This window comes from Pseudochrobactrum sp. B5 (assembly GCF_001939785.1).
GTDB classification, from domain to species: Bacteria; Pseudomonadota; Alphaproteobacteria; order Rhizobiales; family Rhizobiaceae; genus Pseudochrobactrum; species Pseudochrobactrum saccharolyticum.
This window is the reverse complement of sequence record NZ_MOYL01000001.1, coordinates 170,183-285,525: the sequence shown is the minus strand read 5'-3', so window position 1 is coordinate 285,525 and position 115,343 is coordinate 170,183. Positions and strand designations below refer to the sequence as shown.

Below are 115,343 nucleotides of genomic sequence, written 5' to 3'. Positions count from 1 at the left end.
TTCAGGGACGGATGCGTTTCCAGCTCTCCGGCACCGCATAACAGCAAAAACCCGAAACGACGCGGATCATTATAGATCACCTGACGCTGCCCGTAATTCTCTGTCTGCAAATGAAAAACCACATGATCATGGGCTGTATTCTTAGAACGCGGATAATGAAAATCATCTGCCAAGCGGTGTCCGGATGAAAAACGCAGATCAGGTTCAATCCTGTAGGAGCCGGACATGCCCAGATGACTGATCAGACTGGCGCCGTCTTCAAATTCGATCAGCAGATATTTGGCGCGCCGCCCCAACGAGATAATTTTTTGCCCCTGCAGACGCTCACTCAGCTTTTCAGGAAAAGGAAAACGCAGGTCAGGACGGTTTAAAACCAGCCCTTCAACAGTTGCACCTTCCATAACCGGCTGCAAACCGCGACGGACCGTTTCCACCTCCGGTAATTCAGGCATCACTCTCTCCGCTGCGTTCTGACTGCCGATAGCCGGTATGAGCCGTCAGAAAATCTTCACCGGCAAGCTCATTTTTCAACCCCAGATAGGCGGCTACAGATTTACCAATATCCGCAAAACTGTTGCGCATACCGATTGTGCCGCTTCCCGCACCGGCGATCAATACAGGCACACATTCACGGGTATGGTCACTGCCCTGCCAGCCCGGATCACAACCATGATCTGCAGTCAGAATTAGCACATCCCCCTCGCGCATTTTGCCGAGAATTTCCGGCAGGCGCTTATCGAAGGCTTCAAGTGCGGCAGCATAACCGGCAATGTCGCGCCTGTGACCGTAAAGCATATCGAAATCCACCAGATTGGTGAAAATCAGATCGCCGTCACCGGCCTCATTCATTGCCTCCAGCGTGGCATCAACTAAGGCCTGATTGCCATGCGCTTTGCGCAATTGCGTCACGCCTGACCCGGCAAAAATATCACTGATTTTTCCGACCGCATAAACATCATGTCCGGATGCTTCGACAATATTCAGCAATGTAGGCTGCGGCGGCGGTACGGCAAAATCGCGCCGGTTGCCGGTGCGTTCAAAACTCTCCGGCGTTTCACCGGTAAATGGCCGTGCAATGACACGGCCGATATTCAGCGGATCCACCAGCAGACGCAAAGCTGCACAAAGATCATAAAGCCTTTGCAAACCGAAATGTGTTTCATGGGCGGCTACCTGCAACACGGAATCTGACGATGTATAGAAAATCGGTTTTCCGGTTCGGATATGCTCCTCACCATATTGCGCAATAATTTCAGTGCCCGAGGCATGGCAATTGCCCAATATTCCGCTCAAACCTTCCTGACAGATGACGGTATCCGTCAAGTCCTCAGGGAAGGCCGGAATACTATGCGGGAAATACCCCCAGTCAAAAGGCACCGGCAAGCCTGCAATTTCCCAATGGCCGGAAGGCGTATCCTTGCCTTTCGAGACTTCACTCGCAGCGCCCCACAGGCCATGAGACAGCAAGGCAGAATTAAAAACGGCAGGAAAATGACTATCCGCGAGCTGCGCTGCCTGCCCTAATCCCAGTTCCAGCATATGCGGAATATGTAATGGTGTCTGTTTATCCGCACAAAAGCGGGCAATTGTCCCCAGCGTATTGGCTCCCTGATCGCCAAAGGCAGCCGCATCCGGTGCGCCGCCAATGCCGAAAGAATCAAGGACAATAAGGATAACCCGTCGCATGAGAATAATGCCTTCAGACCGCTTCACCGAGTATTTCATGAAAGGCATATCATGAAAACTACCTCAAGCGTCAAGCACGGAAATCATCAGCACTGAGGGCAAGGAATAGTATCTGAATAGCGCGGACTGATATAATAAATTTCTTCCATGTCGATGTTCGGCAAAAGAAAAGAAAGCAACGGAGTGTAAGTATATTGCGTCTCAACACGAATATAATTCATCGGCTCCTGGCGCAGTTTTTCCGGCAGATAAACGCGCCTTGCCTCCTGTTCTGCTACAGTCCCTTTCTCAATGAACTTGGATGTTGTCCGTGACCAGTCCAGCCGGACAATCAATGTATTACTATTGTTTAATTTTTCTACTCTGAGAAACGAAATCCTGATTTGCGGTGCTGTTAAAGACGGTACCATAATCGTCGAGCCGATAATAAAAACATCATCAAGTTGTGTTGGCAACACACTGATCTGTCGACTCACCAGATCTCCGACAACACTGGAAACCCGGTTCACTTTGCGGTTTGCATCCACACCACGTGAAACATCGGCCACACCTGCATAGATCAGAATCAGAACCGGCAAAAGAAGCGCAAACTCCACGGCAGATACACCGCGTTCGTCTTTGCTAAACTTTCTTAAAAGTGCAAACTTATTCGCACCAAATTTTCGCAAGCTATCAGCTAAAGCCAACCGTGCTCCATTTGCTTTAAAATGAAATCCGATCATGAAAACGGCTCATTCTGCCAGGTCACTGTTGTAAAAAGAGGCAGTACCCTGTCTTCATTTTTTACTTTCGGATTTAAATAATAAAAAATATTGGTCAGAACCGGCCAGCGATATAATACATTAATCTGATTAATCGTTGATGGTCCGCCCAGATTAATCTGGGACGGAAGTCCAAGCTTCCCCTCACTTGTTACAAGATTTTTAACAGGAACTGCCGAAAAAGTACTGTAATTATCCAAATTGATATCAAGATTGTTGCAATTAACGACAGGCATAAATTGTATTTTCTGGCAAATACGATCTTTCACCACTTCCGGTGTTGTATTTTCTTTCGTATCTTGTCCTGTATAAAATCGCCGGCTCACATCTTCTGTCGCATGAGCCAGCATTTGCTGCACTGTAAAACTCAGTCCCAGTTCGATAATCGCAAAAATTAAAAACAAAAACGGAAAAGCGACCAGCGCAAACTCCACCGCTGTAACGCCTCGTTCATCCCGCCGGAACGAGCGAAGTGACTTTACAAAATGTCGGACAGAGTTTTTCTCAGCTCGGCTACTCATGATCTATTAAATTTTCCTGCAGTAGGACAGAAAATTGAAAACCTGAAATATAATCAGGATCTTGGCGGAGCCACAACTTTAACTTTCGGCTCACAAATCGGCGTGCAGGACAATACAATCATATTGGAACCCCGGAAAACACGGGTCGTTGCCAGATCGTTTTGTCCGACCATGACTTTTTCATCCAGTAATGTATCCCCGCTCTGATCTATAACAACCAGATTGGTGACACCATTATTACGTCCGGTCAGAATAATGGTTTTGGCATCCTGCATAACGGCATCAGCAATAGCATCATTTCCAATAATGACTGACTTAACAGGCTTATCCAGTCGCAAAATATGCGCCTGATCTGTCTGAACCTGTATTGCCTGAATTTCTGTCGCCCCAGCCGGATAGGTTAAGACACCTGCCCCCAGCAAAGCTGCAACTATCAGTTTTTTCAGATCTGTCATCTTCTTATCAGCCATAAAATATGCCCCGTAGCTCACCGCACTATGCGCAACAGGGATGAAAGAACAATTAATAGCTATATTTCAATTTTCGGCGGTCTGTATGCTCTCAACAAAATGCCCGAATATCCAGCAGTATTAACCCGAAGGTAAAAGGCTTAAAGTATCTCTGGCATCAACAGAATGATAATCCAACAATTCCTTTGCAAAACTCAGGCTGCTTATGCTCGCTTTTCTCACTGCTCTGATTTTTTGCGGCACTATGATTTATGCTGCAATTTCGGATCTTCTGTTTATGAAGATACACAATATTGCCTGCCTGTTTTTAGCCGCAGCATTTCTTGTTATGGCACCGCTTTACGGACTTCCTACAAAAGATATCTTTCTTCACATTGCAGCGGGCGCTATTGCCCTCGCCATATGTTTTGCTTTGTTTTTCATCAATGCTATGGGTGGCGGAGATGCCAAACTAATCAGTGCCACAGCTCTCTGGACCGGATTTTCAGTCAGTCTTGCAGATTATTTACTGATAAGCGCAATTACAGGCGGTATTTTAACACTATGTATTCTCTTAATGCGCAAGCTTATCGACAGAAGTAAAATTGAACATATCGCTTTTCTTTACCGTCTGAGTGACCCCAAAAAAGGTATTCCCTATGGTATAGCTTTGGCCATTGCCGGTTTATGGATATATCCCGATCTTGCTTTGGTTAGGGCCTGAAAACCGGCATAACAAATCTTACCCCCACCAATTCAGTAATAACTGTTTTAATAAAATCAATAATAATAGTTCGTTAACCATAATTATACGATTCTTGCTGCATTTAGAGTATGTGCCAAAATCACACGCTCAATGCGGGGATATCAAATGAACACTTCACGCCTGATCATTCTGGCTGTTGCCGTGCTTGCCGCCGGTGCCGCAGGCTATATTGCTTTGACCATGACAGACGCCCCGCCGCAGGTCATTGAGGTCAGTGCTCCCGCACCGGTTTTGCCTGTGAAAGATGTTCTGACTGCTTCATCTAATCTGGCCGTCGGATCGTCATTATCCGGTCAACTACAATGGCAATCCTGGCCTACAGCTTCAGTAACCGCAGATTACATAACGCGTGATTCACAACCGGACGCACTGGATGTCATGCAAAAATCCAGCCTGCGCCTTCCGGTTCTGGCCGGAGAACCTATCCGCAAAGTTAAACTGATCGGCGAAGGGGAACAATTCATGTCCTCTTTGCTGCCACAAGGTATGCGTGCCATCGCGACTAATATTGCTGCAGAAAGTTCCGCCGGTGGCTTCATTCTTCCCGGTGATCGCGTCGATGTCATTCTCACTCGTGCGGACCGGAATGCTGCCAATAAGAGTATGCCATTCTTAACGGAAACCATTTTAGAAAATGTTCGCGTGCTGGCCATCGATCAGACGATCAAAGAAGATGATGAAGGCAAAAAAGATATTATCGGCCGCACCGCAACTCTGGAAGTTACCCATGAACAGGCTGAGATCATGGCTGTTGCCCAATCTGTGGCGGACCGGATCAGCCTGACATTACGTTCTGTTCGCGATGCAAAACCGGAACCGTCCAGCTCATCAGATTATCTTGTTGTGTCACCTTCTAAAAACGGGCCGGTCAAAATGATTAAATCTGGCAATCTTACTGAAGTCGGGATCAACTAATGACACGTCCATATTTTTCCAAAATTCGCGGCAGTTCACAGTTGAAAACCCTGTTTCTCTCAACAGCTCTGATTATGCCGGTTCTCTGCTCCTATTCCGCGCAGGCACAGGACGTTCAGATTTCCAGCGCAGGTCGCTCACAACCGGTCAATCTCGGACTGGGAAAGTCAATCGTCGTTGATCTGCCGCAAGACGCCTATGATATTCTGGTTGCCAATCCGGCAACAGCTGATGCTGTCACTCGTACAGCGCGGCGCATTTACCTGTTCGGTAAATCCGTCGGACAAACCAATATTATTGTCTTCGGCAAAGACGGCGAACAGATAGCCAGTCTAGACCTGAAAATCGAGCGTGACGTCAGCAGCCTGTCTTCTTCATTGCGGAAATATATTCCGGGCTCTGATATTAAAATCGAACTCATCAATGACAATATTGTTCTGACCGGTTCTGTTCAAACACCACAGGATGCAGCACAGGCTGCAAAGCTTGCCGAATTACTTGTTTCAGGTGGTGAAGCAACAACAGGTCAGTATAACGACTCCTCCACCACATCCTCCGGTGACGGCAATAATATTACGATCACAAGCGGACTTGGTCAGGAGCGCCGCCGCTCCAGTAAAATCATCAATCTGATTACCATTGCCGGTGAAGATCAGGTAACACTGAAAGTAACTGTTGCTGAAGTCAGCCGCTCTGTGATGAAACAGCTCGGCGTTAATATGATGGGCAGCGCAAGCAGCAATGGTGTAACCTTTACCGGTGTGTCGGATCGTCTTTCCGGAGCGATTGGGCAGACCCTCTCAAATACAGGTTTCGGGTTACAGACCAAAAATTTCCGCGGCTACCTGCAGGCTATGGAAACAGCGGGCGCAATGAAAACGCTGGCCGAACCAACACTCACAGCTATTTCCGGTGAAAAAGCTGCTTTCAGAGTTGGCGGTGAATATAATGTTCTCAACAGCGTCACCACCGATGATGACGGCAAACGCACAGCCGAACTTGCCAAGATTGAATATGGTATCGGTCTTGAATTCATGCCGACTGTTCTGGGACCGGGACGTATCTCGCTGAAAGTCCGTACATCCGTTTCCGAACCAACAACCGAAGGTTCAGGCTCGCAAACCTCTGATGGTGTCGGCGCAAGCATTCTCTCTCTGCGCAAACGTGTTGCCGATACGACAGTTGAGATGCCTTCCGGCGGCTCTATGATGATCGGCGGTCTGATCCGTGATGAAACCCGTCAATCTATTAACGGCACGCCCGGCCTGTCCAAGATTCCGGTACTCGGGGCTTTGTTCCGCAGTCGTGATTTTTTACGCAATGAATCCGAACTGGTCGTAATTGTTACCCCTTATCTGGTACGCCCGACAGCCAGAACAGAACTGGCTCGACCTGATGATAATCTGGCTCCGCCAAGTGATGCAGCCGGCTTTGTATTGGGCAAGGTCAATCGTGTTTATGGCTCTGCAAAAACCAACCTGCCAAACGGCCGCTATAACGGCGTTGTCGGCTTCATTTACAAATAAGAGGGCAGGCATTATGAGAAAAATTACCGTCCCCCACTCCCGTTCAGCCCTCATTGGCAGCAGCCTTTTTGTTACTCTGCTGCTGGCAGGATGTGCCAATACACATCATGTAACAGTCGGCGCCACGCCAGATGATTACCGTACCAATCATCCGATCACGATTCAGGAACGTGAAAAAACAGCGGATATTCCTGTTAGCCGGAATGATCGCAAACTTAGTATCACACAGCGCAGCATTGTGCAGAATGCCGTTGACGGATATCGTCGCCAAGGTTCTGGCATGGTTTTCATCCTTTTACCTGAGGGCAGTGCCAATCAGTCTGCCGCCTACCGGATCAGTATGGATATTGCCAAAGTCTTAAGGCAAGGCGGTGTTCTGGCCAGCAATATTGCAACCCAGAGCTATCAGGTGAATAATCCGCAAATCTCCGCGCCTGTTCGTATCAGCTACTATGCGATGACAGCAGGGACAGGTCCGTGCGGAAGATGGCCTGCTGATATGCTGAGTACGGCTGAGAACAAACATTATGCGAATTTTGGCTGTGCATCACAGGCGAATCTGGCAGCTCAGGTGGCAAATCCGGCTGATTTCCTCGGGCCTCGGGCCACATCGCCGCTGAAAGGTACGCGTAATGACCGCATTATCAGCGGAGACGAAGGCTATGAGGCTATGTCACCGACCGCAACAGGAGTTTGGCAGGATTCTCGCAGTCTAACAGCACAGTATTAAAGACGCATAATTTCTGCCGCCGGATCCAAAAACATCATCCGGCGCGTATCATCGAAATTTTGCTTTAAACGAATAAAAAAAGGTCGTGATCGTGGAAGACAGTGTCACATCAACAACTATGTTGCAGGATGCAGGTACGGATATAACCCATATCCGCCCGCTGCCGCGCCTGAATATTGATGCGTTCTGTGAAACAGAAGCCGGCCTGTCTGTTTTGCAGGCCTGCTCTCAAGACAGACGCCTGACGCGTACCCGCTGGCATATTCGCTCCGGTGGAGTCGATGTGGCACTGGAAGCCTATCAGAGCACTTCCACACCGCATCTTATTATTCTTGAAAGTGCTGCAGGACAGGATCAGCTGCTTGCAGATATTATGCAACTTGCCGAAGTCTGCGACAGCGGAACCCGCGTTCTGATTATCGGCCGCAGTAACGAAGTGCGCCTATATCGTGAATTGATCCGCAATGGCGTTTCCGATTACCTTGTTTCTCCTGCAAGCCTGACGGAAGTTATATCCGTACTGGATACATTATTCACGGATCCGGCAACTGCACCATCCGGCAGAAATGTTGCCGTTATTGGTGCAAAAGGTGGTGTTGGTTCATCAACACTGGCCCATAATATCAGCTGGAGTCTCGCCAACCAGTTCAAACATGAAGTTGTATTGGCGGATATGGATTTGCCATTCGGCACGGTCAATATTAATTTTGATCAGGATCCGACACTTGGTATCGCTGACGCAGTCTATGCACCGGAACGGGTGGATGAAGTCTATCTTGATCGCCTTCTGGCAGAGAGTTCGGAACATTTATCGCTGCTAGCGGCGCCGTCCACACTCGAAAAAACCTATGATTTTGACACGGAATCCTTTGTTTCCGTGATCGATGCTGCTCTGCGTACCACACAATTGCTGGTACTCGACATACCACATAGCTGGAACAGCTGGACACGTACAACCCTGATGCGGGCCGATGAGATTGTCATTGTTGCCACACCGGATTTAGCCAGTTTGCGCAATACCAAGAATTTGCTGGATACGCTGATCCTGCTGCGACCGAATGACAAGCCGGCACATCTCATTCTGAACCAGACCGGCGTACCGAAACGTCCTGAAATTTCTGCTGCGGATTTCTGCTCACCGCTGAATATTAAACCTTTGGCTGTGATTGAATTTGATCCGCAGTTTTTCGGTACGGCGGCCAATAATGCTCATATGCTCGCAGAGGCCGATCCGAACCACAAGATTTCACAAAAAATCACTGAGATCGCACGCGAACTGCTTGGCAAACATGATGTACCGGAACAGGGCAAAAAAGCTAAACCGCTGGCCGGACTTCTCAGTAAGCTTAAACGCAAAAAATCTGCCTGACGGACAAGGATAAACAACAGCCATGTTTGGAAAAAGAGGTGCAGCCTCCCCAACCACCGGTACTGTAAAACCTGCTGCTGCGACAGCCGGTCAGACAGCGAATTTGACTCCGCCGTCACAGACCAACACGGCTGTATCTGCATCGGAAAAGCCTGCTGTGAAAGCACCAGCAGCACCGGTCGTCCGTGAAAAATCGCAGGCATATTACGATACAAAATCCCAGATATTTGCAGCGCTGATTGATACAATCGACCTGTCTCAATTATCAAGAATGGATGCCGATGCCGCCCGTGATGATATCCGCGAGATCGTCAATGATATTATCTCGATCAAGAATTTCGTTATGTCGATTGCCGAGCAGGAAGAACTGCTTGATGATATTTGCAACGATGTTCTGGGTTATGGTCCGTTAGAGCCACTGCTGGCGCGTGATGATATTGCCGATATCATGGTCAATAGTGCACGAAAAACCTATATTGAGGTCAATGGCCGTGTGCAGGAAACCAATGTCCGTTTCCGCGATAATCAGCAATTGCTGAATATCTGCCAGCGTATTGTTTCTCAGGTCGGCCGCCGTGTTGATGAATCCAGCCCGATCTGTGACGCCCGTCTTCCGGACGGCTCCCGTGTGAACGTTATCACTTCTCCGCTCGCCATTGACGGCACAGCCCTGACCATCCGTAAGTTTAAAAAAGACAAGCTGACACTGGATCAGCTGGTTCGTTTCGGCAGTATTTCGCAAATGGGTTCGGAGCTGCTGCAAATTATCGGCCGCGTGCGCTGTAATATCATTATTTCAGGTGGCACAGGTTCCGGTAAAACCACGCTCCTTAACTGTCTGACACGCTATATTGATGAAACCGAGCGTATCATTACATGCGAAGATTCGGCGGAACTGCAATTGCAGCAGCCCCATGTCGTTCGTCTGGAAACCCGTCCGCCCAATCTTGAAGGCGAAGGCGAAATTACCATGCGCGATCTGGTTAAAAACTGCCTGCGTATGCGTCCTGAACGAATTATCGTCGGTGAAGTCCGTGGCCCTGAAGTTTTCGATCTGCTTCAGGCCATGAATACCGGCCATGACGGCTCAATGGGCACAATCCACTCCAACAGCCCGCGCGAATGTCTGAACCGTATGGAAGCCATGATTGCCATTGGCGGCTACACATTGCCGCAACGTACCGTGCGTGAAATTATTGTCGGCTCCGTTGACGTGATTATTCAGGCGACACGTCTGCGCGATGGTACGCGCCGGATTACCCACATCACAGAAGTGGTGGGAATGGAAGGTGATATCATCATCACGCAGGATCTGATGAATTTTGAGTTCCTCGGTGAAGACATTAACGGCAATATTATCGGGCGGCATGTATCAAGCGGTATCGGCCGGCCGGCCTTCTGGGAGCGGGCGCGCTACTATAATGAAGATCAGCGGCTGGCGACTATTCTGGACACGATGGAGGTCGCCGGCAGTCCTCAGATATAGAGCTGTCAGAGTGATTTTACTTTAAAACAAACTCAGTTTCTTTGTTGGATACGATACCGAACGAACCGAAGCAGGCACTGAAAGGGCACTTCAATGAACGGCACAACAATTATGCTTGTTGTCCTGGCTGCAATTGCGGTCGGTGCCCTGCTCTATGCAATTTTTTTCGACCGTATTACGACTGAAAAAACCGGTCAGAAACGCCTTGATGCCATCAAAAAGACTACGGCAAGCCGTGCTGTTATGCGCTCAGAGCGTGAAAAAGCCAGTGAGGCACAAAAGCGCCGCCGGACATTGCAGGATAATCTGGACGAGCTTGACCGTCGCAACAAAACACAAAACAAAACTCAAAAAAAACCGCCGCTACGTATATTATTGGCTCAGGCAGGTCTGAGCTGGAGTGTCCGGCAATTTTATCTCATCAGCACGGCGAGCGCCTTTATCTGTTTTCTGCTCGGGCTGATGGCTGGCATTCCTTTGATTATGGCGCCGCTGATTGCCCTGATTGGCTTTTTCGGGGTACCTCGCTGGATCGTCATGCATTTTCGCAAGAAGCGAATGAAAGCTTTCCTGAATGACTTCCCAAATGCACTGGATGTTATCACCCGCTCCTTACGCTCCGGCCTTCCTTTGAATGACAGTCTGCGCTTGCTGGCAAGTGATGCACCTTCTCCGGTCAAAGAGGAGTTTCGCCGGATTGTTGAAGCGCAGCAAATGGGGCTGACGATACCGGAAGCTGTCGCCAAAATGCCGGAAAACATGCCCTGCCCTGAGACCAACTTCTTTTCGATTGTAATTCAGATTCAGTCGCAAGCCGGCGGTAACTTGTCTGAAGCATTGGGTAATTTGTCACGTGTTTTGCGTGACCGAAAAAAAATGGCTGTCAAAGTCCAGGCCATGTCTCAGGAAGCCAAAGCCTCAGCGGCAATTATCGGCTCCCTGCCATTCTTTGTGGCCACAGTTATCTCATTTATGAATCCGGATTATATCGGAACATTATTCACCACCTTTGCCGGCAATGTTTTGCTGGTCATTTCTGTCATAATGTATTCTCTCGGAATTTTCGTGATGAAAACCATGATTAATTTCAAAATGTAAGCGGAGGTGGCCATGCGGGATTTTTTCGAAACCACTCTCTTTCAGCGGCAAACGCTTATCAGCATTTTCATCATGTTTGCGATGTTCGCGACCATAATGACGCTGTTGCTGCCCTATTTTCAGCGTAACCCGCTGAAAAATCGCATGAAATCTGTTGCTCTTGAACGCGAAGCTATTCGTGCCCGCGAAAGAGCACGAATAGCTAATGATAAAGAACGCGGCATCAGTCTGCGCCATCAGCAAAAAGCCGGAATTCGTGACTTTGTTGAAAAACTGGATCTGCGCCGCGCTCTTGCCGATGAGAAGACCGTTGCCTCTTTACGGCAGGCAGGGTTTCGCGGGCAAAATCCGCTCAATATTTTTCTGTTTATGCGCTTTATTCTACCGTTTGCATTTCTAGGTTTAGCAATATTCCTGATTTTCGGCTTGGGTATGTTGGAGCAGCAAAGTGCTTTTATACGTTTTCTGGTTTGCATTATTGTCGCTTATGCCGGTTTCTACGCCCCCAATCTCTATGTCAGCAATATTGCAGCAAAACGTCGTGAATCCATCACACTAGCCTGGCCGGATGCTCTCGACCTCATGCTAATCTGCGTCGAATCCGGCATGTCCACAGAAGCTGCCTTTCGCCGTGTTGCCGACGAAATCGGTATTCAGTCGGTGGATCTGGCTGAAGAATTAATGCTGACCAATGCTGAACTGGCCTTTTTGCCGGAGCGCCGTCAGGCCTATGAGAACCTTGCCAACCGCACCGGTATGGAAGCCATTAAATCCATGACACAGGCGCTTATTCAGGCGGAACGTTATGGTACGCCGGTTGCAACAGCCATGCGTACACTCTCGCAGGAAAGTCGTGATATGCGCTTGCTGGCAGCTGAAAAGAAAGCCGCAGGGCTGCCGCCGAAACTCACGGTTCCGATGATCGTCTTTTTCCTGCCGGTCTTGTTCATGGTTATTCTCGGTCCCGCGATGATCCAGATTTTTGGTGCAGGTGGTATCGCCGGAAACTAAAACAAAAACGCCTGCCTGAATATTCTCTTCAGGCAGGCGTTTTGTTTATAAGCTTTACAGAGAATTTACGCCTGTTTCTTAACGCCCTGCTTTGCCAGCATTGCACGCAAATAATCGGTATTGGCTTTTGCCTGTTCCGGTGACAGTTCGCGGGAGGCAATTGTTTCCGCCTCCTGAAAGCGCCCCTGAAGGCCGACGACCAGCGCCAGATTTTGGCGGACACGGCTGTCACTGCCATTCGCAGTTGCCGCCTGACGAAGATATTTTTCAGCTGTTGGCAGATCACCGCTTAGGACATAAGACATTGCGAGATTGGAGAGGATCGAGGCTTCACCCGGCTTGATCTGCAGTGCTTTCTGATAGATTGCACGGGCATCTGCGGAATTGCCCTGCTGGTCGAGAATAGCCCCTTCCGCAGACAGCAAACGCCAGTCCGGATAATCCGGTGTCTGCGCACGGCGTACGGCATCCAGTGCCGCATCCAGCTCACCTGCACCAGCCAGAGCTTTGCCATAAGCCGCCAGAACCTGTTTATCTTTCGGCAATTGAATGGCAATTGCCCGCATCACAGCCAATGACTGATCGCTGCGGCCTGCCATACTCAGCACAGTCGCATAATTCAGAGCGGCCACTTTGCTGGTCGGGTTCTTCTGATAATGCGCGCCATAGGTCTGAGCGGCCTGTGCGAGTTGCTGCGCATTCATTTGCTCAATGGAACGCTCAGCCTTGGTGCCGGTGCCTTTAGCAACCGAGCCGGTTGTGGTGCGATCCACGCTATTGCAACCGGCAAGTGCCAGTCCAGTGATGAAAAGAGCAGTGGTGAGTGTCAGAAAACGGCTTTTTCCGTAACGCAGGCTACGGCACGATTTATCCGGTTGTTCAAAAGCCAGCGCATTTTTCTGCATCAAACTGTCTCCATAAAATACGGTCGTTGAAAGCGCCTGAAATCAGTCCTCTGCATTAACCCGCGCTTCACCTGAATATGATAAAATCAATATTCCATTAACCCTAATAGAGAGTTAATTATTGAGCTGACATCAGCGACTCATGCCGCTCTCCTGAAAATAAATACCGGAAATCAATATGACCTCCCTGCCTCTTTCTGCGAACCGTGCTGCTCTTCTCGATCAACAGGCTGCGGACAGCCGCCCGATATGGCTGGTCACACCGGAGACACTGGCGAATGGTCAGTTTCCGCAAACTGTCCTCAACTGGGCAGCAGCCAATGCCTATAAAGGCAAAGCCGGACAATTGCTGACACTGGCCAATGAACAGGGGCAGATCAGCGGCGCTTTATTCGGCATTGAACCGGCCGACAAAGACAAAAGCGGTGAAGGTCGTCTGATCGGTGGCAAACTTGCCCGCCTCTTGCCTGCAGGCAACTGGCATATCGAAGGCAAAGCAGACCATGCGGAATTATTCGCGGTCAGCTTCCTGCTCGGCGGCTATCAGTTCAATCGCTATAAAAAAGATGCGGCATCAGACGAACAGGGAAGTGTCCGCCTGTTCGTATCAGGCCTGACAAATATTGCAGAAGCCCGTCGTCTTGCCGATGCCAGCGCCATGACCCGCGATCTGATCAACACACCGACCAGTGATATGGGGCCGGACGCACTGGAACTGGCAGCCCGTAACCTTGCAACGGCTTATGGCGCGAAATTCACTGCTGTTATCGGTGATGATCTGCTGAAGCAAAACTTCCCGATGATCCATGCTGTCGGCCGTGCCAGCGATACTGCACCGCGCCTGATTGACTTCACTTGGGGCAAAGACAGCGATCCGAAAGTTACGCTGGTTGGCAAGGGCGTATGCTTTGATACCGGCGGTCTCGACATTAAGCCTGCCAGCGGCATGCTGCTGATGAAAAAAGATATGGGCGGCGCCGCCAATGTGCTCGGCCTTGCCCGCATGATCATGGATGCCAAGCTGCCGGTGCGCCTGCGTGTGCTGATCCCTGCAGTCGAAAACTCCATTTCCGGCAATGCATTCCGCCCGAGCGATATTCTGACATCCCGTGAGGGACAAACCGTTGAAATCGGCAATACCGATGCGGAAGGTCGACTGGTTCTCGCTGATGCACTGACCTTAGCCGACGAAGAAACCCCGGATTTGATCATCGATATGGCGACCCTGACCGGTGCAGCGCGTGTGGCACTGGGGCCTGACCTGCCGCCATTCTACAGCCATGATGAAGCTTTTGCTGCAAAAGTGGCAGAACAGGCGGCAGCACAGTCTGATCCGCTCTGGCGTATGCCGCTCTGGGCACCATATGAGGCCAAACTCGCCTCGAAAGTTGCGGACATTAACAATGTGACCACCGACGGTTTTGCCGGTTCTGTCACAGCAGCACTGTTCCTCTCGCGCTTCGTCAAAAATGCCAAGGTCTGGGGTCACTTCGATATTTATGGTTGGACACCGGTTGAGAAATCCGCAGCCACTGTCGGCGGTGCTGCACAGGGTATCCGCGCACTTTATCAGGTGATCAAACAACGCTATGTTTAAGCCTCTTGCAGGTTCAATTCAAAAGCAGTTGAATACGCTACACGTAAAGTAAACAAGCAGCCTGCCTGTACTCACGGGCAGGCCTTTCTCTTAAACAAGTGGCATTTCATGGCTGTCGAGTTAAAACCACTGCAGGCGCTGACGCTGTTACAGACCGTTTCCCTGTCGCAGGTGCGTGACGAAACCCATGATCTGACATGGCGGCAAATGGCCATATTGCTGACAATCTATCTTGAAACACCGCCTCATACAGTGCGCGCGCTGGCCGCGCGTCTTGGTGTGACTAAACCTGTTATTACCCGTGCGCTGGATACGATGGGCACGATGGGGCTGGTCAGCCGCCATCGCGATCCGCAGGATCTGCGTAATGTCCTGATTAAACGAACTGTCAGCGGCGCGCTCTATGTTGAAAGACTGGGCGACCGCGTTATTGCAAAATCCAGGGAATTGCCTTTATGACCCAGCCTGACCGCCGTCTCCATGCCTATCGCCCCGATCTGGCCGATAGCGCTTTACGCGGAAAAGTCGATGCCGCCGCCTTTACAGAAGGCAAACGCAAACGTGTGATCGTTCCCGTCAGCGATCTGCGCAGCAAGCCTGAACTGACCAGCGGCCCGCAGAGCCAGATTCTCTATGGCGATGAAGTCACCGTTTTTGAGCAGGCGAATGGCTGGAGCTGGGTGCAAGCTGTGCGCGACGGCTATGTCGGTTATATGCCGGATGCTGAATTGGGCGAGACCGGCAATGCGCCAACCCATCGTATCTGCGTACCGCGTACGTTCATATATTCCGGTGCTGATCTGCGCTTCCGCCATACCAGTGCTCTGTCCCTCGGCTCAGTCGTTGAGATCACCGAATTCGTTGAAAACCGTGGTAGCCGTTACGGCATGCTGCCGGATGGCACAGCGATTTTCGCCAAGCATCTGCGGACGATCGACGAGACTGCTGCTGATTATGTCACCACAGCCGAAAGCCTGATTAACACGCCTTATCTCTGGGGTGGCACATCCGGTTTTGGCATTGATTGTTCAGGACTGGTGCAGCTTGCCATGCTGGATGCAGGGCGCGATGTGTTGCGCGATTCCGATATGCAGGGCGATCATCTGGGTGATGTGATTGATGCCGGTAAGGATTATGCCAATCTGCAGCGTGGCGATCTGGTGTTCTGGCCGGGTCATGTGGCGATTATGGCAAGCCCCGATATGATGATCCATGCCAATGGCCATACCATGACTGTAGCCTATGAGCCGCTGCGTGAAGCAATTGAGCGAATTGCTTATTTGTATGACTTACCTAGCCATTTTAGGCGTCCATAAAATAAAAAAGCCGCCGGATTTCCGGCGGCTTTTTTGTAAGCTCAATATTTCAAACCTTTGGCGGCAATACGCGATCCGGTGTGCGATGACCGTCCCAGAAGGCGCGGATATTGACGATGACTTTATCGCCCATGTCAATACGTCCTTCCAGCGTGGCTGAGCCCATATGCGGCAGCATCACCACTTTGCCCTCAGAGGCCAGTTTCAGCAGGCGCGGATCAACTGCCGGATGCTGTTCAAACACATCAAGACCGGCACCGGCGAGCTTGCCCTGCTCAATCTGATGGATCAGCGCATTTTCATCAACAATCTCACCGCGTGACGTATTCACCAGATAGGCATTGGGCTGCATCAACTCGATGCGGCGTGCAGACAAAAGGTGAAATGTAGCCGGTGTCGAAGGGCAATTGACGGAAATAATATCCATCCGTGCCAGCATCTGGTCGAGGCTGTCCCAATAGGTCGCTTCCAGCTCTTCCTCAACTGCCGCATGAACCCGCTTGCGGTTGTGGTAATGGATAGCAAGGCCAAAAGCTTTGGCACGGCGTGCAACAGCGGTGCCGATACGCCCCATGCCGACAATACCGAGGCGCTTGCCCCAGATGCGCCGGCCGAGCATCCATGTCGGTGACCAGCCCGGCCATTCGCCGGAAGTGGAAAACACATTGGCTCCCTGCACAAGACGGCGCGGCACAGACAGAATCAGCCCCATCGCCATATCGGCAGTATCTTCTGTCAGAACATTCGGGGTATTGGTCACGGCGATCCCGCGCTTGGCAGCAGCGGTTACATCCACATTGTCCACGCCATTGCCGAAATTGGCGATCAGCTTCAGATTGGGGCCTGCCTGCTCAATCAGCTCCGCATCAATCACATCGCGAATCGTCGGCACCAGCACATCGGCCTCGCGCATGGCCGAAGCCAATTCTTCACGCGACATTTTATGATCATCAATATTCAGGCGCGCATCAAACAATTCGCGCATGCGCGTTTCAACAGGATCCGGTAATTTCCGGGTAATGACGACCAATGGTTTCTTTTTGCCCGACATTTCTACCCCTTTGATGTGTCGCGTTGAGACCTCCTTAACCAAGAAGGTGCAGAGTGCGGCATTGTCATGGTTCATACACTGTCTAGCAAGGCAGACGAACAAAGACAAAGAAAAAGCGCCGGTTCTGGTCTCCTAACGTCATATTGATCTTACAGACCAATCTTGCAAACCGTCGGGACGACTATACCAGAATATAAGCCGGTCAGGACTGCGAATGAAACAGCATATGCATAAAACAGAAAAATCAAATTTTTGTATGTTACTGGCTATAGGCCTGTTTTCCTGCCTGTTTCTGCTGTCACCTTTATCCGGCTCGCATCATGCCTATGCACAGGACGCTTCTGAAAGCGCAGCCCCCTCTTCCGCAGAAGAAGGCCCATCCGGTGAAGATGCACCGAGCAAAGAAGCAGCCTCATCTGCCAATCTGGGGCCAAGCGGCCTGCCGATCCCGCGTTTTGTCAGCCTGAAGCCTGCCCGTGTGAATATCCGTGTGGGTCCGGGGCGCGATTATGCGGTGTCGTGGCTTTACACCAAATCGGGACTGCCGGTTGAGATCATTCAGGAATATGACAACTGGCGCCGTATCCGTGATGCTGACGGCACGGAAGGCTGGGTCTATCAGTCACTTCTGGCAGGCAAGCGCACCGCTATCGTTGCCCCGTGGGAGCGCGGCAAGGCGGATAATGTAATTGATCTTTACGCCAGCGCCAGCGACACATCCCGCGTTGTTGCCCGTGCAGAAGCAGGTGTCATCGCCAATATCCGTGAATGCACCGGCCAGTGGTGTCAGCTCGAAACACAGGGCACACGCGGCTGGATCCGTCAGGGAAAAATCTGGGGTGCCTATCCGGATGAGGTTTTTGACTAGAGCATAATTTTAAAATGTTAGAGCGACCTTTGTGTGCCAAGCTGGCACACGGCGCTCTAACCGGAGCATTGATCCGCTTTTAGAATATCTGGTCTTTCATGGTGTTTTGCGCGCATCTGTCCCCTTCTCAAGCTAAGGGAAAAGCGGTAAAAGCCGCGCCATGAAGGATCAAACAGCACCCAACCCGCATCATCCGGCCTCTGACACTCCGTTAACTGTCACTGCCTCCGGTAATAATCTGGCCAATAGCCGTAAGGTTTTTGTCAAAACCTATGGCTGCCAGATGAATGTCTATGACAGCCAGCGTATGGCCGACAGTCTGGCCGCAGAAGGTTATGTCACCACAGACAGCCCCGATGATGCGGATATGGTTTTGCTTAATACCTGCCACATCCGTGAAAAAGCCTCCGAAAAACTCTATTCCGCACTGGGTCGCCTGCGTAATTTGAAAAATAAGCGTCAGGCGGACGGCAAAGATCTGATTATCGGTGTTGCCGGTTGTGTGGCACAGGCTGAAGGCGATGAAATTCTGCGCCGTTCGCCGACTGTTGACCTTGTGGTCGGCCCGCAAACTTATCACCGTTTGCCGCAGGCGCTTGCTCAGGTGCGTGAAGGCCGTCAGGTCGTCGATACCGAATATGCCGTGGAAGACAAGTTTGAGCATCTGCCGCTTGCCAGCCGTGAACAGGTACGCAAACGTGGTGTTTCCGCATTTCTGACGGTGCAGGAAGGCTGCGATAAATTCTGTACCTTCTGCGTTGTGCCTTACACACGCGGTTCAGAGGTTTCGCGTTCCGTTGCCCAGATCATCAATGAAGCGACAAAGCTGGTTCAGGCCGGTGTGCGCGAGCTGACCCTGCTCGGCCAGAATGTCAACGGCTGGCACGGCGCGGGCGATGACGGTCGTGAATGGGGTTTGGGAGAACTGCTCTACCGCTTGGCGGAAATTCCGGGCATTGCGCGTCTGCGTTACACGACCAGCCATCCGCGTGACATGGATGATGCGCTGATCAATGCTCATCGCGATCTCGATATTCTGATGCCCTATCTGCATCTGCCGGTGCAGGCCGGTTCCGACCGCATCCTGAAAGCGATGAACCGCAAACATAAAGGTGAGGATTATATCCGCCTGATTGAGCGTATCCGGTCCGTGCGCCCTGATCTGGCACTGTCCGGCGACTTCATTGTCGGTTTCCCTGGTGAAACCGATGAGGATTTTGAGGACACGATGCGGCTCGTGCGCGAAGTGGGTTATGCGCAGGCCTATTCGTTCAAATATTCATCCCGTCCGGGTACACCCGGTGCCGATCTGCCCGATCATGTGGAAGAATCCGTGAAGGACGAACGTCTGCAGCGTTTGCAGGCGCTGCTCAGCGAACAGCAATATGCATTTCAGAATAGTCTTGTCGGTACGGAAATGGATGTACTGCTTGAAAAGCCGGGACGTTTTGATGGCCAGATGATCGGCCGCTCACCATGGCTCATTCCGGTAATCATTGAAAATAATCCGGGTGAAGTCGGTGATATGATCCGCGTACGCATCAATTCCACCGGCACCAACAGCCTTGTCGCCGAAAAATTAGCTTAAATAACGTTCGCCTTGAACCGGCTCTGCTTTCCCGCGTGACAGTGTCATTAATCTGTACCATAATCGTGTCAGATATGATCCGTCACTGCGGATCAGCGCACTGACAATTAAATAAAGCTAAACCGCAATCAAGGAGAGCCGGTTGAACGTCACCACGGGCAAACAGGTTAGCAAAGAACTGAAAAAACCCGCCACCACAATCCCTGCTCTGCAGGATGGCGCTTCTGATATGGCTCATATAGTCCTCGATTTTGACAGCAACCGGCTGGCGAGTGCGCTGTTTGGCCAATTCGACGAGAATCTCGCTTATATTGAGCAAAAACTTGGTGTTGATGTCCGCTCCAAAGGCAATCAGCTGATCCTGCGCGGTGAAGCAACCGCCACAGCACAGGCGCGGATGGCACTGGATCACCTCTATTCGCTTTTGCAAAAAGGTCATGACCTGAGCAAATCCGATGTCGATGGTGCCTTGCGCATGGCTGCAACTGCAACGCCGGTGCGTGATGACCAGTTGAGCCTGCCGACGCTTGAAACCAAAACCCGCCTTTCTGCGGCACAAATCTCCACACGCAAAAAGACCATCTTTGCCCGCACGCCGACGCAGGATGCCTATATGCGTGCGATGGAGCGCTCGGAACTGGTTTTCGGCACCGGCCCTGCCGGTACCGGTAAAACCTATCTCGCTGTTGCCCATGCCGCCATGCTGCTGGAGCGCGGACTGGTTGAGCGGATTGTATTGTCCCGTCCTGCGGTTGAAGCCGGTGAACGGCTCGGCTTTTTGCCGGGCGACATGAAAGAGAAGGTCGATCCTTATCTGCGACCGCTCTATGATGCGCTTTATGACATGATCCCTGCGGATAAAGTCGAGCGGGCACTGGCCGCCGGTGTGATTGAAATTGCACCTCTGGCCTTCATGCGCGGTCGTACACTGGCACATGCGGCTGTTATTCTTGACGAGGCGCAAAACACCACATCCATGCAGATGAAAATGTTCCTGACCCGTCTGGGTGAAGGTTCGCGCATGATTGTCACCGGTGATCCGAGCCAGATCGATCTGCCCGCCGGTCAAAAATCCGGTCTTGTGGAAGCGCTGGAGATTTTGGGCGATGTTGAAAACATTGTCACTGTGCGCTTCAGCGATAAAGATGTGGTGCGCCATCCGATGGTTGCAGCTATTGTCCGCGCCTATGAAAAGCGCGGTGCTGCCAAAACGCTGAAACATCATAAAGTTAGTGTGACTGAGGGTGAAAACACGCCTTCGGAAACCTAAATAGGTTTTTAGATTACAAATTGACTTTTATAACAGCCCGTCTCTTTGCAGGCGGGCTGTTGTCTTAACAATAAACCGGTTCACGAAACAAAAATGATTACAATCGACATTCTCATTGAAAGTTCTCTTTGGGAAACCCCGTCGGGGGACGACAATGAAACCTATGAAACGCTTGCCCGATCCTGTGTCGATGCCGTCTGGGCGCGGCTTGAACTGCCGCAGCAAGAGACCGAGCTCAGCCTTGTTCTGACCGACGATGCCTCGATCCGCACGATTAATGCGCAATGGCGCAATAAAGACAAAGCCACCAATGTGCTGTCTTTTCCGGCCTTTGACATCGCGCCGGGCGATGCTCCGGGGCCGATGCTCGGCGATATTATTATTGCGCGGGAAACTGTCGAACGTGAAGCTCTTGAAGAAAACAAAAGCTTTAATCAGCACCTGCATCACATGATCGTGCATGGCCTGCTGCATCTGCTGGGTTACGATCATGAAGATGATGAGGAAGCAGAAGAAATGGAGGGACTGGAGCGCGAAATTCTTCATGCTCTTGCCATACCTGATCCTTATACTGTACATTCAACCGATAATGAAAACGATTGACCATGGCTGATCAGACTAATCACAATTCTTCAACGGGCGCTGTTCACAGCGACGCCGTTTCTCAGAACGATCCGGAAGCGCAGAGTACGGGGCAAAATCCTGCACGAGCGGCAGGATCTGAAAAACGCTCACTCCTTTCCGGATTATTTCCGTTTCTCCGTTCGCGCCAGACCAGCTCGATCCGCGAAGATCTGACGGATGCGCTGTCCGATGATGCGAACAGCGACACAGCTTTTTCCGCCGAAGAAAAGGCAATGCTCAACAATATTCTGCGCCTGCGGGAACTTCGCGTCGATGACGTGATGATCAGCCGCGCTGATATTGAAGCTATCGAATATTCAACACCGCTGGGTGAATTGCTGGAGCTGTTTGAGTCCTCCGGCCATTCCCGTATGCCGGTTTATGTTGAGACGCTCGATGATGCGCGCGGCATGATCCATATCCGCGATGTTCTCAACTACATCACCCGCATGAGCAGGCAACAGCCTGCCGGTTCGGAACAGCCAGCCGCTGCCAAGCGCTATGATCTGTCCAAAATTGATCTCACAACACCGATCAATGAACTGAACCTGATGCGCAAGGTGCTGTTCGTCCCCTCCTCCATGCTGGCCAGCAGCCTGATGGCGCGTATGCAGGCGAGCCATATTCAGATGGCGCTGGTGATCGACGAATATGGCGGCACAGACGGCCTCGTCTCGCTGGAAGACATTGTTGAAATGGTTGTCGGCGATATTGAAGACGAACATGACGATGAAGAACTGTCGCTGATCCGCAATCCGGACGGCTCTTATACTGTTGATGCCCGTGCGGAACTGGAAGAGCTGGAACAACTGATCGGCGCAGGCTTTACGCAGGGCGAAGACAGTGAAGATGTGGATACGCTCGGCGGTCTTATCATCTCGGCTCTGGATCATATTCCGGAAACCGGCGCGATCATTGATGTGTTGCCTGCCTACGAACTGGAAGTGCTGGAAGCCGATTCACGGCGCATCCATAAAGTGCGCATCACACCGCGAAACGGGGATTATTTCCAAGGCTAGAGCGGTTTACGTCCAGATTAGAATCATAGTGCTCGCTCTAGATTCTTTATTTGGTCGCATTATCACGGGCGTCAAGTTGATCCAACTTGACTGTGAAATGCTCTAACAGCATCACAATCTATTAAAACACCGCCGCAACACCGGCGGTGTTTTTTTATCGCTGTATTCTCATCTCAGTTTTTCTTAATCTTCGGCTCATAAACTGAATAGAGCGCCTTATCCCCATTGAGAGACCGAATATAGTGAGCAGCCTTTATCTCCGCCTGACTGAAAACCTCACCGGCTGGCGTAAAGCGCTCCTGACCATTCTCGCCGGTGCAAGTGTCACGCTGGCATTGCCGCCTTTTGATTTTTTGCCCGCAGGATTTATCGGTTTTCCGCTGCTGGTGCTGCTGATTGACAGTTCGGGCACAAAAAACGCAACCGGATGGAAGCGCCTGCTCCCTGCTTTTCGCACCGGCTGGTTGTTTGGTTTCGGCTATTTTCTCGCCGGTCTCTGGTGGATCGGCATGGCATTGCTGGTCGATGCAGAAAATTTCGCCTGGGCATTACCATTCGCTATTCTCGGCCTCCCTGCCTTTCTGGCGTTTTTCTTCGCTTTTGCTGCGGCATTTGCACGGGTTTTCTGGGGCGCCGGTCTCATCCGTATTCTGGTGCTGGCCATCGCACTCGGCGTTACAGAATGGCTGCGCGCTTTCATTCTCACCGGTTTTCCTTGGAATGCGCTCGGCTATATGCTGATGCCAACACCACTGCTGATGCAGTCGGTCACCATTACCGGCCTCTATGGCATGAATATTCTTGCTGTGGTGATTTTCGCCATGCCTGCTCTATTGTTTGGCGACAAGCGACAGCGCTATGGCTGGCGCAGCGGATTAATTACGGCCTGTGCCCTGTTGATTGCCCATGCCGGTTATGGCGCATGGCGCTTACAGCAGGCACCGGCCTTGTCAGAGCAAGGCGCTGATGCACCTGTTATCCGCTTGGTTCAGGCCTCCATTGCACAGGATGCCAAATGGGATAATCAGTTGCGCCGCGCGATTTTCGACAAGCATCTTGATCTCAGCACCCGCCCGCCTGCCAATGGCCAGCCGGTGCCTGATGTGATTATCTGGCCGGAAACCTCCGTTCCCTATGTGCTGCCACAGGTCGAAGAAGCCTTGAGTGCCATCGGCAAGGCACTTCAGCCGAATCAAATGCTGCTGGCCGGAGCGGTGCGCGGTGAGGGAGAGAACCTCTCCGCCTATTATAACAGTATTTTCGCGGTAAATGCCGCTGGTCAGGTGACCGCAACTGCCGACAAAGTGCATCTTGTGCCATTCGGTGAATATCTGCCGCTGGAAGATCTGCTGCGCTCTGTCGGCATGCAGGAAGTGGTGGAATTACCCGGCGGCTTTACCGCAGCACCGGCGCGCCATGCCCTCAATGTCAGCCCGAGTCTGACCCTGCTGCCCTTGATCTGCTATGAGGCGATTTTCCCGTCCGAGCTTGGCTATCAGGGCAAGAGTGTTGATGCGATCATCAATATTACCAATGACGCATGGTACGGCAATACACCGGGGCCTTATCAGCATTTCCGGCAGGCGCAATTGCGCGCCGTAGAACAGGGACTGCCTTTGCTGCGTGCAGCCAATAACGGTATTTCAGCGATTACCGATTCTTACGGTCGAATCACCAAACATCTCAACCTGAATGAAGTCGGATTTATTGACGGCCGTCTGCCACCAAAAGCGACAGGCTTCTGGCGCAAACCGGCAGGAGAAACACAGTTCTTCACACTTCTGTTCATCTTGCTCGTAATTTCATGTGGTTTACATGCCATCCGTACCGAGCGTTTCGGTTGACATCATATTTTTGATGTTATGATATACACATGAAACTGATGAAATTTCAGATGAACCCTATAATTCTCCGAAAAATATGCTGATTTAAGCAAACCATTTTTCATCAAGGAAAGCTCGCATAAGCGAGGAGCATTTGTGAATGACTGAGAATAAAAAGAAACCCAATCCCATTGATGTTCATGTGGGCAGCCGCATCCGGTTGCGCCGGAACATGCTTGGCCTCAGTCAGGAAAAACTCGGTGAAAATCTCGGTATTACCTTCCAGCAGATTCAAAAATATGAAAAAGGCACCAACCGCGTCGGTGCCAGCCGCCTGCAAGCCATTTCATCCATATTGAGTGTACCGGTTGCCTTCTTTTTTGAAGATGCACCGGAACAGGCAGGACAGCAGAGCGGCGGTTTTGCGGAAGACAATGAAACAACCTATGTTGTTGATTTTCTTCAGACAAATGAAGGCGTGCAGCTGACACGCTATTTTACAAAAATCACTGATCCGAAAGTGCGTCGTAAAATCATTGATCTGGTAAAAACCCTTGCCAATGATGATGATTAATCTCTGAAGCGCCAGAGGCGCGAATTCGGTAAAAACAGAATCCCTGAAACTGCCCTATCCTATTGTTTTGTCGTATTATAGCAGGCGCTTAATGCGACAATTTGGCAGCTTCTTGCGTTAAATCTCGCACATAAACACATGCAGATAGTTGTATATCTTGTCATTTCGTGCTGATTATACGCGCAAATAACGTCTGATTTCTTTATAGAGCGATTGCTTCACTTTCATTCCGTAGCAGACAGGCTTTTCTGAAAGCGGCCTGAAACGGTTTGAAAACGGCGCGCAATGAATTATCAGCAGTTCGTGCGCAGAAATGCACAATGCTGAAAGCAACTGTTTCTCCGGAGAGTACAATGCTCCGCAGATTTTCAAGAGGGGTTTCCCGTGTCACGCAGTTCATATCTTTTCACCAGTGAATCGGTATCCGAAGGTCATCCGGATAAGGTTTGCGATCGTATTTCCGATGAAATCGTAGACATGATCTACAAGGAAGCACGTAAAACCGGTGTTGATCCGTGGTCTGTACGTATTGCCTGTGAAACCCTTGCCACCACCAACCGCGTGGTGATTGCCGGTGAAGTGCGTGTGCCGGACACATTCCTGAAAAAAGACAAAGCCGGTGAAATTCTGCTCGATGCCAAAGGCCATAAGCAGATCAACCCTTCCCGCTTCCGTTCCGCTGCCCGCAAAGCTATCCGTGAAATCGGCTATGAACAGGAAGGCTTCAACTGGCGCAATGTGAAAATCGACGTGCTGCTGCATCCGCAATCGGCGGATATTGCGCAGGGCGTTGATAATGCTGCCGACCGTCAGGGTGAAGAAGGTGCGGGCGATCAGGGCATCATGTTCGGTTATGCCTGCCGCGAAACACCCGATCTGATGCCGGCACCAATCTATTATGCCCATAAAATTCTTGAGCTGCTTTCTGCTGCCCGCCACAAAGGCGAAGGCGACTATGGCAAGCTCGGCCCTGATGCCAAAAGTCAGGTCACAGTGCGCTATGCCGATGGCAAGCCTGCGGAAGTCACCCAGATTGTGTTGTCGACCCAGCATCTGGATGCTTCATGGGATTCCGTGAAAGTCCGTCAGGTCGTTGAGCCGGTGATCCGTGAAGCCCTCGGCGATCTGCCGATTGCTGCAAATTGCAACTGGTACATCAATCCGACCGGTAAATTCGTCATCGGCGGACCGGACGGTGATGCCGGTCTGACCGGACGTAAGATCATTGTTGATACTTACGGCGGTGCAGCTCCGCATGGCGGCGGCGCATTCTCCGGCAAGGACACGACCAAGGTTGACCGCTCCGCAGCCTATGCCGCGCGTTATCTGGCCAAGAATGTGATTGCTGCCGGTCTTGCCGACCGCTGCACCATTCAGCTGTCCTATGCGATCGGCGTTGCCCAGCCGCTCTCGGTCTATGTTGACCTGCACGGCACCGGCAAAGTTGCCGAGAGCGATGTGGAAACCGCGCTGCGTCAGGTCATGGACCTGTCCCCGACCGGCATCCGCAAGCATCTCGACCTTAACAAACCGATCTATGCCAAGACCGCATCCTATGGCCATTTCGGCCGCAAAGCCGGTCGCGACGGCTCTTTCTCATGGGAAAAGACAGATCTGGTCAAAGCACTGAAAGCTGCGCTTAAGGTCTGATTTCATTCTCAATATTCTGGATTTCAGGGCACCATGTTTCTCTCATGGTGCCCTGTTTCTTTAACAGCCACACAAAAATCAGTAGACTTTCCGTCGCTGATTATGTGTAAAGCGGCTTATTCCGATTATCTGAACCATAAAGAAACGTGCCGATGTCTGATACTGAACGCAACTGTGACCTCAAGGATGAAGCCATGAGCGCAGAGTCCTCTGAACAACAGCCACGCGGCTCACGTGCGACGGAAGCTTTTTATGGCCGCCGTAACGGCAAACCTTTGCGCCCGCATCAGCGTTTTCTGCGCGAAGACCTGTTGCCGCAGCTCAAACTCGATCTCCTGAACCCTGCCCCGCAGGATCTGCGCACACTGTTTATGGCCGATGTTTCGAAAGTGCGTATGGAAATCGGTTTCGGCGGCGGCGAGCATCTGGTGCATGAAGCCACCCGCAAACCGGAAGCCGGTTTCATCGGTGTTGAGCCTTTCGTCAACGGTATGGCGAAAATGCTTGGCGCACAGGATGCCAATCCGCTGCCGAACCTGCGTCTTTATGATGACGATGCCACACTGGTGCTGGACTGGCTGCCGGATGCATCGCTCGACGGCATTGATCTGTTTTATCCTGATCCGTGGCCGAAAAAGAAACATTGGAAGCGCCGTTTTGTCAGCCAGAAAAACCTCAGCCGTTTTGCCCGCGTGCTGAAACCCGGCGCTTTGTTCCGTTTTGCCTCCGACATTGATACTTATGTCAACTGGACGCTGCAGCATTGCCACGACCATGGTGCGTTTGAATGGCAGGCACAAAGTGCTGCCGACTGGCACACACCATATGAAGCATGGCCGGGCACACGCTATGAAGCCAAAGCTTTCCGTGAAGGCCGTCAGGCTGCTTACCTTACCTTTATCAGGCGATAATTCGTCCTCAAGGACAAGGCTTGTCACAGGCGGCTTTTTTCTGTATAGTTGCCTCAAATTCTTGGTCGGTAGAACAAGAGTGGGTCCCACCGGTCCCGCTCTTTTTTGTTTGGTACACACTGAAAACTGCGCAGACTGCCGCCGGAAATCCTATTGCACGTATTTTAAGGAATACAGGGTGAACGAACAAACACAACAGGACCAGATCATTACAGCGCTTGACGCGACACAGGATGAACCACGCATTATCCGTGAAACGGGTATTGATGCAAAAGTGGCATCGCTGATCGAACCTGCGATTAATGCTGCGGGTTTCCGTCTTGTGCGCGTGCGTCTTTCCGGCCTCAACGGCCTCACCCTGCAGATTATGGCTGAGCGTCCGGACGGCACCATGACCGTTGAAGATTGCGAAATTGTCAGCCGTACCGTTTCTCCGGTTCTCGATGTTGAAGATCCGATTGACGGCAAATATCACCTTGAAATTTCTTCACCGGGCATTGACCGCCCGATGGTACGCAAATCTGACTTTTCCAACTGGCAGGGTCATATTGCCAAACTCGAAACCTCGATGCTGCATGATAACCGCAAGAAATTCCGCGGCCGTATCATCAAGGTTGAAGCTGAGACTGTCACTCTCGAAACCGATCAGGCCACTTACGGCGCGGAAGCTCAGACCACAATTCCTTTTGAGCTGATCGCTGATGCAAGACTGATCCTGACCGATGATCTGATCCGTGATGCGCTGCGCAAAGACAAAGCTCTGCGCGAAGGCCGTATTCCGGGCGACGAATTGAGTGATGAATTCAATCTGGACAGCGGCAATGCCGATGCTCCGGAGAGCGATAAAGACAACTAAGCATTTCACAGGCGAATGACTTCATTTGCTTGTCATGATAATGCGACAAAACAAAAAAGCTTTCGCACCCAGAAGCAAAAAACGGGTGCTGCACCAAGGAGAGACCAATGGCAGTCAGTGCAAACAGGCTAGAGCTTCTTCAGATCGCTGATGCGGTTGCGCGCGAAAAATCCATTGACCGCGAGATCGTGATTGCAGCGATGGCCGATGCCATTCAGAAAGCTGCCCGCTCCCGTTATGGTCTGGAAACCAATATCCGCGCGGATATCAATTCCAAGAGCGGTGAAATCAAGCTGCAGCGTCTGCTTGAAGTGGTTGAAACTGTAGAAGATTACGCCACACAGATCGCTCTGGAATCCGCACGTGAACGCAATCCGGATGCGCAAGTAGGCGATTTCCTTGCCGACCAGCTGCCGCCAATGGATTTCGGCCGTATTGCTGCCCAGTCCGCCAAACAGGTAATCGTACAGAAAGTGCGTGAAGCTGAGCGTGACCGCCAGTATGACGAATTCAAAGACCGTCTGGGTGAAATCATCAATGGTACTGTCAAGCGCGTTGAATATGGCAATGTGGTTGTTGATCTCGGCCGCGGTGAAGCCATTGTCCGCCGTGACGAACTGATCCCGCGTGAAGCATTCCGCTACGGCGACCGTATCCGCGCTTATGTCTATGATGTCCGTCGCGAACAACGCGGCCCGCAGGTATTCCTGTCGCGTACCCATCCGCAGTTCATGGCGAAACTCTTCACCATGGAAGTGCCGGAAATTTATGACGGCATTATCGAAATCAAATCGGTTGCCCGTGATCCGGGTTCGCGCGCCAAAATGGCCGTTGTGTCCCGTGACAGCTCGATTGATCCTGTCGGCGCCTGCGTTGGTATGCGCGGTTCCCGCGTTCAGGCCGTTGTCGGCGAATTGCAGGGCGAAAAGATCGACATTATTCCTTGGTCGCCGGATGCAGCGACTTTCATCGTCAACGCCTTGCAGCCTGCGGAAGTGGCCAAGGTTGTTCTGGATGAAGATGCAGAACGTATCGAAGTTGTTGTGCCTGACGATCAGCTGTCGCTGGCCATCGGCCGCCGCGGTCAGAATGTGCGCCTTGCCTCGCAGCTGACCGGCTGGGACATCGATATTATGACGGAAAACGAAGAATCCGAACGCCGCCAGAAAGAATTCACAGAACGCTCTGCTTTGTTCATGGAAGCGCTGAATGTGGATGAAATGGTTGGTCAGGTTCTGGCTTCCGAAGGTTTCGGTTCGGTTGAAGAAATCGCCTATGTTGAAAGCGACGAAATCGCTTCGATCGATGGTTTCGATGCTGATACTGCTGCTGAAATTCAGGATCGTGCGAAAGAATATTTGGATCGTCTCGAAAGCGATCTGAATGACCGTCGTCTCGAACTGGGCGTCAGCGACGAACTGCGCGATGTACCGGGTCTGACCAGTGCAATGCTTGTTGCAGTCGGTGAAGACGGCGTGAAGACCATGGATGATTTTGCCGGTTATGCGGTAGACGATCTCGTGGGCTGGCGCGAGCGTAAAGACGGCGAAACTGTTACTCATGCCGGTGTTCTGACACCGTTTGAAGTTTCCCGCACAGACGCAGAGCAGATGGTTCTCGCAGCCCGCCTTAAAGCAGGCTGGATTACAGAAGATCAGCTGGAAGAAGCTGCCAATGAACTGGCTTCGACAGGCGATGATGAAGAGCAGGCAGATGCTTAATCAGCATCTTGCAACTGCCGCTCGCGCGGGCGGATTTTGATGTCCGCGCATCGGCATCTACAGCAATTTCAGGAAAAGTGGAAACCGGTTTTCCGTCCGAAATTGCGTCATAAAAACGGAAATAATGCCTGTGTCAGCTTTTTTGATACAGGCCTGTTTTCCGACAAACTGCATGCAGCCGGAACCGCTCGGTTTACGGCTGTCTTGCGCACACATATTGCAGGGCTTCTTGCCCTTGCACTCATATTAAAGTAGAAAACAGTTCCTCTCCACCGGCGCTGTTTTCGAGCGAAGTGGAGTTCTGGTTGAAACCGGATAAAAACGACAGGACCTGTATTGTTACGCGCGAGAGCGGCCCGGCTGTAGATCTCATCCGGTTTGTGGCTGCACCCGACGGTAGTGTTGTACCGGATCTGAAGCGCAATTTACCCGGACGCGGATGCTGGATTAAAGCAGAACGGCATATTGTTGATGAAGCGGTTAAACGCAAACTGCTGCCCCGCGCACTGAAAACGCAAGTTTCGGTGCCGGCGGATTTGGGTTCTCTGGTCGACAGGCTATTGACAAAATCCGCGCTGGGCAGTCTAGCACTGGCCAGAAAGTCCGGTGTTGTGGTGACAGGATCGGCGAAAGTTGATTCTGCTGTGCGTACCGGCCGCGTTACAATGGTGCTTCATGCGACAACAGCGGCTCCCGACGGCATCCGAAAGCTGGATCAGGCGCGTCATGCGAGGAAGATGGCAACCGGAGCAGATATAAAAGCCTATTCCCTTTTTACAGGGGATGAAATGGATTTGGCATTTGGCGGCGGAAATGTAATACATGCCGCCGTGATTGAAGGAACGGCAGCAACCGGGTTCGTCACGCGGGCGCTTCAGCTGCATAAATATCGCGGCGAGAGCGCAGCGAACTTGGAAAATCTGGCAGCCACTGCTGCGAAGGAAACGGAATCAGAATGAGCGACAGTAATTCAAACGACGACAAGACGCTGAGCGTCGACACAAAAAAGACGCTGACCATCAAGCGGCCAGGAGTCGAACAGAGCACTGTACGGCAAAATTTCAGCCACGGACGCAGCAAGTCGGTTGTTGTTGAGACGAAAAAACGTAAGTTTACCCGTCCTGACGAAAAACCTGAAGCTGCAGCCGCTCCGGCTCCTGTTCAGCCAGTTGCACCGGCTCCGACACCGGCACAAGCTGCTCCTGCTCCGGTTGCTGAAAAACCGGCCGTGATTGCAGATGCGCCAAAGCCTGCGCCTGTTACAGAAACTGCTGCGCCTGTTGCAAAAACAGAAAGCGCACCGGTTGCTCCGCAGGCTGCCAAGCCTGTTGAAGCCGCAGTTGCAAAACCTGTTGCACCTAAACCTGCAGCGCCTGCTGCTGCCCGTCCGGCGGCACCGGCTGCTACAACCCGTCCGGGTGCCCCTGCGGGCAATCGTCCGGCCGGTGGTGGCTATAACAAGCCGCAGGGTTCCCGTCCGGGTGGCCGCAATGAACAGCGCAACCGTTCCAATGACCGTCCGGGCATGGTGTTGAACACCCTGTCCTCCTCGGAAATGGATGCACGTCGCCGCGCCCTTCAGGATGCGGTAATCCGTGATGCGGAAGATCGCAAACGCGCAGAAGCAGAAGCTATCCGCCGCGCGGAAGAAGAAAAGCGCCGTGAAATCGAGCGTCTGGAATCTGAACGCCGTCAGGCTGAAGAAGATGCACGCCGCAAGGCAGAAGCTGAAGCCAAGGCTAAAGCCGAAGCTGAAGCACGCAAGCGTGAACCGGCTGCACCTGTGCGTCCTGCTGCTGCACGTCCAAGCGGCGATCGTCCTTCGGGTGATCGCTCTGGCGATCGCTCCGGCGGCCAGAACCGTGGCCCCGCTGGTCAGAACCGTCCAAATCAGGGTGGCTACAACCGCACCGGCGGCGCACCTGCCCCGCGCGATATTAATGCTGAAGCACCGCTGGCCGACAAAAAGCCGACCCAGCAGGTTCTGAACCGCAAGCCGCAGAATGATGATGATGATGATCGTCGTGGTGCAGGCGTACGTCGTAACGTACCTGCAAAGCCGGAAGTGCGCGCTACAAAGCCGACCAAGGCTGAAGAAGATCGCCGTCGCGGCAAACTGACCCTGAACAGCAATCTGGAAGACGAAGGCCGTTCGCGTTCGCTTTCGGCTATGCGTCGCCGTCAGGAAAAGTTCAAGCGTTCGCAGATGCAGGAAGTCCGTGAAAAGATCTCCCGTGAAGTGACTATTCCTGAAACCATTACCATTCAGGAACTGGCACAGCGTATGACGGAACGTGCCGTGGACATCATCAAATACCTGATGAAACAGGGTCAGATGATGAAGCCGGGCGATGTGATCGATTCCGATCTGGCACAGCTGATCGCGGAAGAATTCGGCCATACCGTTAAACGCGTTGCGGAATCCGACGTTGAAGAAGGTATCTTCAACGTGGAAGACAATCTCAGCGCAATGCTGCCGCGTCCGCCGGTTGTGACCATTATGGGTCACGTTGACCATGGTAAGACCTCGCTGCTCGATGCAATTCGTCAGGCAAATGTGGTCTCGGGTGAAGCCGGTGGTATTACCCAGCATATTGGTGCTTATCAGGTTGAACAGAACGGCCAGAAAATCACCTTTATCGATACGCCTGGTCACGCTGCCTTTACGCAGATGCGTGCCCGTGGTGCGCAGGCAACGGATATTGCCATTCTGGTGGTTGCCGCTGATGACAGCGTGATGCCGCAGACGATTGAATCGATCAACCACGCCAAAGCGGCCGGTGTTCCGATCATCGTGGCGATCAACAAGATCGACAAGCCGACCGCTGATCCGCAAAAAGTACGCAATGCCCTGCTGCAGCACGATGTGTTTGTGGAAACCATGGGCGGTGAAGTGCTTGATGTGGAAGTTTCTGCCAAGAACAAAATCAACCTCGACAAGCTGCTTGAAGCCGTTCTGTTGCAGGCTGAAATTCTTGATCTTAAAGCCGATCCTGAGCGTACAGCTGAAGGTGTGGTTATTGAAGCTCAGCTTGACCGCGGTCGCGGTGCGGTTGCAACCGTTCTGGTTCAGAAAGGTACATTGCATCCGGGCGAGATCATCATCGCCGGCAGTGCATGGGGTCGCGTTCGCGCCCTCGTCAATGACCATGGCGACCATGTGAAAGAAGCATCCCCTGCAATGCCGGTGGAAATTCTCGGTCTGTCCGGCACGCCGCAAGCAGGTGACCGCTTTGCGGTTGTTGCCAACGAAGCCAAGGCACGCGAAATTTCTGAATACCGTCAGCGTCTTGCCCGCGATAAGGCCGTTGCCCGTCAGGCAGGCTCGCGTGGTTCCCTTGAGCAGATGATGTCTAATCTGCAGTCAAGCGGTCTCAAAGAGTTCCCGCTGGTTATCAAGGGTGACGTGCAGGGTTCAGTTGAAGCGATTATCGCTTCGCTCGACAAGCTTGGCACTGATGAAGTTCGCGCACGTATCGTTCATTCGGGTGCCGGTGGTATCACAGAAAGCGATATCTCGCTGGCTGAAGCATCAAATGCTGCCATCATCGGCTTCAACGTCCGCGCCAATAAACAGGCTCGTGATGCAGCCGAACAGCAGGGTATCGAAATCCGCTACTACAACATCATCTATGATCTGATTGATGATGTGAAAGCAGCGATGTCCGGTCTTCTGCCGCCAGAACGTCGTGAAACCTTCATCGGTAACGCTGAAATTCTCGAAGTCTTCAACATCACCAAAGTCGGTAAAGTTGCCGGTTGCCGTGTTGTTGACGGTAAAGTCGAGCGTGGCGCCGGTGTACGCCTTATCCGCGACAACGTGGTTATCCACGAAGGCAAGCTCAAGACACTCAAGCGCTTCAAGGACGAAGTTGCCGAAGTGCCGATGGGTCAGGAATGCGGTATGGCATTTGAAAACTACGAAGATGTACGCGCAGGCGACATCATCGAAGCGTTCCGCGTTGAGATGATCACGCGTACGCTGTAATCAGCAAAGCAGCGGCAGTTATCAGAACTGCCGCTGCTTCATTTCTCGGGCGGTTTACACTCATCTTCAGACATAGTGCCGCTCTGAATTTTTAATTGGCCGCATTGTCATAATTGTCAGGCTGTATCAGTCTGGTTGTGAATAGGATGAAAGCCTCGCAGGCTTTTCCGCAATCATGCAATTTGTACAGTTGCCGACCGATATTTGGCTCAGATTTTGGAGTCCCCATGTCCCGTTTTTCTTCCACAGGACCATCACAGCGTCAGCTGCGCGTCGGCGAGCAGGTTCGTCATGCCGTGGCTCAGGTGCTGTCACGCGGCGAAATCCGTGACGATGTTCTGAATAATACCGTTGTTTCCATCACCGAAGTGCGCATGTCGCCTGACTTGAAAATTGCGACCTGCTTTATCAGCATCGTCGGCAATACAGATGTGCAGACAGTCATTAAAGCACTGGCAAATAATGCGAAATTTCTGCGTGGCCGCGTTGCACCACAACTGCGCCAGATGAAATATATGCCGGAATTCCGTTTCCGTCCGGATACCAGTTTCGACAATTTTGCCAAGATCGATGCCCTGCTGCGTTCGCCGGAAGTTGCGCGTGATCTGCAGCAGGATGACAGCGATGAATCCGACACAGAAACACATAAAGATAACGAGAATAACGGCTGATGGCACGCAGAGGTAAGAAAAAAGGCCGTCCGGTTTCCGGATGGGTGATTTTTGACAAGCCGAAAGGCATGGGCTCAACCGAGGCCGTTTCCAAAATCAAATGGCTTTTCAGTGCTGAAAAGGCCGGTCATGCCGGTACGCTTGATCCGCTTGCTTCCGGCATGTTGCCGATTGCTCTGGGCGAAGCCACCAAAACCGTACCTTACGTGATGGACGGCACGAAAATCTACTCCTTCACCGTGACCTGGGGCGAAGAACGCTCGACGGATGATCTGGAGGGCCCTGTCACCAAAACCTCTGATAAGCGTCCCACAGAAGACGATATTCTGGCGCTTTTGCCAAATTATATCGGTACTATTCAGCAGATCCCGCCGCAATTCTCCGCCATTAAAATTGACGGTGAACGTGCCTATGATCTGGCACGCGGCGGTGAAACAGTTGCTATTCCTTCCCGTGAAGTTGAAATTTTTCAGCTTGAGCTGGTGGAGATCAACGAATCCGGACAGGCCGTGTTTGAAGTTGAATGCGGTAAGGGCACCTATGTGCGCTCGCTCGCCCGCGATATGGGACGCGATCTCGGCTGCCTCGGCCATATTGCGGAGCTGCGCCGTCTGGAAGTTGCGCCTTTCAACGAAGATGATTTTGTAACGCTTGCAGAGCTTGAAGCCGCATGGCCGCCGCTGCCGCCGAAATCTGATGATGAAGATGCGGAACCTGCACCTGCAGCGCCTCGTGATTTCTCAGCCCTTGATGATTTTATCATTGATACCGGTGCAGCGCTGGAAGATCTGGTACAGGTTGCCTTGTCCGACGATCAGGCTCACCGTGTGCGCATGGGCAATCCGGTCATCTTACGCGGTCGCGATGCACCGCTGGAAGCCGATGAGGTCTGCGCCAATCACAAAAACCGTTTGCTGGCTATCGGTTACATCGAACAAGGTATGTTCAAGCCGAAACGCGTTTTCACTTATTAAACTAGAGCATTTCACAGTCAAGTTGGATCAACTTGACGTCGGGATAATGCGACAAACTAAAGAATCTAGAGCGAGCACTGCGATTCAACATAAACGTAAACCGCTCTAGCGATTACAGCTTAGCGCATTTTATTAAAAAGCCTGCATTGCAGGCTTTTTTGAAATGTGTCTGGAAATAAGCCACAGTTTCGATTATATGATCGTCAGGTTCCGTATAAGGCATTAATCAATGCTGACTGTACAGAACTGAAGTAAACGGCCCCGGCTGGACGACATCTTGGCCACGGGCGACATTTCTCCTCTTAAACAAAAAGGACATTCCGATGTCGATTACTGCTGAACGCAAACAGGCTCTTATCAAAGAATATGCAACCAAAGAAGGCGATACCGGTTCTCCTGAAGTACAGGTAGCCGTTCTTTCGGAACGCATTTCCAACCTGACCGGTCACTTCAAAGGCCACAAGAATGACAACCATTCCCGTCGTGGTCTTCTGAAAATGGTTTCTCAGCGCCGCAACCTGCTCGACTACCTCAAGGGTGTTGACGAAGCGCGCTATCAGAACCTGATCGGCCGTCTCGGCCTGCGCCGCTAAGCGCATCATCCGGCGAAAACCCGTAACGGTTTTCGCCGGAATTTTTACCGGAGCAGGACTTTTCATTAAATCTCTCCGGCAACAGGGTATTTATGGCTCAACAGCCTGAAAACGCTCTGTATTATACAATAATGCATTCTCCGTGCGTGTAAGCGCCAAAACGGGAAAAATGCAGCAGGGCTTTAACAATACTGTCGTAAAAGCCCGATATGGAACTGTATTGAACAGGTTCCGCAGGCAGGATTGCAGGCAGCTCGTCCTTATCCGAGCTTCTTGTTGTCTTGCCCGCTCCCTGTTCCAAACCGGAATATTACATGCGCTGACATCAGCGCAGGACATAAATATTCCAAACCAAGGACAAGATATGTTCAACACTCATAAAGTTGAAATCGAATGGGGCGGCCGTCCGCTCATTCTCGAAACCGGCAAAGTCGCCCGTCAGGCAGACGGCGCGGTTATCGCCACTTACGGTGAAACAATGGTGCTGGCCACCGTCGTTTCGGCCAAGGAGCCAAAGCCGGGTCAGGACTTTTTCCCTCTGACTGTAAACTATCAGGAAAAAGCCTATGCAGCCGGTCGTATTCCTGGCGGCTATTTCAAGCGTGAAGGCCGTCCGAGCGAAAACGAAACTCTGGTTTCCCGCCTGATCGACCGTCCGATCCGCCCGCTGTTTGCTGATGGCTATAAGAACGACACACAGGTTGTTATCACCGTTATTCAGCACGATCTGGAAAACAATCCGGACGTATTGTCGATGGTTGCCGCTTCCGCAGCGCTCACCCTTTCCGGCGTGCCTTTCATGGGCCCGATCGGTGGTACGCGCGTTGGCTACATCAACGGCGAATATGTTCTGAACCCGCATCTCGACGAAATGGCTGAATCCAAACTGGATCTGGTTGTTGCCGGTACCAGCGATGCTGTTCTGATGGTTGAATCCGAAGCGCAGGAACTCTCTGAAGAAGTGATGCTCGGCGCTGTTGTTTTCGGTCAGAAGGGCTTCCAGCCTGTGATCGATGCAATCATCAGCCTTGCTGAAGTTGCTGCAAAAGAACCACGTGACTTCCAGCCGGAAGACCTGTCGGCTCCTGAAGCCGCAATGCTGGCAATCATTGAAGATGATCTGCGCGCAGCTTACAAAATCATCGACAAGCAGGCTCGTTATACCGCTGTTGATGCTGCCAAAGCTAAAGTTAAAGCGCACTTCCTGCCGGAAGATGCGGAAACAACCGAATATACTGCTGAGCAGATCGGTACTGTTTTCAAATCGCTGCAGGCTAAAATCGTTCGCTGGAACATTCTGGATACCGGCAGCCGCATCGACGGCCGCGATCTGGTAACCGTTCGTCAGATCGTATCCGAAGTTGGCGTTCTGCCACGCACACACGGTTCGGCTCTGTTTACCCGCGGTGAAACACAGGCAATCGTTGTTGCAACACTGGGTACCGGTGAAGATGAACAGTTCATCGACACTCTGGCCGGCCTGCAGAAAGAATCCTTCCTGCTGCACTACAACTTCCCGCCATATTCCGTTGGTGAAACCGGCCGTATGGGTTCCCCTGGCCGTCGTGAAATCGGTCACGGCAAACTGGCATGGCGCGCAATCCATCCGATGCTGCCTGCCAAAGAACAGTTCCCTTACACTCTGCGTGCAGTTTCTGAAATCACTGAATCCAACGGTTCGTCCTCCATGGCAACCGTATGCGGCACCTCGCTGGCGCTGATGGATGCCGGTGTGCCTCTGACCCGTCCTGTAGCCGGTATTGCTATGGGTCTGATCAAAGAAGGTGACCGTTTTGCAGTTCTTTCCGATATCCTTGGTGACGAAGATCACCTCGGCGATATGGACTTCAAGGTAGCCGGTACTGAAAACGGTATCACTGCTCTGCAGATGGACATCAAGATCGACGGTATTACCGAAGAGATCATGAAAACCGCTCTGGAACAGGCTAAAGGCGGCCGTGTTCACATTCTCGGTGAAATGGCGAAAGCACTGTCCGGCGCGCGCGCTGAACTCGGTGAATTTGCACCACGCATCGAAGTGATGAACATTCCGACCGACAAGATCCGTGATGTTATCGGTTCCGGCGGTAAAGTTATCCGCGAAATCGTTGAAAAGACCGGTGCAAAAATCAACATCGAAGATGACGGCACAGTCAAAATTGCTTCTTCTTCCGCCAAGGAAATCGAAGCAGCGAAGAAATGGATCCACTCCATTGTTGCTGAACCGGAAATCGGCGAAATCTACGAAGGTACAGTTGTTAAAACTGCTGACTTCGGTGCATTCGTAAACTTCTTCGGCCCGCGCGATGGTCTGGTACATATCTCGCAGCTGGCTGCAGACCGCGTTGCCAAGACCACTGATGTGGTTAAGGAAGGCCAGAAGGTCTGGGTTAAACTGATGGGCTTTGATGAGCGCGGTAAAGTGCGCCTGTCGATGAAAGTCGTTGATCAGGAAACCGGCAAGGAAATCGTTGCCGAGAAGAAAGAAGAAACCGCAGCTGAATAAGCTGATTTCGAGTTTCAAAAAGCCCCGCATAGAAATATGCGGGGCTTTTCATTTAAAGCATGGAGTAACTACAGTCTCAGTTCAGGAGTGCGTTGTTTAAACCGGCTCAGCCTGAGTCTCAACTTTTATGCCCTTTTGCAGCCAAGCCTCCTGATGGGCACAATCGGTAATTGCCTGCGCTTCACTGACAGCCATAGTCAGCAAATAGGCAAAGAAACTCTGTTTGCTTTTATGGGCCTGTGAAATCATCTCATTCAGTTGCAACAAGCGCGCCTGATGTTGCGGCAGACATGTTGCAAAACATTGCGGCTGACAACATTTGCGCGCCATAGTACTACTCCCCCGCGAGCAACACAGCATTACAGATAGTTTGAAACTTTAACCGATAATAAGTTCAATATAATATCTGCCAGAAACCACCTACTGTCATCCTTCTCAGGTAGAAAAGACCAAAGAAATTTTATGATTACCGGCGCCCAAAACACCCTCTTTCTGCCCTTTGAGAATGAAACACTTGATCTGCCGCAGGCGGGAGAAAAATATCTTTGCTTCGGCATCAGTGCCGACACGACACTCAGCACAGAGTGGAAACAGGCACTGCATTGTATTCAGCCATTGAGGCCGGAATGGCTGGCGCTCAATAAAGCCGGCTTTCATGTCACGCCGCAGATCAGCGAAAATGAGACCTATGACGGCGGTATGATTTTGCTCGGCAAACATCGCGGCCGCAATGAGGAATGGCTGGCGGCACTGCTGACCCAAGTCAAAGTCGGCGGCTTGATTATTATCGCCGGTGACAAGAAGCTTGGCATTGACAGTTTCCGCAAGCGCAGCGACCAGATTTCAACTTCCATCGACCGCATGTCCAAAAACCATGCTGTAGCCTACTGGCTGGCGCGCCCTGAGGCGATTGATGCCGGGATCACACAAAGCCTCATTCCGGAGCAAAAACGCGTAGACGGGCGCTTCTGGACGAAAGCAGGCATGTTCTCCCATGGCGAAGCCGACAAAGGTTCCGCTCTGCTGGTACCGCATCTCAAAAACATCGCCTTCGGTCATGTAGCGGATTTGGGGGCTGGCTGGGGTTATCTGAGCGCCGCCTGTCTCGACAATCCGGCCAAGATCAGCCGTATTGATCTTTATGAAGCGGATTTTGAGGCACTGGAAATTGCCAAAAGCAATCTGGCCGAACTCAACAGTTCAGTACCTCTGCACTACTACTGGCATGACGTCGCTTCCGAGCCGATGACAGAGATTTATGACACGGTTATCAGCAATCCGCCGTTTCACACCGGTCGCAAAACTGATATTTCGCTCGGCCAAAGCTTTATCACGGCTGCTGCCAAACGCCTTAAATCCGGCGGACGTTTCCTGATGGTGGCAAATCGCCAGCTGCCTTATGAGGCTGTCTTGAAACAGCATTTCCGGCAGGTGATGCCGCTCACTGATAAAGACGGTTTCAAAGTCATCGAAGCACGAAAATAAAGCAGTTTCAGGAAAAGTGGGAACCGCCTTCGCGGGGAAAATAGTTCACTGGACTATTTTCTTGTCCCGCTTCGATCCATCCGAAACTGCGCTAAAAAAATGACAAAAAAGCCGCGCAATGCGCGGCTTTTTTCATATCATATGTAACAGGCTTATTCAGTGCCGGTTGCATCCGAGCTTTTCAGCTCTTCCAGCGTCGGCATGGAGACGATGTTGTAACCTGAATCCACAAAGTGAACTTCACCGGTTACACCGCTCGACAGATCCGACAACAGATAGACTGCGGATTTACCCACATCATCAATATCAACGGTACGGCGCAGCGGCGAATTGCGGCGCTGATACGAGAAGATCGCACGTGCATCACCGATACCGGCACCGGCCAGTGTACGCACAGGGCCAGCCGAAATAGCGTTGACGCGGATATTCTGCGGGCCGTAATCGGCAGCCAGATAACGTACCATGGCTTCAAGAGCAGCCTTGGCAACACCCATCACATTATAGTTCGGGATGGTGCGGGTTGAGCCGCCATAGGTCAGTGTGAGGATCGAACCGCCGTCTTTCATCAGCTTCTCAGCACGCTGAGCAACTTCCGTGAAAGAATAAGCAGAGATCACCATTGTCCGGCTGAAATTTTCACGGGTAGTGACATCCGCATAACGGCCTTTCAGCTCTGTTTTGTCGGAGAAACCAATAGCGTGAACGATAAAATCGAGCTTGCCCCATTTTTTCTCGATCTCGTCAAAGACCGCATCAACGGTTGCAATATCTTCCACATCGCAAGGCAGTACGAAGTCCGATCCGACCTGCTCTGCCAATGGTTTCACGCGCTTGCCAAGAGCATCACCCTGATAGGTGAAAGCCAGCTCAGCGCCCTGATCGGCAAGATGTTTGGCAATACCCCAAGCAAGAGAATGGTTGTTTGCAACACCCATAATCAGCCCGCGTTTGCCCTTCATTAAATCCTGCATACTCTCTCTCCGTCAGCCCTGATAGCGCTGGAAAACCAGCGTTGCGTTCGTTCCACCAAAACCGAAGGAGTTGGACAGTACCGTGTTAATTTCTGCATTATCGATGCGCTTGCGCACAATCGGCATATCCGCGAAATCCGGATCCAGTTCATCAATATGCGCGCTTTCGCAGATGAAATTATTATGCATCATCAAAAGCGAATAGATCGCTTCCTGAACGCCGGTTGCACCCAGTGAGTGACCGGTCAGCGATTTGGTAGCCGCAATCGGCGGGCAGGCATCGCCTGAACCAAAGACTTTACGGATTGCTTCAATTTCCGGTGCATCGCCCGCAGGGGTCGATGTGGCATGCGGATTGATATAGTCAATCTTGCCGTTCACGGTTGACAGCGCCATGCGCATGCAGCGCTCTGCGCCTTCGCCCGACGGGGCAACCATGTCATAACCGTCTGATGTCGCACCATAGCCAACGACTTCACCGTAAATCTTGGCACCGCGCGCCAGCGCAGTTTCCAGATCTTCCAGCACCAATACACCGGCGCCACCGGCAATTACAAAACCGTCGCGGTTTTTGTCATAGGCGCGGGATGCACGTTCCGGCGTATCATTATATTTCGAAGACATCGCGCCCATGGCGTCAAACAACACCGAGAGGGTCCAGTCGAGATCTTCACAGCCACCGGCAAACATACGATCCTGCTTGCCATACTGGATCATCTCAACAGCATTGCCGATACAATGGTTCGAGGTCGCGCAAGCCGAGGAGATCGAATAATTGATGCCCTTGATCTTGAAGAAAGTCGCCATCGTGGCCGATGCGGTTGAGCTCATGGCTTTCGGCACTGCGAAAGGACCAACGCGTTTCGGGCCTTTGTCGCGGGTAATATCAGCAGAATCCACGATTGTGCGGGTGGAAGGGCCGCCGGAGCCCATGATGATACCGGTGCGATCGTTGGAAACCTGTTCTTCGGTCAGGCCTGCATCGGCAATCGCCTGATCCATGGCCACATGGTTCCATGCGGTACCGCGACCGTGAAAACGCATTGCGCGGCGGTCAACCAGCGCTTCAACATCAATCTGCGGTGCGCCCGAGACCTGACAGCGAAAACCGAGTTCCGCCTGATCTTCAGCCCGCCGGATACCCGATCTGGCCTCAAACAAAGAGGTCAGCACCTCTTCGGTATTATTGCCAATCGAGGATACAATCCCCATTCCGGTAACGACAACACGCCGCATTGCGTTCTCCTTTGCACCTGTTCCCTGAATGACATCCTGTTTTTGCGGATGCCGCTACGCGGTTACATAAGTGCGACTTTTACATATTTTGAGAGCGGCCACATAAAAGCTTTCAATTAAATGTGGTCGCGCCCGTGGATAATACTCTTTTTGAGGCTATGCCCGTCGCGGTCTTTACGACTTACGACTCACTGTCTTTCGACAGGCCTACGCGCAGGTCAGTTGCCTTGTAAATTGTTTCACCGTCTGCCTTAAGCCAGCCGTCAGCTGTACCCAGAACCAGACGACCGCGCATCACGCGTTTGAAGTCGATACCATATTGCAGAAGCTTGGTATGCGGACGCACCATGCCTTTGAATTTTACTTCGCCGGTGGACAGCGCCATACCGCGACCCGGTTCACCGAGCCAGCCGAGGAAAAAGCCGGTCAGCTGCCACATGCCGTCAAGGCCGAGACAGCCAGGCATGATCGGATTGCCCTGAAAATGGCAAGGGAAATACCAGTCATCCGGGCTCACATCATATTCAGCGCGGATATAGCCTTTGTCGAACTCGCCACCGGTTTCGGAGATTTCAGTGATACGGTGTACCATCAGCATCGGCGGCAGAGGCAGCTGGGCATTGCCCGGACCAAACATTTCACCGCGAGCGCAGCTGAGAAGCTCCTCATATCCGTAACTTGACTTCTGCTCTGCCATTACCGACTCCAATCATTTATCTGTCTGTTGTCTGGACAGCCCGAAACGAACATATTCGTCAGGCTCAGACAAAATCTTTGCACACCCCTAACACAGAGTGTTTCCTGCTGTAAAACACCTGCAAGAAACTATTTGCCTGTCAAGATATACAGGAATAGCTATTGCCAGTCATTCGTTCAGCGCATATATCAATCTTGTGACAGGATGGGCAACAGCCCTCAAGCATTAATTTTGAACCAATTTGTTTCAAGCTTCTGACAGGTCAGTGATGAATATTCATTCCTCCCATGCCAGCAACGCTTCGATTGAGGAGCGCCTTCGGATCGCCGGTCTCAGACCGACGCGTCAGCGGGTTGCGCTTGCCAGCCTGATTTACGCCCATGGTGATCGCCATCTTTCCGCAGAAGAACTGCATGAAGAAGCTGTTTTTGCTTCCGTGCCGGTTTCTCTTGCCACCGTATATAATACGCTGCACCAGTTTACTGAAGCCGGTATGCTGCGGATTATTTCGGTCGAAGGATCAAAAACCTATTTCGACACCAATATTTCCGACCACCATCACTTTTTTGTCGAAGGCGAAAATATTGTCTTCGATATTCCTGATGGTGAAACCGGCCAGCCTATCGTCAGCAATCTGCCGAAAGCTCCGGAAGGCATGGAAATCGTTAATGTCGATGTGATTGTGCGCTTACGTCGTAAAGACTGACACGCCTGCTTAAAATAAATCCGGTAATTTACTGGTCTTCCGCTGACGGGGTGATTTCGCGCCCCATCAGTGAGCTTTGCAGCATCGTGGTCACGCGCTCTTCCATGATGCGTGCCAGTTCCTTGCGGCTGGTATCTGCAGACACGCGCATCGGTTCACCAAAGCGGATCTCAACATCAATCGCGCCTTCTTTGAGAATACCTTTGAGATGCGGCATCAGCTGCACATCGCCCGGCCATGAGGCAATCGGACGGTGAAAGCGCCCCATCGGCATTCCGTGAACACCCGTATAGGCGATGGAAACCGGCTGTACGATCACCTGCTCCTCGCCTGCCTCACGGATGGCCGCATGGGCTGCGCCGAATAATGACGTTTTAAACGGCAGCACGCGGTTACCGTCTGATGTTGTTCCTTCCGGAAACAGAACCATCGCATCACCGCCAGCCAGACGCAGGGCAATATCCGAAGCCTGCTGTGCTGTCCGGCCTTTTTTCTCACGTTCAACAAAGACAGTGCGCTGCAAAACCGCAAAAGTGCCGAAAACCGGCCATTTGCGCACTTCGGATTTGGCGATGAAACAGACATTGGCTACGGAGGATAAAACGACAATATCGCTCCATGACACATGATTGGCGACCAGCAGTAACGGGCGATCCTGCACGATCTCGCCCTTTACCTTCACGCGAAATCCCAGCAACCATGCAGCAATCCGATGGAAAAAACGCGGCAGCGATTGCTGCCAACCCAAACGCGCTTTGACAAACAGATATTGAAACGGCACCAGCGAAATAACCAGACTGACAAACAAGCCGAGTATGACCGCAATGCGTATTGCACCGATCATGATACGCTCATCGCTTCCGGAAATTGCCTACGCAAAACCAGCGCATTGCTGCGCCCGTGACCGGTTTCATAATAAGCGGGCCGCTGCCCGACCTGAATAAATCCGAGGCGCCGGTAAAGCGCCTGCGCTGCCACATTGCTCTCATCCACCTCAAGGAACAGACTTTCCGCCCGCTCATGATGCAAATGGCGCAAAACAGCTTCCATCAGATCCCGTCCGATGCCACGACGCTGAAAAGCTGATGACACTGTAATCGTCAGAATTTCCGCCTCACCGGCGACCAGACGCGCCAGTACAAAACCGGCAGCCTGTTTTGGTTTACCCACAGGGCGGGCGATAAAGCCGAAAATATTGCCTTGCGAGAGCATGCCTGCAAAATCTTCCTCGCTCCATGCATGGTGGAAAGCCGGTGCATGGAGATCCGCGAGCTCAGCGCAATGCGCCTGCATCAGCGATTCATAGGCAAAACTCTGGCGCGAAAAAGGAAGGCCGATCATCCGCGCTCCTGATCCGACTGGCGGCGAGGCAGTGCAAATCCGGTCTGAGGTTTTACATCCGGCCCGCGCATATAAAGCGGCTCAGGGGGCATGCCTGCCTCACGCTGTGCCGCAAGACGCGCAAAAGTACCGATGGATGCATAGGCGGATGCACTGATAATCCGGCGTTCGCTGCCCTCTGCTGTCTGTAATTGCTCTGCGCCACTACCCGCCAATGCATAATCATCACCAAGCTGCTGCAAAACCGGCAACAGCTCTGCCTCATTACCGGCCAAAGGTGTGGTTGAAGCTTGTCCCTGCGCATCAAAACCTTGCGCATAAATATCACCACGATAGGCAGACAATGCGATCACAACAGGCTGCGCCGGTGTCCCGGCCTGTATTTCATGGCACAGCGCTTCAAAACCGCTCACACCAATCACCGGACAGGATAAAGCCAGCCCGAAGCCACGCGCCGCAGAAACACCGACACGCACGCCTGTGAATGAACCGGGGCCGATATTAACCGCGATACGACGAACCTCATTGTGGGAGATTTTTGCAGTCTCAAAACACTGCGCAACATAGTCCAGCAGCAATTCCGCATGGCCTTTGCCAATATCATGGCTGACCTCAGCAAGAAGCTGCTGCGTCTGCGGGTCATAAAGGGCGGCAGCACATAAACTGCCTGCGGTGTCGAGAGCAAGTATAGTCATGGCTTACGACCTAAAACAGAATTCGGTTATCGGCAAGTACAGGCAGTCAGGTTGCGTAAGAATTCTGCCTTGTCAGCTCAAGAGGGCAACACCGATATCTATACAAAATGATACACAAAAATCTGCTTAAACTCTTTAAATCACTGGGAACAATCCTATCTTTGATACGTTAGGTTTATAGCAGTATCTGCTGCTTCCGGTTTCTTGTGCTGCCACCTCCCGGCAGCCCCTCAGGCAAACGAAAATTTGTCCCTTCATAAAGGAAATCACTATGTCTGCATCCAAACTGAAAAATCATCCGACAAAAAACAATCTGCCGACCAATGCCAAAACCACGGTTATTGCCCTGCTGAACAAAAATCTGGCTGCGATCCTTGATCTTGCGCTGATAACCAAGCAGGCACACTGGAACCTTAAAGGCATTCAGTTCATTGCCGTGCATGAGATGCTGGATACATTCCGCACCGATCTGGATGAACATTCGGATGCAATTGCAGAACGCGCCGTTCAGCTCGGCGGCACTGCGCTTGGCACAAGTCAGACAATTACTGAGGCGAGCATTCTCAAGCCATATCCGGAAGATATTTACGCCATCAAAGACCATCTTCATGCGCTGATCGATCATTACGGCGCTGTTGCCAATCTGGTACGCCAGTCCATCAAAGATGCCGCTGAGGCAGGCGACGATGACAGTGCGGATATTTTCACAGCTGCATCCCGCAGCCTCGACAAATCCCTGTGGTTCCTTGAAGCGCATATTCAGGAATAATCAGAACAGATTTCCGAAACACCGCCTGTCCCGGGACAGGCGGTGCTTTAAATTGGTGACGATTTAAAGTGCGTCGGCAATGGCCTGAAAAACAATAATGCTTTCATCTTTCATTTTCTGACCATCCTTATTGTAATCCGCATAGGCGGAAGTTTTGGCAATCACCACTTTGCGCTCAGGATTGACGTAGATAAACTGCCCGTAAATACCGACAGCTACAAAATCCCCCTGCGGTTTCCCCGGTATCCACCACTGATAGCCATAGCCAAGCGGCTTGCCCTGCACAGGATCATCCCTGCCCGGCATAAGATGCGGCGCATCCGGCGTAACGGAAGCATGTACCCATTCAGCCGGCACCAGTTGCTCATCTCTGAAATTACGCCCTTCATTCATATAAAGCAGGCCGAAACGCGCATAATCACGCAATACCGCATTCAGCCCGCCTGCCGAGACTGCGTCGCCTTTCGCATCAGCCAGCCAACAGGCATCAGCTTCTGCGCCCAGACGCGACCATAATTTTTCCCTGAAATAATCAGTCATCGGCTTGCCGGTTGCGCCTTCCAGCACCATAGACAGCACCTGCGTATCGGCGGAAACATAAATATTGACCGTGCCCTGCTCCCGCACTTTCTGCAGATGAGCAGTGAAATCTTTCACCGAGCCGGTCAAAATCTGGATAATGTAGCGCACAATATCGGATGAGAGATCGCCATAATCCTCGTTAAAGCCGATCCCTGATGACATTTGCAGTGCGTTCTTGACGGTCACCCCTTTATAGCCGCCCTCCGCCAGTTGCGGTGCATAATGATCCACAGTCTGATTTATATCGATCAGACCATCCCGCACAGCATTGCCAATCAGAAACGAAATCGTGGATTTCGACATCGACATGGCGATTGCCTGCGTTGCAGCCGTATTGCCCCGCTCATAGCGCTCATAGGCAACAGCACCGTCTTTCAGCACTATGAAACCGGTCGTCTGCGTGCGTTCCAGCCAGTCCGCGACCCGTTTTGTCTCTCCCTGATAAAGATAGGTTTCAGGCAAAGGTCTTTCATTCTGCGGCAAGGGACTGACTTCGCCGCTATGTTCTACACGGATAGATGGGTAAATTTTATAAAGTGAGCGGAAATTTTCATCAATCACATCGGGCTTGAATGTATTGGCATATTGATAGACCGCATAATATTCGTGAATTTGCTTACGAAAAACAAAGCCCACACCTGCCGCGATAATCAGCAACAGAGCCAAACTATATAAGCTCATGCGCAGCGGTCTTTTCATGATACAGCCCCTCCCGACACAATTATCAGCCCGCTTACGATAAACCGGATTATCGCTCCGGCAAGCTGCAATTCCCGAAATGCTTTTAAAAATAACAATAGCCGCCGCTTGTTAAAAAAAGCGGCGGCTATTGTTATGAAAGCATCGGGAATTCAGATACTATCAGGCAACCCATTCGCCTTTGCGCATCACAGGCACGGATGTTCCGTCTTGTGCAATGCCGTCCACATCGATCTGATTGGAACCGATCATCCAGTCGATATGGATAAAGCTCTTATTGCCGCCCTGTGCCGCAATCTGTTCCGGCGTGAGATCAGCACCATTGATGAAACATTTGGAATAGCACTGACCAAGCGCAATATGGCTGGCAGCATTTTCATCAAACAGCGTGTTGTAGAACAGCAAGCCACTCTGCGAAATCGGCGAGGAATGCGGCACCAGAGCCACTTCACCCAGACGACGGGCGCCTTCATCCGTATCCAATACCTTGTTCAGCACGGATTCACCCTTGCTGGCTTTGGCTTCAACAATCCGGCCACCTTCAAAACGCACGCGGATATCATCAATGATCGTGCCCTGATGTGACAGCGGCTTGGTGCTGGAAACAGTCCCTTCCACGCGCAGAGCATGCGGCGTTGTGAAGACTTCTTCTGTCGGAATATTCGGATTGCAGGTAATGCCGTTTTTAGCGGTCGATGAACCGCCATGCCATTCATGGCCATCAGCCAGACCAACAGTCAGATCCGTATCCGGTCCGGTGAAATGCAAAGCGCGGAAATTACGCTCATTGAGAATTTTGGTACGTTTGCGCAATTGCGCATTATGATCTGCCCATGCGGCTACAGGATCAGCATTATTCACACGCGATGCGGCGAAAATTGCTTCCGCCAGTTTATGAGTTGCCACATCCGGCGCATCATCCGGAAACACCAGCTTTGCCCATGACGGGTTCGGATAGGAGACGATATTCCAGTTAATGTCGAAACCGGCAATTTTTTCCAGCGCAGGCTGATAGGCCATCGACAGCGCTTTATTGGCGCGTGCAACTTTTCCTGCATCCTGTGCGGAAAGCAACATCGGATTATCGCCGGTGATTGCAAGGCGCGCTGCACCGCCGGCATAGGCTTTGGCCATGCCCTGATAGAGCCAGTCGCTGGCGTGGTCGAAGCTCTCATCCGGCGCATATTGGAAACGCGACAGCGCCATATCTTCATCGGAGAAAAACGGTGTTACCAGCCCTGCTCCGGCTTTATAGGCATGTTCCGCAATACGGCGCACCAGCGGCAATGCGATAACCGGTGCGGTAATGACCAGATCCTGCCCTTTACGCAATTGCAGTCCGACTTTAACCGCGACCTCTGCCAGCTTATCCAGTTTAACCGGATCGATAATTGCATCCGCGTGATTGTTTTGGCTGAAATCTGACATCACATACTCCGCTTATTTTCATTGATCATCACAGATACTCCTGCAAGAGCGTGTAAGCTAGAGCTTTGGCAGGATTTTATATTGTCGCTGTAGCCACCGATGCGGAACAGCGTTAATATGCCATATGAAGTCATATTTATCGGAACAAATCCATGAACCGAAACTCCAATAATGCGCGATCATTTCAGAAGCTGAGTCTTGTTGCAGGACTGTTTGCGATAGCGCTGGCAGGCTGCACGACACTTACACCGGAACAGCAGCGTGCTGAGGATGAGAAAACCTGTCTGAGCTATGGTTTTAAACCCAAGTCTGAAGCCATGGCCAATTGCCTGCTGCAAATTCATCTCGACCGCCGCGCCGATATCCGCGCATGGCAGAATGAACGGCCGCAATTCTCCACACCGATGGTTATTTATCAGCCGGTGGTGGTGCCGCGCTGATCTTCATCTCCATAAACAAAAGCCCGCTTCACGCGGGCTTTTTTATTTCAGTCGATAACAAGATAGGGATCAGCTTGCCGGTTCAGGACGATCCTGCGTCAGCAACAATGCACCGATTGCATCAACTTTCTGCTTGTTCATATCTTCCGCACCCGCTGCAAAAGCATTCTGCGTTGCAGAAGCTGCAACCGGTTTGGTTTCAAACGGAAGCTGCGCCGGAACCGGTGTGTTTACAGCCGGTGCATGATAGGCAAGCTGCACCGGTGCTTCCGTTGCAGCCGGTTGTGCAGCCTGCACATCCTGCACAGCCTGTCCGGCAGATGCCACCATCACCGGAGCAACGACAGGCAGGCGGTCGCCTTTGCCAGCCTTAGCCGTATCCGTCACATCATAAATGCTATCCGGCATGGACTGGTTTCTTGGCTCATAGGCAGCCGCCAGATTATACGGGGTTTCAGGCAGCGGCGATTCCAGCGTACCGTCTCTGCGGCGCTTTTCGTAGAAAGAATTGCCACCGGCAACCAGCACATAATGCATATTTCTATACGGGAATTTCAGACCGGCCGTATGGAAGAACATTGCATTCTTCAGTTTCGGATGGCGTTCGCCTTTCAGCACCGAATCTGCGGCTTCTTTCACATCCGGCAAGGCTTTGGAATTCATGGCACGGGTCATAACGCCCGGTGCAAACTGGTTCTTCTGTCCGACAACGCCGCAAATGGTTTCCGGATATTTTTCCGAGACCAGACGGTTCATCACCACCGTGCCGACTGCAACAAGGCCATCACGGCTGGAGCGGGCAGATTCAAAGAACATTGCGCGCTCAAGGCACTCGCGGTCTCTGGAAGTGTATGTATAGGTCTTTTTGCCATTACGGACGGTTACACCGGATTCCTTGGCAGGCTGTGCAGCCTTGGCAGATTTTGAACCGGTCGAAGTCGTGGTGCAGCCAGCAAGGATAAACGGCGTGGCAACCAGAGCACCGATAAACAGTGTTTTCGCTAAATAAGAGCGTTTCAACGGTTCATCCTTATCAATAATTTCCCGTACACCCGGGTCACACAGAGATCCTGTGCGCGAGCCCCGGGAAATTCGGGGGCTATTAGGGCTAAATAAAGGCGCAAGGCCCGATTTATATTCGTGTTCCGGTTAGCGACAACCGGTTAAAATTTACCCCAAGAAAATGCGCCTCATTAGTTAACGCTTTGTTAACGCATTCTTTTGAGTGATTACTAAAATACGCAAGATTACGTAAAGACTTCACTAATCTTGTGAAATGAAGCAGCTTGCCGGATCATGGCTTTGCAGCAATTCCGGTGCGATATTGCCTTATTTCACAACCTGATAGCGCCTCAGACACGGGCGCATCATGCAATTGACCGCCCCATTGCGTTAGTCATAATTCATTACAGCGCGTTACAAATGGCTGATATTTTGTGAAAGCAATTTGCTTTTATGACGCTAGAGCCTTTGCAGACACGGCTTTTCGCAGAATCAGAAACATAAAAACCGGCGTGAATTTTCTTCACACCGGTTCAGTATTTTTCACAAATATCCGGCCGGTTATCAGCCAAAAGCATAGCCGGCACCGCGAACGGTGCGAATCGGATCCACTTCACGACCGGTATTGATTGCCTTGCGCAAACGGCCGATATGCACATCCACCGTGCGGTCATCGACGTAAATATCCCGCCCCCAGATACCATCCAGCAATTGCGTGCGCGAGAAAACGCGCCCCGGTGCCATCATGAAATATTCCAGCAGACGGAACTCTGTCGGCCCGAGTTTGATTTCGCGTTCCTTGCGGTAAACGCGGTGCTGCTGACGGTCGAGAACAATCTCACCGACTTTCAGCACATGGGAAAGCACACTCGGATTGGCGCGGCGCAACATCGCCTTGATACGTGCCAGCAGTTCCGGTGTGGAGAATGGTTTGACAACATAATCATCCGCGCCAACGGCCAGACCGCGTACACGCTCGGATTCCTCACCGCGTGCTGTCAGCATGATAATCGGCAGACGCTCTGTCTCTGCACGCTGACGCAGACGGCGGCAAAGTTCGATGCCGGAAACACCAGGCAGCATCCAGTCGAGAACCAAAAGATCAGGGACGTTTTCGCGTAAATAAATTTCGGCTTCATCGCCACGCAGGATCGTATCGACCTGATAGCCTTCAGCCTCAAGATTATAGCGCAGCAATTCGCTGATGGCTTCTTCGTCTTCAACAACCGCTATTCTTGGCGTGTGTGACATTGCGTATCCACTATTCGTTTAGACATAAGGGGGCATTTGCATTCCGGCGCAGCCGGAATGCATGACGTTTATTCTGACAGGCAGGGCTGAATGCCCTGCATATCCGCTGCCGGTTAGAACAGCTTAGTTTTTATGCAATTCGTCGAGAACGACGTCATGGCTCAGATCATCTTTCGGACGATCCGGCGGCATCTGATTACCGGTGACAATGTAATAGACTGTCTCGGCAATATTGGTGGCATGATCGCCGATACGCTCAATATTCTTGGCGCAGAACAGAAGATGCGTACAGGCCGTAATATTGCGCGGATCTTCCATCATATAAGTCAGAAGTTCGCGGAACAGCGATGTGTACATCGCATCAATTTCATCATCGCGGTCGCGGACAATATTGATCTGGGTCACAGAACGCGTTGCATAGGCATCCAGCACATCTTTAAGCTGGGTGCGGGCAAGCTCTGCCAGTGTTTCCAGACCGCGATAAAGCTTCACCGACTGACGTGTTTCCGAAACGGCAACAACACGCTTGGCAATGTTTTTGCCCATATCGCCGACGCGTTCCAGATCCGCTGAGATACGGATCGCGCCGATAATTTCGCGCAGATCCACAGCCATCGGCTGACGCTTGGCGATAATCATAATCGCCTTGTCATCAATTTCACGTTCGCCTGCATCAAGGATCAGATCCTCGGAAATGACCCGCTGTGCCAGCGCATTATCGGCAGTAACAATCGCCTTGATGGACTGCTCCACCATACGCTCCGCATGACCGCCCATTTCGGCGATTTTACGGGCGAGAAACTTCAGTTCTTCATCATAGGACGTAACCGTATGCTGTGACGGCATGGAAATTTCCTTATCCTGTGGCACTGCCAAAGCAGTCTGTAAAACTCCAGAGCATTTCCGGCTTATATTGCCTCATAGAAAATGCTCTATCTTGTTTGTTTTTACGCGTAAGCTCGATCAGCCGAAACGACCGGTGATATAATCCTGCGTACGTTTTTCTTTCGGCGTGGTGAACATCATATCCGTGTCACCGACCTCTACCAGATTGCCCAGATGGAACATGGCTGTGGTCTGCGAAATACGCGCAGCCTGCTGCATTGAGTGGGTCACAATGACAATCGTATAGTCACGGCGCAACTCGTCAATCAGCTCTTCCACTTTCGCGGTTGCAATCGGGTCAAGCGCCGAGCAAGGCTCATCCATCAGAATAACTTCAGGGCTCACTGCAATCGCGCGGGCAATGCAAAGACGCTGCTGCTGGCCGCCGGAAAGACCTGTGCCTGCATCATTGAGGCGATCTTTCACTTCTTCCCAGAGGCTGGCGCCACGCAGGCTCTTCTCAACGATGACATCCAGATCCGCACGACTGCGGGCCAGACCATGAATGCGCGGACCGTAAGAAACATTCTCATAGATCGATTTCGGAAACGGATTTGGCTTCTGGAACACCATGCCGACACGGGCACGCAACTCCACCACGTCGATTTTCGGATCGTAAATATCCTCGCCATCGAGCGTGATAAGACCTTCAACGCGGCAACCCTCAATCGTATCATTCATACGGTTGAGCGAGCGCAGGAAAGTCGACTTACCGCAACCGGACGGGCCGATCAGCGCGGTTACGCTGTTTTCTTCAATATCCAGATCAACGCCGTGCAAAGCCTGTTTTTCACCGTAGAAAACTTTGACCTTGTCCCCGCGCATTTTGATTTTTTTTGGCAAGGCGTTCATCTTTTCTCCGAGTGTTTTCTCTAAAGTATAATCATTCATCAGGTTCATGATCGCAACTCCGTCCCGATTACCATCTGCGCTCAAAACGGCGGCGCAGAATGATTGCGGCAATATTCATCACAGCGAGGAACAGGAGGAGCACAATAATCGCACCCGATGTCCGCTCTACAAAAGCACGTTCTGCTTCATTAGCCCACATGAAAATCTGTACCGGCAGCGCAGTCGCAGGATCCATAGGGGTAACAGGAGCATTGGCAACAAAAGCAACCATACCGATGAGCAGCAGCGGCGCTGTTTCACCCAATGCCTGAGCCAGACCGATAATCGTGCCGGTCAGAATGCCCGGCGCGGCCAGCGGCAGCACATGGTGGAACACAACCTGCGTTTTGGAAGCACCAAGCCCCAGAGCCGCAGCACGGATTGATGGCGGCACCGCACGCAAAGCTGCACGCGTTGCAATAATGATTGTCGGCAATGTCATCAGCGTCAGCACCAGACCACCAACCAGCGAGGCCGAACGCGGCATACCGAAGAAGTTGATGAAAACCGCCAGCCCCAGCAGACCGAACACGATGGACGGCACCGCAGCCAGATTGTTGATGTTCACTTCAATAATATCGGTAAAGCGGTTTTTACGCGCATATTCTTCTAAGTATATCGAAGCAGCAACACCAATCGGCAGAGCAAAGACCAGCACGATCAGCATCATATAGAGCGAGCCGATCAGCGCCACGCCCAGACCGGACGTTTCCGGACGGCTTGAGGCACCCATTGTAAACAGGCCGGTATTGAAGGACTGGCGCATAACGCCTTCATCCTTCAGTGTCTTCATCCAGCCAACCTGAAGATCGGAGACTTTGCGCTTGCTCTGGTCAACCGACAGGTCGATCTGACCTTTATTGGCCGAGTCAATATCTGCAGCCGCAAGGAATTTGATTGTCTGGGTTGTGCCGATCAGTTTCGGATCAGCCATCACCATTTCACGCAATTGCAGACGAACGCCATCCGAATAGAAACGGGTCATATCGCGCATGGCAGGACGATTGGATTTCTCCACACCGAGCTTGTCAGCCAATGCATTGCGTACCAGCAGCGGATAATTCGCTGTAATCAGCACATTCGGATTGCTTGCGCGTTCATTGGACGGATCGATCACTTTCTCATCCAGCAGCACCGGAATTTCGATCGTTGTCTGCCAGAAGGCTGTGTAGCCTTTGGAAAACACCGAGAAAAACAGCGCACAGAGGAAGAAGATGCCGATTGCAATCGCAATCACACCATACATGCGGAAGCGGCGTTCGGCAGCGTAGCGGCGCTTGATGCCAATATCACGGCGGGCAGGTGCAGTTGAAGTTGTCTTGGGAGTGAAAACAGCGTCGGTCATTCATATTGCTCCCGATATTTACGCACAATGTAGAGAGCGAAAATATTCATCAGCAGGGTCAGGAAGAAGAGCGTAATACCCAGTGCAAAAGCCACCAGTGTCTGCGGTGAGTTGAACTCAAGGTCACCGGTCAGCTGATTGACGATTTTAACAGTGATCGTCGTCATTGCTTCAAACGGGTTGAGCGTCAGATTGGCGGCCACACCGGCAGCAAGCACCACGATCATAGTCTCACCAATGGCGCGGGAAGCGGTCAGCAGCAGCGCTCCGACAATACCCGGCAGTGCAGCAGGCAGGATCACACGTTTGATGGTCTCAGAGCGGGTGGCACCCAAGCCCAGAGAACCGTCACGCAGGGAGCGTGGTACGGCAGTGATAATATCGTCGGACAAAGAGGATACGAACGGGATCAGCATCACGCCCATCACTAAGCCGGCAGTGAGCACACTCTGCGCCATGATGAAACCCTGACCACCGGTCAGTGCTGCACTCAGGTCACGCAGGAACGGGCCGACTGTGACCAGCGCGAAGAAACCGTAAACAATGGTCGGAATACCGGCCAGCACTTCCAGCAGCGGCTTGACGATAGCGCGGGTTTTGGCACCGGCATATTCAGACATATAAATCGCGGCAAACAGACCAACCGGCACCGCGAAGACCATGGCGACCAGCGCGATGTAAAGCGTACCGGCAAGCAGCGGGATCAGACCGAACTGGCCATGGGAATCTGTGGCACCGGCAGCGGCAAAACGCGGATCCCAAACCGTTCCGAAGAAGAATTCGTAGGCCGGAACATCGCTGAAGAAATTGATTGTCTGAAACAGCATCGAGAAGACGATGCCGACAGTGGTAAGAATGGCGATGGTTGAGGCAGCGATCAGCCCCCACAGCACAATGCTTTCCACATTGTTGCGGGCGCGGACGCGCGGTGCAATTGTCATCCAGCCAAAGATAAATCCGGCAATAGCCAGAGCAATCGTCAGACCTGCGCGGATATTCGAGGAAAAGGCGGCTGCCTTGTTCCATTGTACCGCAACCGGCACCATCACATCCTGACCTTCTGTCGCCAGCGCGATGCCTTTTTCAGCCATCAAAGCGCGAACTTCAGAATAGGTCTGCGGCAGGTTTTCACGGCTCGACGGATCAAGACGCTCAAACCCATGTGCGAGGCTTTTCACCACGCCGAGCGACAGGCTTTCGCTGTAATTTTCAGTGTTGCCGAGAGCATCCTGCAACTGCGATTTGGCAGTCTGCTCCAGATAGACGGTGGCGCTCAGCGACCAGACGACAAATAAAATAATTGCCGGCATGACTGTCAGAGAGAAAACCCACCATCCGTGATAATGCGGACGGGAATGTGGTTTCTCTTTTTTATCTGCCACGTTTTTTACGGTATTCAATTGTGCAACCGCTTTGGCGCGGCCAAGGAAAAATCCTGCGACGCCCAGCACGAAGACAATTGTTAAGACCAGCATGATCGACATTTAAATTCCCTGATCACCGTCCACGACAAAAGACAATCCGGGCGCAGAGCTTGTCTGCACCCGGACCATATTCAAATTATTTAACCTGCATTACAGTACCGGCTGCAAATGCATCGCGCTGTTCTTTGCGCTCTGCTTCCGGTGCCGGAACCAGACCATAGTCTGCCAGCGGGCTTTCATCACCAATCATCTGATCGGAAAGGAAGAATTCCACATATTCTTTCAGACCAGGGATCACGCCCAGATGCGCTTTCTTCACGTAGAAGAACAGCGGACGGGAAACCGGATATTCGCCTTTGGCAATGGTTTCAACGCTTGGAACGATATCGTTCACAGTTGCAACCTTCAGCTTGTCAGCATTGTTTTCATAGAAGGACAGGCCGAATACGCCAACGCCGGTTTTATTAGCGCTGATACGGGCGAGTGTTTCGCTGTAGTCACCGTCAATATCAACAGCCTTGCCGTCTTTACGCACAGCGATACAGGTCTTGGCAGCTGCCTTGTCATCTGCACCACCGGCTTTGATGACTTCCAGCGCGCCGCTTTCTTTACAACCGTCAGCGAGCAGCTTTTCTTCGAAAACTTCACGGGTACCGTGCTTTTCGCCCGGAATGTAAGCAGCAATATCCCAATCCGGCAGAGCGGCGTTAACCTGATTCCACTTGGTGTTCGGATTATCTACCAGCTTACCGTCTACAACGATTTTAGCAGCAAGTGCCTTGTAAACATCAACCGGAGCCAACTTCCAGTCCGGACCGTTAATATCGGTTGCGAAAACGATACCGTCATAACCGATGCGTACTTCCTGAACATCTTTTACACCTGCATCGATGCAGGACTGCAGTTCAGAAGACTTCATTGCGCGGGATGCATTGGCGATATCGATTGTGTTTTCGCCTACACCTTTACAGAAGTCTTTGATGCCTGCGCCCGAACCGCCGGATTCAATAACAGGGGTTTTGAAATCCGGATAGGTTTCGCCGAAAGTTTCAGCAACGATCTTGGCATATGGCAGAACGGTTGACGAACCGGCAACCTGAATCTGGTCGCGAGCCTGAGCGGCAGTAGCACCGGCTACAGCAGCAATTGCCAATGCAGCAGTCGTTGTAATCAGCTTGTTCATAGGAGCAGCTCCAGTTAGAAGAATGAGGTAACGTTTTGGACGTTACCAGCCATCTACGCGCTCTATATAACAGCTATATGACACTAATATTACAGGTTTGTATCAGTGCTCAATTCAGCATTTTATAATAAAAAAATGCGGTTTCCCGAACGACCAATACAGAGCCAGAAAATTCGGACCCTGAAAGCAAAATAAAAACAATCTCTTAGGATGGCTTCGCTTTTTCCTCACCGGTCTCGTTCTCATCTTCTGTGGTCTGCGCCGACAAGAAATTGCCCACATGGCGCAATGTTTCAAAGTGGTCACAGAAAACTTTTATGACAACCAGAAGCGGCACCGCTATCAGGGCACCGATGAAGCCCCACAACCATGACCAGAAGGCAACGGCTACAAAAACCGCAACCGTATTCAGTTCAAGACGCCGGCCGATAATGGTCGGTGTCACAATCTGCCCTTCGAGAATATTACAGGCCAGCACAAAAGCCGGAGCCAGCATGGCATAGGCGATCTGGTCAAAGGACACGATAGCAATGATCCCGACCACGACAATTGTCGTCAATGCGCCGATATAGGGCAGGAAATTAAGCAGCGCCGCCATCACACCGAAGACAAACGGTGTCGGCATCCCCAATGCCCACAGTCCCAGACTGATTGCCAGCCCCAAAAGCCCGTTAATGACCGTGATCGTCAGCAGATAGCTGGAAATAACCTGTTCCACATCATAGACAACACGCAAGGCACGCTTCTTTTCGCTCAGCTTGCCAAAAGACTGGATGATCTTTTCATAGAACATGGTTCCCGAGGCAAGAATGAACAGCGTCAGGATAAATGTCACAGCAATTGTCGTGCCGCCTGACAAAACATTGCCCGCAGCCTGTGAAAGAATGCCGGGCTGCGCCAGCGAAACTGTCTGCACTTTCGGATCCTGTCCCATTTGTGCGACCTGATCGACCTGTTTGCTGATATTGAGCAAATGTTCTGCGGGTGCGCGCAACCGGTGCAGTTTCTCTGTCAGCTCCCGCCCGATTTCCGGTGCTTCACTCACCATTTCCGTAACCGGCCCGCTTAAAAGATAGCCGGTCACTCCGATGAAGGAGAAAGAAAAGACCACAAGCAGAGTGGCCGAAATAGCTTCGGAAATGCCGAGTCGTTTTTTGGAGAAACGGACAATCGGTGTCAGCATCAGCGCCAGCAAAATGGCCAGCGTGACCGGCATGAAAAAATCCCGTGCAAAATACAGCGCATAAACCAGCATCATCAGAAAAATACCGGTCAGCATTGCGCGGCCTGTACGCACATATTTCGTCAGATTTTGCAGATTTCCGCTTTCAGGCAAAGGATGCGCCGGATAAATCAGCTCATTATCAGCATCGGATATCGACGTCTTATTATCATGCGGCATCTGCATCCGCCTCCCCCTCATTCCTATGCGGATTATTCCCGCTATGCCGGTAAATTAAGGGAGACAGCAATGCCGTCAATATAAAGCGATAAATATAGTCCGCCAGCCGGCATGATCCGGCTGGTTCAAAGCAAAAGCATATCTTAATTCAGCACCAGCCAGCCGGAAATCAGGATGACGACAGCACCGGCCAGCATGTGAATTTCCACCGGAGCGTTAAACAGTAATGCCCCATAGAACAGTCCCCAGATAATCTGGCTATATTGAACGGGCGCAACAATCGCGGCAGATCCCAGACGGAACGCTTTAACAATCATCGTCTGCGCAAAAGCAATCAGCCCGCCGCCGAGAAGCGCCAGCCCCAGATCCTGCCACTGCGGTGTGATCAGGCCGTTATAAAGCGCCAGCAATCCGGCAAAACAGGACTGGACAATCAGCAGAGCAACAACCAGCGCCTTGTCAGACTCATCGCTTTTGGCACGGCGCAGCAAAACCTGCGCAATGGCGAAAAACAATGCCGAACCCAAAGCGGCCAGATGCCCCGCAGACAATGGTGCCGCGCCCGGCTGCAAAATCCAGATCACACCGGCGAAGCCGAGAAGAACGCCGAACCAGCCCCGCAAGGAGAGGCGCTCTCCTACCATGATAAAAGCGACAATCGCGACAAAAATTGGAGACAGAAAGCCCAGCACATAAGCTTCAGCCAGCGGCAAAGCCGAAAATGCATAATAGATCAGCAGCGTATTCATCGACAAAAGCAGCGCACGGCCAAAGGCCAGTTTTGGATAAACCGGCAGCAAACGCTTTGCCTGCCCGCTGAGACAGCCATGAACAACAATGAAAGACAGAGCAAAAACGGACAGCAAAAATGTTGTCTCATAAACACCGATGCGGGCGCTCAGTGTTTTGACAATTGTATCCGCCCCTGAAAATGCTGTGAAAGCAATAAAGGCGATCAAAGCTGCGCGGAGATTATGCGTTTGCGTATTCATATTGTCACTGCCGTAAAGGTGCTGGGCCTTAAAAAATAAGGGGCCATAAATGTGCGGGTTTTCGGAGAGTATTCCGGCAGACTGGCGCTCCCCACACTCAGCCCCCTTCACATTCAGCATGTGACGTCAGATCAATTATCGACACCAAAGCATAGTCTGAAACATAAGGCTCTGTTGCGAGCGCGACGTTACTGTTTCTTTTGAAGAAAGCAAGAGAGCTGTTTCGATTTCAACAATGGCCCGTATCTATTCTTTTCAGCAGCTATGCAGATGCAATTTTATAACATTTTAAAACTCTCATACGCACGAAACTTTCAAGCATTTAAAGAATACAAGCCAATGCCTCATAAATTGCCCGCCAGCCAGTAGACAAAACCGATTTATCGGCATAGGCCGTTTACGTTAAAGTCAAAGAACCTCTCTGTTCAGGCATTTTTCAGGCTGCATCTCCCGATCAGTCAGGCTGTTGTTAAACACATGGTCTGGCTCTGTGCGCCGGATAATATCTGCGGCAGCAGAGTGTTTTTCGTTTCCTTTTTAGAGAACGGCAACACCGGATAAAGCGTATCGCCTGAAACAGAACGGATAAACGTGTCTCCCAAGACGTTTCCGTTTTCAGTTTCTCAGGCCGATATTTCGCTTTGCAAAATCCGGTTTTGCTTTTTGGTGTAAGATTGGATTTGAAATGTCGCCTAAAGACAATGCTTCACCGGCTCATTCGCCGGCGCCGGAGCTCGACCGAAAAACCCGCATAAAATCTATTCTCGGCGGTTCTGCCGGTAATCTTGTTGAGTGGTATGACTGGTATGTCTATGCTGCTTTTACGCTTTATTTTGCGCCTAAATTCTTCCCGTCAGGCAACCAGACAGCCGAGCTTCTGAGTGCTGCGGCCGTGTTTGCAGTCGGCTTCCTGATGCGCCCGATCGGTGCATGGATCATGGGTATTTATGCCGACCGCAAAGGCCGCAAAGCCGGTCTGACCCTTTCTGTTACGCTGATGTGTATCGGCTCGCTGATTATTGCAGTGACACCGGCCTATGAAACAATCGGCGTTATGGCACCGGCATTGCTCGTTTTTGCCCGCCTGTTGCAGGGTCTGAGTGTGGGCGGTGAATATGGCGCCAGCGCCACTTATTTGAGCGAGATGGCCGGCAAAAGCCGTCGCGGTTTCTTCTCCAGCTTCCAATATGTGACCCTGATTGCCGGTCAGCTGACCGCACTTGGTGTATTGCTGATCCTTCAGCGTCTTCTCACACCGGAACAGCTCGGTGAATGGGGCTGGCGTATTCCGTTCTTCATCGGCGGTCTGCTGGCGATCTTCGTCTTCTGGGTTCGCCGTGGTCTTGTGGAAACAAAATCATTCGATAACGCCAAAACCAGCGACAAGCCACGCTCCAGCGGTTTTGCCCTGTTCAAGCATTATCCGAAAGAAGCCTTCACCGTTCTGGCGCTGACAGCCGGTGGTACGCTGGCATTCTACACATACACAACCTATCTGCAGAAGTTCCTCGTCAACACTTCCGGTTTCAGCAAGGAATCCGCCAGTGAAATTACGGCGCTCGCGCTGCTGATCTTCATGCTGATCCAGCCGCTGGCCGGTGCGCTTTCCGACCGCGTTGGCCGCAAGCCGCTGATGATCGGTTTCGGTGTGATGGGCGTGCTGTTTACCTATCCGATCTTCTCCACCCTCTCGACAACAACCAATCCATATGTGGCTTTCGGTCTGTCGCTGGCAGGTCTGATTATCGTGACCGGTTACACCTCGATCAATGCGGTGGTGAAAGCAGAAATGTTCCCTGCACATATCCGTGCGCTTGGCGTTGCTCTGCCTTATGCGCTGGCCAATACGATTTTCGGTGGTACCGCTGAATGGGTAGCGCTGAAATTCAAACTGTCCGGCTATGAAACATGGTTCTTCTGGTATGTGACAATCATGATCGGTCTTTCTCTGATCATCTATATCCGGATGAAAGAAACCCGCGATCACAGCCTGATCCACGAAGACTAAAATATCTAAATTGAAGAACCGGCCGGAAATCACTTTCCGGCCGGTTTTTCTTTAAACTGCTTTTTGTCAGTGAGCCGTTTTCACCGGCTGACCAGACACATAGGTTTCCACAATCGCACGGTCATCCCCGAGCGTCTGCAACAGGAACAATTCCTGCGCCAGATTGGAGCCTGCATCCATACGCAGTCGCATCGCAGATGTGGCGCGGCTATTCAGCACCACAAAATCTGCTTCCGTGTCTGCATTCAGCGTACCGATCTTGTCTTCCATCGACAGTGCCCGGGCATTGCCCAAAGTCATCATATAGAATGAACTGAGCGGATTGAGCCGCTGGCCACGCAATTGCAGCACTTTATAGCCCTCATCCAATGTGCGCAGCATCGACCAGCTGGTGCCGCCGCCAATATCGGTCGCGACACCAATGCGCACACCGGCATCGCGCAAGCCATCGCGGTCAAACAGCCCGCTGCCGAGAAACAGATTGGAAGTAGGGCAGAATACCGCCACAGACCGGCTATCTGCCAATGCTTTTATTTCCCGCTCCGACAAATGAATGGAATGCCCGAGCAGTGTCTTGTCCCCGAGCAGACCATAATGCTCATAAATGCCGGTATAATCCGGCGCATCGGGATAGAGCGAACAGGTAAATTCAATCTCGGCATGGTTCTCAGACAGATGGGTCTGTACGTAACATTCCGGATGCTCACGCACCAAAGCCTGCGCCGCCTCAAGCTGCGCCGGTGTCGAGGTGATCGCAAAACGTGGCGTGATCGCATAATCCAGACGCCCCTTGCCATGCCAGCGGGCAATCAATGCTTTGCTATCATCATAGGAAGATTGTGCCGTATCGCACAAAGCGGCAGGCGCATTGCGATCCATCATCACCTTGCCGGCAATGTTGCGCATATTCAGCCGCTCACTGGCGCGGAAAAATGCATCCACACTTTGCGGGTGCACAGAACCATAGGCCACAACAGTCGTGGTGCCGTGACGCAATAATTCATCAATAAAGCGTTCGGCAATATGCTCACCGAATTGCTCATCGGCATATTTCTGCTCTTCAATGAAAGTGTAATCATTGAGCCAGTCCAGCAGTTCCGCCGCGTAAGACGCAACCACCTGACTTTGCGGAAAATGGATATGCGTATCAATAAAACCGGGCAGGATCAGATGCGGGCGATGATCGGTTTCCGGTGTGTCCGCTGATTTTTGTGCCGCAACAGCTGCATAATCGCCGACTGCTTTAATTAGCCCGTCTTCAACAAGCAGTGCGCCGTCCTCATGATAAATATAAGACGCTGTATCGCTGATATCCTGCGGCTCACGGATAAAACTCAGAACACGCCCGCGGATAAGACGCTGATTATACTTTTGTGTCATATTCACAGACATGAAAATACCCTCGCTGAAAAGCAGAAATAGTCAGTATTACAACATAGTTTTGATCAGGGTTTAGAAGCTGAAGCGGTCTCATACCAGCGCCGCAACAACAGACGCTCCTCCGCACTCATACCTGTGAGATTGGCAGGCGGCATGGCATGGGAGCGCGCTGCATTGAGATAGATTTCTTTGGCATGGGCAGCGATCGCAACATCACTGTCGAGAATGACACCCTTTGGTGGCACCAGAATACCCTCCCATGACGGCTCCGCCGTATGGCACATGGAACAACGCCCCAGAACCGTATCGCGCACTGTCTCAAATTCCGGCGTATTGATGTATTTTTGCTGGAGTGTCGAGGCTTGCGCCTCTCCGGCATTGTCCAGCTGTTTCGGTTCGGTGGACAGCCACATAATCACGATAAACAGCAAAACCGTTGCCAGCCATGTCCAAGTCGGACTGCCCTTGCGCGCGTGGCGGGTATTGAACCAATGGCGGATTGTTACCCCCATCAGAAACACCAGCGATGCAATAATCCAGTTATATTTCGTGCCGAATGCCAGAGGATTATGGTTCGACAACATCAGAAAGATAACCGGCAGCGTCAGATAGTTATTATGGGTGGAACGCTGCTTGGCGATCACGCCATATTTGGGGTCAGGTGTGCGCCCCGCAATCAGATCCGCTACCACTTTCTTCTGGTTCGGAATGATAATCATAAACACATTGGCGGACATAATCGTGGCTGTGAAAGCGCCGAGATGCAGGAAGGCCGCGCGTCCGGTAAAGAGTTGTGTATAGCCCCATGCCATAAGAACCAGCACGAAATAGAGGATCACCATCAATTGGGTGGTATTGCGCCCGAGCGGAGATTTACACAGCAGATCATAGATGATCCAGCCACCGGCAATAGAAGCCAGTGAAATGATGATCGCCGTTGTGCGGGAAACATTCAGCACCTGCGGATCAATCAGATAGAGATCAGCACTGCCGTAATAGACGATGGCAAGAAGCGCAAAGCCCGACAGCCATGTGGCATAGGATTCCCATTTGAACCAGATCAGGTCTTCCGGCATCCGCGACGGTGCCACCAGATATTTCTGAATGTGATAGAAACCACCACCGTGAACCTGCCATTCCTCACCATAGGCACCGGGCGGCAGATCGGGCGCTTTGCGCAAGCCCAGATCAAGAGCAATGAAATAGAAAGATGAGCCGATCCACGCAATTGCGGTGATAACGTGGAGCCAGCGGGCAGCAAAGCCAAGCCAGTCCCACGCGATTGCCAGTTCAAACATGCATTCCTCCCCGATATGCAGCAGACCGTCTGCCACTATAGGGGAAGAATCAGCTTAAGCGCCAGATGGTTATATGCGGCACAATGAACAGCAGTTAAAACCGCAGCGTAGCTACACGTTCCGGCAGCATCGTAATGGTTTCCGCATCCACATTGGCAAAGGCAAAGCGCAGGAAGTCCTGTTGCCCTGCACCGAAATAAGCGCCGGGAATGGTGATAATCCCGCAGGTCTTTGCCAGTTTTTCTGACACAGCCGCAGATTCCACTCCTTTGAATGGATGGCGGACAAAGGCGAAATAGGCACCAACGGAAATGGCTTCCCAGCCTTCCATTTGCGCAATTGCACTACGCAAAGCCTGTGCCCGATGCGCAATTTCACGGCGGTTTTCATTACGCCATTCGGTCAGCGGTTCAATCGCCTGCGCAATTGCGGCCTGCGGCGGCAACGGCGCACAAATCTGCAGATTGTCCATGATCTTAGCAATCTCGCCAATCACAGCTTCCGCCGCAATAATTGCACCAAGGCGATGCCCCGGAATACAGAAGGATTTGGAAAAGCTGTAAAGCTGGATCAGATAATCATTCCAGTCAGCCTCATCAAAGAGATGATGCGGCACCGCATCGGCATCTTCGAGAAAATCGCGATAGGTCTCATCGAGAATCAACCATGTGCCATTGGCGCGGCAAATCTCATAAATCTGCTTCAGCACGTCCGGTGAATAGACCGCACCGGTCGGATTATTCGGAGTGACCAGCGCCAGCACTTTAATACCGGCATGCAGAACCTGTTTCAGTTCCTGCGGGTCTGGTACAAAACCGTTCTGCGCACGACATGGCATCAGCTCCAGCTTGATACCGAGCATCGCCAGCGAAGTTTCATGGTTGAAATAGAGCGGATTGCTCAGCATCACCGTATCACCGGCACCGGCCAGCGCCATCACGGCTGCGATAAATGCCTGATTGCAACCGGCTGTAATCTGCACCTGTGCTGCATCCAGTTTGGCTTTATAAAGCTGGCTCACATGCGCGGCATAGGCTTCACGCAGAGCCGGCAGACCTTCAATCGGCCCGTAATTGGCAAAAGCTTTGGAAGATGCCGCTTCGCCGGAAAAACGCAGCATTTCATCATGCGGCGGATAACCCGGTACGGCCTGAGACAAATCAATCAACGGCCCCAAAGCACCGTCATAGGCCTGCGCCCATGCTTTGACAGCAGGAATTGGCGGCAAAGATAAAGCAGAAACTGCCGGATTAATCCGCGGCGCAGCATTGTCACTCATAATAGGCTCCCAGATATTATGCATCCGGCAGCACCATCAGATATGCACCGGATTTTACTCCTCTGGTCGGGATACCACATAGTAAGCACAAGCCAACATAAAAAGCGCAACGCCTGCGCCTAAATATAATCCGGGCTGGGCGCTCCAGAGAAAAATCGCATAGCCGATCATCATACCGCCACAAGCAAATTTCTTGGCGCGACGCGGAATCGCGCCGCGATCGCGCCACTTAATGACCAAAGGCCCGAATTGCGGGTGCGCCAGAATGCGCTTTTCAAGCTTCGGTGATGAGCGGGCAAAAAACCATGCTGCCAGAATAATAAAGATTGTCGTCGGCATCACCGGCAGAATTGCACCGATAATCCCCAATGCCAGCATCAGAAAACCGAGACACAGATAAAGAAAGCGTTGCGGGCCGGACAGAACAACCGCTTGAGCAGGCGTCTGCTCTTGCTGCACGCTCTCCGGTGTCGTGACCGGCTTGAGCTCAGGCCTGCTCTGGGAATGATCCGATGGAGGAAGCGACATAATACGATCCGATATAATCTTCTGTTCCGGCTTTTGCCTGCCAACGTTTGTTTATCAACGTTTTCCGGCTGAGTTTGCACGTTTTTCAGCAGCAAAACCATCCTCCCCGATTCTGCCTGCCGGTCTTATTGTGCATCCAAAAACGCCTGTATTAAGCTCTAAACCCAAAAGGTGAGACAAGCAATCAGCTTTCAAAAACGTGATCACCGGCCAAAATCACAATTTCGCCACAATATTTACACCTTGGCGGAAAGCTTTTTAAACTTGGCCTGCAAACACAGATTGTACCGGCCGCCCCTTGGACTCAGTCTTGAATCCGAAAGTAAACATGTCCAGTTCTTGAAATACGATCAGACGCAGAGTCATATTTCCATAAAAATAAATAATGACAAATACATTTTCGATTCATAAAAGACAAATTTGAAAATATAAAAGTCTTAACTCATAATATATACTCAATATAACGAAATTTTACAGATTGTTAACCTAAAATTCAATCCAAAATATATTCCATTTGTGACCATTTCAGCGCCACATTTACATTGCAGTTGAGCGCCTGAACTTCTGTTACTTCAGATTATTGATAACGACAGACCGGATGACTGACTGCAATTTATCAGCATTCTGCGCCCGCGCTCTGACACAACCGTCGCACCCGATATTTTGTACACTTATTGTACAACCTCCGGCTGCTGACACCGGTACGACCTATGACGACGATCCGCACCAAGCGCCTGCCTGCCCTCTTTGCATTTTCCGCCGCTGTCTTTTTAATTTCTGCTTTTTCCAGCAGTCAGGCTGAAGCTGCTGCTGCCAATTGCGGCCGCGCCTCCTGGTATGCACTGACATCAAAAACCGCATCAGGTGAACGCATGAATCCGGCAGGTATGACTGCCGCACACCGCACCCTGCCGCTCGGCAGCAAAGTCCGTGTGACCAATCAGAACAACGGAAAATCGCTCGTGGTACGGATTAACGACCGCGGCCCGTTCATCAAAGGCCGTGTTCTGGATCTTTCCAAAGGCGCAGCGCAGAAACTCGGCTTTGTCGGCGCAGGCCATACCAAGGTTTGCTACAACAAGCTGTAATCAACGCCGGAGCATTTCCTGTTCATCCTGAAACACCGGAAATGCTCTGCCTGTTTGCTTTCACGCATTTCCGGTCGCAAACCGGTTTCCGCTTTTTCGGGAATATTAAAGGGGCAAAACTGCCCCTTAATACTTGTTAACCATTTCTTAATAAACTCGGGTGCAGCGCGCCCCGCACAATTGACTCTTACCTGTTACCGATATTAACATTTCGTTAATAAGTAGCTGTGGCTGAGGCGTTGTGTATGTTCAGTTTTGTAAAATTTAAAAATCTGACACTGTCAGCCGCAGGCTTGGTAGCAAGTTTGGTATTGGCGTTTGGCTCATCAGCACTTGCAGCCCAGACAGGCAGCCCGTTCATGGCAACCGGCGGTTTGACATCACAGCCAATCGGTCATTACGAATTCTGCAAACGACTGCCAGCCGAATGCAATGTTACTTCTGCGCAGACAGCGCCGGTCAAGCTCGATCAGGCAACATGGGCGAAAATTGTTCAGGTCAATATTGAAGTCAACGCGCTGATCCAGCCAATGACTGATATGGAAATCTATGGTGTAGAAGAATACTGGACCTATTCCACCACTGTCGGCGATTGTGAAGAATATGTCCTGCTCAAGCGCCGTGAACTTGCCAAAGCCGGTATTCCGCTCAGTTCATTGCTCATCACTGTTCTGCGTAAGCCGGACGGTGAAGGGCATGCGGTTTTGACCGTGCGCACTGATCGTGGTGATTTCATCCTCGATAATCTGACCGATGCCGTGAAAAACTGGCAGGAAACTGATTATAGCTATCTGAAGCGTCAGGCTGCCAACCATACTGGTCGCTGGGTTTCCATTGAAACTCCAGGCAATCTGGTTGTCGGCGCTGTTAAATAAGCCAGTAGCGTAATATAACGGCCTGGTCAGGCACTGACCATTTCCGTCGATGTGCGATAGGAAACAGCCTCAGCCACATGTGTGCGCTCCACATGCGCCACCGCATCAAGATCAGCCAGCGTACGTGCGACTTTTAAAACACGATGATAGGCACGTGCTGACAGTCGCAATTTCTCACTCACATCATAAAGCAATCTGCGTCCGTCATTGCTGACTGCGGCTACCTCCTCAAGAATATTGGGCGGACAGGCCGCATTGGTCATAATATGCGCCATGCCCGATTGCCGGTAACGCTCCTGCTGGATTTGCCGCGCCTGCGCCACACGTTGTGCAACGGAAGCGCTGCTTTCTGCCTGCCCTGTTAAAATCAGATCAGAGGGTTTGAGAGCAGCCACATCCACCCGCAGATCAATACGATCCAGCAATGGCCCTGATATCCGCGCCTGATAATCGCTGCGACAACGCGGCCCCCGCGCACAAGTAAAGCCCGGCTCTCCCGCCATACCGCATTTGCACGGATTCATCGCCGCCACCAGCTGAAACCGTGCCGGATAGCTAATGCGATGATTGGCACGCGCGATCATACATTCACCGGTTTCCAAGGGTTGACGCATCGAATCCAGCACCTGCGGAGAAAACTCCGGTAATTCATCAAGAAACAGCACACCGTGATGAGCCATAGATATCTCGCCGGGCTTTGCTTTATGCCCGCCGCCAACCATAGCCGCCATTGATGCCGAATGATGCGGACTGCGAAACGGCCGCCGGTCTGTGAGCCTGCCTCCGGATAACGTACCGGAAACTGAGGCAATCATTGAGACATCCAGCATCTCCCGCGGCGACAAAGGCGGCAGAATACCGGGCAGACGCTGCGCCAGCATCGATTTACCCGAACCCGGAGGGCCGACAAACAACAAATTATGATTGCCCGCAGCAGCCACTTCCAGAGCACGCTTAGCCGTCTCCTGCCCTTTCACATCCGCCAGATCAGGAAACATCTCCGGCCCCTCCGAAAAGCTCTGTATGGCCGGTTGCGGACGGGACAGCACCTGTGTACCGCGAAAATGATTAGCGAGCGCGATCAGACTGCGCGGATTAAGGATCGGCATATCCGCATCAGCCCATGCAGCCTCTGCCCCGCAAGCCTGTGGGCAGATCAATCCGAGATCATGCATATTGGCGGTTATCGCTGCGGGCAGCACACCGGCAACCGGTGCGATTGTGCCATCCAGAGCCAGCTCTCCCAGCACCACAAAGGATTGCAGACAATCTTCCGGCAAAGCACCGACCGCCACCATCAGCCCCATGGCAATCGGCAGATCATAATGCGAGCCTTCTTTGGGCAAATCCGCCGGTGCCAGATTGATGGTCACTTTCTTCACCGGCATCGACAGACCGGAAGCATGAAGCGCCGCCTGCACCCGCTCACGGCTCTCAGCCACAGCTTTATCCGGCAGGCCGACAATCGACATGCTCATCTTGCCCGGTGCCGCCATTACCTGCACATCAACAAGCTTGGCCTCTATGCCCTGAAAAGCAACTGTACTGACCCGTGCAATCATTTCATGCCCCCACCCGATACATCATTTTAAGCAGGGGAAATGAGCAACATCAACAAACAAAAACACCGGAACTGCAAATGAGTTTCCGGTGTTTTATTAATTATATCAATTAGTTATAAAGATGAAATTTAAGCGCGCTTGGCTTCAACCACATCCCAGAACAATTGCGCAATATCCGCACCGCCGAAGCGTTTAATCTCACGAATACCGGTCGGTGAAGTCACGTTAATCTCAGTCATATAGTCACCGATCACATCAATGCCGACGAGAATAAATCCACGCTCTTTCAGCGACGGTCCGATGCGTGCGCAGATTTCTTTTTCACGTGGTGTCAGTTCCGTGGCTTCCGCACGACCGCCGACATGCATGTTGGAGCGGGCATCGCTCTCCGCCGGTACGCGGTTGATTGCCCCCACCGGTTCACCATCAATCAGAATAATGCGCTTATCGCCGGAGCGTACATCTTTCAGATAACGCTGGGCAATAAACGGCTCACGATACATCTGTTCAAACATTTCCAGCAGTGATGTCAGATTGCGGTCATCTGTCGTCAGATGGAACACGCCTGCGCCACCATTGCCGTAAAGCGGTTTGATGATGATATCGCCGAACTCCCTGCGGAATTTGAGCACTTCCTGCAAGTCTTTGGTAATCAGTGTTTCCGGCATCAGATCCGGAAATTCTGTAACAAAGATTTTTTCAGGGCTGTTGCGCACCCATGCCGGATCATTCACCACCAATGTCTTCGGATGAATACGCTCCAGAAGATGCGTTGTGGTGATATAATTCATGTCAAAAGGCGGATCCTGACGCAGCAGGATAACGTCCATTTCCGACAAATCCGTATGCACGGCTTCACCGAGTGTGAAATGATCGCCTTCAATATCACGTACCTGCAAAGGCTCCAGTGCCGCGCTGACCACACCATCACGCATCGACAGGCGATCCGGTGTGTAATGATAAAGCTCATGGCCACGCTCTGCTGCCGCAAGGCACAAAGCAAAGCTGGTATCACCCGCGATACGAATGGAATTGATATGGTCCATCTGAACCGCAATTTTCAAAGCCATGGTGCCCTCTGTCTCATAATTTCAGTAACTGCTACGCATATTTAATACAAAATACCGGCCAGTAAAGGCCGGTATTTATAATGCTAACTACATTAATGTGATCAGGCTGCATTGCCTTCAACAATTATAACCTCACCATCGGCAACAGTCTGACGAATTGCCACAGCTGCCTGATATTCCGGTGAATTATAACAATCCAATGCATGCTGCATGCTCGGGAATTCAATGATGACATTACGCGCGCGTCCCTGCCCTTCTACCGCATGGGCAGCGCCGCCACGGGCAATAAACTTGGCACCGAAGCGCTCAAAAGCGGGCTTGGCTGTGCTGATATAATCTTTGTAACGCTCAGCATCACGCACATCGACACGGGCAATCCAGTAAGCTTTCGTCATCATTTACTCCCATTCATGATTTTCACACAGCTGCAGCCATTTCTTCCAGAATACTCTGTGCCGCCGCTTTACGATCTGTAGCACCAACAATCGGACGCGCCACAACAAGATGGCTCGAACCGGCGCGAAGTGCATCTGCCGGTGTCATCACACGTTTCTGGTCTCCGGCTTCACTGCCCGCAGGACGGATACCCGGCGTGACAATCGCCATATCCGGCCCGACAATTTTACGGATAGCGGCCGACTCAGCGGCAGAGGCTACAATACCGCCCATCCCTGCATCACGTGCCTGCTGCGCGCGGCGCAGCACCAGTTCTTCCGGTGACATAGTGTAACCGGCCTCCAGCATATCCGCCTGATCCATTGAGGTCAGCACAGTCACACCAAGCAGGCAGAGGTCTGAGCCTTTGGCAGCTTCCACAGCGGCACGCATCGCTTTTGGATAGGCGTGCAGCGTCATCATGGTCACACCGCGCTTGGCGATATTTTCCACGCCTTTGGCGATTGTATTGTCGATATCGAGCAGTTTCACATCAAGAAAGACTTTTTTGCCCATTGAAAGCAGGCGTGAAGCAAAATCCAGACCGCCACCCTTTGCCGTTTGCGAAAACACCAGCTGGTAACCGATTTTATAGAACGAAACCGTATCGCCAAGTTCCTCAACGATCTTTTCCGCTGCAATTACATCCGGCACATCAAGGCCAACGATCAACCGGTCGCGCACGCTGCTCACATCCATCATCTGTCTCCGCACTTCATTCTGATCTGAAATTTATCCCTCATCGCACAACAAGCGCTGAGTGAAAAGATCAGATCTTGCTGATAAGGCTGCGACAGACACGGGCAAGGGTCTGCGCCGTGCGTTCATCGCGCAAAGCGCCGTCTTCATTGAATGCCTGATGGGCATGGGGAACAGAACATTGTTCGGAAATAATCTGGGTATTGAGCATCATCATAACCGAGCGCAGATGATACAGACCGCGCATACCGCCAAATCCGCCTGGTGAAGACGAACACAGTGCCACCGTCAGATGCGATGTCGGCTGAAACGGCTTACCACCATCTTCATGAATGCGGCTGATCCAATCCAGCGTGTTTTTCAGCAAAGGCGGGATTGAGGAATTATATTCAGGCGAAGCAATCAGCAGGCCTTTATGCGCCGCAAACAACCGTGCAAGCTTATAAGCATTTTCCGGAATGCCCTCTTCCGCTTCCAGATCCTGATCCATAATCGGCAACGGATAATCTTTGAGCGAAATATAGGTTACGTCTGCGCCCTGCCGCGTCAGTTCCTGCACGGCAGCTCCGGCAAGCTGACCGCTATAGGCATTTTTACGGGTGGATCCGGCAAAAACGAGAACTGAGGACATAGGGCTGATCCTTTCAATGGCGGCAAAACAAATAGTCAGAACATCACTATTTAGCGCCGCATATAAAAAAGCAACGCCGCATCAACATTCTGATACGGCGTTCTGTGCTGCATTCTACAGTTGGTCGTAATCTATACCAGAATCCGGCGGTAAACCCACAGGCGCGCAGGCGGCAAATTGCGCAGAATAAAATCAAAACCTTCGACACTATAGGCACCGCGCCCGACCGGCAGCGGTGAAACCGGCCCGTAAGAAATCTGCATCACCGGACGGCCGGCAGGAATACGGGTCAGCAAATCGCCAAGAAATGCCAGTCGTTTTTCCATCGGGAAATTGAGCAGCGGCACAGCGGAAATCACGCTGTCGAACTGCTGATCCCGCGCTTCACCGAGCACATTATCAAGATCAAAGGCATCGCCCTGCAGGAAGTTCACACCTGCATAAGTGCTCTGCAAATGGTGGAAAAACTCAGCCGAATATTCAACTGAATACAGGTTCTGCGGCTCAATTCCGCGCTCAAGAATGGCTTTGGTAATCACACCGGTGCCGGGCCCCAGCTCCAGAACCGGCAGCCCCGATGACGGGTTAACAATGCTGGCCATGCGGCGTGCTGTAACACCACTTGTCGGCAGGATGGCACCGACAGCTTTCGGCTTATCGATCCAGCCTTTGAAAAAGCGGATCTCTTCATCGAATTTTTGTGCAAGTTTCTTTGGTATCAGCCCAGCCATCAAATACTCCCATATGTCGCCAGCAGACAAAGAATTGCCGCGTTTCGCGGCGGAAGCAAGGCAAAAACGGAGAGAGATGATATTTTTCTTTGTGACCCCCATAAAATAGGGCGCATAAAAAAGCGGCATTTGCATGAAATACAAATGCCGCTCCGGTTATTTTCTGCAATAAAAGCGCTTAGAGCATAATTTTAAAGCTCTAATCGCGGATACCTTCAAAGAATTCTTTCATCCGCGAGAAAAAGCCGGTCGATTGCGGGCTGTTTTCCTTTGACGAAATCTGCTCAAACTCTTCGAGCAATTCACGCTGACGCTTGCTTAAGTTCTGCGGTGTTTCAATCGCAATCTGGATATAGAGATCGCCGGTTGTCTGCTGGCGCAATACCGGCATGCCCTTACCCTTGAGGCGGAACTGTTTGCCGTTCTGGGTGCCTTCCGGCACTTTCACACGGGTCTGCGTACCATCAAGCGTTGCCACTTCAAACTGACCGCCCAGTGCTGCTGTCGCCATTGAGATCGGCACTTTGCAATAAAGATCAGATCCGTCGCGCTGGAAGAATTCATGCGGCTTGATCGACAGGAAAATATAAAGATCGCCGCTCGGTCCGCCGCGTGTACCGGCTTCACCTTCACCGGTCAGGCGAATGCGTGTGCCGTCTTCAATCCCTGCCGGAATATTGACCGACAGATTGCGTTCCTGACTGATACGTCCCGCGCCGTCACATTTCGGGCACGGATCTTTAATCATCTGGCCGCGGCCGTTACAGGTGTGGCAGGTACGCTCCACAGAGAAGAAGCCCTGCGCCACGCGCACACGACCGGCGCCGCCGCAAGTTGTACAGGTAACCGGCTGTGTGCCTTTCTTGGCACCGGTACCCGTGCATTCCTCACAGGAAATAGAACCCGGAACACTGATCTGTGCCGTTTTACCGGCATAGGCTTCCTCGAGCGTTACTTCCATATTATAGCGCAGATCAGCACCGCGCTCACGGCCGCCGGAGCGACGGTTGCGACCGCCACCCATAACATCGCCGAAAATATCCTCGAAAATATCCGCAAAGCCACCGGCACCAAAACCGCCGCCGCCGAAGCCGCCAAATCCGCCGGCACCGCCGGCACCGCCGCCGCCATTTTCAAAGGCTGCATGACCGAAACGGTCATAGGCCGCACGTTTTTGCGGGTCTTTCAGCACGTCATAGGCTTCGCCCAGCTCAAGAAATTTGCGCTCTGCTTCCGCATCATTCGGATTGCGATCCGGATGATATTGCATTGCCAGTTTGCGATAAGCGGTCTTGATAACCTTATCATCCGCAGTTCTGACAACGCCGAGCGTTTCGTAGTAATCCACTTTCATAAACCATTCGTCCCGATGGCTGTTGTCTGATGATGCCGCCCCGATCAGAACATTTTCAGACAGTCATTGAAGGTTGTCGCAGCCCTAGAGCGTGTCGCGTTTAATCGTATCCACTGCTCTCGCTCTAACGGTTTTTTTTACGCATGTCTTAAACGCAAAACCGGTGCCCACTTTTGGGAGACATGCTCTAGTTTTTAACAAACCAATATCCGGCGCTGACCTGTTCATCCCGTCCGGTTTATGTGGTGACACCGCAAACCGATGTCCAGAGACGGGTAAATTCATGTGCCCTGAATTTTGCATTTTGCCGTGAAAGACATGCAAAACCGCAGGCAACTGAATGGACAAAAGCCCGGCACTAAGCCGGGCTTTGCCTTTCAACCTGATAAATCAGGATTTCTTTTTGTCTTCGTCGATTTCTTCGAAATCGGCGTCAACAACATCGTCCTTATCAGCGCGGGCATCAGCAGCGTCTTCGCCACCTTCTTCAGCCTGTGCTGATTCATACATAGCCTGACCAAGCTTCATGGAAGCTTCAGCAAGGGTCTGTGTTTTCGCTTTGATGTCTTCCGCATCATCGCCTTCAACAGCGGTTTTCAGTGCAGCAAGAGCTGTTTCGATCGCAGCCTTGTCATCACCGGAAACTTTATCGCCATAGTCTTTCAGCGACTTCTCGGTCGAGTGGATCAGAGCTTCAGCCTGGTTCTTGGCTTCCACAGCTTCACGGCGTGCCTTATCGGCATCCGCATTGGCTTCCGCATCTTTGATCATCTTCTCAATATCAGCATCGGACAGACCGCCGGATGCCTGAATACGGATCTGATGTTCTTTACCGGTGCCTTTATCTTTCGCGGTCACGTTAACAATACCGTTCGCGTCGATGTCAAAAGTCACTTCAATCTGCGGTACGCCGCGTGGTGCAGGCGGAATGCCAACCAGATCAAACTGGCCGAGCATCTTGTTGTCTGCAGCCATTTCACGCTCGCCCTGCGAAACGCGGATCGTCACAGCCGACTGATTATCTTCAGCGGTCGAGAAGGTCTGCGATTTCTTGGTCGGAATGGTTGTGTTGCGGTCGATCAGACGGGTGAACACACCACCAAGTGTTTCAATACCGAGCGACAGCGGTGTTACGTCGAGCAGCAGAACGTCTTTAACGTCACCCTGCAGAACACCGGCCTGAATAGCAGCACCCATCGCAACCACTTCATCAGGGTTCACACCCTTATGTGGTTCCTTGCCGAAGAAAGCTTTAACAACTTCCTGAATTTTCGGCATACGGGTCATACCACCGACCAGCACAACTTCACTGATTTCACCGGCTTTGAGGCCAGCGTCGCGCAGTGCAGCTTTACATGGTTCAATGGTGCGCTGAACCAGATCATCCACCAGGCTTTCAAACTTCGCACGCGACAGTTTGATGGCAAGGTGCTTAGGACCGGTTGCATCAGCGGTGATGAACGGCAGGTTGATTTCGGTCTGCTGAGCAGAAGACAGTTCGATCTTCGCTTTTTCTGCGGCTTCCTTGAGGCGCTGCAGAGCCAGCTTGTCGTTCTTCAGATCAATGCCCTGCTCTTTTTTGAATTCTGCTGCCAGATATTCAACCAGACGCATGTCAAAGTCTTCACCGCCGAGGAAAGTGTCACCATTGGTGGACTTAACTTCGAACACGCCATCGCCGATTTCGAGGATGGACACGTCGAATGTACCACCACCAAGGTCGTAAACAGCAATGGTTTTGGCTTCGCTCTTATCAAGACCATAGGCCAGAGCCGCAGCGGTCGGTTCGTTGATGATACGCAGAACTTCCAGACCGGCAATCTTACCGGCATCTTTGGTTGCCTGACGCTGAGCATCGTTGAAGTAAGCAGGAACTGTAATAACAGCCTGTGTTACATTTTCACCGAGATAGGATTCAGCGGTTTCCTTCATCTTCTGAAGGATCATCGCGGATACCTGCGAAGGCGAATATTTCTTGCCATGGGTTTCTACCCATGCATCGCCATTGTCGCCCTTAACGATCTTGTAAGGTACGAGATCTTTGTCTTTGGTGACCATCGGATCATCAAAGCGGCGGCCGATCAGGCGCTTAACAGCAAACAGTGTGCCTTCCGGATTGGTAACAGCCTGACGTTTCGCAGGCTGGCCAGCGAGACGTTCGTCACCATCGGTAAAAGCAATAATCGAAGGCGTTGTACGTGCACCTTCAGCATTCTCAATGACCTTCGCAGTCTTACCGTCCATAACGGCGACGCAGGAGTTGGTCGTTCCCAGATCGATACCAATTACTTTAGCCATATTTATTCTTCTCCATTCAGCGAACTGCCGGGACCTCTGCCGAGCATTCCATGTGGCAGCCCCTATCGGGTTTTTGACAAAACGAACCGGCTTTTAAACGCCTGATCGCCACGAGTCGAGGGGTATATAAGAAGGGGGGATTTTCACTGCAAGCCACAAGCCCGCGGTTGCGACAAAAATCCCGCATTTTGATGCGTTTTTTATCTGTTTTGAGCGATTTTGACGGTTTTTTCAGAATTTAAAAAATTATTACAGCACGAAGCATGCCGCACATCTTATCCAAAAACCGGTTTCCGCTTTTTAGGATGCGCTTTATGTCACTGCTTTTCGGCTGCTGCATAAATCCTGTCAATAACATGTTGGTTGGCTTTTGAATTTTCAAGACTGAAAAGCACTTCTTTCTCTCCGCGGGCAAAGCGCACAAAAGCATCTGCCTGCAGGCTATATTGGTTGATATTGGAAAAAGTCCATTCCTGTGAAGCAGTGTGTGAACTGTCATGCCATGTGACCCGTGCATGATCGTATTTTCCGGCGTTAAACGGTGCATGAACCGTAATCATCCCCTGATCACCATGGAAAACCATCTGCTGACGCCCAGATAGCTGCGTCGCCACATAAAAACTCAGATCAAAATCCGCAAAACGCGCCAGCACAGTTGCATAACGGTCGGTGCCGAAATCCGGATCGCGTTCAAGTCGGGCAAAAATCTCCTGCGGCTCCTGCCCTGTCACCATACGCGTCGCCACAGTCGGATAGACCCCGATATCCGGCAAGGCACCGCCGCCAAGTGCAACCTGATTGCGCATATTCGCCGGATCATTATTAAAATATGTGAAGCAGCCCTGCACCATGCGCAAACGGCCGATCTGGCCGGAGGCAATCAGTTCACGCACCTTTGCCCATTGCGGATGATAATAGACCATGAAAGCTTCTGAAATCACCACCTGATGGCGATCACGCGCAGCGATCAGACGGTCAATCTCCTCCGCCTTCAAAGCGATTGGCTTTTCACAGAGCACATGTTTGCCCGCCTCTGCCGCTTTCAACGACCACTCAATATGCTGCGATGTCGGCAGCGGAATATAAACGCCGTCAATCTGATCGCTTGCCAGCAAGTCTTCATAGGAGCCGAAGCTCAAAGGTGCGTTGAACCGGTCGGCCACAGCACGGGCACGCGCCGCATCACGGCTGGCAATGCCCTGAACCACACCGGTTTCGGATGCCGCGATTGCAGGAAGTACCTGCGTGATACCAATATTGGCGGTCGATAAAATACCCCAGCGGAACATAAGGATACCTTTCCGTTATGAATTGAGTGCGGTCATTTCAGGCCAGGGAACAACTGTCACTTCCGGCCAGTTTTTCTGTGCCCGCAGACCTTTGACATGATGTGTTTGACGATTATCAGCCACCGGATTGGGTGTCATCCGGAGCGAGAAAATATCATCCAGACCGAAAGGCGCATAGAGTTTCAAGCTGCCATCCTGTTCAAGCCTTATGCCGACCGCATGGGTTTTCGAAGCAAAGCGGTCAATGCTGTTTTCACTGGAGCGCAAAGGCGGACAAACCAGTCCGAAATGCTTTTCATACCACAAATGCACCCGCGCCTGATTGCGGATTTCCACCGGCAAAGGCACAGCGGAAAACACCCCGTCACCTGTCTTGATGATCCGGTCTTCTGCCTCGTAGGATATGTCGGAAGCATCATAATAAAACAGGTCAATATCTTTGATGCCATGGGCTTCCGGCCTGCCGGTCAGCACATTCCACACCAGATTATAGAGCGCGCCGGATACAATATACCAATCCGGCAGGTTCAGCTGCTGTGCGCGGCACAGCACATCCTTCAGAAGCGGGCTGTTTCGGATAATATCCAGAAAAATATCTTGCTGCTCCTGTGCGGGCAGTCCGGAAAAACGCAAATGGGACATAGGATTTCCGACGGTTATAATTTGAAAAAATCAATAAAAGCACGAAGCGCCGGCCGCATGTTACGCCGGTTCGGATAATAAATATACATACCCGGAAATTGCTGTGTCCAGTCCGGCAAAACCTCTGTCAGCGTACCGTTCTGTATATATTCTGCCACATAGGGTTCCAGCAGCGAGACCAGCCCTGCACCATCCAGCGCCGCCTGCAACAACAGGTGATTATCATCCAGTATCAGCGGGCCGCTCAGCTTGACATCCAGCCGGTGCCCCTGTTTTTCAAACTCCCAGTGATAAAGACTACCGGATGAAAACCGCTTGAGAATACAACGATGTGTCATCAGATCCTGCGGATGCTGCGGTATGCCATGGCGCTCAAGATAGACCGGAGAACCGACTACCGGACTGCGCAAGGCGTGGCCGAGCGGTGCGGCAATCATATCTTTCTCAAGACTTTCTCCCAAGCGGATACCGGCATCAAAACCGGCAGCGACAATATCCACAAACTGATCTTCAATGTGGATATCCAGCACCACATCCGGAAAGGCCGCACCGAATGCCTGAAATTTCGGTGCCAGAAACAAATGGGCGGCAGAGCGCGGCGTGCTGATCCGTACCGTTCCGGCAGGTCTGGCACGCATATCCTGTACGGCCAGCAATGCGGCATTGATACCACCCAGCGCCGGTGCAAGCTCTGCCAACAAACGCTGTCCTGCCTCTGTCAAATGCACGGAACGGGTAGTGCGTGAAAGCAGCGTAATGCCAAGATCGGCCTCAAGCTGGGCAACAGCCTGACTGACGGCAGAGGGTGCAATAGCCAGTTCTTTTGCCGCCGCACGAAAACTGCCATGATCGGCAACTGTGGCGAAAACCGCCAATTGGGAGAGCTGAGAGCGTTTCATTGATCTGTTTTACCGAACAGGGCGTAAAAATAAAACCGGATTATCGAACAATCAGAACTGACATATGTTTTCGTCACCGGATGAAATAAGGAAAATCACCATGAAGATGCGCAAACTCGGCTCTGAACTGACAGTCTCTACTCTTGGTCTTGGCTGCATGGGCATGAGCCATGCCTATGGCGGGCAGGATGAGGCAGAAGCCATTCGCACTCTGCATCATGCGGTGGACAGCGGCGTGACATTCTTTGACACGGCAGAAGTCTACGGGCCTTTTGAAAATGAAAAACTGGTTGGCAAGGCACTGAAACCGCATCGCGATAAAGTGACTATTGCCACGAAATTCGGCTTCAAAATTGAAGGCGGCACATCAAATGGTGTGAACAGCCATCCCGATCATATCCGCGCTGTGGCAGAAGCCTCCTTACAACGCCTTGGTATTGAGGTGATTGACCTGTTCTACCAGCACCGCGTTGATCCGGCTGTGCCGATTGAAGATGTGGTCGGTACATTGAAAGACCTGATTGCTGAGGGTAAAATCCGCACCATCGGCCTGTCTGAAGCGGGGCCTGAAACTCTGCGCCGCGCCCATGCCGTACATCCGATAGCTGCATTACAAAGCGAGTATTCGCTCTGGGTGCGCGATCCGGAAAGCACAGTGCTACCGGTTTGCCGGGAACTGGGCATCGGCTTTGTGCCTTACAGCCCGCTTGGCCGCGGCATGCTGGCAGGCAGTGTCCGCACACAGGCTGATCTGGCAGAGAATGATTTCCGCAAAACCCTGCCGCGTTTCCAGCCGGAAAATCTCGCTGCCAATAATGCACAGATTGATCTGATCTAACAGATTGCAGCCGGTAAACAAATCACACCGGCGCAGCTCGCACTGGCATGGGTGCTCAATCAGGCAGAATTTATTGTGCCTATCCCCGGCACCCGTAAAATCAGCCGTCTCAATGAGAATATCAAAGCTGCAGAGATTGATCTCTCGGCTGAGGAGTTAAAACAGATCGGCGCTATCATCACGCCCGATCAGGTATCCGGCAAACGCTACACGGATGCTTCGCTGGCCATGACGGGTCTTTAAACAAAATGACGCTGTTTCAACGGATGAAACAGCGTCACTCAATCACACACCCATCACAGGCGGCGCAAAGAACGGGGTGCCAGTGTCAGCAATGCTGCCAATGCCATGCCAAAACCAACCCAGAGCGGCGCATGCAGGCCGGAGCCGTTTTCCAGCGCCAAACCACCTGCCCATGGGCCAAAGCTCAGGCCGATATTAATCACCGAGGCATGCATGGCATTAACCAGTGCACCGGGATGGGCAATGCGCATGATACGGGCAACCAGCGGAGGATTAAGCGCAATCCCCGTCAGACCGATCAGAACAACAGAAAGCAGTGCCGCCGGTTTTGATTCTGCGAAACACGCAAAAATCAGCATTGCAACAACCATGACTGCTATACCGCCAATCAGAAGTGGCATCGTATAGCGATCAGCAAAACGACCGTTCAGAAAGTTACCTGCAATATTGGCAATACCATAGAGGGTCAGCAAAAACGGCATGAGATGCACCGGAAACTGTGCCAGATCAGTCATAATCGGAGAGAAATAGCTGTAAAAAGCAAAGGACGAGCCGATTGCCAATGCGCTGGTGGCATAAGCTGCCCAGAGAGCAGGGTTGCGCATATCTTGAAGCTCAGTCTGCAAGGTTGCCGAGTGACCCGCAGGGCTTTTCTCAATTTTCAGCGCAACAGTCAAAGCGCAGAACAATATCACCAGCACAATCAGCCAGAAGCTGACGCGCCAGCCAAACAGGCTGTCTATCCATGTTGCCAGTGGCACGCCCAATGCTGTCGCCAGCATCAGCCCTGCAAACACCAGCGACACGGCACGCCCCCGCATATTGGCAGCAACCAGACGCGCAGTGATTGCCAGCATCAGGCCAAATCCTGCTGCCGCTGCAATACCGGTGAGTACACGGGCAATCATCATCACCTCAAAACTTGAGGTCGAGGCTGCAACGCTTTGAGCAATGGCATAGAAGATCAGGATACCAAGCAATCCGTTTTTATGTTCAACACGCAAAGCCAGAAACAGCAGCGTCACCACCGGCCCGCCAAAAACCATACCCAAAGCATAGAGGGAAATCAGATTGCCGATATCGGCAATGGACCGGCCAAAGGCCTGCTGCAGCGACGGCAACAGACCGGAAATCATCAGTTCGGATGTTGTTAAAGCAAAAACACCCAGCGATAAGCAATAAACAACCAGCGGAATTGCTGGTTTATGCGCTTCAGAACGCGTAATCGTGTTAACAGCAATATTAGTCATTCGCTCCGCGGGCAGCGCGGAATCGCAAATATCAGTCATCGTGAATCTCATTATGTAGTGATGATTACATAATTCATAGCAACTTGAATGCTGCGGTCAAGTGAATTATATAAGACATACTAAAGAAAGGTATGAAATGGCTTTACGCGGCAGACCGCGCAGCTTTGATCGCGAAGATGCGCTGGACAGAGTTATGAAAGTTTTCTGGGAAAAAGGCTATGAATGCGCCCAGATTAACGACTTTACTGCGGCTATTGGCATTACCCCGCCGAGTTTTTATGCCGCTTTTGGCTCCAAGGAGCAGGCCTTCCGTGAGGCGGTGGATCATTACACCGCAACAATCGGCGGAGCGCCTCTGGTTGCGCTGGATAAAGCGGAGACGATTCAGCAGGGCATCCGCGCCATGCTGGAAACTCATGCGGATAAAACCTATGCTTGTTCTGCAGGCGGCTGCATGGTCAGCGTCAGCAGCATCCAGTGCAAGCCGGAAAACAAACAGGTCAAAGAATTTCTCAAAACCATTCGTCAAACGGCTTTCGAGCGGATTTTCGCCCGCTGTGAACGCGCGCTGAAAGACGGCGACCTGCCGCAAGGCACAGACCTGACGCAGATGGCAGAATTCTACCATGCCATGTTGCAGAGCCTGTCCTATGAAGCCCGTGACGGCGGCAGCCGCGAGTCTGTGCAAAGCATTATTGAAATGGCTATGCGCGCCATGCCGGAGCGTGTAACAGTACCGGCCTGACAAACGGGACATCAGAAGAAATGATGAAAACCTATAGTGGCGGCTGTCTGTGTGGCTCCATCCGTTTTGAAGCGCAAAGTGATCCCTTAAAGCTCAAGCCCCATGGTTGCTGCTGCAAGAACTGTCAGCAACATACCGGTTCACTCACAGCCGTGTGGGTGGAGTTTGCGGCTCAGGCCGTGCGCTGGACAGGGGAAGGCGGCGAGCCTGCCACATATCGCTCCTCCCATTATTCCAAACGCGCTTTTTGCCCTGCTTGTGGCAGCTCTGTCGGAGCGATTGATGATGAACCGGTTGTGGCGCTGCTGCTCGGCTGTTTCGACGATAATAATCAGCCGGAATTCGCACCGGAATATACGTCTTTTGAAGATATGAAGCCCGACTGGTGGCATCCTGAACGCCGGTAGAACCACAATGACCAGCCAGACAATCGCCTCCGTCCTCATCCATGTCAGTGATGTTGCTCAAGCTCTGCAATGGTATCAGCGGGCTTTTCCGCAGGCTGTTGCCTGCCGACTAGATGAGTTTGATTTCGACTATCTCAGGATCGGCACGATTGATCTTGAAATTGTGCCTGCTGATGAAAAAGTCGCCTCAGGCGCTGCCGGTTCTGTCGTCTATTGGCAGGTTGAGGATTTTGATCAGGCTGTCGCGCATATGTTGTCAGTCGGCGGAGTTCTCTATCGCGGCCCGTTAAATATTCAGGACGGATTGCGCATGTGCCAAATCCGCGATCCATGGGGCAATTGCATAGGCCTTCGTGGCTAAAATAAAAAACCCGCCGGAATGGCGGGTTTTTTGTTTTCCATATTGGCAAAAATCAGCCGCGTAATGTGCCGCCGGTCTGTTTGGTAACAGCTTCGACGATCCGCTTGGCTACGCCTTCCAGATCTTCATCGGTCAGTGTGCGGTCAAGCGGCTGCAAGACGACTTCCACAGCCACAGACTTCTTGCCTTCACCCAGCGATGCGCCGGTGAAAATGTCAAACACCTGTGCACCGGCAATCAGCTTCTTCTCGGCGGAATTCACTGCACGGACAATCGCTGCTGCATCAACAGTGCTGTCGACAACAAAAGCAAAGTCACGCTTCACGCTCTGGAACTGCGACAGTGTCAGAGCAGGTTTGGTAGCACCGGATTTCTGCTTTGGCTCAGGGATCGCATCGATAAACACTTCAAAGCCGCACAGAGCGCCCGAAACATCGAGCAGTTCCAGTGCATCCGGATGGAATTCACCGAAAGTACCGAGTACCACTTTAGGACCGAGCTTCAGCGTGCCGGAACGGCCCGGATGATACCATGACGGACCACCGGCTTCGATCTGAATACGGTCAACCGGCGCACCGCAGGCTTCCAGAACCGCCAGTGCATCCGCTTTCGCATCAAACACGCCAACATTCTGCGCATTGCCAGACCAGAAACGACCTGCACCTTCAACACCGGCTGTACCGCGACGGATACCGCCAGCCACACGGCGCTGGTCTTCAGGCTTGTCGCCTTCATAGGTGCCCGACACTTCAAACAGTGCCAGATCAGCAAAACCACGGTCAGCATTGCGCTGGGCTGCGGACAACAGACCCGGCAGCAGCGAAGGGCGCATATCCGACATATCGGATGCAATCGGGTTCGCCAGTTTCAGTTCCGGTTTGCCACCGCCAAAAGCTTTGGCCTGTGCTTCCGAAATGAAGGAATATGTCACCGCTTCCATCATGCCGCGTGTTGCCAGAATACGCTTGGCAAGACGGGTACGGATTTGCAGCGTGGTCAGGATTTTTGTGTTTACACTGCCCATATTCGGCAGCGGCTGCGGTTCAATCTGATTGATGCCGTGAATACGCATCACTTCTTCAACCAGATCGGCCTTGCCTTCCACATCGCCGCGCCATGACGGCACTTTGACCTGCAAAACAGCCTTGCCGTCACCTTCAACCGCGAAGCCGAGGCGTGCCAGAATATCCGCAGATTCCTGATAGGAGACTTCAATACCGGTCAGGCGCTTGACTTCCGATACCGGAAATTCAATCGCGCGCGGGCTGTATGGTGTGTAGCCGACAGTTTCTGTTTCGGTTGGCTCACCGCCGCAGAAATCCAGCACCAGTTTCGTTGCCAGTTCAACACCGGATTCCATCATTTCCGGATCAACGCCGCGTTCAAAACGATAGCGTGCATCGGTGATGATACCCAGCTCACGACCGGTACGCGCAATCATACGCGCATCCCAGAGCGCGGATTCAATCAGCACATCCGTGGTGTTTTCATCGCAACCTGAATGTTCACCGCCCATGATGCCGGCAATGGATTCCACGCCTTTTTCATCAGCAATCACATAATGATTTGCAGACAACTTATATTCGCGCTGATCGAGTGCCAGTACGGTTTCACCTTCTTTGGCAGCGCGAACAGTCAGGTTCCCCTGCACTTTGGCAGCATCAAACACATGCAGCGGACGGCCATAATCGAAGGTCACATAATTGGTGATATCTACGAGCGCATTGATCGGGCGCAGACCAATTGCTGTCAAGCGCTGCTGCAGCCATTTCGGGCTCGGGCCGTTTTTAACGCCCTTCACCAGACGCAGCGAGAAACCGTTACAGAACGGCTTGTCAGCATCCTGATCGAGAATAACTTTAACCGGTGTAGCGCCTGCACCTTTGACCGGCGCAATCACATCACCTTTCAGCTTGCCGAGACCGGCTGCTGCCAGATCACGGGCAATGCCGTGCACACCGGTGCAATCCGCACGGTTTGGTGTGAGGCCGATTTCGATGACCGGATCATCAATGCCCATATAGGTCGCAAAGCTCATGCCTACCGGCGCGTCTTCCGGCAGATCAATAATGCCGTTATGCTCATCAGACAGTTCCAGCTCGCGCTCGGAACACATCATGCCGAAGCTCTCAACACCGCGGATTTTGCCGACAGACAAAGTAACATCGAGACCCGGCACATAATCGCCAGGCTTGCCAAGGACACCCACCAGACCGGCGCGGGCATTCGGTGCACCGCACACGACCTGTACCGGCTGACCCTCGCCGGTATCAACGGTGAGAACGCGCAGCTTATCCGCATCCGGATGCTGAACAGCTGTCAGCACTTTGGCAATTTTAAATGTTTTAAAGGCCGCGCGGTCATCAACCCCGTCCACTTCCAGACCGATATCTGTCAGCTTTTCGAGAATTTCTTCCAGCGTGGCGTCGGTTTCAAGGTGATCCTTGAGCCAGGAAAGCGTGAATTTCATCTGTTTATACCTTCCTGTATTTACGCGCTCAGACCGCCGAACAATGTCGGCAGATCAAGCGGGCGGAAACCATAGTGATTGAGCCAGCGCACATCCGCATCGAAGAAAGCGCGCAGATCAGGCATGCCGTATTTCAGCATCGCGATACGGTCGATCCCCATGCCCCATGCAAAGCCCTGATAGACATCCGGATCATAGCCCGCATTGCGCAGCACATTCGGATGCACCATGCCGCAGCCGAGAATTTCCAGCCAGTCATTGCCTTCGCCGAATTTCACATTGCCGCCAGAACGGTCGCACTGAATGTCAACTTCCATCGACGGCTCAGTGAAAGGGAAGAAGCTCGGACGCAGACGCATCTTGACTGAAGGCACTTCAAAAAACGCCTTGCAGAACTCTTCCAGCACCCATTTGATATTGGCAACATTCGAGGATTTATCGACAACCAGACCTTCCACCTGATGGAACATCGGTGAGTGGGTGGCATCGGAATCCATACGATAGGTCTTGCCCGGAATAACGATACGGATCGGCTCATCGCGACCTTGGCTTTCACGCAGTTTCGCAAAGCGCTCCATCGTATGTACCTGTACCGGCGAAGTATGGGTGCGCAGCAGCTTGCGCTCACCATTTTCATCCGGCTGGAAGAAGAATGTATCGTGCATTTCACGCGCCGGATGACCTTCAGGGAAGTTCAGCGCCGTGAAATTGTAGTAATCGGTTTCAATGTCCGAACCTTCGGCAATAGAGAAACCCATATCGGCAAAAATTGCCGTAATCTCATCAATCACCTGAGAAATCGGGTGAATACGACCGCGCGATGCAGCGGAAGGGCGCACCGGCAAGGTCACATCGACCTTCTCGCGCTCCAGCTTCTCAGCAATTGCAATTTTACGCAGCTCGGCTTTACGGGACGTCAACGCATCCGTAACACGGTTTTTCAGACCATTAATGGCCGGCCCCTGTGTCTGGCGCTCTTCAGGGCTCATTGCGCCCAGCGATTTCAGCTTTTCAGAAACCGAACCTTTTTTGCCGAGAACGGCAACACGCACGGCCTCAATCGCCTGTTCATCACCGGCAGCGGCAATCTCTGCCAAAATGCCCTGTTCGAGTTGTTCAAGATCGCTCATTATTCAGATCCTTGATAATTGTGCCGTGCAACAACATCTGTTTTTCTCGCATGAAACAATGCGTAAGCCGCTTCTGCTCCATCCGGTATCGTTTTATTTCAAACGAAAAACCCGCGCCAGTACCACCAGCGCGGGTTCTCCAAATACAATTTCAAAAGCTTTGGAAGAGCGGCTGGCTTAGTTGACAGCGGACTCAAAAGCGTTTGGAGTTGTGTCTTTCAGATATTCAAGCGCTTTCTTTGCGGATGCAACGAGCGCGCCGAATGCTGCTGGCTCATGAATAGCCAGATCCGACAGAACCTTACGGTCTACTTCGATGTTCGCTTTAGCAAGACCATCGATGAAACGGCCATAGGTCAGGCCATGCATGCGAACAGCAGCATTGATACGCTGAATCCACAGAGCGCGGAAAGTGCGCTTGCGATTCTTGCGATCGCGGTATGCATACTGTTTCGAACGATCGACAGCAGCTTTAGCAGTGCGGATCGTATTTTTACGACGACCGCGGAAACCTTCAGCCTGCTTCAGGACTTTTTTGTGCTTTGCGTGAGCTGTCACGCCGCGTTTAACACGTGCCATAGTATGATATCCTTAAACTAATGCTTACAGGCCGTTCGGCAGGTAATTCTTGACAACAACTTTGGCATCGGCCTCGGAGAGAACCATGGTGCCGCGTGCATCGCGAATGAACTTGTTTGAACGCTTGATCATACCGTGACGCTTGCCAGCTGCAGCAGCCATCACTTTACCAGTACCGGTGATTTTGAACCGTTTCTTGGCAGCAGATTTGGTCTTCATCTTGGGCATTTTGCTACTCCTTAATTTTAGTCCCTGTCGTATCTGCGATACTCCACGCCTCTTGTTTAAATCCCCCTCGTGCGCTGCACTCCGGTTCTTATTTTCAAGACGTTTTGTCTGCATAAGACAAAGACTCGATTGTACTTTCAGGCCGACCAAAGCCCGAAAAGCATACAAAACCGCCACGGCATGCCCTGCCGGTCGGTTTGAACAGCGCTTCAATACGCACAAATACAGTAAAAAGCAACTCTAAAGAGTCTAAATAAAAAGCCGCCCGTAGGCGGCTATTTCATTTTACAAAACAGAAACTGTTATGCTTATCCGCGCGGTGCGAGAACCATCATCATCTGACGGCCTTCAAGCTTTGGCTCTGCTTCAACCTTAGCGATTTCCGCAGTATCTTCTTTAACACGCTGCAACAGCTTCATGCCAAGTTCCTGATGCGCCATTTCACGGCCACGGAAACGCAAAGTAACTTTGACCTTATCTCCGTCTTCAAAGAAACGTCCTGCAGCCTTCAACTTCACTTCATAATCGTGATCGTCGATATTCGGACGCATTTTGAGTTCTTTGATCTCAACCGTCTTTTGCTTCTTACGCGCTTCGGCAGCTTTTTTCTGGTTTTGATATTTCAGCTTGCCAAGATCAACGATCTTACAGACCGGCGGCTCCGCATTAGGAACAATCTCAACAAGATCCAGACCCGCCTCTTCAGCGAGTGCAATGGCTTCCTGAATCGTCACTGTGCCATGGTTCTGGCCTTCGGCGTCAATAAGCTGAACCCGGGGTACCCGGATATCTCGGTTGGAGCGCGGTCCGTCTTTCTGGACCGGCGTCGCTCTGAACGGTCGGCGAATGGTCGTATTCTCCTCGAATTATTAAACATATACGGTGAATTCATGTCCGGATACGGGCTACGAATACCGCAGCTGCACCTTCAGCCTGTCTAAGGCACGCAGTGCAGCGCGAAAGTCAATAGCATCTTTTGAAATGCAAATCACCCCCCTCGGGGCAATATCAATGCAGTAAAATCACCCGAAAACCGGCTTAAAAGCGGCTTCTCATCACAGTTTCATTACTATGATGACAAATCGGCATCTGTGTGGCTGCTTTTAAAATGAGCATTGCCTCGCAGAATTTCAAGTTTATAGCTTGTGACAGCAATGTTTCGCCACCAAACAAAATTTATACGCCTAAACTTATAAGCATAGTCAGGAGCACCCCATGACCGATCAGGCCCCGCAGTTTCTTGATGTCAAAGGCACATCAATCGCCTTGCGTCACAGAAAAGGTGACAAAGCTCCCGGTCTTGTCTGGCTCGGCGGTTATTGCTCCGACATGCTCGGCGGCAAAGCCCAGCATCTCGATCAATGGGCGGAAGCGCATAATCATTCCATGCTGCGCTTTGACTATTCCGGCCATGGCGAATCCGGCGGTGAATTCAAAGACGGTACAATCTCGCTCTGGCTGGAACAGAGCCTTGCCACCTATCGCGCCTTCACAACCGGCCCGCAGATTCTAATCGGCTCCTCGATGGGCGGCTGGATTGCGCTGCGGATAGTGCAGGAACTCATCAAAGCCGGTGAAAAGCCTGCCGGTCTGATCCTGCTTGCCCCCGCTCCGGACTTCACACAGGCTCTGATAGAACCGGCGCTGACGGAAGATCAGAAGAACCAGCTTGAGCAAAAAGGCTATATGGAAGAGCCATCCGAATATTCACCACAGCCTTATATCTACACCAAAAATCTGATTGAGGATGGTCGTGCCAATCAGGTGCTCAACGGCATTATTGAAACCGGCTGCCCCGTGCATATTCTGCAAGGCATGGAAGACCCTGATGTGCCTTATGCCCATGCGCTGCGCCTCGTCGAACATCTGCCGGTTGATAATGTGACACTGACACTGATCCGCGACGGCGATCACCGCCTCTCGCGCCCACAGGATCTTGATTTGCTGACACGCACCGTGGAAGCCATGATCGCGCAAATATAACAATAAAAAGCCTGCAACAATCGGGAGGGGATCATGCGGTTTTCAGTGATAGCATCGGCTGCAGTTGCGGCTTTTGTTGGTTTTGGCGGCACTTTGGCGCTGATTATAGCGGCAGCAACAGCGCTTGGTGCAACGCAGGCCGAGACAGCAAGCTGGGTCACAGCCATATCGCTGGCTCTCGCCGTCTCATCCGGCTATCTCAGCTGGCGCTACCGCATTCCGATTATCACCGCATGGTCAACACCGGGTCTGGCGCTGATCGGTGCCAGTATCGGCTTCACCATGCAGGAAGCTGTCGGCGCATTCATCGTCACTGCTGTTGCAATTATCATCACCGGCCTGATCAAACCGGTGGCAAAATTTGTCGAGCGGATTCCCGCATCCATCGCCTCCGGAATGCTGGCCGGTGTTTTATCGAGCTTTGTGATCAATGCTGCCAAAACTTTGTCGCTTGACCCGTTGCTGGTCTTACCGCTGATCGGCTTGTTTCTGATTATCCGGCTGTATAATCCGGCTATGGCTGTCATCAGTGTGCTGATCGGCGGTGTGATTTTTGCGTTATTGATTGGCCGTGCGGATAATCTGCCGACACCGGAACTCTCCACTCTGACAATGATCGTGCCCGAATTCTCGCTATCTGCCATGATCGGGCTGGCATTGCCGCTTTATCTGGTGACGATGGCCTCGCAGAACCTGCCTGGTTTTGCTGTCTTACGCGCTGCCGGATATGAACCACCGACGGCGGCCTGTCTGCAAATGACGGGTCTTGTCTCGCTGATCTCAGCACCTTTCGGTGCGCATACCAGCAATATGGCAGCGATTTCAGCGGCAATCTGCACCGGTCATGATGCCCATCCCGATCCGAAACAGCGTTGGCTGACCGGTCCGTTCTATGCGCTGTGCTATCTGATTTTTGCGATTTTCGGCGCGTCACTGGTGGCAGTTTTTGCAGTGCTGCCACCGGCACTGATTATGCTGATTGCTGGTCTCGGCCTGATTGGTCCGTTCATCAACGCCTTGTCACTTGCTTTGAAAAACGAGCATGAGCGCTTTGCCGCTATTATCACTTTTGCCGTCACCGCTTCCGGTATTACAATCTTAGGCATCGGCTCGGCCTTCTGGGCGCTGATTGCCGGTTTAATCGTTGCCGGATCGGAATATCTTTCAAAATTCCGCTGAGAATTTAAAGCTTTGAAAAAGTTTAAAAATCAGTTCTGAAACACTGGTAAAACCGATATGCCAACTCCGTAAAAACACCGATTTTGCGGGGTTTTTCTTGAATTCCGGCTCCGTACACACCACGTATTTTAGCGATTGATGATTACTTCGGATCATCAAGCTGATTTACGGAGCCATCTCATGAACACATCCGCATTGATCCGTCCAGCCTGGACACCGGCAACAATTGCACTGATGGTCTTAGGCTTTATCTTTTTCTGGCCGCTTGGTCTTGCCATGCTGGCTTATATCATCTGGGGCGACCGTCTGCCCGGCGTGAAACGCGACATCAATCAGGCAACTGATGAATTTGTCGGCAAATGCCGCCGCAAAGGTCAGGATTTCTCCCGCTTCACCGGCGGCATGCAATCGACCGGCAACAGTGCCTTTGATGACTGGCGTGATGAAGAGTTGAAACGCCTTGATGAAGAACGCCGCAAGCTTGATGAAGCCCGTTCGGAATTTGAAGCGCATATTCGTGAACTGCGCCGCGCCCGCGACCGTGAAGAATTCGAACGCTTCATGGCTGAACGCTGCAAAAACACATCAAAAGATGATGTGATTGAGCTGTAACCAGCGCGCATATTTACACACTATCTCAGAGGCGCATCGGCAGATGCGCCTTTCTTATAGTTCCGCTTATAACTCCATTGGCGAATCACCTATGATCCCCGCATGATCCTGTCCTTGTTCCGCAAACCTCCGCTTAAAAAAGCAGCGAAAAAACAACCTGCTCCGAAAGCACTGCGTGCCGAGCGGGCTTATTCCGTTGCGGGACGCAGTCTGCCGCTGAGTGTCTGGGAAAATCCGCGCGCCAAAAGACTGACCCTGCGCATTGAAACCGGTGGCAAAGCTATCCGTGTTACCGTTCCGCCGCGCCTGCCGGAGCGCGAGCTTGATCTGTTTATCGCCCGCCATCACGGCTGGATTGAAGCTCAGATATCCAAAGTACCCGTCACGGTGCCTTTCATGGACGGCAGCACTATTCATATCCGTGGCATTGCGCACCGGATTGTGCATGAACCGGCAAAGCGTGGCACCACAAGGCAGGATCGCGATGAAAACGGTCAAGCAATACTGATCGTGCATGGCGATGCCCAGCATATGGGACGACGCATTGCCGACTATCTCAAAAAACTGGCCAAGCTTGATATTAACGGGCTGGTGCTGGTGCATACGGGGCGCATCGGTAAACCGGCAACTTCCGTGCGCTTTAAAGACACAACCAGTCGCTGGGGCTCCTGCACCTCGAAGGGGGATCTGGCATTCTCATGGCGTATTATGATGGCACCGGCAGAGGTGATCAATTATCTGGTCGCTCATGAGGTTGCCCATCTGATCGAAATGAATCACGGGCCGGACTTCTGGGCGCTTTGCACCAGACTCTGCCCTGATACACCAACATCAAGGGCATGGCTCAAACGGCATGGCAGTGCGCTCCATGCGGTTTCCTTTGCCTCAGTGACGGATTAAGCTGTCCCTATGGCTTTTTACGCGCTAAACTCCATACTTACTCAATAAACAGTCTGAAATTAAGCAAATGTCCTCCTCCGCTATTGAAGTTAAAATCTGCGGCCTGAAAACGCCGGAAGCCGTGGAAACCGTCCTGAAAAACGGCGCCAGCCATATCGGTTTCATCTTTTTCCCGAAAAGCCCGCGTCATCTCGAGCCTGCACAAGCAGCCAGGCTTGCCGCTGCTGCCCGTGGCAAAGCCAAAATCGTCGCTGTAACTGTGAATGCGGATGATGCGCAGCTGGATGAAATTGTCGCTGTGCTGCAGCCGGATATTCTGCAATTGCACGGCAATGAAACACCGAAACGGGTGGCTCAGGTGAAGCAGCGCTACGGCCTGCCGGTGATGAAAGCCTTTTCCATCCGCGAAAACAGTGATTTTGATGTGGTTGCCCCCTATCAGGGCATTGCAGACCGTTTTCTGTTTGACGCAAAGGCACCAAAGGGTTCAGAACTGCCGGGCGGCAATGGTGTCTCTTTTGACTGGAACCTTCTGAAAGCACGGCAGGATCTGGGCAATTACATGCTTTCAGGCGGTCTGAACGCAGAAAACATTAATGTGGCTCTTGCCAAAACAGGCAGCTTTGCTATCGACATTTCATCAGGTGTTGAAAGCGAGCCGGGCAAAAAAGACATCAAACTGATTGATGCATTTTTTGCAGCCGTGCGTGAAGCAAGCAATACAAAATAAGACTGCCTTATCAGGCATCCATTTGAATCAAAGATCGGAAGCATATCTCATGTCGAGCGAGCTCAATTCTTTCAAAACCGGGCCGAATGAAGACGGCATGTTTGGTATTTACGGCGGGCGTTTCGTTGCTGAAACCCTGATGCCGCTGATCCTCGATCTGCAGGCTGCCTATGATGCGGCCAAAGAAGATCCTGAATTCAAAGCCGAATTGCAGGCGCTCTCCACCCATTATGCCGGTCGCCCTTCCAAGCTCTATTATGCTGAAGGTCTGACCCGCTATGTGCGTGAACAGGCGCAAGCCAAGGGCGGCAAAGGCGGCGCGAAGATTTATTTCAAACGCGAAGACCTGAACCATACCGGCAGCCACAAGATCAATAACTGCCTCGGCCAGATTTTGCTTGCCAAGCGTATGGGCAAAACCCGCATTATTGCGGAAACCGGCGCCGGTCAGCACGGCGTTGCTTCGGCAACCGTTGCAGCCCGCTTTGGTCTGCCATGCGTGGTCTATATGGGCGCAACCGACGTTGAACGCCAGAAGCCGAATGTGTTCCGCATGAAACTGCTCGGTGCAAAGGTCAATGCCGTGACCGCCGGTAACGGCACGCTGAAAGACGCGATGAATGAAGCCCTGCGTGACTGGGTTACCAATGTAGAAGACACCTATTACCTGATCGGCACGGCGGCCGGCCCGCATCCGTATCCGGAAATGGTGCGTGATTTTCAGGCCGTGATCGGCACCGAAGCCCGTGAACAGATGCTGGAACGTGAAGGCCGTCTGCCGGATGCGATTATTGCGGCTGTCGGCGGCGGTTCCAATGCGATCGGCCTGTTCCATCCGTTCCTTGATGACACATCAGTTAAAATCTACGGTGTTGAAGCCGGTGGCCTTGGTCTGGATGGTGACAAGCATTGCGCTTCCATGACCGCAGGTAATCCGGGCGTGTTGCATGGCAACCGCACTTACTTGCTGCAGAATGAAGATGGCCAGATTCTTGAAGGCCACTCGGTTTCTGCCGGTCTCGACTATCCGGGTGTGGGTCCTGAACATTCATGGTTGAAAGATACCGGTCGCGTGAATTACGTGCCAATTATGGATGATGAAGCGCTCGAAGCTTTCCAGATCACCACCCGCACGGAAGGCATTATTCCGGCACTGGAATCCTCCCATGCGATTGCACAGGCTCTGAAGCTGGCACCGGAAATGGATCAGGATCAGATCATGATCGTCAATCTCTCCGGCCGCGGTGATAAAGACGTGCACACAGTCGGCGAAATTCTCGGAATGGAAATGTAATCATGACAAAACGTATGGATGAGAAATTCGCGGCACTTCGCGCTGAGGGACGCCCTGCGCTGGTCACTTATTTCATGGGCGGTGATCCTGATTACGCAACATCGGTTGAAATCATGAAAGCCCTGCCAAAGGCCGGTGCTGATGTGATTGAAATCGGCATGGCCTTCTCCGATCCGATGGCAGACGGTCCTGCCATTCAGGCCGCAGCCCTGCGCGCACTGCATGCAGGCCAGACTTTGCCGAAGGCTCTGCAAATGGTGCGTGATTTCCGCGTGAGCGATGACACAACACCGATCGTGCTGATGGGGTATTACAACCCGATCTATATTTACGGTGTTGAGCGCTTCATCAAAGATGCCCTGGAAGCCGGTATTGATGGCCTGATCGTTGTTGATCTGCCGCCGGAAATGGACGAAGAACTTTGCATTCCGGCGATTAAAGCCGGCATCAATTTCATTCGTCTGGCTACCCCGACAACAGATGAAAAGCGTCTGCCGAAAGTGCTCGAAAACACGTCCGGTTTTGTCTATTACGTGTCGATGAACGGTATTACCGGTTCGGCTCTGGCAGATACAGCACAGGTCAGTGAAGCTGTTGCACGGATTAAAAGCCATACAGACCTGCCGGTTTGCGTCGGCTTTGGTGTCCGCTCAGGCGAACAGGCCAAAGCAATCGGTGCATCGGCTGACGGCGTGGTTGTCGGCTCCGCGATCGTGGCTGCCATTGCCGCCACATTGGATGCCAATGACAAGGTTCAGGGTGATCCTGTTGCTGCCGCAACGGCTGTTGTCAGCGAGCTTGCATCCGGTGTTCGCAGCGCCCGCCTTGCTCCTGCCCAATAAGCAGCGTAAAATAGATAATTAAGCTTGCCGGAGTAATCCGGCATTCTTTGTGTTCTGAATTTTGCGCTTTAAGCGCAATTTGGTATAAGAGCACAAAGACTTCAGGAATTAAGAACAACGGAAAGCCCATATGAACTGGATTACGAATTATGTCCGTCCGAAGCTCAACTCCATGCTGGGGCGTCGGGATATGCCGGAGAATCTCTGGATCAAGGACCCGTCAACCGGTGAAATGGTGTTTCACAAAGATCTGGAAAGCAATCAGTGGGTGATCCCTGCTTCCGGCCATCATATGCGCATTCCGGCCAAAGACCGCCTGCGCTTCTTCTTTGATGAAGGCAAATATGAAGTTCTGGAAAACCCTAAAGTTGCAACAGATCCGCTGAAATTCCGCGATGAAAAGAAATATGTTGATCGTCTGAAGGACTATCGTAACCGCACGCAGCAGGATGATTGCATCATCAATGCGCTGGGTACGATTGAAGATCTGCCGATTGTTGCCACCGTTCAGGACTTCGCTTTCATGGGCGGCTCCCTCGGTATGGCTGCCGGTGATGCGATCATCAAAGCAGCAGAAACAGCCATTGCGAAGAAACGTCCTCTGGTTCTGTTCACCGCTTCCGGCGGTGCGCGTATGCAGGAAGGCATCCTGTCACTGATGCAGATGCCGCGCACAACTGTTGCCGTGGAAATGCTCAAAGAAGCAGGCTTGCCTTATATCGTGGTTCTGACCAACCCGACATTTGGTGGTGTAACCGCTTCTTATGCCATGCTCGGCGATGTTCATATTGCTGAACCGGGCACAATGATCGGTTTTGCCGGTGCACGCGTGATTGAACAGACGATCCGTGAAAAGCTGCCGGAAGGCTTCCAGAGCGCGGAATATCTGCTGGATCACGGTATGATTGATATGGTGGTTTCTCGTCTTGAGATGAAAGAAACCGTTGCCCGTATTCTGAAAATCATGATGAAGCAGCCTGCAGCCGAAGCAAAACCCGCTATTGCTGAAGATGCTGCACGCGCGGCCTCTGCCTGACGGATTTATCCTGACCGGCAGAGTTTTTTGCCGGTAAGATGACTTTTCGCGCCGCTAAACCAGCGGCGCGTTTTCTTTTATAAGTACCCTGTTGCAAAACAGACCGCAAACTGGTCAGTTCATCTGCGATTATCAGAGCGTATCCCGAAAAGTGTGAAGCGCCTTCGCAGGGAAATCAGTTCACTGGACTGATTTCTTTTCCTGCTTCGATTGGGATAAGATACGCGTAAAAGCAAATAGATAGAGCACTTCCGGATCTGCCATGACACAAAATCCCACCGCCGCACATCGTATTGAACGCCTTCTGGAAAAACACCCGAAGGGTTTTGATCTGTCACTTGAGCGCATCAGCCGCCTGCTGGAAGCGCTGGGCAATCCGCAGGATAAGTTGCCGCCAATCATCCATATTGCCGGCACCAACGGCAAGGGTTCAGCCACAGCTTTCGCCCGTGCGCTTCTGGAGGCGGAAGGGCTGGCCGTGCATGTGCACACCTCCCCGCATCTGGTGAACTGGCATGAGCGCTATCGTCTGGGGCGCAAAGGCGAGGCTGGCCAGCTGGTTGATGATGCAACGTTGTCGGATGCCGTTGCACGGGTAACAGAGGCGAATGGTGAGCATATGATCACCGTCTTCGAGCTTCTGACCGCCGTGACCTTTGTTCTTTTCGCCGAGCATCCGGCAGATGCAGTTATTCTGGAGGTTGGTCTTGGCGGACGCTTTGACGCCACCAATGTCATCACCAAACCAGCCGTATCGCTGATTATGCCGGTATCACTCGATCACCAGTCCTATCTCGGCGATAAAGTCGAAATCATTGCCGCTGAAAAAGCCGGAATTATCAAACGCGGTTGTCCGGTGGTGATCGGCTTCCAGAGCAGCGATGATGCCCGTCAGGTGATGATTGATATTGCTGACCGTTTGCGTTGTCCGCTGAGCGTTTTCGGGCAGGATTTCCTTGCCTATCAGGAACATGGCCGCATGGTCTATCAGGATGAGAGCGGATTGATTGATTTGCCGCTGCCTCGTCTCCCAGGCCGTCACCAGATTGCCAATGCAGCGGCAGCGATCAAAGCCGTGCGCGAAGCCGGTTTCGCGTTAAGCGATCAGGCGGTTGAAAAAGCCATGACATCCGTGACATGGCCTGCGCGCATGCAGCGCCTGACACAGGGTGACCTGATGCGTTTTGCTCCTGAAAAGGCTGAAGTCTGGCTTGATGGCGGGCATAATCCGGGTGCAGGCGTGGTCATTGCCGAGGCGCTTGCCGAACTTGAAGAACGCGATCCGCGTCCGCTTTATCTGATTACCGGTATGATCAATACCAAAGATCCGGTCGGTTATTTTGAAGCTTTCACCGGTATGGCCAGACAGGTCTATACGGTAGCAATCAGCTCCAGCGATTCCGGCATCGACCATGAAACGCTGGCTGATGCGGCACGCAGAGCCGGTCTGGAAGCTCTGCCGGTTGCCAGTGTTGCTGAAGGGCTCAAAGCCATCAAAGAACAAGTCAAAGATGAGGTGATCGCACCGCGCATTCTGATCGGCGGCTCACTATATCTGGCAGGCGATGTGCTGGCAGCAAATAACACACCGCCGCAATAGCACTGATCTGTATCAATAAAAAAGCCCCGCATGAGCACTCATGCGGGGCTTTTTTTTGATAATGCTTAATCTGATTAAGCCGAAGCTTTAATCCAGTCGGCCAGACGGCTCTTTGGTGCAGCACCAACCATATTGGCAGCGATTTCACCATTTTTGAACATCAGCAATGTCGGGATGGAACGTACGCCATATTGCGCAGCCAGTTCCGGATTTTCATCGATATTCACTTTAGCGATCTTCACCTGTCCGGACATTTCCGATGAAATTTCTTCCAGAGCCGGTGCAATCATTTTGCAAGGTCCGCACCATTCCGCCCAGAAATCCACCACAACCGGCTCAGAAGCTTTCAGCACATCGGATTCGAAATTGCTATTGTCAATTTTAACGGTCGCCATAGGCTTTCCTCTTTCGCTGTTACAGGCCAAAACCTGCTATGAAATTCATTATTAGCTGATATGTGGTGTCATTGTGATGAAAGGTCAATATAAAGTAGTTTCAGGAAAAGTGGGAACCGCCTTCGCACGGAAAACAGTCCACAGGACTATTTTCTTTTTCCCACTTCGATCCGTCCGAAACTACGATAATAAAAGAGTTTTCGAAGCGACCTCTTCATACAGCCTTGCCCAGAGCAATCAGTGCCTGTTCCATCACATCCTCATCCAGCACAATCAGATGCGGCCCTTCAGTGAACAGCAATGCAGCCTCAACACGTTTATGCGGATAAAGCGGCTCAACCAGCGCGCGATACAGTGCAAGCTGAGTGATATAGGCCTGCGGCACTTCCTGCTGCGTGCGGGCTGGCGGACGGTTGCTTTTATAATCGACAATCAGCACACGGTCTTCTTCAACACAAATCCGGTCGATCTGGCCTGAGACAACCTGTTCCTTGCCGCGCAGCTGCAGCTTACCCATCAATGAGACTTCCGCTTTGGAAGCGGGTGAAAATACCGCAGCAAATTGCGGATCATTCAGAATAGTACTGACCGCTGCCAGTACTTTTTCACGTTGTGATTCATGCCAATCGCCGGCAGCAATATTCAGATAACGCCGCGCCGCCTGCTCGCGTTGTTCCGCAGGCAAATCCGGCAGGCGCTGCAACAATGTGTGGATCACTGTACCGCGCTGTAAACCAAAACTGCGGCCACCGCCCTCACTTTGTGCGCCCTGCTCCAGAACGGGCGAACCGCTGCGTACAACCTGCTCCGCATCAGCCTCAATCAGTGCAGAGGCACCGGATGGCGTCAGCGGACGTGGCAGCCCCTGTTCCGGCTCCAGCGGCCTGCGATAATGGTCAGGCAGCGGCGGATAGGCGGTCTCAGCCGTATCCGCTTTGTCTTGTATTTCCAATGCTGCCAGTTCTGTCTTGCGATAACGCCGCGCACTCACACCCTCAACCGGATGATCATAGGCCACGGCCTCATCACCCAGCCCGTCAGAGGTCAGTTTCAGCCATGTGTTTTCGCTCTCGCGCTCACCGCGATAGCCGCACAGGATCAGCCGGTCTTCGGCGCGGGTCATACCCACATAAAGCAGACGGCGATATTCTTCCTCAGAGCGGGTTTTAAGCTCTTCCAGCAGCTCCGCAGTAAAACCAGTACCGTAATCGCTTTTCGGCAGCCAGAGAAAGCCTTTGCCCTCATAACCGTCCGGCTCAGCCATATCAAAGCTCAACAGCTTTGGTGCACGCCCTGCCGACCATGCGGCATTGCCGGGATCAACCATGAAAACCACAGCCGCTTCCAGCCCCTTGGAGGCATGCACCGTCATGATACGCACTTCATCGCGGTTCTGATCCAGCTCGCGCTTGATTTCCGGTGAAGCCGCTTCCAGTGTTTCCAAAAAGGCCTGTAACCCTGGCAGACCACTGCGCTCGGTTGCCAATGCGTAATTCTGGAATTCGTCGATCACATCACCGGCTTCCGGCCCGAGCCGCGCCAGCAATTTACGCCGTCCGCCATCCTGTCCGAGAATACGGGCATAGAACTCAAAGACCGGCATTGTATCGGCCATATTGCGCCAGCGACGCAGTTTTGTGTACAGCACCTGCCATGCGCCCGCATCCGGTGCATCGCTGTCCCCCAGCTTCTCCATGGCGGCATAAAGCGTCTGCTTGGTGCCGCGCGGCTGCGCAAGACGATAAAGCTGCTCCTCGGTCAAACCAAAGAGCGGGCTTTTTAGTACACTTGCCAGTGACAGATCATCCGCCGGTTGCAGTACAAAACGTCCGACAGCCATCAGGTCTTTAATTCCGATATGGCTGGTCAGGCGCAGACGGTCAGCACCGGCCACCGGCACACCGCGATTTTTCAAGGCACGGGAAAGTGCGGGCATGAACAGATCACGCTTGCGTACCAGCACCATAATATCGCGCGGCTCCATGCGCCGCCCCTTGCCATGGATCGGCTCGCCTGTATCCAGCCAATGACGTATAGTGGTGGCAATCTGCTCAGCCAGCTTGACGGCCGGTGCAGGTAACTGGTCGATCGGTGTACGCCAGTCCTCAACCTCTTCAACCTTTTCCGGCGTAAGAATATCCCAGACCTCAACCTCACCGGCGTCATTGGAACGGATCGCCGCATGAACGGTTGGCTGCCGCTCAATGCCAAGTCCACGAAAAGCCTCTTCACGCGAAAATACCGTATCCACCGCCGACAATACATCCGGTGTGGAGCGGAAAGAGAAGTTGAGACTGACTTTTTCAAAGCTCAATTCCGCACGCGCTGCCATGCGCGAAACAGCTTTACCAGTCGCAGCAAAATCCTCAGGCCGTGCGCCCTGAAAGGAATAAATCGACTGTTTCTCATCGCCCACTGCGAAAAGGGTACGGCGCACATCACGCTGCCCCGAGCCGGAAAAGAACTCAGCAGAGAGCATATTGATAACCTGCCACTGCTCAGGGCTGGTATCCTGCGCCTCATCCACCAGAATATGGTCGATACCGCGATCAAGCTTATACTGCACCCACATGCCTGCACCGTTGCGTGACAGCAGTGAGACGGTGCGGTTGATCAGATCATCAAAGTCCAGAAGTCCACGATTGCGCTTCATCTTCTCATAGCGCGACAGCAGATCATCAATCAGTGTGAAGGCCGCAAGGTTGAGCCGGATCAGCTTCAGCAGTTTAAGCCGGTCGAGCCCTTCATAAATATCGGCAGCGACACGGTTAAAGTCGTCTTCGAAATCCGGTAGTTCCGCTTTAACCGCAGCGGTTGCCACCCATGAGCCGTTTTTCGGCTCACCTGTGGATTTGAGAAATGCCTTGCGCAGAATCTCCTGCATTTGTGCCGGTGTGGTCTGCGGTTTAATCATCCGCAATTGCAGCACCACATCCTGCGCACGGGCAGCAGGCTTGCGCAGGTTCATCACCGCATCCAGCACATCTTCGGAAAACTCAGCCACCGGCCAGAGATCGGAGAGAATATCGGCTTCAGTGTCTTCCGGATCAAAGCCGAAATGACGGTAGAAAACATCCTGACGGGTTTCCGCGACACCGGTCTGCCGTATAAATCCATGCAAGGCATGGCGCTTGGACACCGCTTCATCCAGCAGATTTTCCAACCCCATTTCACCGGCGGTTTCCAGCACGGTGGCAAAAGCTTCAGCCAGACCCGCATGGGCAGAGGTGGAGGCCACTTCCAGCAATTGCCGCCGTGCTTCCCCTACCAGTGCCGTCTGCATCATATCGTCGAGCATTTCAAAATGACCGGCAATATTCGCTTCGAGCGGAAACTGGTGCAGGATGGATTCACAAAAAGCATGAATGGTCTGAATTTTCAAACCACCCGGCGTTTCCAAAGCGCGGGCAAACAAACGCCGAGCGATTTCAAGACGGATCGCATCGGGTTCACGTTTTTCCAGATCTTTGAGTTTTTTGCTCAATCCCTCATCATCCAGCACTGCCCATTCCGACAGGCGCTGGAAAACACGGTTCTGCATCACAGCCGCTGCGGCTTTGGTATAGGTCAGACAAAGGATTTTAGACGGGTCTGTGCCCTCCAGCAGCAGCCGGATCACCCGCTCTGTCAAAACATGGGTTTTGCCGGAACCGGCATTAGCCGATACCCAGACAGAATCATAAGGGTTCGCAGCCTTGGCCTGCGCATCAATGGTTTCCTGCGGGATGATTTTAGGTTTCATTATGCATCTCCGCCTTCGTCTGCTCCGCCCGCCGACCACTCCAGAACCCGCGCCAGATGATCATAATCACCCGTCAGATCACTTTCACGGAACGGCAAGGCACGGGAACGATAGCCCTGCTCCTCGCGATTATATTCCGTCAGCAATTCACCAAGACGCGTCCACGATTCTTCACCCAATTCCACAGCGGTTTTCACGCTGGCGCCGCGATCCGTACTGAGAATGGATTCCGGCTTGAGCCTTCCGCCGCCCTGCAAGCGCACATAGAGCAAATCCTGTGCATCGCTCTGGCCGATCTCTTTAAAGGCACCGCGCCTAAGCAAGGCCGCTTCCAGTGCCAGCTGTGGGGACAACAGCACATGAGCCTGACGCACTGATGGGGTCGAGCCGGTCTTATAGTCGATCACTACCGTCGTGCCGTCACGCATCACATCAATACGGTCAGCACGGCCAGACAATGTTACGGCCAGCGGCTCGACAACCGCTTTTGCCGATGAAATCTCCGCATGGCGCTCACGCACATAAGGCGCGCGCTCGCGCTCCCAGTGCAAGAACTCCGGTATCAGCGCGGTAAAACGCGGCCACCACACGGCTTCTATCTCCGGCGGCAGATCAGCATCAGTGAAAGCACCACGCCCGATTTCCAGTAATTCTTCTTCCGCCTGCGGTGACAGAGGGTCAATATCGCGGCGGGTAAATTCGCCGAGAATGTCATGAAACAATGTTCCGCGCTCAGCCGCTGCCGGATCACGGATCAGTGGTTCCAGTGCACGAAGACGCAAAATTTTCTTCGCATAGATCGCATAAGGATCGCGGCGCAGTGTTTCAATTTCCGTAACCGAGAAATGTTTCGGTCGCGCATCCACCGGCGGCTTTGGCTCCGGACGAGAGACAAACGGCACATCGGGACTGACATCGAGCAGACGTGCCCAGTGCAGATATTTGCCGCCGCGTTCACGCATGGCATCCGTTACAGCTTTACCCGTTACCGTTTCCAGACGCAGCAACCAGCGCGACGGTACAGTCGGCGCATTTTCAGAGCGCTGTGAGCGGGAGAAAATCACCTGCTCCATACCCGTTGCCATGGCAAAATCATGCGCGGCCAAACCGGTACGCACTTCCGGCGGATCAAGCGCGATCATGCCTTTCATCGGGCGCGACATGAACGGATCATTGCGGGTTTTCGCCGGCCAGATCCCCTCATTCAACCCGCCGACAATCACCGTATCAACCGTCTGAAGACGCGCCTCCAGCGCCCCCCAGATAAACACACGCGGATGGCCGCCCGGATGCGGCTTAACTGTTTCATTGGCCAGCAGTGCTTCAAACATATCCGGCCATTCTTCCGGCAGAAAATCCAACCCTGTATCAGCGGCAATCAACTGGCGCAGAAATGCACTGAACTGCTCGCCCTGCTGCCCCTGATAGAGCAGATGCACCGTATCATCGATATCGCGCGCCAGATTTTCCAGTGCCTCAACACTTGCCCGCATGATCTGCGGTACTTCAATGCGCGCCTGAATGCGGATGAGATTGGTCAGCGGTGCCACAGCTGCAGTCATAGCCGCACAGAAACTCTGCAACTGAAGTAGCTCTGCCGCCGCAATATTATCCTGCCATGCCGGTTCATAAGGCTTGGCGGAGGCTTCCATCATCTTCTGTTCAAGAAAGCCCGGCAGATCGGCAATATCCGCCCTGCCCGTACCACCGCGTAACGCGACCAGTTCCAGCATTTCCGCGGCACGACGCAGATCACCGCGCTTTTGTCCCAGCCGCACCAGCGGATGCTTGGCCAGTGCCAGCAGCGCCACCGGATCACCTGGCTCAAATACACAGGTAATCAGCAGGCGCAGCAGAATAACCGCTTCCGTATCGCGCAGGAGTTTACCGCCGGAATCATCCGCATCAATGCCGAAACGGGTGAGTTCCAGCACCACACGCCGCGCCAGATTACGGTCAACGGTCACCAGCGCGGCGGTTTTATCCGGCGCTTCAATCGCATCCCGCAAAGCCAGTGCCACTGCCAGCGCTTCTTCGCGCTCATTGGCGGTTTCGATCAGTGCCACATTCTGCATCGCATCGCGCACAGCCTGTGCATCGAGCTTTAAATGCCCCCATAGATCGGTGGTTTCTGCCGGACGCAGTGCCTCACTGACAATGCGCTCGCGCATACGCTTAGCCGGATTCGTAATTTCCAGATGCTGCACATCGTCACGGCGGCATTGCATCTGATCCAGAAGCTTGCGCAACCCATATTGCGGATGGCCATAGGTGGACGGATTATTCAGCCCGTCGGCAAGCAAGGTCCACGCTTTTTCGTCCAGATCACGATCCAGCCCCGGAAACACCACGGCACCTTTTGGAAGGCGGGCAATCGTTGCTACCAGTTTTGCCGTTGCCGGAATAGAACCGGTGGAACCGGCGACAATCACAGGGCCTTGCGGCGGATTTTTCTGCATCCGCTGCGTTTCAAATTCAATCAGCCAGTTGCGGTGCTGTGAAGCATTGGAGCGGTTGCGCTCAGCCAAAACATCCGGCCAGATTTTGGTGACAATTTCCAGAAATTGCAGTGTCACCCGCCACCAGTCGGCAAGCTCTTCCGGTGCGATCAGACCAAGTTCGCTCCAGCTCGCGCCCTCTGTCTCCACCTGATCCATCAGTCGCACCAGATCGCGCGCCAGCCAGATAGCATCAGCAGTCGTTGCCGGAATGGCAATATCCTCTGCACCGAACATGGCACGAATATGCGACGGCAGGCTTTCGCGCCACGGGCGGATCAACTGCGCTAGCAATAATAGTCGTTCCGGCTCACTCATCGGCGGGGCAAGCTGGAGAAACTCTTCCGCAGCACTGTCAAACAGCGCGGCACTTTCTTCCACATCACCCAGCGGGCGGATAGACGGCAAAAGAGCGGCATTAGCCGGATTCCGGTCAACCAGCAAAGCACGCAAGGCACGGGAAGCACGGCGTGTCGGCACATAGATCACCGCGTCGGCCAGAGCCAGCGGATTGCCTGCATCGGCACCAAAGCCTTCGATCAACTCACCATTCAGCAAAGCATCGGCAAAACGCGGCAGAAATGGTGTTCCCGATGCAATCGAATAAAGACGCGGACGCCGCTCGCTCATAGACCCGTCTCCCTAAACTGAATATTCTGCTTTACGCGAGTGTCAAAAGGGCCGCTTCTGCCTCGCCGATTGCCTCCGGCGTGCCGACCGTCAGCCAATGTCCCTGCATGACCATACCGTAAAGCCGGCCTGCGGCAATGGCGGCGTTAAAATAGCTGTTCAGCGAAGAAACACTGATCTCTTTTCCGGCAAAAAGCTGCGGATTAACCAGTGCCGCACCGGCATAAATATAATCGGAACGCTCATCCACAGGCACACGGCGCAATGTGCTGTTTTCATTGAGATGAAAATCGCCGCGTCCTTCATGACCGGTGGAATGATGCCGGTCTGCCAGCATCAGCAGAATATCCATTCTGCTTTCATCCCAGTTTTGCGCAAGACGCTTCAGATTGGAATTCTGGCTATCCACCCAAAATGTATCGGCATTAAGGATATAAAATGTCTTATCGCCGAGCTCCGGCAAAGCTTTGACAATACCGCCTGCGGAATCGAGCAGCAGTTCGCGCTCATCGGAAATGGTGATCGCAATATCATCACGGGTTTTCAGATGTTCTTCCATCTGGTCCGCCAGATAATGTACATTGACCACAGCCTTTTTAACACCGGCCTCAACCAGTGCATCCAGCCCGCGATCAATCAATGTGCGGCCTGCAACCTCGATCAGCGGTTTTGGCGTGGTCAGGGTCAGCGGGCGCATCCGTGTGCCCAAGCCGCCTGCCAGTACCATTGCTGTATCAGGGGCAAATGCTTCTGAGTTCTTCTTATCCGGCATGGGTATTAATCCTGCAAAAGACCATTGTCCTGATACCATTTGCGCACCGGTGCGAGCGACGGATGCTGCAAGGCACGCGCTGCATAGGCCTGAATACGCGGCAGATGCTGCAAATAAGCCGGCTTACCATCGCGCTTGAACAGGCGCACAAAAATGCCAAGAATTTTGGTGTTTCGCTGCGCAGCCATAATCGCATAGGCGGAACGGAAGGCCTCTTCGTCAAAAGCCTTGGCCAGCTTGCGGCGCTCATCACAATAAGCCACGACAATCTGATCTTGTAACTCATCAGGAATTGTCACACGGGCATCCATTGCCAGTGACGCCAGATCATAGGCGGACGGGCCTATCATCGCGTCCTGAAAATCAATGATGCCAAGGCGGGCTATGCCTTCTGCCTTATCCTGCCAGAGAATATTCGGTGAATGATAATCGCGCATCAGCAGGTTATATTCTGCATTATTCAGACTTTTGAATACACTGTCCCATGCCTGTTCAAAGCTCTGTGTCTGGTCTGCACTGGCAGGCTCGCCCTGCACATAGGGCAGATACCAGACTGGCAGCAATTCTGCTTCGATCAGCATCGCATCACGGTCAAACATATGCAAATGATGGGTACGGTCTTCACTGATCGCAATATCCTGCGGCCAGTCATGCTGATGCAAATGCGCCAGCATCCGCGCTGCCGCTACATAGCGCTCTGCGATTGGTTTGCCTTCACTATCCAGCACGCCTTCTGCGCCCAGATGCTCCATCAGCAGAAAACCACGATCGAGATTAAGCGCCAGAATTTCCGGTGCGCGGAAACCTTTTTCACGCAGCAACCGGTTCATCGCAACGAAAGCATCCATATTCTCCGCCAGATGGGCAATCTGGCGATACGGACGTCCGTCTTTGACCAGCGGATCATAAGGCATCGCCGGTGCGTTCATCAGGATTTCGGTACCGCTCTCACTGGTAATCAGCTCATAGCCGCGCGGTGATGCGTCGCCCAGCAGATAACGGCGGCTGGCATGGTGGCGGTCGGATTTTTCCAGAAAACTGCGGATGCCGAGCGAGCGGGAAATACGCCGTGCCGCTTTGGCTGTCACTTCCATCGTCAAGCGACGGCCATCGCCTTCATGATCAATCGTGATCGCAATTGTCGGCACAGGTAAAACGCCCTCACCCTGCTGCGGCCATTCCACCAGCACAGCACCGCTTTCCAGCGCCTCATCAAGCCCCAGCTCATCCAGTTCTTCCGGCGAGGACAGGCGGTAGAGATCTGTGTGGGCAATACTCAAACGCAACTCAGGATAGGACTGTACCAGCGTAAAAGTCGGGCTCGGCACTTCGTAGAAATCGTCATTGGCTATGGTGCGGATGATCGCGCGCGCCAGAGTGGATTTGCCTGCGCCCAGATCACCTTTCAGCGTAACAAGGTCGCCTTTAGCCAGCGCCAGTGCGATATCTTCCGCAAAACGGATCATCGCGGCTTCATTTTCCAACACCAACTCTACCGTATAGAGAGTGCTGCTATCCTGTTCATCAGCCATATCAGCTTCCGTTATTATATGCTCTGCCCGTCATCTCCGGACATGATGAGAATAATGATATTCAGAGGAAAAGACAGCCTGATCCGGTTATTCGGCTGCTGCACGATACAGGCGCGCATCCAGCGGGAAACGAACAAGCACAGTTGTGCCTGACGACGGTGCCGTGCGGATATCAACCGTACCGCCATGCAGCTCCACAAAGCTTTTCACCAGTGACAAACCAAGCCCTGCACCACGGCGACGGCCGCCATTGCTGTGCGACTGGAAGCGTTTGAATACCGTATCCAGCACTTCTTTAGGCATGCCCGGCCCGCTATCGTGGACACTGAAAAGAATATGATCACCATCAAGACGCGCATCCAGACCGACAACCGAACCTTCCGGCGCATAATTGGCCGCATTGCTCAGCAGGTTGAACAGCACCTGATGCACACGATTGGCATCGCCGCGGAAACTGGTGACAGCATCTTCAATATTGATCTGCAGCGCAATATTATGTTCGCGCAGACGGTCTGCGACGCGTTCGCTGGCAGCGGTAACAGCATCACGCACCGGTACATCGCTGACATCCAGCTCCATGATACCAGCATCGACGGTCGCCAGATCAAGAATATCATTCACAATGGTCAGCAGAGTCAGGGAAGATGTGCTGATATGTTCAACATATTCGCGCTGACGGTTGTTCAACTCACCGAAGCCCGGTGTCTGCAACAATTCGGTAAAGCCGATAATATTGGTGAGCGGCGAACGCAGCTCATAGGATACATGCTGAACGAAATCATTCTTGATCTGATCGGCCAGTTCCAGCGCTTCATTCTTGTCTTTCAGCGCACGTTCCACATGCACCGTATCGGACACATCGACAAAGGTCAGCATCATCTGGCCTTTTGGCAGCGGGACTACAGCATAGGAAAGGATAGTGCCGGTAGACAGTTCCGCCTGCCCCTGCGTGCCTTCGCGCTTGTCGGCAATACCGGTGACTGCCGAGACAAACTCGTCCCAATAACGGTCATCGGCCAGTTCTTTGCACTGCTTGCGAATGACCGAAATATGCGTGCCTTCAACGGCAATAGTCGGCGGGATTGACCACAATTCAGCAAAAGCCGGATTGGACAGGCGGATACGACCATCGGCACCGAACACAGCCACACCTTCCGCCAGATGATCCAGCGTTTCGCCCTGCACTTTCATCAAGGTATTATAGCGGCTTTCGAGATCGAATTTCTCGGTCATATTCTCGAAGAACCATGTCACACCGCCTTGCGGATGCGGATTGGCAACCACACGCAAGGTGCGGCTATCCGGCAGATGCCACCAATGTTCCTGCGGATCAACAGCACGATAGGCCGACAGCATGGATTCTTTCCAGCGTCGCCATTCCGGCTGTTCCGGCAATTTGCCGTCACTGCGCAAACCATCAAACAGCATGGCATTGCTCGGATGGCTTTCCAGATAGGCAATATCCAGAGACCATAATTTGGCAAAAGCCTGATTGAAGAATTGCAGCTTCATTTCAGGATCAAAAATCGCCACAGCTGTTGAAAGCTGGTCGAGAGTTTCCGCATGGCTGCGGAGCGTGCGCTGCAATTCTGCCCGCACCTGCTCCAGATCGCTCATATTAGCTGCAAAACCGGCAGAACCAGCCGAACAGGAAACCTCCGCCACATCCAGCATATGGCGGTCACCGGCAATAACCGTGGCCAGCCGGTCACGGAAAGTGGCAATGGATGCGCCCTGTTGTGCTGCCTGCATCATAACCGGTTGATGACTCAGATTAGCTGCAGACGAATCGGCTGACAGAACGCGCTCACGCTCAATCTTCTGGCGCGCCTGCTCACCCAGCAATTCGCGCCCTTCCTGCAGAACCTGATCGAGATCACCCGCACCGACAGCTTGCACATAGGCATTATTCGCCCAGTTCAGCCGTCCTTCCACATCGCGTGTCCAGACAGTCTGATCCAGACGGTTCAGAAGTGCATGGAGCATTGTCAGCGTGTCGGACAGCTCATTATTCTGTACCTGTAATTGCGCGGCTCTGGCCTGAACACCGTCAACATTAATGAAGCGGGTAATGGCATAGGCACCGGTTGTCTGCCCCTGCACTTCAAGCATGGTGCCATTATTGGTCTCAACCAGAAAATCAAAAGAGCGGCCATATTCGCGCAGCGATAAAATCGCGCGTTCCAGTGCCACTACGGAATCGGTGCGCAACCAGCGCCCGAAGCTTAAAAAAGCCGCCGGATCCTGCGGCACTCCGCTGGCCACCGGCAACTGACCCAGCACTTCTGTCTGCGTATTATGTTGTGGCGTCCCGCGTTTTGCCGGTTCCGCGCCTGCCCAGACCACAATACGCTGATCTTTCAAATTAAGCAGGGTTTCGCTGCGCGTCACTGCATGGCTGAGATCAGCAACACGGGCACGCAAAGCACTGTTCTCGCGGTTCACACGGTTACGGCTGCGAATGATCCAGCTGACCGACAAAAGTGCGGCACCTGTTACCCCCACAACAATGGCAAATTGCACCACTTCATTCGGGCCTAAAGTGCTTCCGCCCGGCATCGGAATTCGTCCGATATCATAGCTTTGCGCCAGTGCCTGACCGGAGAATAAAACAGAAGAAAATGCGGCTGTCGCTGCCAGAGCTTTGCGAAAATGACGGCTTATAACAGAGCCAATATTTCGAAATGAACTGACACCTGACATGCCTTAAAATTCTCCGCCGCAGCATTTGCTGCTTCATAACTGTTTAAAAATCAGCGGCAGAATTTTCTGCCATTATCTTCGAATCATAGCACAATACAGCTACAGGGAATCTGTTTGAAGCGCTGCGGGCGCAAAAATAAAGGCCGGAAGAATGTCAATCCTTCCGGCCACAATATGTTGTATGTTAATTAAACTATAGTTAATACCTGTAGTGATCCGATTTAAACGGCCCCTGCGGTGTCACACCGATATATGCAGCCTGTTCCTCAGAAAGCACAGTCAGCTTCACGCCAAGCTTGGCCAGATGCAGTCGCGCAACCTTTTCATCGAGATGTTTCGGCAACACATAGACTTCGTTTTTATAAGTCTCGCCACGGGTGAACAGCTCGATCTGACCGAGCACCTGATTGGTGAAAGAGGCCGACATCACAAAACTCGGATGGCCGGTCGCATTGCCGAGATTGAGCAGACGACCTTCGGATAGCAGGATCAGACGCTTATCATCCGGGAAGGTGATCATATCCACCTGCGGTTTGATATTCGTCCATTTCAGATTGCGCAGTGCACCAACCTGAATTTCATTATCAAAATGGCCGATATTGCCAACAATCACCATGTCTTTCATCTTGCGCATATGCTCGATGGTGATGACGTCTTTATTGCCGGTTGTGGTGATGACGATATCCGCATCCGCTGCGGCATCGTCGAGTGTGACCACCTCAAAACCATCCATTGCCGCCTGCAGGGCGCAGATCGGATCAACTTCCGTGACCTTCACACGGGCACCGGCACCAAGCAGTGACTGGGCAGACCCTTTACCCACATCGCCATAGCCGCAAACAATAGCGACTTTACCGGCCATCATCACATCGGTACCGCGACGGATACCGTCCACCAACGACTCTTTACAGCCGTATTTATTGTCGAATTTCGATTTAGTTACGCTGTCATTGACGTTAATCGCAGGGAAAGGCAGCTGACCCGCACGCTGCAACTGGTAAAGACGGTTTACGCCGGTAGTCGTTTCTTCCGTCACACCTTTCAGCGCCGCACGCTGGCGGGTGAAAAAGCCCGGTGTTTCAGCCATACGTTTTTTGATCTGAGCGAAGAGAATTTCCTCTTCTTCACTGCCCGGTTTTGACAGCACATCTTCACCGGCCTCAGCGCGTGCACCGATCAGAATATACATGGTGGCGTCGCCGCCATCATCTAGAATGAGGTTCGAAGGCTCACCATCCGGCCACTGGAAAATTTTGTCCGTATAGGTCCAGTATTCTTCCAGTGTTTCGCCTTTAATGGCGAAAACCGGCGTGCCTTCAGCCGCAATCGCCGCAGCCGCATGATCCTGTGTCGAGAAAATATTACAGGATGCCCAGCGTACTTCCGCACCCAGCGCCTGAAGTGTTTCAATCAGCACGGCAGTCTGAATTGTCATATGCAGGGAGCCGGAAATCCGTGCGCCTTTCAATATCTGTTTCGGCCCGAATTCCTCACGCGATGCCATCAGACCCGGCATTTCTGTTTCCGCAATGACAATTTCCTTGCGTCCCCAGTCAGCCAGACCGATATCCTTGATGATATATTCTCCCGATACAGACATCTGCACTCCGCTTTCAGCTGTTACAACTTCAATAAAAATATGTGTAGCAGATCAGAGAAAGCGGCTCAAACAAAAATATAAGGTAATCTTTATATCTTTATGTAACCTGAGCCAGCCAATAAAAAAGCACCGGAGTGACCGGTGCTTTTAAAAACTGAATTAAGTCTCTTTAGCATTCTTCGCCGAATTTATCGCCGACAAGCTGCTCCAGCGCATCAAGTACGGCTGTTGCCTCAACGCCGCAGGCGCTGACATCAATGCAACATCCAGGTGATGCGGCAAGCATCATCAACCCCATAATCGATGTGCCACCAACACTCATTCCGTCTTTTTCAACACGGACATGAGCGTCAAAACTATCCACCAATTGCACGAATTTTGCCGAAGCCCGCGCATGCAGACCCCGCTTATTCACGATCGTAAATTTGCGGGTCTCTGCCTTATCAGGCTCATAACATCCGCTGACAGCAACCTGAGCCATATTTATTTTTCCCGTCAGTACCTAATCTGATTACCCATCAGTACCTGAGATTATTACTTACTCGTCAGTACCTGACTTTGTTATTTGCTCGTCAGTACCTGACTGGCAACATTAATATATTTACGGCCTGCATCCTGCGCTTCACGCAATGATGCTTCCATATCACCGGACTGACGCACACTGGTCAGTTTAATCAGCATCGGCAGATTAACACCGGCAATGACCTCAACCCTGCCTGCATCAAGCACCGAAATTGCCAGATTGGAAGGTGTTCCGCCGAACATATCGGTCAAAATAATAACACCCTGCCCCTGATCGGCCTTAGCAACCGCCGCGACAATATCCTCACGACGTTTTTCCATATCATCATCGGCACCGATACTAACGGTTTCGAAATTTTCCTGATGGCCGACAACATGCTCAACAGCATGGTGAAACTCTTCGGCCAGCCTTCCGTGCGTAACAAGCACGAGTCCGATCATTATTAAACTGCTCCTGCTGGTCGCTTTTCCATTGTCGCACTCACAATATAAAAGCTTGTAAGCTCAATCCGAACCAAAAGTTCAGACATTTACCCCTAAGACATAAATTCTATGGCCGTTATTTTCTGAATTCAGGCTCAGATTTTTAATATTGGCCAGACCTTCTATGTTGGCACCGAGAATAATGAGTGCAAGCAAAAAATAAAGCCCCCCACGGCTTTCGTCGGTTATGCCGCACTGAAACACAGATTTTATTCTAAACCAGCCGTTAAAAAACAAGGGCTTTCAGGCCGTTTCACGGCTGCCCCAGCGTTTCATAAATAAAGTCGCTTCTATTGCTCTGGCACATTGCAGCGAATCGCAATCCCCTGCCAATTCCGGCAAGACCAGCACAGGAACCATAATTCCTGCCAGTTCGCGCTTTTCATCTGCCGGATAACGGGGCGCTTTATCCGCACTTACCAGTTCGACCAGCAGATTGATTTCTGCCTGTGGCTGATACGGCACCTCAAATAAACCTGCCCCGCGAATTTCAACAGCACCGGCAATCGCTGAAGGTGTGGAAGCGATCAGCTTCCCCTCTTCTGTACTGATCGTTGTCTGGTCATCAGAAATCAATGTACCGACACGGCCTGTCTGCTGCGCGCGTTCGATCAGAGTGAGCGCCAGCGATGATTTTCCCGAGCCGGAAGCACCACATATTAAAATGCCAAAGGAACCAAGAACCAGAGATGTGGCGTGAAACACAAAACTTTCAGAATTGCTCATGCGTTTCTCCGCTTTATTATCAGTTTTCCGTATTCTGTGCCGCCTGTGCACGCTGACGTCTGGTGTTTTCCGGTAATTCTGCCGGCAGATCAATCAGGAACCGCGCACCCAGCCAATGTTCAGCATCTTCAGGATCAGGAATATTAGAAGCCGTTAGTGTACCACCATGTGCTTCGATAATCTGCCGGCTGATTGAAAGTCCCAGACCGGAATTCTGACCAAAAGCCTCAGAAGACGGGCGATCCGTATAGAAACGCTCGAAAATACGTTCAATATTTTCAGCGCCGATACCCGGACCATTATCCTCAACGACAACCTGAATTTTTGAACCTTTATGGTTCAGGTAAATTCTGATTTCACCATTATCTTCCGGCACAAAGGTACGGGCATTTTCAATCAGGTTAGAGACAACCTGACCAAGCCGCAAATCATGCCCCGGCAGATAAAAACCTTTTGCCCCTGCCGGAAGCTTGCCGATATCCAGCAGGATTTTTGTGCCCACTTTATTGCGGCGCACTTCTCTCGCAGCTGCCACAATATTATTGAGCAGTGCCTGCATATCCACCCGATCCGTATGCTCACGGGCAAGTTCGGCATCCAGACGCGATGCATCGGAAATATCGGTAATCAAACGATCAAGGCGGCGCACATCATGCTGGATCACGTCAAGAAGACGTTTTTTAGCACTCTCGGTTTTCGCCAGAGGCAGCGTTTCAACTGCACTGCGTAGAGAAGTCAGCGGATTTTTCAGCTCATGGCTGACATCGGCCGCAAAACTTTCAATCGCCTCAATACGTGCATAAAGCGCATCGGTCATATCGCGGATCGAGGTAGAAAGATGGCCGACCTCATCCTGACGGTCGGAGAAATCCGGAATTTCAACACGGCCTTTAATACCGTGGCGCACACGATCCGCTGCTTCAGACAATTTGCGCAACGGATTAGCAATCGTAGAAGCCAGAAACAGCGACAGGATCACCATCACCAGCGACACAACAAC

The 115,343-nt window shown here is 52.1% G+C and carries 104 protein-coding genes and 1 pseudogene (2 of these 105 running past the window's edge); 48 read left to right on the top strand and 57 right to left on the bottom strand.

Translation table 11 applies throughout. The features are described 5' to 3' along the window. The 5 genes from mutM to BKD14_RS01370 form a co-directional block, all read right to left on the bottom strand. Positions 1–452, bottom strand: partial view of a bifunctional DNA-formamidopyrimidine glycosylase/DNA-(apurinic or apyrimidinic site) lyase gene (gene mutM, locus BKD14_RS01390; RefSeq protein ID WP_075654000.1) — the 5' portion only. Its footprint begins 436 nt before the window's first position; 452 of the gene's 888 nt are visible here — the first part of the coding sequence; it begins with the start codon at positions 450–452; the stop codon falls past the left edge of the window. After that, positions 445–1,686, bottom strand: a complete 1,242-nt coding sequence (locus BKD14_RS01385) for a phosphopentomutase (RefSeq protein WP_075654722.1) — start codon at positions 1,684–1,686, stop codon at positions 445–447. The genes mutM and BKD14_RS01385 overlap by 8 nt, the downstream gene beginning before the upstream one ends. 86 nt (positions 1,687–1,772) lie before the next feature. Beyond that, entirely contained in the window at positions 1,773–2,408 is a 636-nt protein-coding gene (locus BKD14_RS01380; RefSeq protein WP_083646738.1) for a TadE/TadG family type IV pilus assembly protein, read from the bottom strand. Continuing rightward, positions 2,405–2,968 (bottom strand): TadE/TadG family type IV pilus assembly protein, encoded by a 564-nt coding sequence (locus tag BKD14_RS01375; RefSeq protein ID WP_022709197.1) that lies wholly within the window; start codon positions 2,966–2,968, stop codon positions 2,405–2,407. The genes BKD14_RS01380 and BKD14_RS01375 overlap by 4 nt, the downstream gene beginning before the upstream one ends. A 53-nt stretch (positions 2,969–3,021) precedes the next feature. Next, positions 3,022–3,438: a pilus assembly protein N-terminal domain-containing protein gene (locus BKD14_RS01370; RefSeq protein WP_083646737.1), complete on the bottom strand. Its 417-nt coding sequence runs from the start codon at positions 3,436–3,438 to the stop codon at positions 3,022–3,024. 205 nt (positions 3,439–3,643) lie between these two features. On the opposite strand from BKD14_RS01370, the gene BKD14_RS01365 reads away from it, so the two are divergent. From BKD14_RS01365 to BKD14_RS01330, 8 genes are all read left to right on the top strand, one after another. After that, on the top strand, positions 3,644–4,141 hold the full coding sequence (locus BKD14_RS01365) for a prepilin peptidase (protein ID WP_075653999.1): 498 nt from the start codon (positions 3,644–3,646) through the stop codon (positions 4,139–4,141). A gap of 147 nt (positions 4,142–4,288) precedes the next feature. Then, positions 4,289–5,098 carry a Flp pilus assembly protein CpaB gene (gene cpaB, locus BKD14_RS01360; RefSeq protein WP_075653998.1) on the top strand — a complete coding sequence of 270 codons (810 nt, stop codon included), beginning with the start codon at positions 4,289–4,291 and terminating at the stop codon, positions 5,096–5,098. Positions 5,099–5,172: 74 nt separating this feature from the next. After that, a complete protein-coding gene (locus tag BKD14_RS01355) occupies positions 5,173–6,624 on the top strand; it encodes a type II and III secretion system protein family protein (RefSeq protein WP_245293571.1) in 1,452 nt (483 codons plus the stop codon). A 13-nt stretch (positions 6,625–6,637) separates the two neighbouring features. Further along, a complete protein-coding gene (locus tag BKD14_RS01350) occupies positions 6,638–7,354 on the top strand; it encodes a CpaD family pilus assembly protein (protein WP_022709202.1) in 717 nt (238 codons plus the stop codon). A gap of 91 nt (positions 7,355–7,445) precedes the next feature. Then, positions 7,446–8,723 (top strand): AAA family ATPase, encoded by a 1,278-nt coding sequence (locus BKD14_RS01345; protein ID WP_139316301.1) that lies wholly within the window; start codon positions 7,446–7,448, stop codon positions 8,721–8,723. Between the two features lie 22 nt (positions 8,724–8,745). Then, entirely contained in the window at positions 8,746–10,209 is a 1,464-nt protein-coding gene (locus BKD14_RS01340; RefSeq protein ID WP_075653995.1) for a CpaF family protein, read from the top strand. Between the two features lie 93 nt (positions 10,210–10,302). Next, positions 10,303–11,307 carry a type II secretion system F family protein gene (locus BKD14_RS01335; RefSeq protein WP_075653994.1) on the top strand — a complete coding sequence of 335 codons (1,005 nt, stop codon included), beginning with the start codon at positions 10,303–10,305 and terminating at the stop codon, positions 11,305–11,307. A gap of 72 nt (positions 11,308–11,379) precedes the next feature. After that, positions 11,380–12,318 carry a type II secretion system F family protein gene (locus BKD14_RS01330; protein WP_245293570.1) on the top strand — a complete coding sequence of 313 codons (939 nt, stop codon included), beginning with the start codon at positions 11,380–11,382 and terminating at the stop codon, positions 12,316–12,318. 65 nt (positions 12,319–12,383) lie between these two features. Here the strand turns inward: BKD14_RS01330 and BKD14_RS01325 are convergent, their stop codons facing one another. Next, positions 12,384–13,223, bottom strand: coding sequence for a tetratricopeptide repeat protein (locus BKD14_RS01325; protein WP_083646735.1), 840 nt, complete (start codon positions 13,221–13,223; stop codon positions 12,384–12,386). 178 nt (positions 13,224–13,401) lie between these two features. Here BKD14_RS01325 and BKD14_RS01320 point away from each other — a divergent pair, with 178 nt between their 5' ends. From BKD14_RS01320 to BKD14_RS01310, 3 genes are all read left to right on the top strand, one after another. Continuing rightward, positions 13,402–14,820 carry a leucyl aminopeptidase family protein gene (locus tag BKD14_RS01320; protein WP_075653992.1) on the top strand — a complete coding sequence of 473 codons (1,419 nt, stop codon included), beginning with the start codon at positions 13,402–13,404 and terminating at the stop codon, positions 14,818–14,820. Between the two features lie 108 nt (positions 14,821–14,928). Further along, positions 14,929–15,279, top strand: a complete 351-nt coding sequence (locus BKD14_RS01315; protein ID WP_075653991.1) for a MarR family transcriptional regulator — start codon at positions 14,929–14,931, stop codon at positions 15,277–15,279. Then, positions 15,276–16,136, top strand: a complete 861-nt coding sequence (locus tag BKD14_RS01310) for an NlpC/P60 family protein (protein ID WP_075653990.1) — start codon at positions 15,276–15,278, stop codon at positions 16,134–16,136. The genes BKD14_RS01315 and BKD14_RS01310 overlap by 4 nt, the downstream gene beginning before the upstream one ends. 49 nt (positions 16,137–16,185) lie before the next feature. Here the strand turns inward: BKD14_RS01310 and BKD14_RS01305 are convergent, their stop codons facing one another. Continuing rightward, positions 16,186–17,187, bottom strand: a complete 1,002-nt coding sequence (locus BKD14_RS01305; RefSeq protein ID WP_075653989.1) for a D-glycerate dehydrogenase — start codon at positions 17,185–17,187, stop codon at positions 16,186–16,188. A 256-nt stretch (positions 17,188–17,443) separates the two neighbouring features. On the opposite strand from BKD14_RS01305, the gene BKD14_RS01300 reads away from it, so the two are divergent. From BKD14_RS01300 to pnp, 17 genes are all read left to right on the top strand, one after another. Continuing rightward, entirely contained in the window at positions 17,444–18,055 is a 612-nt protein-coding gene (locus tag BKD14_RS01300) for an SH3 domain-containing protein (protein ID WP_075654718.1), read from the top strand. 160 nt (positions 18,056–18,215) lie between these two features. Continuing rightward, positions 18,216–19,643 (top strand): tRNA (N6-isopentenyl adenosine(37)-C2)-methylthiotransferase MiaB, encoded by a 1,428-nt coding sequence (gene miaB, locus BKD14_RS01295; protein WP_083646733.1) that lies wholly within the window; start codon positions 18,216–18,218, stop codon positions 19,641–19,643. Between the two features lie 229 nt (positions 19,644–19,872). Beyond that, the gene (locus BKD14_RS01290) at positions 19,873–20,913 is read left to right on the top strand and encodes a PhoH family protein (protein WP_033315941.1); all 1,041 of its coding nucleotides are present in this window, start codon (positions 19,873–19,875) and stop codon (positions 20,911–20,913) included. Between the two features lie 93 nt (positions 20,914–21,006). Continuing rightward, positions 21,007–21,516, top strand: a complete 510-nt coding sequence (gene ybeY, locus BKD14_RS01285; protein ID WP_022710346.1) for an rRNA maturation RNase YbeY — start codon at positions 21,007–21,009, stop codon at positions 21,514–21,516. 2 nt (positions 21,517–21,518) lie between these two features. Beyond that, positions 21,519–22,556: a hemolysin family protein gene (locus BKD14_RS01280; RefSeq protein WP_022710347.1), complete on the top strand. Its 1,038-nt coding sequence runs from the start codon at positions 21,519–21,521 to the stop codon at positions 22,554–22,556. A 239-nt stretch (positions 22,557–22,795) separates the two neighbouring features. Beyond that, a complete protein-coding gene (lnt, locus tag BKD14_RS01275) occupies positions 22,796–24,400 on the top strand; it encodes an apolipoprotein N-acyltransferase (protein ID WP_075653988.1) in 1,605 nt (534 codons plus the stop codon). Between the two features lie 139 nt (positions 24,401–24,539). Continuing rightward, positions 24,540–24,953 carry a helix-turn-helix domain-containing protein gene (locus BKD14_RS01270; protein WP_075653987.1) on the top strand — a complete coding sequence of 138 codons (414 nt, stop codon included), beginning with the start codon at positions 24,540–24,542 and terminating at the stop codon, positions 24,951–24,953. A 384-nt stretch (positions 24,954–25,337) separates the two neighbouring features. Further along, positions 25,338–26,603 carry a methionine adenosyltransferase gene (gene metK, locus BKD14_RS01260; RefSeq protein ID WP_075653985.1) on the top strand — a complete coding sequence of 422 codons (1,266 nt, stop codon included), beginning with the start codon at positions 25,338–25,340 and terminating at the stop codon, positions 26,601–26,603. Between the two features lie 194 nt (positions 26,604–26,797). Further along, positions 26,798–27,514, top strand: coding sequence for a tRNA (guanosine(46)-N(7))-methyltransferase TrmB (locus tag BKD14_RS01255; protein ID WP_075654716.1), 717 nt, complete (start codon positions 26,798–26,800; stop codon positions 27,512–27,514). A gap of 178 nt (positions 27,515–27,692) precedes the next feature. Further along, on the top strand, positions 27,693–28,370 hold the full coding sequence (gene rimP / locus BKD14_RS01250) for a ribosome maturation factor RimP (RefSeq protein WP_075653984.1): 678 nt from the start codon (positions 27,693–27,695) through the stop codon (positions 28,368–28,370). A 107-nt stretch (positions 28,371–28,477) separates the two neighbouring features. Beyond that, complete coding sequence (gene nusA / locus BKD14_RS01245) at positions 28,478–30,091, top strand: transcription termination factor NusA (RefSeq protein WP_075653983.1); 1,614 nt, start codon at positions 28,478–28,480, stop codon at positions 30,089–30,091. Between the two features lie 305 nt (positions 30,092–30,396). Then, on the top strand, positions 30,397–31,050 hold the full coding sequence (locus tag BKD14_RS01235) for an RNA-binding protein (RefSeq protein WP_083646846.1): 654 nt from the start codon (positions 30,397–30,399) through the stop codon (positions 31,048–31,050). Next, positions 31,047–34,079 carry a translation initiation factor IF-2 gene (gene infB / locus BKD14_RS01230; protein ID WP_075653980.1) on the top strand — a complete coding sequence of 1,011 codons (3,033 nt, stop codon included), beginning with the start codon at positions 31,047–31,049 and terminating at the stop codon, positions 34,077–34,079. The genes BKD14_RS01235 and infB overlap by 4 nt, the downstream gene beginning before the upstream one ends. A gap of 227 nt (positions 34,080–34,306) precedes the next feature. Next, the gene (gene rbfA / locus BKD14_RS01225) at positions 34,307–34,750 is read left to right on the top strand and encodes a 30S ribosome-binding factor RbfA (RefSeq protein WP_075653979.1); all 444 of its coding nucleotides are present in this window, start codon (positions 34,307–34,309) and stop codon (positions 34,748–34,750) included. Beyond that, positions 34,750–35,724, top strand: a complete 975-nt coding sequence (gene truB / locus BKD14_RS01220; protein WP_075653978.1) for a tRNA pseudouridine(55) synthase TruB — start codon at positions 34,750–34,752, stop codon at positions 35,722–35,724. Before rbfA ends, truB begins: the two co-directional genes overlap by 1 nt. Before the next feature lie 323 nt (positions 35,725–36,047). Further along, positions 36,048–36,317 (top strand): 30S ribosomal protein S15, encoded by a 270-nt coding sequence (rpsO, locus tag BKD14_RS01215; protein WP_022711344.1) that lies wholly within the window; start codon positions 36,048–36,050, stop codon positions 36,315–36,317. 364 nt (positions 36,318–36,681) lie between these two features. Beyond that, positions 36,682–38,823, top strand: a complete 2,142-nt coding sequence (gene pnp, locus BKD14_RS01210; RefSeq protein WP_075653977.1) for a polyribonucleotide nucleotidyltransferase — start codon at positions 36,682–36,684, stop codon at positions 38,821–38,823. Positions 38,824–38,919: 96 nt separating this feature from the next. On the opposite strand, the gene BKD14_RS01205 is transcribed toward pnp, so the two are convergent. Continuing rightward, the gene (locus tag BKD14_RS01205; RefSeq protein ID WP_075653976.1) at positions 38,920–39,153 is read right to left on the bottom strand and encodes a hypothetical protein; all 234 of its coding nucleotides are present in this window, start codon (positions 39,151–39,153) and stop codon (positions 38,920–38,922) included. A 132-nt stretch (positions 39,154–39,285) separates the two neighbouring features. Here BKD14_RS01205 and BKD14_RS01200 point away from each other — a divergent pair, with 132 nt between their 5' ends. Beyond that, complete coding sequence (locus BKD14_RS01200; protein ID WP_075653975.1) at positions 39,286–40,308, top strand: class I SAM-dependent methyltransferase; 1,023 nt, start codon at positions 39,286–39,288, stop codon at positions 40,306–40,308. 152 nt (positions 40,309–40,460) lie between these two features. Here BKD14_RS01200 and fabI read toward each other — a convergent pair whose 3' ends face one another. The 3 genes from fabI to fabA all read right to left on the bottom strand — a co-directional run bounded on the left by fabI (position 40,461) and on the right by fabA (position 43,212). Then, the gene (fabI, locus tag BKD14_RS01195) at positions 40,461–41,279 is read right to left on the bottom strand and encodes an enoyl-ACP reductase FabI (RefSeq protein WP_075653974.1); all 819 of its coding nucleotides are present in this window, start codon (positions 41,277–41,279) and stop codon (positions 40,461–40,463) included. A 12-nt stretch (positions 41,280–41,291) separates the two neighbouring features. Next, the gene (gene fabB, locus BKD14_RS01190) at positions 41,292–42,515 is read right to left on the bottom strand and encodes a beta-ketoacyl-ACP synthase I (RefSeq protein ID WP_075653973.1); all 1,224 of its coding nucleotides are present in this window, start codon (positions 42,513–42,515) and stop codon (positions 41,292–41,294) included. A 181-nt stretch (positions 42,516–42,696) separates the two neighbouring features. Further along, positions 42,697–43,212 carry a 3-hydroxyacyl-[acyl-carrier-protein] dehydratase FabA gene (gene fabA, locus BKD14_RS01185; protein ID WP_075653972.1) on the bottom strand — a complete coding sequence of 172 codons (516 nt, stop codon included), beginning with the start codon at positions 43,210–43,212 and terminating at the stop codon, positions 42,697–42,699. 268 nt (positions 43,213–43,480) lie between these two features. Here fabA and irrA point away from each other — a divergent pair, with 268 nt between their 5' ends. Further along, complete coding sequence (gene irrA / locus BKD14_RS01180) at positions 43,481–43,918, top strand: iron response transcriptional regulator IrrA (RefSeq protein ID WP_075653971.1); 438 nt, start codon at positions 43,481–43,483, stop codon at positions 43,916–43,918. Between the two features lie 28 nt (positions 43,919–43,946). Here irrA and BKD14_RS01175 read toward each other — a convergent pair whose 3' ends face one another. The 3 genes from BKD14_RS01175 to tsaB are packed head-to-tail and all read right to left on the bottom strand — an operon-like array spanning position 43,947 to position 45,954. After that, positions 43,947–44,762: a 1-acyl-sn-glycerol-3-phosphate acyltransferase gene (locus BKD14_RS01175; RefSeq protein ID WP_075653970.1), complete on the bottom strand. Its 816-nt coding sequence runs from the start codon at positions 44,760–44,762 to the stop codon at positions 43,947–43,949. Further along, complete coding sequence (gene rimI / locus BKD14_RS01170; RefSeq protein ID WP_348625519.1) at positions 44,759–45,211, bottom strand: ribosomal protein S18-alanine N-acetyltransferase; 453 nt, start codon at positions 45,209–45,211, stop codon at positions 44,759–44,761. The genes BKD14_RS01175 and rimI overlap by 4 nt, the downstream gene beginning before the upstream one ends. 44 nt (positions 45,212–45,255) lie before the next feature. Then, a complete protein-coding gene (gene tsaB / locus BKD14_RS01165) occupies positions 45,256–45,954 on the bottom strand; it encodes a tRNA (adenosine(37)-N6)-threonylcarbamoyltransferase complex dimerization subunit type 1 TsaB (RefSeq protein WP_075653968.1) in 699 nt (232 codons plus the stop codon). Positions 45,955–46,225: 271 nt separating this feature from the next. Here tsaB and dps point away from each other — a divergent pair, with 271 nt between their 5' ends. Next, on the top strand, positions 46,226–46,723 hold the full coding sequence (gene dps / locus BKD14_RS01160) for a DNA starvation/stationary phase protection protein Dps (RefSeq protein WP_022711354.1): 498 nt from the start codon (positions 46,226–46,228) through the stop codon (positions 46,721–46,723). Between the two features lie 63 nt (positions 46,724–46,786). Here the strand turns inward: dps and BKD14_RS01155 are convergent, their stop codons facing one another. Together BKD14_RS01155 and BKD14_RS01150 are read right to left on the bottom strand one after the other, a co-directional pair. Next, complete coding sequence (locus BKD14_RS01155; protein ID WP_075653967.1) at positions 46,787–48,004, bottom strand: serine hydrolase; 1,218 nt, start codon at positions 48,002–48,004, stop codon at positions 46,787–46,789. 162 nt (positions 48,005–48,166) lie between these two features. Further along, positions 48,167–49,432: an aminopeptidase gene (locus tag BKD14_RS01150; RefSeq protein ID WP_075653966.1), complete on the bottom strand. Its 1,266-nt coding sequence runs from the start codon at positions 49,430–49,432 to the stop codon at positions 48,167–48,169. Positions 49,433–49,584: 152 nt separating this feature from the next. Between BKD14_RS01150 and BKD14_RS01145 the strand changes: the two genes are divergently transcribed. Continuing rightward, on the top strand, positions 49,585–49,872 hold the full coding sequence (locus tag BKD14_RS01145; RefSeq protein WP_022709241.1) for a hypothetical protein: 288 nt from the start codon (positions 49,585–49,587) through the stop codon (positions 49,870–49,872). Positions 49,873–49,941: 69 nt separating this feature from the next. Here the strand turns inward: BKD14_RS01145 and BKD14_RS01140 are convergent, their stop codons facing one another. The 9 genes from BKD14_RS01140 to BKD14_RS01100 all read right to left on the bottom strand — a co-directional run bounded on the left by BKD14_RS01140 (position 49,942) and on the right by BKD14_RS01100 (position 60,247). Next, the gene (locus BKD14_RS01140; protein ID WP_075653965.1) at positions 49,942–50,892 is read right to left on the bottom strand and encodes a cell wall hydrolase; all 951 of its coding nucleotides are present in this window, start codon (positions 50,890–50,892) and stop codon (positions 49,942–49,944) included. A 546-nt stretch (positions 50,893–51,438) separates the two neighbouring features. Next, positions 51,439–52,125 carry a phosphate regulon transcriptional regulator PhoB gene (gene phoB / locus BKD14_RS01135; protein WP_022709193.1) on the bottom strand — a complete coding sequence of 229 codons (687 nt, stop codon included), beginning with the start codon at positions 52,123–52,125 and terminating at the stop codon, positions 51,439–51,441. Positions 52,126–52,248: 123 nt separating this feature from the next. Continuing rightward, positions 52,249–52,971, bottom strand: a complete 723-nt coding sequence (gene phoU, locus BKD14_RS01130; protein WP_022709192.1) for a phosphate signaling complex protein PhoU — start codon at positions 52,969–52,971, stop codon at positions 52,249–52,251. 117 nt (positions 52,972–53,088) lie between these two features. Further along, positions 53,089–53,910: a phosphate ABC transporter ATP-binding protein PstB gene (gene pstB / locus BKD14_RS01125; RefSeq protein ID WP_022709191.1), complete on the bottom strand. Its 822-nt coding sequence runs from the start codon at positions 53,908–53,910 to the stop codon at positions 53,089–53,091. A 19-nt stretch (positions 53,911–53,929) separates the two neighbouring features. Next, entirely contained in the window at positions 53,930–55,246 is a 1,317-nt protein-coding gene (gene pstA, locus BKD14_RS01120; RefSeq protein WP_022709190.1) for a phosphate ABC transporter permease PstA, read from the bottom strand. Next, positions 55,243–56,730: a phosphate ABC transporter permease subunit PstC gene (gene pstC, locus BKD14_RS01115; protein WP_075653964.1), complete on the bottom strand. Its 1,488-nt coding sequence runs from the start codon at positions 56,728–56,730 to the stop codon at positions 55,243–55,245. Before pstC ends, pstA begins: the two co-directional genes overlap by 4 nt. A gap of 76 nt (positions 56,731–56,806) precedes the next feature. Then, positions 56,807–57,853: a substrate-binding domain-containing protein gene (locus BKD14_RS01110; protein ID WP_022709188.1), complete on the bottom strand. Its 1,047-nt coding sequence runs from the start codon at positions 57,851–57,853 to the stop codon at positions 56,807–56,809. Positions 57,854–58,058: 205 nt separating this feature from the next. Next, positions 58,059–59,132: an AI-2E family transporter gene (locus BKD14_RS01105; RefSeq protein ID WP_075654715.1), complete on the bottom strand. Its 1,074-nt coding sequence runs from the start codon at positions 59,130–59,132 to the stop codon at positions 58,059–58,061. A 266-nt stretch (positions 59,133–59,398) separates the two neighbouring features. After that, entirely contained in the window at positions 59,399–60,247 is an 849-nt protein-coding gene (locus BKD14_RS01100; RefSeq protein WP_022709186.1) for a DMT family transporter, read from the bottom strand. 685 nt (positions 60,248–60,932) lie between these two features. On the opposite strand from BKD14_RS01100, the gene BKD14_RS01095 reads away from it, so the two are divergent. Then, positions 60,933–62,255 (top strand): MFS transporter, encoded by a 1,323-nt coding sequence (locus BKD14_RS01095; protein ID WP_075653963.1) that lies wholly within the window; start codon positions 60,933–60,935, stop codon positions 62,253–62,255. A 66-nt stretch (positions 62,256–62,321) separates the two neighbouring features. Here the strand turns inward: BKD14_RS01095 and guaD are convergent, their stop codons facing one another. The 4 genes from guaD to BKD14_RS01075 form a co-directional block, all read right to left on the bottom strand. Next, entirely contained in the window at positions 62,322–63,647 is a 1,326-nt protein-coding gene (gene guaD, locus BKD14_RS01090) for a guanine deaminase (RefSeq protein WP_245293538.1), read from the bottom strand. Between the two features lie 53 nt (positions 63,648–63,700). Continuing rightward, positions 63,701–64,933: a urate hydroxylase PuuD gene (locus tag BKD14_RS01085; protein WP_075653962.1), complete on the bottom strand. Its 1,233-nt coding sequence runs from the start codon at positions 64,931–64,933 to the stop codon at positions 63,701–63,703. Positions 64,934–65,027: 94 nt separating this feature from the next. Next, positions 65,028–66,212, bottom strand: a complete 1,185-nt coding sequence (locus tag BKD14_RS01080; RefSeq protein ID WP_075654713.1) for an aminotransferase — start codon at positions 66,210–66,212, stop codon at positions 65,028–65,030. A 54-nt stretch (positions 66,213–66,266) separates the two neighbouring features. Further along, positions 66,267–66,740, bottom strand: coding sequence for a YbaN family protein (locus BKD14_RS01075; protein ID WP_083646731.1), 474 nt, complete (start codon positions 66,738–66,740; stop codon positions 66,267–66,269). A 710-nt stretch (positions 66,741–67,450) separates the two neighbouring features. On the opposite strand from BKD14_RS01075, the gene BKD14_RS01070 reads away from it, so the two are divergent. Further along, positions 67,451–67,828, top strand: coding sequence for a septal ring lytic transglycosylase RlpA family protein (locus tag BKD14_RS01070; RefSeq protein WP_075653961.1), 378 nt, complete (start codon positions 67,451–67,453; stop codon positions 67,826–67,828). Positions 67,829–68,073: 245 nt separating this feature from the next. Then, complete coding sequence (locus BKD14_RS01065; RefSeq protein ID WP_075653960.1) at positions 68,074–68,703, top strand: transglutaminase-like cysteine peptidase; 630 nt, start codon at positions 68,074–68,076, stop codon at positions 68,701–68,703. Between the two features lie 26 nt (positions 68,704–68,729). Here BKD14_RS01065 and BKD14_RS01060 read toward each other — a convergent pair whose 3' ends face one another. The 11 genes from BKD14_RS01060 to BKD14_RS01010 all read right to left on the bottom strand — a co-directional run bounded on the left by BKD14_RS01060 (position 68,730) and on the right by BKD14_RS01010 (position 80,313). Next, positions 68,730–70,265 carry a YifB family Mg chelatase-like AAA ATPase gene (locus tag BKD14_RS01060; RefSeq protein ID WP_075653959.1) on the bottom strand — a complete coding sequence of 512 codons (1,536 nt, stop codon included), beginning with the start codon at positions 70,263–70,265 and terminating at the stop codon, positions 68,730–68,732. 128 nt (positions 70,266–70,393) lie between these two features. Beyond that, positions 70,394–71,335 (bottom strand): glutathione synthase, encoded by a 942-nt coding sequence (gshB, locus tag BKD14_RS01055; RefSeq protein WP_075653958.1) that lies wholly within the window; start codon positions 71,333–71,335, stop codon positions 70,394–70,396. A gap of 101 nt (positions 71,336–71,436) precedes the next feature. Further along, positions 71,437–71,730 carry a DUF1330 domain-containing protein gene (locus tag BKD14_RS01050; protein WP_075654711.1) on the bottom strand — a complete coding sequence of 98 codons (294 nt, stop codon included), beginning with the start codon at positions 71,728–71,730 and terminating at the stop codon, positions 71,437–71,439. Between the two features lie 22 nt (positions 71,731–71,752). Beyond that, the gene (gene pyrF, locus BKD14_RS01045) at positions 71,753–72,484 is read right to left on the bottom strand and encodes an orotidine-5'-phosphate decarboxylase (protein WP_175576047.1); all 732 of its coding nucleotides are present in this window, start codon (positions 72,482–72,484) and stop codon (positions 71,753–71,755) included. Positions 72,485–72,539: 55 nt separating this feature from the next. Then, positions 72,540–73,100 (bottom strand): NAD(P)H-dependent oxidoreductase, encoded by a 561-nt coding sequence (locus BKD14_RS01040; RefSeq protein ID WP_022710327.1) that lies wholly within the window; start codon positions 73,098–73,100, stop codon positions 72,540–72,542. A gap of 131 nt (positions 73,101–73,231) precedes the next feature. After that, positions 73,232–73,831, bottom strand: a complete 600-nt coding sequence (pmtA, locus tag BKD14_RS01035) for a phospholipid N-methyltransferase PmtA (protein ID WP_028233481.1) — start codon at positions 73,829–73,831, stop codon at positions 73,232–73,234. Between the two features lie 199 nt (positions 73,832–74,030). Then, positions 74,031–75,185: a molecular chaperone DnaJ gene (gene dnaJ / locus BKD14_RS01030; RefSeq protein ID WP_075653955.1), complete on the bottom strand. Its 1,155-nt coding sequence runs from the start codon at positions 75,183–75,185 to the stop codon at positions 74,031–74,033. Positions 75,186–75,575: 390 nt separating this feature from the next. Then, the gene (gene dnaK / locus BKD14_RS01025) at positions 75,576–77,483 is read right to left on the bottom strand and encodes a molecular chaperone DnaK (RefSeq protein WP_022709398.1); all 1,908 of its coding nucleotides are present in this window, start codon (positions 77,481–77,483) and stop codon (positions 75,576–75,578) included. Between the two features lie 317 nt (positions 77,484–77,800). Continuing rightward, entirely contained in the window at positions 77,801–78,772 is a 972-nt protein-coding gene (locus BKD14_RS01020) for a Gfo/Idh/MocA family oxidoreductase (protein ID WP_075653954.1), read from the bottom strand. Between the two features lie 15 nt (positions 78,773–78,787). Further along, positions 78,788–79,414, bottom strand: a complete 627-nt coding sequence (locus BKD14_RS01015) for a nucleotidyltransferase family protein (RefSeq protein WP_075653953.1) — start codon at positions 79,412–79,414, stop codon at positions 78,788–78,790. Between the two features lie 14 nt (positions 79,415–79,428). Continuing rightward, positions 79,429–80,313 (bottom strand): LysR family transcriptional regulator, encoded by an 885-nt coding sequence (locus BKD14_RS01010; protein WP_075653952.1) that lies wholly within the window; start codon positions 80,311–80,313, stop codon positions 79,429–79,431. Positions 80,314–80,413: 100 nt separating this feature from the next. Here BKD14_RS01010 and BKD14_RS01005 point away from each other — a divergent pair. Beyond that, positions 80,414–81,394 (top strand): annotated as a pseudogene (locus BKD14_RS01005) (aldo/keto reductase). A 53-nt stretch (positions 81,395–81,447) separates the two neighbouring features. On the opposite strand, the gene BKD14_RS01000 reads toward BKD14_RS01005, so the two are convergent. Next, a complete protein-coding gene (locus BKD14_RS01000) occupies positions 81,448–82,644 on the bottom strand; it encodes an MFS transporter (protein ID WP_245293537.1) in 1,197 nt (398 codons plus the stop codon). 136 nt (positions 82,645–82,780) lie between these two features. Here BKD14_RS01000 and BKD14_RS00995 point away from each other — a divergent pair, with 136 nt between their 5' ends. The 3 genes from BKD14_RS00995 to BKD14_RS00985 are packed head-to-tail and all read left to right on the top strand — an operon-like array spanning position 82,781 to position 84,157. Next, complete coding sequence (locus BKD14_RS00995) at positions 82,781–83,389, top strand: TetR/AcrR family transcriptional regulator (protein ID WP_022709392.1); 609 nt, start codon at positions 82,781–82,783, stop codon at positions 83,387–83,389. Between the two features lie 20 nt (positions 83,390–83,409). Next, positions 83,410–83,796 carry a GFA family protein gene (locus tag BKD14_RS00990; RefSeq protein ID WP_075653950.1) on the top strand — a complete coding sequence of 129 codons (387 nt, stop codon included), beginning with the start codon at positions 83,410–83,412 and terminating at the stop codon, positions 83,794–83,796. A 7-nt stretch (positions 83,797–83,803) separates the two neighbouring features. Continuing rightward, the gene (locus BKD14_RS00985) at positions 83,804–84,157 is read left to right on the top strand and encodes a VOC family protein (protein ID WP_075653949.1); all 354 of its coding nucleotides are present in this window, start codon (positions 83,804–83,806) and stop codon (positions 84,155–84,157) included. 52 nt (positions 84,158–84,209) lie between these two features. Here the strand turns inward: BKD14_RS00985 and pheT are convergent, their stop codons facing one another. The 5 genes from pheT to infC all read right to left on the bottom strand — a co-directional run bounded on the left by pheT (position 84,210) and on the right by infC (position 89,412). Next, a complete protein-coding gene (gene pheT / locus BKD14_RS00980) occupies positions 84,210–86,627 on the bottom strand; it encodes a phenylalanine--tRNA ligase subunit beta (protein ID WP_075653948.1) in 2,418 nt (805 codons plus the stop codon). Positions 86,628–86,647: 20 nt separating this feature from the next. Further along, positions 86,648–87,757: a phenylalanine--tRNA ligase subunit alpha gene (gene pheS, locus BKD14_RS00975; RefSeq protein WP_075653947.1), complete on the bottom strand. Its 1,110-nt coding sequence runs from the start codon at positions 87,755–87,757 to the stop codon at positions 86,648–86,650. Positions 87,758–87,934: 177 nt separating this feature from the next. Next, on the bottom strand, positions 87,935–88,336 hold the full coding sequence (gene rplT / locus BKD14_RS00970; RefSeq protein ID WP_022709387.1) for a 50S ribosomal protein L20: 402 nt from the start codon (positions 88,334–88,336) through the stop codon (positions 87,935–87,937). A gap of 24 nt (positions 88,337–88,360) precedes the next feature. Further along, entirely contained in the window at positions 88,361–88,564 is a 204-nt protein-coding gene (rpmI, locus tag BKD14_RS00965) for a 50S ribosomal protein L35 (RefSeq protein ID WP_028233248.1), read from the bottom strand. Positions 88,565–88,872: 308 nt separating this feature from the next. Further along, complete coding sequence (gene infC / locus BKD14_RS00960; protein ID WP_075653946.1) at positions 88,873–89,412, bottom strand: translation initiation factor IF-3; 540 nt, start codon at positions 89,410–89,412, stop codon at positions 88,873–88,875. A gap of 367 nt (positions 89,413–89,779) precedes the next feature. Between infC and BKD14_RS00955 the strand changes: the two genes are divergently transcribed. The 9 genes from BKD14_RS00955 (at position 89,780) to BKD14_RS00915 (ending at position 98,740) form a co-directional block, all read left to right on the top strand. After that, positions 89,780–90,547, top strand: coding sequence for an alpha/beta hydrolase (locus BKD14_RS00955; protein ID WP_075653945.1), 768 nt, complete (start codon positions 89,780–89,782; stop codon positions 90,545–90,547). A 33-nt stretch (positions 90,548–90,580) separates the two neighbouring features. Next, a complete protein-coding gene (locus BKD14_RS00950; RefSeq protein WP_075653944.1) occupies positions 90,581–91,726 on the top strand; it encodes a benzoate/H(+) symporter BenE family transporter in 1,146 nt (381 codons plus the stop codon). 180 nt (positions 91,727–91,906) lie between these two features. After that, positions 91,907–92,338: a DUF2852 domain-containing protein gene (locus tag BKD14_RS00945; RefSeq protein ID WP_075653943.1), complete on the top strand. Its 432-nt coding sequence runs from the start codon at positions 91,907–91,909 to the stop codon at positions 92,336–92,338. Positions 92,339–92,440: 102 nt separating this feature from the next. Continuing rightward, a complete protein-coding gene (locus BKD14_RS00940; RefSeq protein ID WP_075653942.1) occupies positions 92,441–93,238 on the top strand; it encodes a SprT family zinc-dependent metalloprotease in 798 nt (265 codons plus the stop codon). A 67-nt stretch (positions 93,239–93,305) separates the two neighbouring features. Next, the gene (locus tag BKD14_RS00935; protein ID WP_075653941.1) at positions 93,306–93,968 is read left to right on the top strand and encodes a phosphoribosylanthranilate isomerase; all 663 of its coding nucleotides are present in this window, start codon (positions 93,306–93,308) and stop codon (positions 93,966–93,968) included. Between the two features lie 49 nt (positions 93,969–94,017). Beyond that, positions 94,018–95,262, top strand: coding sequence for a tryptophan synthase subunit beta (gene trpB, locus BKD14_RS00930; protein ID WP_022709381.1), 1,245 nt, complete (start codon positions 94,018–94,020; stop codon positions 95,260–95,262). Between the two features lie 2 nt (positions 95,263–95,264). Then, entirely contained in the window at positions 95,265–96,104 is an 840-nt protein-coding gene (gene trpA, locus BKD14_RS00925) for a tryptophan synthase subunit alpha (RefSeq protein WP_075653940.1), read from the top strand. Between the two features lie 130 nt (positions 96,105–96,234). Further along, entirely contained in the window at positions 96,235–97,140 is a 906-nt protein-coding gene (gene accD, locus BKD14_RS00920; protein ID WP_075653939.1) for an acetyl-CoA carboxylase, carboxyltransferase subunit beta, read from the top strand. Between the two features lie 262 nt (positions 97,141–97,402). After that, positions 97,403–98,740, top strand: coding sequence for a folylpolyglutamate synthase/dihydrofolate synthase family protein (locus BKD14_RS00915; protein WP_075653938.1), 1,338 nt, complete (start codon positions 97,403–97,405; stop codon positions 98,738–98,740). Positions 98,741–98,814: 74 nt separating this feature from the next. On the opposite strand, the gene trxA is transcribed toward BKD14_RS00915, so the two are convergent. The 11 genes from trxA to BKD14_RS00860 form a co-directional block, all read right to left on the bottom strand. Beyond that, positions 98,815–99,135 carry a thioredoxin gene (gene trxA / locus BKD14_RS00910; protein ID WP_022709960.1) on the bottom strand — a complete coding sequence of 107 codons (321 nt, stop codon included), beginning with the start codon at positions 99,133–99,135 and terminating at the stop codon, positions 98,815–98,817. A 214-nt stretch (positions 99,136–99,349) separates the two neighbouring features. After that, positions 99,350–102,877, bottom strand: coding sequence for a double-strand break repair helicase AddA (gene addA, locus BKD14_RS00905; RefSeq protein ID WP_075653937.1), 3,528 nt, complete (start codon positions 102,875–102,877; stop codon positions 99,350–99,352). Next, positions 102,877–106,005 carry a double-strand break repair protein AddB gene (addB, locus tag BKD14_RS00900; protein ID WP_075653936.1) on the bottom strand — a complete coding sequence of 1,043 codons (3,129 nt, stop codon included), beginning with the start codon at positions 106,003–106,005 and terminating at the stop codon, positions 102,877–102,879. The genes addA and addB overlap by 1 nt, the downstream gene beginning before the upstream one ends. A 31-nt stretch (positions 106,006–106,036) precedes the next feature. After that, complete coding sequence (locus BKD14_RS00895; RefSeq protein ID WP_075653935.1) at positions 106,037–106,777, bottom strand: nucleotidyltransferase family protein; 741 nt, start codon at positions 106,775–106,777, stop codon at positions 106,037–106,039. A 5-nt stretch (positions 106,778–106,782) separates the two neighbouring features. Beyond that, positions 106,783–108,309: a tRNA (adenosine(37)-N6)-threonylcarbamoyltransferase complex ATPase subunit type 1 TsaE gene (tsaE, locus tag BKD14_RS00890; RefSeq protein ID WP_075653934.1), complete on the bottom strand. Its 1,527-nt coding sequence runs from the start codon at positions 108,307–108,309 to the stop codon at positions 106,783–106,785. Between the two features lie 87 nt (positions 108,310–108,396). Continuing rightward, positions 108,397–111,012: a PAS domain-containing sensor histidine kinase gene (locus BKD14_RS00885; protein WP_075653933.1), complete on the bottom strand. Its 2,616-nt coding sequence runs from the start codon at positions 111,010–111,012 to the stop codon at positions 108,397–108,399. Positions 111,013–111,211: 199 nt separating this feature from the next. Next, positions 111,212–112,612 (bottom strand): adenosylhomocysteinase, encoded by a 1,401-nt coding sequence (gene ahcY, locus BKD14_RS00880; RefSeq protein ID WP_075653932.1) that lies wholly within the window; start codon positions 112,610–112,612, stop codon positions 111,212–111,214. Positions 112,613–112,781: 169 nt separating this feature from the next. Further along, complete coding sequence (locus BKD14_RS00875; protein ID WP_022709257.1) at positions 112,782–113,093, bottom strand: HPr family phosphocarrier protein; 312 nt, start codon at positions 113,091–113,093, stop codon at positions 112,782–112,784. 80 nt (positions 113,094–113,173) lie between these two features. Then, positions 113,174–113,575 carry a PTS sugar transporter subunit IIA gene (locus tag BKD14_RS00870; RefSeq protein ID WP_075653931.1) on the bottom strand — a complete coding sequence of 134 codons (402 nt, stop codon included), beginning with the start codon at positions 113,573–113,575 and terminating at the stop codon, positions 113,174–113,176. A gap of 285 nt (positions 113,576–113,860) precedes the next feature. After that, positions 113,861–114,343 carry an HPr kinase/phosphatase C-terminal domain-containing protein gene (locus BKD14_RS00865; protein ID WP_075653930.1) on the bottom strand — a complete coding sequence of 161 codons (483 nt, stop codon included), beginning with the start codon at positions 114,341–114,343 and terminating at the stop codon, positions 113,861–113,863. Positions 114,344–114,362: 19 nt separating this feature from the next. Further along, positions 114,363–115,343: the 3' portion of a sensor histidine kinase gene (locus tag BKD14_RS00860; protein WP_075653929.1), read on the bottom strand. The gene runs 861 nt beyond the window's last position; only the last 981 of its 1,842 coding nucleotides appear in the window; its start codon lies off the right edge, out of view — the gene reads right to left on this strand; the stop codon is at positions 114,363–114,365.

What these genes read in the sequence shown, in the direction of transcription:
- BKD14_RS01385 (WP_075654722.1), bottom strand. Translation starts at nt 1,686, where the DNA reads ATGCGACGGGTTATCCTTATTGTCCTTGATTCTTTCGGCATTGGCGGC.
- BKD14_RS01380 (WP_083646738.1), bottom strand. Translation starts at nt 2,408, where the DNA reads ATGATCGGATTTCATTTTAAAGCAAATGGAGCACGGTTGGCTTTAGCT.
- BKD14_RS01375 (WP_022709197.1), bottom strand. Translation starts at nt 2,968, where the DNA reads ATGAGTAGCCGAGCTGAGAAAAACTCTGTCCGACATTTTGTAAAGTCA.
- BKD14_RS01370 (WP_083646737.1), bottom strand. Translation starts at nt 3,438, where the DNA reads ATGGCTGATAAGAAGATGACAGATCTGAAAAAACTGATAGTTGCAGCT.
- BKD14_RS01365 (WP_075653999.1), top strand. Translation starts at nt 3,644, where the DNA reads ATGCTCGCTTTTCTCACTGCTCTGATTTTTTGCGGCACTATGATTTAT.
- cpaB (WP_075653998.1), top strand. Translation starts at nt 4,289, where the DNA reads ATGAACACTTCACGCCTGATCATTCTGGCTGTTGCCGTGCTTGCCGCC.
- BKD14_RS01355 (WP_245293571.1), top strand. Translation starts at nt 5,173, where the DNA reads ATGCCGGTTCTCTGCTCCTATTCCGCGCAGGCACAGGACGTTCAGATT.
- BKD14_RS01350 (WP_022709202.1), top strand. Translation starts at nt 6,638, where the DNA reads ATGAGAAAAATTACCGTCCCCCACTCCCGTTCAGCCCTCATTGGCAGC.
- BKD14_RS01340 (WP_075653995.1), top strand. Translation starts at nt 8,746, where the DNA reads ATGTTTGGAAAAAGAGGTGCAGCCTCCCCAACCACCGGTACTGTAAAA.
- BKD14_RS01335 (WP_075653994.1), top strand. Translation starts at nt 10,303, where the DNA reads ATGAACGGCACAACAATTATGCTTGTTGTCCTGGCTGCAATTGCGGTC.
- BKD14_RS01330 (WP_245293570.1), top strand. Translation starts at nt 11,380, where the DNA reads ATGTTTGCGATGTTCGCGACCATAATGACGCTGTTGCTGCCCTATTTT.
- BKD14_RS01325 (WP_083646735.1), bottom strand. Translation starts at nt 13,223, where the DNA reads ATGCAGAAAAATGCGCTGGCTTTTGAACAACCGGATAAATCGTGCCGT.
- BKD14_RS01320 (WP_075653992.1), top strand. Translation starts at nt 13,402, where the DNA reads ATGACCTCCCTGCCTCTTTCTGCGAACCGTGCTGCTCTTCTCGATCAA.
- BKD14_RS01315 (WP_075653991.1), top strand. Translation starts at nt 14,929, where the DNA reads ATGGCTGTCGAGTTAAAACCACTGCAGGCGCTGACGCTGTTACAGACC.
- BKD14_RS01310 (WP_075653990.1), top strand. Translation starts at nt 15,276, where the DNA reads ATGACCCAGCCTGACCGCCGTCTCCATGCCTATCGCCCCGATCTGGCC.
- BKD14_RS01305 (WP_075653989.1), bottom strand. Translation starts at nt 17,187, where the DNA reads ATGTCGGGCAAAAAGAAACCATTGGTCGTCATTACCCGGAAATTACCG.
- BKD14_RS01300 (WP_075654718.1), top strand. Translation starts at nt 17,444, where the DNA reads ATGTTACTGGCTATAGGCCTGTTTTCCTGCCTGTTTCTGCTGTCACCT.
- miaB (WP_083646733.1), top strand. Translation starts at nt 18,216, where the DNA reads ATGAAGGATCAAACAGCACCCAACCCGCATCATCCGGCCTCTGACACT.
- BKD14_RS01290 (WP_033315941.1), top strand. Translation starts at nt 19,873, where the DNA reads ATGGCTCATATAGTCCTCGATTTTGACAGCAACCGGCTGGCGAGTGCG.
- ybeY (WP_022710346.1), top strand. Translation starts at nt 21,007, where the DNA reads ATGATTACAATCGACATTCTCATTGAAAGTTCTCTTTGGGAAACCCCG.
- BKD14_RS01280 (WP_022710347.1), top strand. Translation starts at nt 21,519, where the DNA reads ATGGCTGATCAGACTAATCACAATTCTTCAACGGGCGCTGTTCACAGC.
- BKD14_RS01270 (WP_075653987.1), top strand. Translation starts at nt 24,540, where the DNA reads ATGACTGAGAATAAAAAGAAACCCAATCCCATTGATGTTCATGTGGGC.
- BKD14_RS01255 (WP_075654716.1), top strand. Translation starts at nt 26,798, where the DNA reads ATGAGCGCAGAGTCCTCTGAACAACAGCCACGCGGCTCACGTGCGACG.
- nusA (WP_075653983.1), top strand. Translation starts at nt 28,478, where the DNA reads ATGGCAGTCAGTGCAAACAGGCTAGAGCTTCTTCAGATCGCTGATGCG.
- infB (WP_075653980.1), top strand. Translation starts at nt 31,047, where the DNA reads ATGAGCGACAGTAATTCAAACGACGACAAGACGCTGAGCGTCGACACA.
- rbfA (WP_075653979.1), top strand. Translation starts at nt 34,307, where the DNA reads ATGTCCCGTTTTTCTTCCACAGGACCATCACAGCGTCAGCTGCGCGTC.
- truB (WP_075653978.1), top strand. Translation starts at nt 34,750, where the DNA reads ATGGCACGCAGAGGTAAGAAAAAAGGCCGTCCGGTTTCCGGATGGGTG.
- rpsO (WP_022711344.1), top strand. Translation starts at nt 36,048, where the DNA reads ATGTCGATTACTGCTGAACGCAAACAGGCTCTTATCAAAGAATATGCA.
- pnp (WP_075653977.1), top strand. Translation starts at nt 36,682, where the DNA reads ATGTTCAACACTCATAAAGTTGAAATCGAATGGGGCGGCCGTCCGCTC.
- BKD14_RS01205 (WP_075653976.1), bottom strand. Translation starts at nt 39,153, where the DNA reads ATGGCGCGCAAATGTTGTCAGCCGCAATGTTTTGCAACATGTCTGCCG.
- BKD14_RS01200 (WP_075653975.1), top strand. Translation starts at nt 39,286, where the DNA reads ATGATTACCGGCGCCCAAAACACCCTCTTTCTGCCCTTTGAGAATGAA.
- fabI (WP_075653974.1), bottom strand. Translation starts at nt 41,279, where the DNA reads ATGCAGGATTTAATGAAGGGCAAACGCGGGCTGATTATGGGTGTTGCA.
- fabB (WP_075653973.1), bottom strand. Translation starts at nt 42,515, where the DNA reads ATGCGGCGTGTTGTCGTTACCGGAATGGGGATTGTATCCTCGATTGGC.
- fabA (WP_075653972.1), bottom strand. Translation starts at nt 43,212, where the DNA reads ATGGCAGAGCAGAAGTCAAGTTACGGATATGAGGAGCTTCTCAGCTGC.
- irrA (WP_075653971.1), top strand. Translation starts at nt 43,481, where the DNA reads ATGAATATTCATTCCTCCCATGCCAGCAACGCTTCGATTGAGGAGCGC.
- BKD14_RS01175 (WP_075653970.1), bottom strand. Translation starts at nt 44,762, where the DNA reads ATGATCGGTGCAATACGCATTGCGGTCATACTCGGCTTGTTTGTCAGT.
- rimI (WP_348625519.1), bottom strand. Translation starts at nt 45,211, where the DNA reads ATGCAGGCGCATTGCGCTGAGCTCGCGGATCTCCATGCACCGGCTTTC.
- tsaB (WP_075653968.1), bottom strand. Translation starts at nt 45,954, where the DNA reads ATGACTATACTTGCTCTCGACACCGCAGGCAGTTTATGTGCTGCCGCC.
- dps (WP_022711354.1), top strand. Translation starts at nt 46,226, where the DNA reads ATGTCTGCATCCAAACTGAAAAATCATCCGACAAAAAACAATCTGCCG.
- BKD14_RS01155 (WP_075653967.1), bottom strand. Translation starts at nt 48,004, where the DNA reads ATGAAAAGACCGCTGCGCATGAGCTTATATAGTTTGGCTCTGTTGCTG.
- BKD14_RS01150 (WP_075653966.1), bottom strand. Translation starts at nt 49,432, where the DNA reads ATGTCAGATTTCAGCCAAAACAATCACGCGGATGCAATTATCGATCCG.
- BKD14_RS01145 (WP_022709241.1), top strand. Translation starts at nt 49,585, where the DNA reads ATGAACCGAAACTCCAATAATGCGCGATCATTTCAGAAGCTGAGTCTT.
- phoB (WP_022709193.1), bottom strand. Translation starts at nt 52,125, where the DNA reads ATGTCACACACGCCAAGAATAGCGGTTGTTGAAGACGAAGAAGCCATC.
- phoU (WP_022709192.1), bottom strand. Translation starts at nt 52,971, where the DNA reads ATGCCGTCACAGCATACGGTTACGTCCTATGATGAAGAACTGAAGTTT.
- pstB (WP_022709191.1), bottom strand. Translation starts at nt 53,910, where the DNA reads ATGAACCTGATGAATGATTATACTTTAGAGAAAACACTCGGAGAAAAG.
- pstA (WP_022709190.1), bottom strand. Translation starts at nt 55,246, where the DNA reads ATGACCGACGCTGTTTTCACTCCCAAGACAACTTCAACTGCACCTGCC.
- pstC (WP_075653964.1), bottom strand. Translation starts at nt 56,730, where the DNA reads ATGTCGATCATGCTGGTCTTAACAATTGTCTTCGTGCTGGGCGTCGCA.
- BKD14_RS01110 (WP_022709188.1), bottom strand. Translation starts at nt 57,853, where the DNA reads ATGAACAAGCTGATTACAACGACTGCTGCATTGGCAATTGCTGCTGTA.
- BKD14_RS01105 (WP_075654715.1), bottom strand. Translation starts at nt 59,132, where the DNA reads ATGCTGACCGGTATTTTTCTGATGATGCTGGTTTATGCGCTGTATTTT.
- BKD14_RS01100 (WP_022709186.1), bottom strand. Translation starts at nt 60,247, where the DNA reads ATGAATACGCAAACGCATAATCTCCGCGCAGCTTTGATCGCCTTTATT.
- BKD14_RS01095 (WP_075653963.1), top strand. Translation starts at nt 60,933, where the DNA reads ATGTCGCCTAAAGACAATGCTTCACCGGCTCATTCGCCGGCGCCGGAG.
- guaD (WP_245293538.1), bottom strand. Translation starts at nt 63,647, where the DNA reads ATGTCTGTGAATATGACACAAAAGTATAATCAGCGTCTTATCCGCGGG.
- BKD14_RS01085 (WP_075653962.1), bottom strand. Translation starts at nt 64,933, where the DNA reads ATGTTTGAACTGGCAATCGCGTGGGACTGGCTTGGCTTTGCTGCCCGC.
- BKD14_RS01080 (WP_075654713.1), bottom strand. Translation starts at nt 66,212, where the DNA reads ATGAGTGACAATGCTGCGCCGCGGATTAATCCGGCAGTTTCTGCTTTA.
- BKD14_RS01075 (WP_083646731.1), bottom strand. Translation starts at nt 66,740, where the DNA reads ATGTCGCTTCCTCCATCGGATCATTCCCAGAGCAGGCCTGAGCTCAAG.
- BKD14_RS01070 (WP_075653961.1), top strand. Translation starts at nt 67,451, where the DNA reads ATGACGACGATCCGCACCAAGCGCCTGCCTGCCCTCTTTGCATTTTCC.
- BKD14_RS01065 (WP_075653960.1), top strand. Translation starts at nt 68,074, where the DNA reads ATGTTCAGTTTTGTAAAATTTAAAAATCTGACACTGTCAGCCGCAGGC.
- BKD14_RS01060 (WP_075653959.1), bottom strand. Translation starts at nt 70,265, where the DNA reads ATGATTGCACGGGTCAGTACAGTTGCTTTTCAGGGCATAGAGGCCAAG.
- gshB (WP_075653958.1), bottom strand. Translation starts at nt 71,335, where the DNA reads ATGGCTTTGAAAATTGCGGTTCAGATGGACCATATCAATTCCATTCGT.
- BKD14_RS01050 (WP_075654711.1), bottom strand. Translation starts at nt 71,730, where the DNA reads ATGACGAAAGCTTACTGGATTGCCCGTGTCGATGTGCGTGATGCTGAG.
- BKD14_RS01040 (WP_022710327.1), bottom strand. Translation starts at nt 73,100, where the DNA reads ATGTCCTCAGTTCTCGTTTTTGCCGGATCCACCCGTAAAAATGCCTAT.
- pmtA (WP_028233481.1), bottom strand. Translation starts at nt 73,831, where the DNA reads ATGGCTGGGCTGATACCAAAGAAACTTGCACAAAAATTCGATGAAGAG.
- dnaJ (WP_075653955.1), bottom strand. Translation starts at nt 75,185, where the DNA reads ATGAAAGTGGATTACTACGAAACGCTCGGCGTTGTCAGAACTGCGGAT.
- dnaK (WP_022709398.1), bottom strand. Translation starts at nt 77,483, where the DNA reads ATGGCTAAAGTAATTGGTATCGATCTGGGAACGACCAACTCCTGCGTC.
- BKD14_RS01020 (WP_075653954.1), bottom strand. Translation starts at nt 78,772, where the DNA reads ATGTTCCGCTGGGGTATTTTATCGACCGCCAATATTGGTATCACGCAG.
- BKD14_RS01015 (WP_075653953.1), bottom strand. Translation starts at nt 79,414, where the DNA reads ATGTCCCATTTGCGTTTTTCCGGACTGCCCGCACAGGAGCAGCAAGAT.
- BKD14_RS01010 (WP_075653952.1), bottom strand. Translation starts at nt 80,313, where the DNA reads ATGAAACGCTCTCAGCTCTCCCAATTGGCGGTTTTCGCCACAGTTGCC.
- BKD14_RS01000 (WP_245293537.1), bottom strand. Translation starts at nt 82,644, where the DNA reads ATGACTAATATTGCTGTTAACACGATTACGCGTTCTGAAGCGCATAAA.
- BKD14_RS00995 (WP_022709392.1), top strand. Translation starts at nt 82,781, where the DNA reads ATGGCTTTACGCGGCAGACCGCGCAGCTTTGATCGCGAAGATGCGCTG.
- BKD14_RS00990 (WP_075653950.1), top strand. Translation starts at nt 83,410, where the DNA reads ATGATGAAAACCTATAGTGGCGGCTGTCTGTGTGGCTCCATCCGTTTT.
- BKD14_RS00985 (WP_075653949.1), top strand. Translation starts at nt 83,804, where the DNA reads ATGACCAGCCAGACAATCGCCTCCGTCCTCATCCATGTCAGTGATGTT.
- pheT (WP_075653948.1), bottom strand. Translation starts at nt 86,627, where the DNA reads ATGAAATTCACGCTTTCCTGGCTCAAGGATCACCTTGAAACCGACGCC.
- pheS (WP_075653947.1), bottom strand. Translation starts at nt 87,757, where the DNA reads ATGAGCGATCTTGAACAACTCGAACAGGGCATTTTGGCAGAGATTGCC.
- rplT (WP_022709387.1), bottom strand. Translation starts at nt 88,336, where the DNA reads ATGGCACGTGTTAAACGCGGCGTGACAGCTCACGCAAAGCACAAAAAA.
- rpmI (WP_028233248.1), bottom strand. Translation starts at nt 88,564, where the DNA reads ATGCCCAAGATGAAGACCAAATCTGCTGCCAAGAAACGGTTCAAAATC.
- BKD14_RS00955 (WP_075653945.1), top strand. Translation starts at nt 89,780, where the DNA reads ATGACCGATCAGGCCCCGCAGTTTCTTGATGTCAAAGGCACATCAATC.
- BKD14_RS00950 (WP_075653944.1), top strand. Translation starts at nt 90,581, where the DNA reads ATGCGGTTTTCAGTGATAGCATCGGCTGCAGTTGCGGCTTTTGTTGGT.
- BKD14_RS00945 (WP_075653943.1), top strand. Translation starts at nt 91,907, where the DNA reads ATGAACACATCCGCATTGATCCGTCCAGCCTGGACACCGGCAACAATT.
- BKD14_RS00940 (WP_075653942.1), top strand. Translation starts at nt 92,441, where the DNA reads ATGATCCTGTCCTTGTTCCGCAAACCTCCGCTTAAAAAAGCAGCGAAA.
- BKD14_RS00935 (WP_075653941.1), top strand. Translation starts at nt 93,306, where the DNA reads ATGTCCTCCTCCGCTATTGAAGTTAAAATCTGCGGCCTGAAAACGCCG.
- trpB (WP_022709381.1), top strand. Translation starts at nt 94,018, where the DNA reads ATGTCGAGCGAGCTCAATTCTTTCAAAACCGGGCCGAATGAAGACGGC.
- trpA (WP_075653940.1), top strand. Translation starts at nt 95,265, where the DNA reads ATGACAAAACGTATGGATGAGAAATTCGCGGCACTTCGCGCTGAGGGA.
- accD (WP_075653939.1), top strand. Translation starts at nt 96,235, where the DNA reads ATGAACTGGATTACGAATTATGTCCGTCCGAAGCTCAACTCCATGCTG.
- BKD14_RS00915 (WP_075653938.1), top strand. Translation starts at nt 97,403, where the DNA reads ATGACACAAAATCCCACCGCCGCACATCGTATTGAACGCCTTCTGGAA.
- trxA (WP_022709960.1), bottom strand. Translation starts at nt 99,135, where the DNA reads ATGGCGACCGTTAAAATTGACAATAGCAATTTCGAATCCGATGTGCTG.
- addA (WP_075653937.1), bottom strand. Translation starts at nt 102,877, where the DNA reads ATGAAACCTAAAATCATCCCGCAGGAAACCATTGATGCGCAGGCCAAG.
- addB (WP_075653936.1), bottom strand. Translation starts at nt 106,005, where the DNA reads ATGAGCGAGCGGCGTCCGCGTCTTTATTCGATTGCATCGGGAACACCA.
- BKD14_RS00895 (WP_075653935.1), bottom strand. Translation starts at nt 106,777, where the DNA reads ATGCCGGATAAGAAGAACTCAGAAGCATTTGCCCCTGATACAGCAATG.
- tsaE (WP_075653934.1), bottom strand. Translation starts at nt 108,309, where the DNA reads ATGGCTGATGAACAGGATAGCAGCACTCTCTATACGGTAGAGTTGGTG.
- BKD14_RS00885 (WP_075653933.1), bottom strand. Translation starts at nt 111,012, where the DNA reads ATGTCAGGTGTCAGTTCATTTCGAAATATTGGCTCTGTTATAAGCCGT.
- ahcY (WP_075653932.1), bottom strand. Translation starts at nt 112,612, where the DNA reads ATGTCTGTATCGGGAGAATATATCATCAAGGATATCGGTCTGGCTGAC.
- BKD14_RS00875 (WP_022709257.1), bottom strand. Translation starts at nt 113,093, where the DNA reads ATGGCTCAGGTTGCTGTCAGCGGATGTTATGAGCCTGATAAGGCAGAG.
- BKD14_RS00870 (WP_075653931.1), bottom strand. Translation starts at nt 113,575, where the DNA reads ATGATCGGACTCGTGCTTGTTACGCACGGAAGGCTGGCCGAAGAGTTT.
- BKD14_RS00865 (WP_075653930.1), bottom strand. Translation starts at nt 114,343, where the DNA reads ATGAGCAATTCTGAAAGTTTTGTGTTTCACGCCACATCTCTGGTTCTT.